Source organism: Faecalibacter rhinopitheci, from assembly GCF_015234135.1.
Classification (GTDB): domain Bacteria; phylum Bacteroidota; class Bacteroidia; order Flavobacteriales; family Weeksellaceae; genus Empedobacter; species Empedobacter rhinopitheci.
This window is the reverse complement of the sequence record NZ_JADGIK010000004.1, coordinates 1-115,343: the sequence shown is the minus strand read 5'-3', so window position 1 is coordinate 115,343 and position 115,343 is coordinate 1. Positions and strand designations below refer to the sequence as shown.

At 30.4% G+C, this 115,343-nt stretch carries 104 protein-coding genes, 6 tRNA genes and 1 rRNA gene (1 of these 111 running past the window's edge); 59 read left to right on the top strand and 52 right to left on the bottom strand.

Translation table 11 applies throughout. The annotated features are described in order from the left end of the window. Positions 1-899, top strand: partial view of a tetratricopeptide repeat protein gene (locus IM532_RS07055; protein WP_194182749.1) — the 3' portion only. Its footprint begins 373 nt before the window's first position; 899 of the gene's 1,272 nt are visible here — the last part of the coding sequence; its start codon lies beyond the left edge, outside the window; its stop codon occupies positions 897-899. 86 nt (positions 900-985) lie between these two features. Here the strand turns inward: IM532_RS07055 and IM532_RS07050 are convergent, their stop codons facing one another. The 7 genes from IM532_RS07050 to IM532_RS07020 all read right to left on the bottom strand — a co-directional run bounded on the left by IM532_RS07050 (position 986) and on the right by IM532_RS07020 (position 13,096). Then, a complete protein-coding gene (locus IM532_RS07050) occupies positions 986-2,683 on the bottom strand; it encodes an AMP-binding protein (protein WP_194182748.1) in 1,698 nt (565 codons plus the stop codon). A 118-nt stretch (positions 2,684-2,801) separates the two neighbouring features. Next, positions 2,802-4,793: a DEAD/DEAH box helicase gene (locus IM532_RS07045; RefSeq protein ID WP_228063684.1), complete on the bottom strand. Its 1,992-nt coding sequence runs from the start codon at positions 4,791-4,793 to the stop codon at positions 2,802-2,804. A 237-nt stretch (positions 4,794-5,030) separates the two neighbouring features. Beyond that, positions 5,031-6,446 (bottom strand): L-serine ammonia-lyase, encoded by a 1,416-nt coding sequence (locus tag IM532_RS07040; protein WP_194182747.1) that lies wholly within the window; start codon positions 6,444-6,446, stop codon positions 5,031-5,033. Between the two features lie 171 nt (positions 6,447-6,617). Beyond that, positions 6,618-7,088, bottom strand: a complete 471-nt coding sequence (locus IM532_RS07035) for a hypothetical protein (protein ID WP_194182746.1) — start codon at positions 7,086-7,088, stop codon at positions 6,618-6,620. Between the two features lie 10 nt (positions 7,089-7,098). Beyond that, entirely contained in the window at positions 7,099-7,800 is a 702-nt protein-coding gene (locus IM532_RS07030) for an NUDIX hydrolase (protein ID WP_194182745.1), read from the bottom strand. Between the two features lie 34 nt (positions 7,801-7,834). Next, on the bottom strand, positions 7,835-8,305 hold the full coding sequence (locus tag IM532_RS07025) for an Lrp/AsnC family transcriptional regulator (RefSeq protein ID WP_194182744.1): 471 nt from the start codon (positions 8,303-8,305) through the stop codon (positions 7,835-7,837). Positions 8,306-8,515: 210 nt separating this feature from the next. Continuing rightward, positions 8,516-13,096 (bottom strand): translocation/assembly module TamB domain-containing protein, encoded by a 4,581-nt coding sequence (locus IM532_RS07020; protein ID WP_194182743.1) that lies wholly within the window; start codon positions 13,094-13,096, stop codon positions 8,516-8,518. Positions 13,097-13,159: 63 nt separating this feature from the next. Here IM532_RS07020 and tsaD point away from each other — a divergent pair, with 63 nt between their 5' ends. Together tsaD and IM532_RS07010 are read left to right on the top strand one after the other, a co-directional pair. Beyond that, positions 13,160-14,179, top strand: coding sequence for a tRNA (adenosine(37)-N6)-threonylcarbamoyltransferase complex transferase subunit TsaD (gene tsaD / locus IM532_RS07015; protein ID WP_194182742.1), 1,020 nt, complete (start codon positions 13,160-13,162; stop codon positions 14,177-14,179). 1 nt (position 14,180) lies between these two features. Next, on the top strand, positions 14,181-14,894 hold the full coding sequence (locus IM532_RS07010; RefSeq protein ID WP_194182741.1) for a 16S rRNA (uracil(1498)-N(3))-methyltransferase: 714 nt from the start codon (positions 14,181-14,183) through the stop codon (positions 14,892-14,894). A gap of 36 nt (positions 14,895-14,930) precedes the next feature. Here IM532_RS07010 and IM532_RS07005 read toward each other — a convergent pair whose 3' ends face one another. Together IM532_RS07005 and IM532_RS07000 are read right to left on the bottom strand one after the other, a co-directional pair. After that, positions 14,931-15,614, bottom strand: a complete 684-nt coding sequence (locus IM532_RS07005; RefSeq protein ID WP_194182740.1) for a lysoplasmalogenase — start codon at positions 15,612-15,614, stop codon at positions 14,931-14,933. Positions 15,615-15,647: 33 nt separating this feature from the next. After that, positions 15,648-17,144, bottom strand: coding sequence for a helix-turn-helix domain-containing protein (locus tag IM532_RS07000; RefSeq protein ID WP_194182739.1), 1,497 nt, complete (start codon positions 17,142-17,144; stop codon positions 15,648-15,650). A gap of 113 nt (positions 17,145-17,257) precedes the next feature. Here IM532_RS07000 and aceB point away from each other — a divergent pair, with 113 nt between their 5' ends. Together aceB and aceA are read left to right on the top strand one after the other, a co-directional pair. Then, entirely contained in the window at positions 17,258-18,847 is a 1,590-nt protein-coding gene (gene aceB, locus IM532_RS06995; RefSeq protein ID WP_194182738.1) for a malate synthase A, read from the top strand. A 58-nt stretch (positions 18,848-18,905) separates the two neighbouring features. Then, positions 18,906-20,192 carry an isocitrate lyase gene (gene aceA / locus IM532_RS06990; protein ID WP_194182737.1) on the top strand — a complete coding sequence of 429 codons (1,287 nt, stop codon included), beginning with the start codon at positions 18,906-18,908 and terminating at the stop codon, positions 20,190-20,192. Positions 20,193-20,373: 181 nt separating this feature from the next. Here aceA and IM532_RS06985 read toward each other — a convergent pair whose 3' ends face one another. From IM532_RS06985 to IM532_RS06950, 8 genes are all read right to left on the bottom strand, one after another. Beyond that, on the bottom strand, positions 20,374-20,811 hold the full coding sequence (locus IM532_RS06985) for a hypothetical protein (RefSeq protein ID WP_194182736.1): 438 nt from the start codon (positions 20,809-20,811) through the stop codon (positions 20,374-20,376). 77 nt (positions 20,812-20,888) lie between these two features. Next, complete coding sequence (locus IM532_RS06980; RefSeq protein WP_194182735.1) at positions 20,889-22,157, bottom strand: alkaline phosphatase family protein; 1,269 nt, start codon at positions 22,155-22,157, stop codon at positions 20,889-20,891. 114 nt (positions 22,158-22,271) lie between these two features. After that, a complete protein-coding gene (locus IM532_RS06975; protein ID WP_194182734.1) occupies positions 22,272-28,178 on the bottom strand; it encodes an alpha-2-macroglobulin family protein in 5,907 nt (1,968 codons plus the stop codon). 114 nt (positions 28,179-28,292) lie between these two features. Next, complete coding sequence (locus tag IM532_RS06970) at positions 28,293-28,808, bottom strand: IS1096 element passenger TnpR family protein (RefSeq protein ID WP_194182733.1); 516 nt, start codon at positions 28,806-28,808, stop codon at positions 28,293-28,295. A gap of 3 nt (positions 28,809-28,811) precedes the next feature. Then, positions 28,812-30,233 (bottom strand): CCA tRNA nucleotidyltransferase, encoded by a 1,422-nt coding sequence (locus IM532_RS06965; RefSeq protein ID WP_194182732.1) that lies wholly within the window; start codon positions 30,231-30,233, stop codon positions 28,812-28,814. 31 nt (positions 30,234-30,264) lie between these two features. Next, positions 30,265-30,813, bottom strand: coding sequence for an L-threonylcarbamoyladenylate synthase (locus IM532_RS06960; protein WP_194182918.1), 549 nt, complete (start codon positions 30,811-30,813; stop codon positions 30,265-30,267). Positions 30,814-30,989: 176 nt separating this feature from the next. Beyond that, the gene (locus tag IM532_RS06955) at positions 30,990-31,913 is read right to left on the bottom strand and encodes a glycosyltransferase family 2 protein (protein WP_194182731.1); all 924 of its coding nucleotides are present in this window, start codon (positions 31,911-31,913) and stop codon (positions 30,990-30,992) included. Further along, on the bottom strand, positions 31,914-32,705 hold the full coding sequence (locus IM532_RS06950; RefSeq protein WP_228063682.1) for a glycosyltransferase family 2 protein: 792 nt from the start codon (positions 32,703-32,705) through the stop codon (positions 31,914-31,916). A gap of 79 nt (positions 32,706-32,784) precedes the next feature. On the opposite strand from IM532_RS06950, the gene IM532_RS06945 reads away from it, so the two are divergent. Next, complete coding sequence (locus tag IM532_RS06945; RefSeq protein WP_194182729.1) at positions 32,785-33,567, top strand: lipopolysaccharide kinase InaA family protein; 783 nt, start codon at positions 32,785-32,787, stop codon at positions 33,565-33,567. Between the two features lie 35 nt (positions 33,568-33,602). On the opposite strand, the gene IM532_RS06940 is transcribed toward IM532_RS06945, so the two are convergent. The 5 genes from IM532_RS06940 to IM532_RS06920 form a co-directional block, all read right to left on the bottom strand. After that, on the bottom strand, positions 33,603-34,511 hold the full coding sequence (locus IM532_RS06940) for a GYDIA family GHMP kinase (RefSeq protein WP_194182728.1): 909 nt from the start codon (positions 34,509-34,511) through the stop codon (positions 33,603-33,605). A gap of 3 nt (positions 34,512-34,514) precedes the next feature. After that, the gene (gene fabD / locus IM532_RS06935; RefSeq protein WP_194182727.1) at positions 34,515-35,393 is read right to left on the bottom strand and encodes an ACP S-malonyltransferase; all 879 of its coding nucleotides are present in this window, start codon (positions 35,391-35,393) and stop codon (positions 34,515-34,517) included. Between the two features lie 20 nt (positions 35,394-35,413). Beyond that, complete coding sequence (locus IM532_RS06930) at positions 35,414-36,184, bottom strand: glycosyltransferase family 2 protein (protein WP_194182726.1); 771 nt, start codon at positions 36,182-36,184, stop codon at positions 35,414-35,416. Between the two features lie 99 nt (positions 36,185-36,283). Further along, positions 36,284-37,345 carry a glycosyltransferase family 9 protein gene (locus tag IM532_RS06925; protein WP_228063681.1) on the bottom strand — a complete coding sequence of 354 codons (1,062 nt, stop codon included), beginning with the start codon at positions 37,343-37,345 and terminating at the stop codon, positions 36,284-36,286. 150 nt (positions 37,346-37,495) lie between these two features. Then, on the bottom strand, positions 37,496-38,311 hold the full coding sequence (locus tag IM532_RS06920) for a 2,3,4,5-tetrahydropyridine-2,6-dicarboxylate N-succinyltransferase (protein WP_194182725.1): 816 nt from the start codon (positions 38,309-38,311) through the stop codon (positions 37,496-37,498). 72 nt (positions 38,312-38,383) lie between these two features. On the opposite strand from IM532_RS06920, the gene ruvX reads away from it, so the two are divergent. The 13 genes from ruvX (at position 38,384) to lysS (ending at position 51,757) form a co-directional block, all read left to right on the top strand. Beyond that, entirely contained in the window at positions 38,384-38,797 is a 414-nt protein-coding gene (gene ruvX / locus IM532_RS06915; RefSeq protein WP_194182724.1) for a Holliday junction resolvase RuvX, read from the top strand. Between the two features lie 44 nt (positions 38,798-38,841). Next, positions 38,842-39,417 (top strand): peptide deformylase, encoded by a 576-nt coding sequence (def, locus tag IM532_RS06910; RefSeq protein ID WP_194182723.1) that lies wholly within the window; start codon positions 38,842-38,844, stop codon positions 39,415-39,417. A 22-nt stretch (positions 39,418-39,439) separates the two neighbouring features. After that, the gene (locus tag IM532_RS06905; RefSeq protein ID WP_194182722.1) at positions 39,440-40,042 is read left to right on the top strand and encodes a DUF5606 family protein; all 603 of its coding nucleotides are present in this window, start codon (positions 39,440-39,442) and stop codon (positions 40,040-40,042) included. 8 nt (positions 40,043-40,050) lie between these two features. Then, entirely contained in the window at positions 40,051-40,815 is a 765-nt protein-coding gene (mazG, locus tag IM532_RS06900; protein ID WP_194182721.1) for a nucleoside triphosphate pyrophosphohydrolase, read from the top strand. 321 nt (positions 40,816-41,136) lie between these two features. Then, complete coding sequence (gene uvrB, locus IM532_RS06895) at positions 41,137-43,128, top strand: excinuclease ABC subunit UvrB (RefSeq protein WP_194182720.1); 1,992 nt, start codon at positions 41,137-41,139, stop codon at positions 43,126-43,128. 40 nt (positions 43,129-43,168) lie between these two features. After that, positions 43,169-43,984, top strand: coding sequence for a DUF4846 domain-containing protein (locus tag IM532_RS06890; RefSeq protein WP_194182719.1), 816 nt, complete (start codon positions 43,169-43,171; stop codon positions 43,982-43,984). A gap of 103 nt (positions 43,985-44,087) precedes the next feature. After that, a complete protein-coding gene (locus IM532_RS06885; RefSeq protein WP_194182718.1) occupies positions 44,088-45,248 on the top strand; it encodes a cysteine desulfurase family protein in 1,161 nt (386 codons plus the stop codon). 112 nt (positions 45,249-45,360) lie between these two features. Then, positions 45,361-45,900 carry a CvpA family protein gene (locus IM532_RS06880; protein ID WP_194182717.1) on the top strand — a complete coding sequence of 180 codons (540 nt, stop codon included), beginning with the start codon at positions 45,361-45,363 and terminating at the stop codon, positions 45,898-45,900. A 33-nt stretch (positions 45,901-45,933) separates the two neighbouring features. Then, positions 45,934-46,401 (top strand): hypothetical protein, encoded by a 468-nt coding sequence (locus IM532_RS06875; RefSeq protein ID WP_194182716.1) that lies wholly within the window; start codon positions 45,934-45,936, stop codon positions 46,399-46,401. A gap of 187 nt (positions 46,402-46,588) precedes the next feature. After that, a complete protein-coding gene (gene rmuC, locus IM532_RS06870) occupies positions 46,589-47,959 on the top strand; it encodes a DNA recombination protein RmuC (RefSeq protein WP_194182715.1) in 1,371 nt (456 codons plus the stop codon). Between the two features lie 39 nt (positions 47,960-47,998). Continuing rightward, complete coding sequence (locus tag IM532_RS06865) at positions 47,999-48,934, top strand: hypothetical protein (protein ID WP_194182714.1); 936 nt, start codon at positions 47,999-48,001, stop codon at positions 48,932-48,934. A gap of 80 nt (positions 48,935-49,014) precedes the next feature. Then, on the top strand, positions 49,015-49,938 hold the full coding sequence (locus IM532_RS06860; RefSeq protein WP_194182713.1) for a hypothetical protein: 924 nt from the start codon (positions 49,015-49,017) through the stop codon (positions 49,936-49,938). Positions 49,939-50,053: 115 nt separating this feature from the next. Next, positions 50,054-51,757, top strand: a complete 1,704-nt coding sequence (gene lysS / locus IM532_RS06855) for a lysine--tRNA ligase (protein ID WP_194182712.1) — start codon at positions 50,054-50,056, stop codon at positions 51,755-51,757. A gap of 145 nt (positions 51,758-51,902) precedes the next feature. Here the strand turns inward: lysS and IM532_RS06850 are convergent, their stop codons facing one another. The 6 genes from IM532_RS06850 to IM532_RS06825 all read right to left on the bottom strand — a co-directional run bounded on the left by IM532_RS06850 (position 51,903) and on the right by IM532_RS06825 (position 56,768). Next, positions 51,903-52,061, bottom strand: coding sequence for a hypothetical protein (locus IM532_RS06850; RefSeq protein ID WP_194182711.1), 159 nt, complete (start codon positions 52,059-52,061; stop codon positions 51,903-51,905). Between the two features lie 47 nt (positions 52,062-52,108). Then, entirely contained in the window at positions 52,109-53,119 is a 1,011-nt protein-coding gene (locus tag IM532_RS06845) for a cytochrome d ubiquinol oxidase subunit II (protein WP_194182710.1), read from the bottom strand. A 2-nt stretch (positions 53,120-53,121) separates the two neighbouring features. Continuing rightward, the gene (locus tag IM532_RS06840) at positions 53,122-54,459 is read right to left on the bottom strand and encodes a cytochrome ubiquinol oxidase subunit I (protein ID WP_194182709.1); all 1,338 of its coding nucleotides are present in this window, start codon (positions 54,457-54,459) and stop codon (positions 53,122-53,124) included. A gap of 100 nt (positions 54,460-54,559) precedes the next feature. Next, positions 54,560-55,561 carry an acyl-ACP desaturase gene (locus IM532_RS06835; protein ID WP_194182708.1) on the bottom strand — a complete coding sequence of 334 codons (1,002 nt, stop codon included), beginning with the start codon at positions 55,559-55,561 and terminating at the stop codon, positions 54,560-54,562. Positions 55,562-55,570: 9 nt separating this feature from the next. After that, positions 55,571-56,305, bottom strand: coding sequence for a lysophospholipid acyltransferase family protein (locus tag IM532_RS06830; protein WP_194182707.1), 735 nt, complete (start codon positions 56,303-56,305; stop codon positions 55,571-55,573). A 55-nt stretch (positions 56,306-56,360) separates the two neighbouring features. After that, positions 56,361-56,768: a hypothetical protein gene (locus tag IM532_RS06825; protein ID WP_194182706.1), complete on the bottom strand. Its 408-nt coding sequence runs from the start codon at positions 56,766-56,768 to the stop codon at positions 56,361-56,363. Between the two features lie 133 nt (positions 56,769-56,901). Here IM532_RS06825 and IM532_RS06820 point away from each other — a divergent pair, with 133 nt between their 5' ends. Beyond that, a complete protein-coding gene (locus tag IM532_RS06820) occupies positions 56,902-57,138 on the top strand; it encodes a hypothetical protein (protein WP_194182705.1) in 237 nt (78 codons plus the stop codon). A 269-nt stretch (positions 57,139-57,407) separates the two neighbouring features. Here IM532_RS06820 and IM532_RS06815 read toward each other — a convergent pair. From IM532_RS06815 to IM532_RS06790, 6 genes are all read right to left on the bottom strand, one after another. Further along, positions 57,408-57,481: transfer RNA gene (locus tag IM532_RS06815), tRNA-Arg, on the bottom strand. Between the two features lie 31 nt (positions 57,482-57,512). Continuing rightward, positions 57,513-57,587: transfer RNA gene (locus tag IM532_RS06810), tRNA-Pro, on the bottom strand. Positions 57,588-57,613: 26 nt separating this feature from the next. Next, positions 57,614-57,697 (bottom strand) — tRNA-Ser (locus IM532_RS06805). Positions 57,698-57,737: 40 nt separating this feature from the next. Continuing rightward, a tRNA-Arg gene (locus IM532_RS06800) sits at positions 57,738-57,811 on the bottom strand. A 30-nt stretch (positions 57,812-57,841) separates the two neighbouring features. Next, positions 57,842-57,916, bottom strand: a tRNA-Pro gene (locus IM532_RS06795). A 41-nt stretch (positions 57,917-57,957) separates the two neighbouring features. Continuing rightward, a tRNA-Ser gene (locus IM532_RS06790) sits at positions 57,958-58,041 on the bottom strand. A 146-nt stretch (positions 58,042-58,187) separates the two neighbouring features. Between IM532_RS06790 and IM532_RS06785 the strand changes: the two genes are divergently transcribed. The 7 genes from IM532_RS06785 to IM532_RS06755 all read left to right on the top strand — a co-directional run bounded on the left by IM532_RS06785 (position 58,188) and on the right by IM532_RS06755 (position 66,186). Beyond that, positions 58,188-59,105, top strand: coding sequence for an N-acetylmuramoyl-L-alanine amidase (locus IM532_RS06785; protein ID WP_194182704.1), 918 nt, complete (start codon positions 58,188-58,190; stop codon positions 59,103-59,105). Positions 59,106-59,150: 45 nt separating this feature from the next. Beyond that, positions 59,151-59,630, top strand: a complete 480-nt coding sequence (locus IM532_RS06780) for a hypothetical protein (RefSeq protein ID WP_194182703.1) — start codon at positions 59,151-59,153, stop codon at positions 59,628-59,630. Between the two features lie 15 nt (positions 59,631-59,645). Next, positions 59,646-60,023, top strand: coding sequence for a VOC family protein (locus IM532_RS06775; protein WP_194182702.1), 378 nt, complete (start codon positions 59,646-59,648; stop codon positions 60,021-60,023). A 66-nt stretch (positions 60,024-60,089) separates the two neighbouring features. Beyond that, positions 60,090-60,662, top strand: a complete 573-nt coding sequence (locus IM532_RS06770; RefSeq protein WP_194182701.1) for a pentapeptide repeat-containing protein — start codon at positions 60,090-60,092, stop codon at positions 60,660-60,662. 130 nt (positions 60,663-60,792) lie between these two features. After that, positions 60,793-62,250, top strand: a complete 1,458-nt coding sequence (locus IM532_RS06765) for a DUF3375 domain-containing protein (RefSeq protein WP_194182700.1) — start codon at positions 60,793-60,795, stop codon at positions 62,248-62,250. Beyond that, positions 62,247-62,828: a DUF4194 domain-containing protein gene (locus IM532_RS06760; RefSeq protein WP_194182699.1), complete on the top strand. Its 582-nt coding sequence runs from the start codon at positions 62,247-62,249 to the stop codon at positions 62,826-62,828. Before IM532_RS06765 ends, IM532_RS06760 begins: the two co-directional genes overlap by 4 nt. After that, on the top strand, positions 62,812-66,186 hold the full coding sequence (locus IM532_RS06755; protein ID WP_194182698.1) for an ATP-binding protein: 3,375 nt from the start codon (positions 62,812-62,814) through the stop codon (positions 66,184-66,186). The genes IM532_RS06760 and IM532_RS06755 overlap by 17 nt, the downstream gene beginning before the upstream one ends. Positions 66,187-66,231: 45 nt before the next feature. Here IM532_RS06755 and IM532_RS06750 read toward each other — a convergent pair whose 3' ends face one another. Further along, positions 66,232-66,969 carry a DUF2911 domain-containing protein gene (locus tag IM532_RS06750; RefSeq protein WP_194182697.1) on the bottom strand — a complete coding sequence of 246 codons (738 nt, stop codon included), beginning with the start codon at positions 66,967-66,969 and terminating at the stop codon, positions 66,232-66,234. Between the two features lie 13 nt (positions 66,970-66,982). After that, the gene (locus IM532_RS06745) at positions 66,983-67,141 is read right to left on the bottom strand and encodes a DUF5522 domain-containing protein (RefSeq protein WP_317172997.1); all 159 of its coding nucleotides are present in this window, start codon (positions 67,139-67,141) and stop codon (positions 66,983-66,985) included. A 193-nt stretch (positions 67,142-67,334) separates the two neighbouring features. Here IM532_RS06745 and IM532_RS06740 point away from each other — a divergent pair, with 193 nt between their 5' ends. The 4 genes from IM532_RS06740 (at position 67,335) to IM532_RS06725 (ending at position 70,620) form a co-directional block, all read left to right on the top strand. Continuing rightward, entirely contained in the window at positions 67,335-67,616 is a 282-nt protein-coding gene (locus IM532_RS06740) for a hypothetical protein (protein WP_317172992.1), read from the top strand. Next, positions 67,616-68,533 (top strand): 1-aminocyclopropane-1-carboxylate deaminase/D-cysteine desulfhydrase, encoded by a 918-nt coding sequence (locus tag IM532_RS06735; RefSeq protein WP_194182694.1) that lies wholly within the window; start codon positions 67,616-67,618, stop codon positions 68,531-68,533. Before IM532_RS06740 ends, IM532_RS06735 begins: the two co-directional genes overlap by 1 nt. Beyond that, positions 68,530-69,627: a glucosaminidase domain-containing protein gene (locus tag IM532_RS06730; protein ID WP_194182693.1), complete on the top strand. Its 1,098-nt coding sequence runs from the start codon at positions 68,530-68,532 to the stop codon at positions 69,625-69,627. The genes IM532_RS06735 and IM532_RS06730 overlap by 4 nt, the downstream gene beginning before the upstream one ends. Positions 69,628-69,708: 81 nt before the next feature. Beyond that, positions 69,709-70,620 carry a MerR family transcriptional regulator gene (locus tag IM532_RS06725; RefSeq protein ID WP_194182692.1) on the top strand — a complete coding sequence of 304 codons (912 nt, stop codon included), beginning with the start codon at positions 69,709-69,711 and terminating at the stop codon, positions 70,618-70,620. 40 nt (positions 70,621-70,660) lie between these two features. Here the strand turns inward: IM532_RS06725 and IM532_RS06720 are convergent, their stop codons facing one another. Continuing rightward, positions 70,661-71,419 (bottom strand): GNAT family N-acetyltransferase, encoded by a 759-nt coding sequence (locus IM532_RS06720; RefSeq protein WP_228063680.1) that lies wholly within the window; start codon positions 71,417-71,419, stop codon positions 70,661-70,663. Positions 71,420-71,616: 197 nt separating this feature from the next. On the opposite strand from IM532_RS06720, the gene kbl reads away from it, so the two are divergent. From kbl to IM532_RS06695, 5 genes are all read left to right on the top strand, one after another. After that, positions 71,617-72,816 carry a glycine C-acetyltransferase gene (kbl, locus tag IM532_RS06715; protein WP_194182691.1) on the top strand — a complete coding sequence of 400 codons (1,200 nt, stop codon included), beginning with the start codon at positions 71,617-71,619 and terminating at the stop codon, positions 72,814-72,816. Positions 72,817-72,945: 129 nt separating this feature from the next. Continuing rightward, positions 72,946-73,281 carry a toxin-antitoxin system YwqK family antitoxin gene (locus IM532_RS06710; RefSeq protein ID WP_194182690.1) on the top strand — a complete coding sequence of 112 codons (336 nt, stop codon included), beginning with the start codon at positions 72,946-72,948 and terminating at the stop codon, positions 73,279-73,281. After that, on the top strand, positions 73,244-73,447 hold the full coding sequence (locus IM532_RS13850; RefSeq protein WP_194182915.1) for a toxin-antitoxin system YwqK family antitoxin: 204 nt from the start codon (positions 73,244-73,246) through the stop codon (positions 73,445-73,447). Before IM532_RS06710 ends, IM532_RS13850 begins: the two co-directional genes overlap by 38 nt. A gap of 60 nt (positions 73,448-73,507) precedes the next feature. Then, positions 73,508-76,213, top strand: a complete 2,706-nt coding sequence (locus IM532_RS06700; RefSeq protein ID WP_194182689.1) for a PD-(D/E)XK nuclease family protein — start codon at positions 73,508-73,510, stop codon at positions 76,211-76,213. A gap of 147 nt (positions 76,214-76,360) precedes the next feature. After that, a complete protein-coding gene (locus tag IM532_RS06695; RefSeq protein ID WP_194182688.1) occupies positions 76,361-77,620 on the top strand; it encodes a dicarboxylate/amino acid:cation symporter in 1,260 nt (419 codons plus the stop codon). Between the two features lie 54 nt (positions 77,621-77,674). Here IM532_RS06695 and IM532_RS06690 read toward each other — a convergent pair whose 3' ends face one another. Beyond that, positions 77,675-77,992, bottom strand: a complete 318-nt coding sequence (locus IM532_RS06690) for a GNAT family N-acetyltransferase (protein ID WP_194182687.1) — start codon at positions 77,990-77,992, stop codon at positions 77,675-77,677. Positions 77,993-78,061: 69 nt separating this feature from the next. After that, complete coding sequence (locus IM532_RS06685; RefSeq protein ID WP_194182686.1) at positions 78,062-79,297, bottom strand: metallophosphoesterase; 1,236 nt, start codon at positions 79,295-79,297, stop codon at positions 78,062-78,064. A 154-nt stretch (positions 79,298-79,451) separates the two neighbouring features. Here IM532_RS06685 and IM532_RS06680 point away from each other — a divergent pair, with 154 nt between their 5' ends. After that, positions 79,452-80,699, top strand: coding sequence for a CobW family GTP-binding protein (locus IM532_RS06680; RefSeq protein ID WP_194182685.1), 1,248 nt, complete (start codon positions 79,452-79,454; stop codon positions 80,697-80,699). A gap of 26 nt (positions 80,700-80,725) precedes the next feature. After that, positions 80,726-82,147: an alkaline phosphatase gene (locus IM532_RS06675; protein ID WP_194182684.1), complete on the top strand. Its 1,422-nt coding sequence runs from the start codon at positions 80,726-80,728 to the stop codon at positions 82,145-82,147. A gap of 96 nt (positions 82,148-82,243) precedes the next feature. Here IM532_RS06675 and IM532_RS06670 read toward each other — a convergent pair whose 3' ends face one another. The 5 genes from IM532_RS06670 to IM532_RS06650 form a co-directional block, all read right to left on the bottom strand. Next, complete coding sequence (locus tag IM532_RS06670; RefSeq protein ID WP_194182683.1) at positions 82,244-82,729, bottom strand: hypothetical protein; 486 nt, start codon at positions 82,727-82,729, stop codon at positions 82,244-82,246. Positions 82,730-83,056: 327 nt separating this feature from the next. Then, positions 83,057-85,228 (bottom strand): polyribonucleotide nucleotidyltransferase, encoded by a 2,172-nt coding sequence (locus IM532_RS06665; RefSeq protein WP_194182682.1) that lies wholly within the window; start codon positions 85,226-85,228, stop codon positions 83,057-83,059. A gap of 137 nt (positions 85,229-85,365) precedes the next feature. Continuing rightward, positions 85,366-85,635 (bottom strand): 30S ribosomal protein S15, encoded by a 270-nt coding sequence (rpsO, locus tag IM532_RS06660; protein ID WP_194182681.1) that lies wholly within the window; start codon positions 85,633-85,635, stop codon positions 85,366-85,368. A 209-nt stretch (positions 85,636-85,844) separates the two neighbouring features. Next, complete coding sequence (locus IM532_RS06655; RefSeq protein WP_228063679.1) at positions 85,845-86,180, bottom strand: rhodanese-like domain-containing protein; 336 nt, start codon at positions 86,178-86,180, stop codon at positions 85,845-85,847. 9 nt (positions 86,181-86,189) lie between these two features. Then, a complete protein-coding gene (locus IM532_RS06650; RefSeq protein ID WP_194182680.1) occupies positions 86,190-88,211 on the bottom strand; it encodes a M13 family metallopeptidase in 2,022 nt (673 codons plus the stop codon). Positions 88,212-88,468: 257 nt separating this feature from the next. Here IM532_RS06650 and IM532_RS06645 point away from each other — a divergent pair, with 257 nt between their 5' ends. The 5 genes from IM532_RS06645 (at position 88,469) to IM532_RS06625 (ending at position 93,419) form a co-directional block, all read left to right on the top strand. Further along, a complete protein-coding gene (locus tag IM532_RS06645; RefSeq protein WP_194182679.1) occupies positions 88,469-89,425 on the top strand; it encodes an NAD-dependent epimerase/dehydratase family protein in 957 nt (318 codons plus the stop codon). A 65-nt stretch (positions 89,426-89,490) separates the two neighbouring features. Then, on the top strand, positions 89,491-90,849 hold the full coding sequence (locus IM532_RS06640) for an acyl-CoA dehydrogenase family protein (protein ID WP_194182678.1): 1,359 nt from the start codon (positions 89,491-89,493) through the stop codon (positions 90,847-90,849). Positions 90,850-91,267: 418 nt separating this feature from the next. Next, positions 91,268-92,296, top strand: coding sequence for an aminoglycoside phosphotransferase family protein (locus tag IM532_RS06635; RefSeq protein WP_194182677.1), 1,029 nt, complete (start codon positions 91,268-91,270; stop codon positions 92,294-92,296). Continuing rightward, positions 92,277-92,702, top strand: a complete 426-nt coding sequence (locus IM532_RS06630) for a RapZ C-terminal domain-containing protein (RefSeq protein ID WP_194182676.1) — start codon at positions 92,277-92,279, stop codon at positions 92,700-92,702. The genes IM532_RS06635 and IM532_RS06630 overlap by 20 nt, the downstream gene beginning before the upstream one ends. 3 nt (positions 92,703-92,705) lie before the next feature. Continuing rightward, entirely contained in the window at positions 92,706-93,419 is a 714-nt protein-coding gene (locus IM532_RS06625) for a nucleotidyltransferase family protein (RefSeq protein WP_194182675.1), read from the top strand. Between the two features lie 213 nt (positions 93,420-93,632). On the opposite strand, the gene IM532_RS06620 is transcribed toward IM532_RS06625, so the two are convergent. Both IM532_RS06620 and IM532_RS06615 read right to left on the bottom strand, forming a co-directional pair. Then, complete coding sequence (locus IM532_RS06620; RefSeq protein ID WP_194182674.1) at positions 93,633-94,007, bottom strand: YchJ family protein; 375 nt, start codon at positions 94,005-94,007, stop codon at positions 93,633-93,635. Positions 94,008-94,037: 30 nt separating this feature from the next. Then, positions 94,038-94,760 carry an RDD family protein gene (locus IM532_RS06615; protein ID WP_194182673.1) on the bottom strand — a complete coding sequence of 241 codons (723 nt, stop codon included), beginning with the start codon at positions 94,758-94,760 and terminating at the stop codon, positions 94,038-94,040. A 95-nt stretch (positions 94,761-94,855) separates the two neighbouring features. Between IM532_RS06615 and IM532_RS06610 the strand changes: the two genes are divergently transcribed. From IM532_RS06610 to IM532_RS06580, 7 genes are all read left to right on the top strand, one after another. Next, positions 94,856-95,767, top strand: coding sequence for a stage II sporulation protein M (locus IM532_RS06610; RefSeq protein ID WP_317172991.1), 912 nt, complete (start codon positions 94,856-94,858; stop codon positions 95,765-95,767). Next, positions 95,749-96,570 carry a hypothetical protein gene (locus tag IM532_RS06605; RefSeq protein WP_194182671.1) on the top strand — a complete coding sequence of 274 codons (822 nt, stop codon included), beginning with the start codon at positions 95,749-95,751 and terminating at the stop codon, positions 96,568-96,570. Before IM532_RS06610 ends, IM532_RS06605 begins: the two co-directional genes overlap by 19 nt. Beyond that, positions 96,560-97,198, top strand: coding sequence for a hypothetical protein (locus IM532_RS06600; protein WP_194182670.1), 639 nt, complete (start codon positions 96,560-96,562; stop codon positions 97,196-97,198). Before IM532_RS06605 ends, IM532_RS06600 begins: the two co-directional genes overlap by 11 nt. Further along, complete coding sequence (locus IM532_RS06595) at positions 97,195-98,340, top strand: hypothetical protein (RefSeq protein WP_194182669.1); 1,146 nt, start codon at positions 97,195-97,197, stop codon at positions 98,338-98,340. The genes IM532_RS06600 and IM532_RS06595 overlap by 4 nt, the downstream gene beginning before the upstream one ends. Continuing rightward, entirely contained in the window at positions 98,337-99,326 is a 990-nt protein-coding gene (locus IM532_RS06590; RefSeq protein ID WP_194182668.1) for an AAA family ATPase, read from the top strand. The genes IM532_RS06595 and IM532_RS06590 overlap by 4 nt, the downstream gene beginning before the upstream one ends. After that, positions 99,326-100,654, top strand: a complete 1,329-nt coding sequence (locus tag IM532_RS06585) for a DUF58 domain-containing protein (RefSeq protein WP_194182667.1) — start codon at positions 99,326-99,328, stop codon at positions 100,652-100,654. The genes IM532_RS06590 and IM532_RS06585 overlap by 1 nt, the downstream gene beginning before the upstream one ends. A 104-nt stretch (positions 100,655-100,758) precedes the next feature. Continuing rightward, on the top strand, positions 100,759-101,355 hold the full coding sequence (locus IM532_RS06580; RefSeq protein WP_194182666.1) for an N-acetylmuramoyl-L-alanine amidase family protein: 597 nt from the start codon (positions 100,759-100,761) through the stop codon (positions 101,353-101,355). 45 nt (positions 101,356-101,400) lie between these two features. Here the strand turns inward: IM532_RS06580 and IM532_RS06575 are convergent, their stop codons facing one another. Continuing rightward, positions 101,401-102,090 (bottom strand): DsbA family oxidoreductase, encoded by a 690-nt coding sequence (locus IM532_RS06575; RefSeq protein WP_194182665.1) that lies wholly within the window; start codon positions 102,088-102,090, stop codon positions 101,401-101,403. Positions 102,091-102,352: 262 nt separating this feature from the next. Between IM532_RS06575 and IM532_RS06570 the strand changes: the two genes are divergently transcribed. The 3 genes from IM532_RS06570 to purB all read left to right on the top strand — a co-directional run bounded on the left by IM532_RS06570 (position 102,353) and on the right by purB (position 106,038). Next, positions 102,353-103,642 carry an adenylosuccinate synthase gene (locus IM532_RS06570; protein ID WP_194182664.1) on the top strand — a complete coding sequence of 430 codons (1,290 nt, stop codon included), beginning with the start codon at positions 102,353-102,355 and terminating at the stop codon, positions 103,640-103,642. 78 nt (positions 103,643-103,720) lie between these two features. Further along, on the top strand, positions 103,721-104,581 hold the full coding sequence (locus tag IM532_RS06565) for a fructosamine kinase family protein (RefSeq protein ID WP_194182663.1): 861 nt from the start codon (positions 103,721-103,723) through the stop codon (positions 104,579-104,581). Positions 104,582-104,610: 29 nt separating this feature from the next. After that, positions 104,611-106,038, top strand: coding sequence for an adenylosuccinate lyase (gene purB / locus IM532_RS06560; RefSeq protein ID WP_194182662.1), 1,428 nt, complete (start codon positions 104,611-104,613; stop codon positions 106,036-106,038). A 66-nt stretch (positions 106,039-106,104) separates the two neighbouring features. Here the strand turns inward: purB and IM532_RS06555 are convergent, their stop codons facing one another. Together IM532_RS06555 and IM532_RS06550 are read right to left on the bottom strand one after the other, a co-directional pair. Continuing rightward, positions 106,105-107,298: a porin family protein gene (locus IM532_RS06555; protein WP_194182661.1), complete on the bottom strand. Its 1,194-nt coding sequence runs from the start codon at positions 107,296-107,298 to the stop codon at positions 106,105-106,107. Between the two features lie 13 nt (positions 107,299-107,311). Continuing rightward, the gene (locus IM532_RS06550) at positions 107,312-107,887 is read right to left on the bottom strand and encodes a TlpA family protein disulfide reductase (RefSeq protein ID WP_194182660.1); all 576 of its coding nucleotides are present in this window, start codon (positions 107,885-107,887) and stop codon (positions 107,312-107,314) included. Between the two features lie 107 nt (positions 107,888-107,994). On the opposite strand from IM532_RS06550, the gene queA reads away from it, so the two are divergent. The 6 genes from queA to IM532_RS06520 all read left to right on the top strand — a co-directional run bounded on the left by queA (position 107,995) and on the right by IM532_RS06520 (position 114,089). Then, positions 107,995-109,044 carry a tRNA preQ1(34) S-adenosylmethionine ribosyltransferase-isomerase QueA gene (gene queA / locus IM532_RS06545; protein ID WP_194182913.1) on the top strand — a complete coding sequence of 350 codons (1,050 nt, stop codon included), beginning with the start codon at positions 107,995-107,997 and terminating at the stop codon, positions 109,042-109,044. Positions 109,045-109,052: 8 nt separating this feature from the next. Further along, positions 109,053-110,099, top strand: a complete 1,047-nt coding sequence (rlmN, locus tag IM532_RS06540; RefSeq protein WP_194182659.1) for a 23S rRNA (adenine(2503)-C(2))-methyltransferase RlmN — start codon at positions 109,053-109,055, stop codon at positions 110,097-110,099. A gap of 8 nt (positions 110,100-110,107) precedes the next feature. Beyond that, complete coding sequence (locus tag IM532_RS06535; protein WP_194182658.1) at positions 110,108-111,064, top strand: hypothetical protein; 957 nt, start codon at positions 110,108-110,110, stop codon at positions 111,062-111,064. 50 nt (positions 111,065-111,114) lie between these two features. Further along, entirely contained in the window at positions 111,115-112,047 is a 933-nt protein-coding gene (locus IM532_RS06530; RefSeq protein WP_194182912.1) for a polyprenyl synthetase family protein, read from the top strand. A 157-nt stretch (positions 112,048-112,204) separates the two neighbouring features. Continuing rightward, entirely contained in the window at positions 112,205-113,314 is a 1,110-nt protein-coding gene (locus IM532_RS06525) for a peroxiredoxin family protein (RefSeq protein WP_194182657.1), read from the top strand. Positions 113,315-113,342: 28 nt separating this feature from the next. After that, the gene (locus tag IM532_RS06520; protein ID WP_194182656.1) at positions 113,343-114,089 is read left to right on the top strand and encodes a GLPGLI family protein; all 747 of its coding nucleotides are present in this window, start codon (positions 113,343-113,345) and stop codon (positions 114,087-114,089) included. A 48-nt stretch (positions 114,090-114,137) separates the two neighbouring features. Here the strand turns inward: IM532_RS06520 and IM532_RS06515 are convergent, their stop codons facing one another. The 3 genes from IM532_RS06515 to rrf all read right to left on the bottom strand — a co-directional run. Next, positions 114,138-114,446, bottom strand: a complete 309-nt coding sequence (locus IM532_RS06515) for a hypothetical protein (RefSeq protein WP_194182655.1) — start codon at positions 114,444-114,446, stop codon at positions 114,138-114,140. Between the two features lie 33 nt (positions 114,447-114,479). Beyond that, the gene (locus IM532_RS06510) at positions 114,480-114,953 is read right to left on the bottom strand and encodes a carboxypeptidase-like regulatory domain-containing protein (protein ID WP_194182654.1); all 474 of its coding nucleotides are present in this window, start codon (positions 114,951-114,953) and stop codon (positions 114,480-114,482) included. 307 nt (positions 114,954-115,260) lie between these two features. Then, a 5S ribosomal RNA gene (gene rrf / locus IM532_RS06505) occupies positions 115,261-115,343 on the bottom strand; the annotation flags it as partial.

The following is a 115,343-nucleotide window of genomic DNA, read 5'->3' as shown; positions in this document are numbered from 1 at the left end:
ACCTTGAGAATGATAGCATTCATAAAGCTAAAGAACTAATTGTACAGGCTAAAAATTATGCTGATGATAAAGAACATCTGAAAGGTTTTTTATACCAAATAAATGAAATTCTATTAAAAATTGCAATTCTTCAAAATAACGATGCTGATGAATTAAATTATCGTAGAAAGTTAAGTTTATTAAAAAATGAATTGTCTCATACGGATGGCGCTGATGTTATAAATAAGGTAAATTGGGAAATACAAAAACAAAATATTACTTATAAACTAGAGGTAGAAAATGCCAAAATTGAAAAAGAAAAGATTATAACCAAAGCATTAATTATTATTTTAATTTTATTAATAATAAGCTTATTATTTGTTTATCTATACTTTATAAAAAGACTTAAAGACAAAAAAATATTCTATAATAATATTGTTCGAAAACTACAATCACAAAAATTACAATCTGAAGAAAAGTTAGGAGAAAAAACATCTTCTCTCAATGCATACAAAACGTATTTAGTAGAAAAAAATATTCTCATTGATAATCTTAAAAAAGAAATAGAACATATCCAAAATTCAAAAATCTCATATTTAGAGGACAAAAATGGAGAATTACAAAGATTATTAGAATCACATTTGATGACAGAAGAAAATTGGATCGCATTTAAAGAAACATTTCGAAATGAACAAACGGAATATTACAACTATATTATAACTACCTATCCCAATTTAACCGACTCTAATTTAAGGCTTATTTTCTTACATAAAATGGGATTGAGTAATACTCAAATCTCTCAAATACTTGGGGTTACTGTAGAAGCAGTTAAAAAGGCAAAACAGCGCTTGAGAAAAAAATATCCTGAAAATTCTCATTTAATAATGAGTAAAGAAAACCAGAAAAAACTTACTGAGTAATCTTTTTTATTCGAAAAAATCAGATTAGGAGCTCCTAATCTGATTTTTTTTACTAATTAAGTAAGAAAATATTTATAAATTATTTTCTAATATTTTGGATGATAGTATTCTTCTTTAAGCACTTTCTTTTGTTGTTTATCCATCGCTTCGTTTGCACGTAGTTCTACTCTACGAATTTTACCAGAAATAGTTTTGGGAAGTGAGTCTACGAATTGAATAATTCGAGGAATCTTATACCTTGCTAAATTATTCTCGCAAAAATTAAATAATTCATCTGCAAGTTCTTTAGAAGGTTGAATTTCTTGATTTAAAATCACAAATGCTTTAACAGCATTACTTCTCGTAGCATGTGGACTTGCAACAACAGCTGCTTCAACAATAGCATCATGCTCTAATAATACACTTTCTACCTCAAATGGCCCAACTCTAAAGTCAGAAGCTTTTATAACATCATCATCACGACCAACAAACCATACATAACCCTCCTCATCCTGATATGCTTTGTCTCCAGTATAATATAAACCATGTTTAAAGACTTTTTTCATTTTATCTAACTGAATCAAATAGGTCTTAAAAACACCGTTTATAACGCTATCATCAAATTTTATACAGATATTCCCTTCTTCACTTGTTGGAACAATATTCCCATCATCGTCTGCAATAACCACGTTATATAAAAAAGTTGGTTTTCCCATAGAACCAAATTTGACCTTATGATGTGGCATATTTACAACTGATGCTGTAGTCTCGGTTTGTCCGTATCCATCTCTAATAGTTACTGCTGTAGCTTGTTTCCAAACCTCAATAATTTCAGGATTTAATGGTTCACCAGCGGCAACACATTGTTTCAAATTAAAATTATAATTCGATAAATCTTCTAGAATTAAAGATCTTAATGCTGTTGGAGGAGCACAAAATGAATCAACTTTATAATCTTCTAATGCTTGTAGCTGATCTTTAGCTACAAACCGATCTGAGTGTAATCCTAAGATTGTAGCACCCATATTCCAAGGAGCAAAAAAAGAACTCCAAAAGAATTTTCCCCAACCAGGTTGTGAAATATTATAATGTGTATATTCAGATTTTAGTCCTAACCATGCTGAAGTTGTAAATGAGCCTAAAGGATAAGTATAATGAGTATGAACTACAACTTTTGGCATTCCAGTAGTACCAGAAGTAAAAAAATAAAAAAGATTATCATCTGCTTCAGAATTTGCAGCTTCTGCGCTTTTATCTTCATTATCTATTTCCTCCAAACTATACCACCCTTCGCGTGTACCTTCTGTGATAATTTTAACTTTAATTTTTTGATTAAATTTTGCTTCAGCAGCATCAATTTTATCTGCATTTTTAGGATCAGCTAATGCAACTTGGGGAAAGGCAGATTCAAAACGAAATGTTAAATCTCTTTCTTCTAATGTAACTGCAGCAGGAATTATTACAATTCCACCTTTGATACATGCTAAATAACTTATCCAACTCGATGGTAATAAAGGAATCTGAGAAATCATTTTATCATGTTGATGAATTCCTTTATTACGAAGAAAATTTAAAAATTGATTACTCTTTTCTGATAAATCTTTAAATGTGTATTTCTCTTCTTGTAAATTATATTTCCAAATTAAGCCTAATTTATCTCCAAGAATAGAAACATTATAAGCTTCAAACACATCCCTAACCCAATTAAACTTGATAGGTTTTGTGATTAAAATATTTTTTAATTGATCATACTCTTCATTTTGGATTGTAGTTCGAAGAGATGAAAATAGTTGATTTTGTAACATTTTATAATGTGGTTTTGAATAATAAATATAGAAAATTTTATTAATTACCTAACAATATTCCAAAAAAAAAGACGACTTTATTTCTAAAGCCATCTTTTTATATAAATTTAATAATAAATTATTTTTGTTCACCTCCACGAGAACCTCCATCACGAGATCCACCGCTACGACGTTCTCCTCCACGAGAACCTCCATCACGAGATCCACGGAATCCTCCGTCACGAGAACCACCATCACGAGAACCACGGAATCCTCCGTCACGAGATCCACCGTCGCGAGAACCTCCACTACGACGTTCTCCACCACGAGATCCACCATCGCGAGAACCTCCATCACGAGATCCACGGAATCCACCTCCGTCACGAGATCCACCGCGAGAACCTCCATCACGAGATCCACGGAATCCACCTCCATCACGAGATCCACCGCTACGACGTTCTCCTCCACGAGATCCACCATCACGACCTGGTTCAGGTTTAGATATTTGAACATCTAAATCAACACCATCACGTTGTGCGTCTTTGAATGATTCTAAAATTAAAGATTCAAATTGTGTATCAACTTCGAAGAAAGAGAAATTTCTTAAGATTTCAATTTTTCCGATTTCGATGTTACGGTTACGCGTTTGTTCGTTAATTAAACCAATTAAATTAGGAACACGTAAACTTTGTTTTTGACCAATATTAATAAAGAAACGAGAGAAATCTTTACCACCACGACGGCGGTCATTAGAACGCTCACCTCTATCATTTGAGTCAGAGTTAATATCTTTAGAATCTTTATAGTATTCTAAGAATGAGTTAAATTCTACCGTTACAAAACGCTTTAATAAATCATCACGATCTAAATCAGCTAGTTTTTCGTTAACAGTAGCCATATATGGTTGAATTTGCTCTTCGTTAACTTCAATATTTTGGATTTTCTCCATTAAATTGAATAAACGTTTCTCACAAATTTCTTGTCCAGAAGGAACATTTTTTTGTTCGATTTTAGAAGCAATTAATCTTTCTAATTCTTTAATCTTACGACCTTCACGGTTGTTAGAAATGATAATAGATATCCCTTTATTTCCTGCACGTCCTGTACGTCCTGAACGGTGTACATAAACTTCTGGATCATCAGGTAAGTTATAGTTAATTACGTGAGTTAATTCGTTAACGTCAATACCACGAGCAGCAACATCAGTTGCAACTAAAATCTGGATATTTTGGCTACGGAATTTGTCCATCACATGGTCACGTTGAGATTGAGATAAATCTCCGTGTAATGCATCTGCATTATAACCATCTTGCATTAACTTATCAGCAACTTCTTTCGCTTCGCGACGAGTTCTACAGAAAACGATACCATAAATATTTGGATAGTAATCTGCTAAACGTTTTAATGCTAAGTAACGATCAGAAGCACGAACTAAAAATACTTGGTGTTCAATATTTTTAGAAGCTGTATTTACTTTACTTACAGCGATTTCTACTGGTTCAAACATATATTCTGAAGCAATACGACGAACTTCATTAGGCATCGTAGCTGAGAATAATAATGTTTGTTTAGTATCTGGAGTAGTTTCTAAAATTGAATCGATTTCGTCACGGAATCCCATGTTCAACATCTCATCAGCTTCGTCTAAAACTGTCCATGTGATATCATTAATTTTTAATGCTTTACGTTTAATCAAATCCATTGTACGCCCTGGTGTACCTACTACGATTTGTGGATTATCTCTTAAACCTTTGATTTGCTTAGAAATGTCTGCACCCCCATAAACTGCTTGGATAGAAACTCCTTTCATGTGAGCCGCGAAAGATTCTAACTCTTTTGAAATTTGCAAACACAACTCACGAGTTGGACATAATATGATAGCCTGAACAGCTTGCGATGATAAATCTAAATTGTTTAAGATTGGTAATCCAAACGCAGCAGTTTTACCTGTACCTGTTTGTGCTAATGCTATAACGTCTGTTTCAGAAGTTAAAATTTGTGGAATTGCTTTTTCTTGAATTGGAGATGGAGTAACGAATCCCATCGCCTCAATTGCAGTTAAAATGTTCTCTTGAAGACCTAATTCTTTGAATGTAATCATGTTAGATAATTGACCGTGCATGAAATTCATTTAATTTTTCATACCCCGGTTTTTTTTTATATTATATTATAACCAACAGATATGAAAGAATAAAATTAAATGGCTGAGCAGCCGAAAAATCCCTAAATGAATTCTTTTACATCCGTACTTTACCTTATTGTAAAGCTGTGCAAAGTTAAGGAATTTATTTGATATAGCAAACTATTTCACGAATTCCTTAATTTTACAGCCTTTTATTATTTAATTACTAGAAAGTGTTAACACTTTTTAACAATCTGCTATATTAACCGCAACTGCTAAACCACCTTCTGAAGTTTCTTTATATTTGTTATTCATATCTTTAGCGGTTTCCCACATCGTGTTTACCACTTTATCTAATGGAACTTTCACATTAATAGGATCAGTATCCAATGCTAGTTCTGCAGCATTTATAGCTTTTATAGCTCCCATTGTATTTCTTTCTATACAAGGAATTTGAACTAAACCACCAATTGGATCACATGTTAATCCCAAATGATGCTCCATTGCTATTTCTGCAGCTATTGTAACTTGCGCAGGAGTTCCACCCATTAATTCGCATAATGCAGCAGCTGCCATTGCAGAAGAAACACCAATTTCAGCCTGGCATCCTCCCATTGCAGCAGAAATAGTTGCACCTTTCTTAAAAATAGAACCGATGACACCAGCCGTTGTTAAGAATTGTTTAATTTCAGTAGGTCCAGCTTTATGATTTTCAATGACCAAGTAATACATTAAAACTGCTGGAATAACACCTGAACTTCCATTTGTTGGGGCAGTTACTACACGACCTAAAGATGCATTTACTTCATTAACTGCTAAGGCAAAACAACTAACCCATTTTAAGATTTGTCTGAAATAGACTTTCGTCTTACGTATGGTTTGTAACCATTCTTGCGGATTAGAATAAGGTAGTTCACCTTTTAAGGTTTCGTGCATTGCAAAAGCTCTTCTTTTTACATTAAGACCTCCCGGCAAAATACCCTCGGTATGGCAACCTATATACATACATTCAAGCATTGTTTCCCAGATACGCATTAATTCATGATCAATCTGCTCAGGTGTTCGTATAGATTTTTCATTTTCATACATAATTTCTGAGATTGACTTATTTTCTTGATGACAATAAGCTAATAATTCCGTAGATGTATTAAAATAAAATGGAAATTCACACTTTATATTAGAAGTTAAATTTTGGTCATCTTCTTTTGTCACAAATCCACCACCTACAGAATAAAATGTAGAAATATAGATTTTATCTTCGTAATATGCCGAAAATGTAAGTCCATTTGCATGAAATGGTAAAAAATTTTTATTAAAAATAATATCTGCATCGGGATTAAAAATTATTTCAGTTTCGTTCCCAATTTTAATCTTATTTGATAATTTAATATCTTCTATAATACTAGAAATTGCATCCACTGGAATATATTCTGGGTCAGCGCCAGAAAGTCCCAGCATTACAGCAAAATCAGTTGCATGTCCTTTACCCGTTAAGGATAAAGAACCGTAAAGATCTATTTTAACTTGATGAATTTTATTTAATAAATTATTGTCTTTTAATTCAGCAATAAACAATTCCGCGGCACGCCATGGACCTAATGTATGAGAGCTAGATGGTCCCACACCAATTTTAAGCATATCGAATATTGATATACACTCCATAAACTTCGTATTTAATATTTTTTCCACTAACAAAGATAGAAGGATTTTTTACATATTAGTTTTTAGGGTTGGTTATTTAACTATTCATATAAAATACTAAAAATTTATTTCCTTCAAATAAAAAAAGCATTTCTATATGGAAATGCTTTTTATTTTATTATAATATAGATATTATTTGAATTTATGCCAATACGGATAAATGATTGCTAGTCCATACCCAATAAATACAAAGAGTGCAAATAAGGTATATAATGTTCCATCAGCCATAAATTCGGGCTGAAAAGAAGCTGCTATAAATAAACTTCCAACTACAATATAAGGCCCTATTTTTCTATAATAATAGGTTAAAAATAATCCTATAAGTGTAATTATGGATACTGCGATTGTAGCAATAGGATACCATTGTGGCATCACTGGAGCATCTTCATTAAGAAATGATCTAAATAAATAATCGTTTGTTGTATATAATACATAACCTCTGTATAATAAACTTGCTACAACAAAAATCATCATCCAGAACAAAAGTTTAAACCAAAATGATTTATCTTCACCTTTATGTTCCGCTTCTCTACTTTCTCGAGTTGTATTTAAAAGGATATTTTTATCAAAAATATCATCTCTTTCATTATTATGATCATTCATGCAAAAAATTTTAAAAAAGGAAATCGTAACCTTTTAAACTTAACTTTTCATATTTCTCCTCATCAAAACGATATAATTTAGATACTTTACGATATAGTTTAGGATCTGTTGTATTTCCTGTTTCTATAATCAAATTAGAATTGAATATTTTCTTACGAAAGTTTCTCTTATCTAATTCTCTATTTAAAGCTTTTTCATATAGACTTTGTAACTGAGCGATTGTAAATTCTTCAGGTAACAAATTAAAACCAACAGGGCGTCGTTTTACTCTACGTTTCATGCGTTCCTTTGCATATTGAATAATTTCATTATGATCAAAGGCTAAGTCTGGAACACGGTCGTATGGATACCAAAATCCACCTTGCAATTTTACTTTTTCCTCAATTTCTGGTGTTAATTTCACCAAGGCATAGTATGCAACATTTACAACACGGCCCATTGGATTACGAAAAACTTTGGTAAAAGCTTTTAATTGCTCAATATAAGTTTCGTATTCATTGTAAGCAATTTTCTCTGTTAAAAGCTCATGTATTGCTTGGTCATTACTTACAGTTGGAGCAATATATTTTCCTGGCAAAACTAAAGCATCTTTGAAAGGGTCACTTGCTTTTTTATACACTAAAACTTTAAGGTCTTCTCCATCAAACCCGAATAATACGAGACTTGAACAAAGAGCAACTTGAAAAAACTTTTCTTTATCTTCTGTTGTCATTTTGTGGGATAGGATTGATACGAATTAATTAAGTTCATTGAAAGATTGAGTGCATCAATCTATTCTTGTCATTAAACGATTCTTCTAAAGAAATCATCGATTCAGTTCTTAAAACATCATCAATTTGATCAATTTTATAGATCACTTCTTTTGCATCGCTTGTATCTCTAGCACGTATTTTACAAAAAATATTATATTTCCCAGAAACCACATGCACAACTGTAACGTTTGGTATTTTATATAATTCGTCAATAACTTTTTGAGTTTTACTAGTTTTTGTTAAAAGTAAACCTACATATGCAACGAATTGATATCCCATTTTATCATAATCAGTAATTAAAGTTGTTCCTTTAATTATACCTGCTTCTTCTAATTTCTTAACACGTACGTGAATAGTACCTGCTGATACATTCATTTTCTTCGCAATCTCAGTAAAAGGCATTCTTGTATTATCAATTAAATACATTAATATCTTTTTATCAACTTCATCAATTATGTAATTCATTTTCTATCTTTTTGCCTATTATTATTATTTTAACAATAAATGCGTTTAATTTTTAGCAAATTTATAAATAATACTCACAAACATCAAAATTATTTTTAATGATTTATTTAATATTTTTAATTTTGTTGAATTGAAGTTCTAAAATATTAAGGACTAATCACTTTTGTTTGTTTGCGCGAGTTTATTGTCTAACCAACAATAAACTCTTTTTTATTTGATACGTACTAATCCTCTACTTGGTCGTCTTACTGGTTGTTTTTTCACCTCAACTGCTTCATTTTTAGAAACAGACGTTGTATTTATAGTGTCTATATAAATTGATTTCTTCTCAATTATTGTTGAATCTAATTTTTCAAGTTCAACTTCGCTGGCCTGCGCTTTTACCTTCGCTTTTTGTTCTTTTTTCTTTTTACGTGCTCCAATAAATTCTCGGAAATTTTCAAAAGATGTGTTGTAATTGATTCCGGCACCATAACTCTGATTCATCATAGTATTACCACCTGTAAATTGTTGAATTGTAAATGTGGTAGGTTTTGTAAACGCATTTAAAACTAATGAACCATTATTAGTTTTAGAAATGTCATATGTTAAGTCTAAATTTCCATCAAAATTCTCTATATATTGATTTTTAACAGCCATTCCATATGCACCACGAATACGTAATCTTTCGTTAATTTGATAACTTAAAGAGTATCTTACTTTATCATTAGTTCCTGATTGTTGACTACCTCCTATGTACTCCAAATTGACATCAACTCCATTAATAATTGATGAAAGAATACCAGCAATAGTCGAAAGTCCTATATCTGCAGCAGTACTTGTAACTCCTGAAGATATATCTAGTGCCTCACCAAATTTTCCTGTTAAAAGAATATATGAGAATTGCAGCATTTGTTCTTCTTGGTTTGATCTAAATTTAGATTGTAATTGAGAATTAATATCAGATCCAGCTGTTGGCAGAGTTAATCCAAAATCTATTTTAGGTTTTGCTAAGGTTTCTGAAATATCAATAGAAAGCTCCGTATCATACACTTGAGAGAAACCAATTCCTAAATAATCCCCAACATTAGAAACTGTACGTTCAAAAATTGCACTAATATCTAAAGTTGCATTCATTGGATCTCCTGAAAATTGAACTGCAGATCCTTTCTTAATTGTAAAGTTTTTCGGTATTAATGGAATTTGACGAAACTCGTATGTTCCATTTTCTATATTATAAACACCTGTAAGGCTTAGACCCGAATTATTCATTACAAATCGAAGATTCTCAGCAGTACCTCTAGCTGATGCTTTATCATTTGTTGCAGCATCAAAAATTAAATTTACTTGCGCATTTGGATAAGCATTAATATTAAGGTCTATATTCATTCCCTTTGGACGATTTGCAGATTTATCATCTTTAATAGTTTTAAACTGATTAGGCACAAATCGAACTAAATTACTTTCATTTTCAATCGTTGTACTTCCTGTATTTATTGTTAACTCTGAGTTTCCTACAACTGTAGCATTTCCATAGATACCTAGTTGTTCTACAGGCCCCATCATTAATACATCTCCTTTTGCAAATATTTTTCCGTAAAAAAGTTCATTATCCTTAATAGAGGTATTCATGACCAATAAATTATCAGCATCAAATTGTAAATTTAATCCCCATTCGCTCACATTTCGGAAAAGTAAGGCTCCATTCACTACCCCTGATGTCTTGTATGTGGTATCTTTAAAATTAACTTCATCTAACATAATGATCCCTTGTCCATTTCCTTGTTTAGAAACAAATAAATTGTTTTCACCTTCAAACTCATAGTCCACACCAAGGAATTTAACCTTCATTCCAAGATTTTTAGCGATTAAATCACCATTAATATTAGGAAGAGTTAGAGGTCCATCAATATGTACATCGCCGGACATTGTACCTCTAATATTTGTAAAAACAGTACTTAAAAAACCTTCAAGGAAATCCATTTGAAAATCATCAAGATTAGCATATATGTCTATTTCTGGACCTGTCTTTTTGTTAATTATATCTCCATTAGCTTTTACAGACTCTATGTTTTCTTTCATTAAACTTAAATCAAAATTGAAAATATTATCACTAATATTATATCCTCCATTTAGATTAAGATCACCTAATAAAAATTCATTTAATGTAAGTCCATCAATTTTTGTTTGTAAGGTTGGTTCTAACTTTTCTTTGGTACGTATTACGTTTATCTGACCATTAGCCACACCTTCTAATTTAAGTTTACCTAGCAATACTTGTGGAATAATCTTGTCAAGAAATAGATTATTGAAATTTGCATCAAAATTAAAATTCTCTCTTTCATAAAAAACACCTGACAAATCAAGATGTTGATCTTCAGACTCAAGTACTAAATCTTGTACCATAAAAGATTTCTTAACAGGATTAAGAATCATTCTATTAGATTGTTTATCATTACGCGGGTTAATTTGCCACTGCGTTGAATCTATTAGAATAGTTGATGGAGAAAATCCGAATATATAATATTCTTTTTTCTGAGAAAGAGTATGGTATAAATTTAAATCAAATTTTACAGGACTTTTATTTCCAATTTTAAAATTCGTTTCTACTAAAAGTGTATCATTCTTTGGAATTGATTGAATATCGATATCTTTAACTGTAATTCCACTTACACGCAAACTATCAATCTTTGCATTAAGATTATTTGCTTCTTGTAGAGTATTTAAGCTAACATTTGAGCGGAACAATTCTACACCAGCATACGATAAACCAGGAGTATCTAGCTTTACATCTAAAGCATTTGTATCAGAATCTATATATCCAACAATTCTTGTTTCTGGTTCTATCTTTATTGATGGATCAAAATAACTTAGCAAGTTTTGTTCAACGAAAATATCAAAATCAAATTTCTGTCCAGGACTTACTGTTTTATTTTTGAAAGACGGTACTAATGGTACTAATGCATTATTTAATACATTTACAACTTCTGTAACTTTAAATTGTCCGTCTAAAGTAGCTTGCATATACTCTGGCACATTTAGTTCCATACGTTTATGCTTACCGTCTACAACAGAATTTAACATTACATGATTAAATGTAATTGTATCACGTTTAGAACGATAGTATACATTTTTTAAATCAATATTTCCACGCAGATCATCTAAATTAGTTAACGAAAAATTACCCATAACATCTCCACGGATAATTGCATTCATATTTTTAGTAATTCCTAAAAAATCTAAATTAATTTGACGAATGTTTGAAGTAAAATTAAAATCGTAAGGTTTCCCACTAAAATTTATATGCCCATTTAATTGTCCATTAAGATTTGGATCTTTAATATCAAATAATCCGTTGAAAGCATAATCTTTAATTTCGCCATCAACAGTGATATTATTGTATCTTTTTCCCATTAAATCGATGTAGCGCAAACTTCCATCTAAATCTAATTTCATTTTAGAAATATCTGTTCCTACACCATTAAACTTGAATTTACCACTTACAAAGCCTAATTCTTTCACTTCTGTAAGTTGTTGTAGATTTAAGTTTTTAGCATCTACAGTTCCGGTATATAACATTGTTTTTGGATTACGATAATTGCGTAGCGTAGCACGCAAATCTGCATCTCCGAGCGCTGTAATAGCATATCCATTTAATACTATTTCGTTAGGATCCAATGTAAAATCCCCTCGGTAGTTCATATTCCCAAAACGAGTTATAAAATCAGGGATTTTCTGTGAAACAAAAGTTGGGAGAAATGAAGTGATATTTTTATAAGAAGAGCTTACTTTTCCATTTTTGGTGTAAATCTTAAGCGCGCCATTCATCATATCTTTTAAGGTCAATTTTGAAGCGCCAATATAATTTCCGCCACCATTTATTTCAAAATCATGAAAAGTCAAATTATTTAATGTTCCTGTAACTTTTCCATATACATTTCCGGAAGAATTTTTATTAAATTGATCCGTAAAATAACGTATATCTTTAAAATTAACTACAGAACCTCGGTCAAAAAATACATCCCAAAAAACTTTATTATTAAAGTCGGACATGTCAGAAGGCTTATCATAGCTCAGCAAAAAATGACCATTCAACGTAGAATCATCTGTACGCATATTTAGATTGTCTATTCGAATTTCTTTTTTCGAATAATGAAACAATCCTGTCATATTTTTTACGGTATACTTCTCCCCTTTTCTATCCGCTGTAAAACAGAAATTTTCTAATTTAGCATTGATGTCACTATCTACTAATTTAAAATCTTCTACATGCAATTGTACATTTTGTGCCTTTAACCATAAATTACCTGAATTTTCATTCAGTATAGAAACTTTACCATTTTTCATAAAAAAGTCTCCATCTAACTTAAATGTTCTTGTAGGATCTTTTGGTTTATCTGAACTAAATCCGTTTACAAAACGAATAAAATTACTAATCGAATCTCCTTTGTAAGTAATAACTTTTACATCAGGATTCACCAATTTCACCTCTTTTAAATTGATGTAATCAGGGTTAGAAACTATAGACCAAATACTTAATGTTGTTTGTAATTGCTTACTTGTGATAAAATCTAAATCATGATCATCTTTGATTGAAACATCATTTAAATAGATTTTTCCGAAGAAATCTATATCAACTGAATCAACATACATGCGAGTATTTAAAGATTTGTTCAGCTTTTCCATTGCAAATTTTGCAATTTTAGACTGCACAGAAGGAATCTGAATCGCTATAGAAGCCCCTAATAAAAGCGTCAGTATGAATATAATACATACTAAAATTATTCTTCCTATTCTTCTGACTATTTTCAATGGTTTTAATTTACGATATTTGCACTGTAAAAATAAGTTTTAAATTTTATTCTACAAGGATTTATGAGCGTTAAAAACTACATATTAGCCATAGAGTCTTCGTGCGATGACACAGGTGCTTCAGTTATATTGGATAACAAAATTTTATCTAATGTAGTAGCTAGTCAAAAAATCCACGAATTGTATGGTGGCGTAGTACCCGAATTAGCATCCAGAGCACATCAACAAAATATAGTTCCTGTCGTGGATCAGGCCTTAAAACAGGCTAATATTAATAAAGCAGAACTTAAAGCTATAGCTTATACTAGAGGTCCAGGATTAATGGGATCTTTATTAGTAGGTGGAAGTTTTGCAAAATCTTTATCACAAAGTTTAGACATTCCTTTAATTGAGGTAAACCATATGCAAGGTCATATTTTAGCCAATTTTATTGAAGATGCTAATGCTGATAAACCTACATTCCCGTTTATTTGTCTAACAGTTAGTGGTGGACATACACAAATCGTAAAGATTAACGATTACTTTGATATGGAAATTTTAGGTGAAACAATTGACGATGCAGCTGGTGAAGCATTTGATAAAGCTGGTAAAATTCTTAATTTACCTTATCCTGCAGGACCGATTATCGATAAAAAGTCTAAAATTGGAAATCCAACACGTTTTAAATTTACCAAACCAAGAGTGGATGGTTTAAACTTTAGCTTTTCAGGATTAAAAACTGCTATTCTTTATTTTATTCAAAAAGAAACTAAACTAAACCCCAATTTCATTGAAGAAAATATTGATGATTTATGTGCCTCAATTCAGCACACAATTGTAAATATTTTGATGGACAAATTAAAACAAGCTTCTGACCAAACGGGTATTAAACAAATTGCTATAGCAGGTGGCGTATCAGCAAATTCAGAAATTAGAGCTCGATTAAAAGAAGGTGAAGAAAAATTTGGTTGGAAAGCATTTATTCCAAAATTTGAATACACGACTGACAATGCTGCAATGATTGCAATTGTGGGACAATTAAAATATGAACGTGAACTTTTTGCAGATAAAACTGCAAAATCAGTTGCTAAATACCACATTTAACATGAAGTTATTTTTTGGAACAATTGAAGGTGATAATGCTTTTTTAAACGAAGAAGAAAGTCACCATTTTTCTAAAGTTTTACGAGGAAATGAAGGTGATATTATCCATATCACTGATGGAAATGGTAATTTAGCAAAATGCGAGATTACGTTAGTTTCTAAAAAAATGGTTGAAGCTAATGTTTTAGAATTACAAAAGAATTTTGAACAAAAGAATTATTATTTACACGTTGCAATTGCTCCTACAAAAGCAATGGAACGAATTGAATTTTTCTTAGAAAAAGCGACTGAAATTGGAATTGACGAAATTACATTTTTACAAGCTTTTCATTCAGAACGAAAAAACATTAAGATAGAACGCATTGAAAAAATTATTCAGGCTGCAACTAAACAATCATTAAAGGCTTATCTACCAAAAGTTAATGATTTAACAAAATTCAATGATTTTATTAAAATGAATTTTGAAGGTTACGAAAAATGTATTGCACATTGTGAAAGTGATATTGAACGAACGCCTTTTAAAAATGTATTAGCAAATCAGCCAGAAAAAATTTTGGTTATGATTGGTCCTGAAGGTGATTTTTCGAGAGACGAAATAAAAAATGCCTACGAAAATAACTTTACAGGAATTTCATTAGGCCAACAACGTTTCCGAACTGAAACTGCAGCTTTACAGGCTGTTTTCGCAACAGATTGGGCTTTTAATCATAAATAATAAGACAGAAAAGAGGAATCTTAGATTCCTCTTTTTTTATTTAAAAATTATACTACTCGCTATTAAATATTGTGCACTGATATAAAATATATAATTAGCACTTATCATCCAATTCTTATCTTTTCTTCCGAAATATATTTGACTTAATATCAAATCTGAGATTAAAAATAAAATCATTCCTACTCCAAAAATGCTATAAGATAATTCTGAAGTTTTTAAGCCAATCCATAATGATAATACTGTTACAAAACTTAGAATGAATGCATATATTGTTGTGATAATTCTAAATCTACCATAATTAAGTTTCATGGGCGTTTCGGTAGCTAGTACTAAGAAAACAACTATTCCTGCAATGGCAAATACCAATGAATTCTCCATAATAGATAAGGTATTGCTAGGAAGAAAATATCCAATATAAACAAAATGCCCAATCAAAAAACTATAGAAACCTAAGAAGGTATAAATATCACTTTCTATAGGATAAATTGTTTTTAAATCTAAAAAAATATCACCTATAAGCCCAAAAATTAAACCGACTATAATAATTAATCCAAAATTTATATTTTCTGGATAACTGTAAACTATTATAACTGTATAAATAATTATTAGAAAAGTAGAGATAATCTTAAAAATTAAAGCCGATAAAGATGGCTTTTTAAGTCTTAAGAATAGATATATAATACTTGAAATAAGTATTAAAATGGATAAAAAGATTAGCATATATTTTGTGGTTATATACTAATCTATAAAATATTATTGACTTTTTTCTTTTATAAAATCATTTATCAAAACATTTAAGCGTTTTGAATGCATATCTTTTGCAAATCTTTTCGGAGGAGCTACACGTTCAGTACAATCTTTCATCCCACAATTTTCACACGTTACAGCTACTTCTTTAATCGGAATAGATGGATCATTTAAAAATTTCACCTTACGTTGAGCACTCTTATTTAATAAACCAATTGTTACACTACGCAAATACTCAGGATTAAAAGGGTCTCTTGTTGCCGAAGAAATTACATAATATTTTTGATTATTATTATACGGATATATAGAGATTTGTGAAGAAATTAAATGATTTTCGTCCTCTGGTTTTGCATTTTCTAATTGTTTCAAAACATTTAATGACACCCAACGTCTACAATAATGTTCCTCAGTTTCGTTAGCTTGTGGAGATTGTTGTTGATTAAGATGTAATTCTTTGGTTAATTTATAATTGTCCGAACCAACTTTAGTCGTTAAACGTAAAAAGAATAAATCTTTTATATTAAAATGCTTAGGTAGAAGATTTGTCATACGCTGATATACAGTTTCAGGAGATTCTGTATAACTTCCAAATAATCTAAGAAAGTTTTTTAAATCATGTTTATCTTCCGAAAATAGAATATTCATTTTCGCGATCAGCTCATCTTCTGGTAACAATAATGCCCCTGCAAAATAAGAAGCATAAAAATTGTTCAGTAATTGATCAAAATTTTCAAAAGAAATCCAAGTATAGGTATAAAGTCTTTCTTTCAATTCTAGATAGTTATAACCTAATTCTTTAGCTAAAATAAATCTTTTTTGATCTAAATCTGTTTCACTATTAATGTATAAATGTTTTTTTTCTTCTATATAAATAGATCGAAGTTTCGCTAATTCTGGTTTAGAAAAATTCTTAAAATCTTCAAAAAATATTTCATAACCATATTCTTCCTTCAATATTTCAATCATCAATTCATCAGAAATTAATTCTCCTTCTTGATTGATTGCATATTGTTTAAAAAAATTTTTAGCAGACTGTTCTATTTCAGGAAAATAATTATCGTTTGCTTCTTGAAATGATCGTAAAGAAGCCAAAAAGAAACTTTCACGTGTTAGATTATAATTATTTCCAATTTCTATAAGAGTAGATATAAAGGCATTTACTTTCATCGGAGCATTGGAAATAATCTCAATTAAGTCTCGTTCTTCAATCCCAAAAAGCTCTAACGGAATCTCTTTTAATAAATTTGATTGTAATATTTCAGCGACTGGTGCAAGGTTTTTATCTAATTTTAATGAAACTAACTCATCATAAGGTACATCAAATGCTTCTGCTAAAAGAACAATTTTATCAGTTTTTGGATACTTCTTTCCTTTTTCAATTTCATTTAAATACGATTTAGATAAGCCCGTTATTTTAGATAACTTAAACAATGACAATTCTTTAGCCGTTCTAATCTGTTTGATTTTAAGACCAAAAATTAATTTTATATAATCTTCTTGCATTTTTTTTTGAAATTATTTGGTGAATCTAAACGAAATTTTATAATTTAGCGAACGTTCGCTGATTATATTAATTCGCTTACAACCACAAACCAAAACTAAACAAAAAACCTAAAATGAGAACTGCTATTAACGAATTTATTTTAGCGCCAGAAATACAGGATACATATTCTGATATCTTAACGCCCGAAGCGATTGATTTTTTGATTGCTTTACACGAGAAGTTCAATTCAAGAAGACTTGAATTATTGGCAGAGCGTGATGCTCGTCAAAAATTTTTTGATTTAGGAAATTTTCCAACATTTCCATCAAATACAAAAGAGATCAGAACGAGTAATTGGGTTGCAGCCCCAATTCCAGCAGATTTACAAGATCGTCGCGTGGAAATTACGGGACCAGTAGATGCAAAAATGATTATAAATGCATTAAACTCTGGAGCAAAAACATTTATGGCTGATTTTGAAGATAGTAACTCACCAACATGGGACAACAATCTACAAGGTCAACAAAATTTAAAAGCTGCTGTTAACCGTACAATTCAATTCGTTGATCAACAAAAAAACAAGACATATCAATTAAACGATAATGTTGCTGTTCTTATGGTTCGCCCTCGAGGGTTACATCTTAATGAAAAGCACATCAAAATAATTAAAGAGGAAATATCAGGCTCACTATTTGACTTTGGTTTATATTTTTTCCATAATGCACACACGTTACTTTCCAATTCAAGTGGGCCTTATTTCTATCTTCCTAAATTAGAACATTATCTTGAAGCAAAATGGTGGAATGATGTTTTCACCTTTGCTCAAGAATATATACAAATTCCTTACGGTTCTATCAAAGCCACTGTATTAATAGAAACAATTACAGCATCATTTCAACTAGATGAAATCATTTATGAGTTAAGAGATCATATGGCTGGTCTTAATTGTGGACGTTGGGATTACATCTTTTCATACATTAAAAAATTCAGAAATCATCCTAATTTCTTAGTTCCAGATCGTAGTCAAGTGACAATGTCATCTCCATTTATGAGTGCATATTCACAAGCTGTTATCCAACGTTGTCATAAGCGTAACGTTCATGCAATTGGAGGTATGGCAGCACAAATTCCTGTGAAAGATGATGAAACTAAGAACGCTGAAGCTTTTGAGAAGGTTAAAAAAGATAAGTTATACGAAGTACAAAATGGACATGACGGAACTTGGGTTGCACATCCTGCATTAGTACCAATCGCATTAGAAATTTTTAACCAATATATGCCTGAAGCGAATCAGATAAACAATAAACGTGATGATATTGTAACAACAGAATCAGCTTTATTAGAAATCCCAAAGGGTACAATTACTGAGCAAGGAATTCGTGAAAATATCAATGTAGGTATTTTATATATCGAAAGTTGGTTAAGTGGTAAAGGTGCGGCAGCATTATACAATTTAATGGAAGATGCAGCAACCGCTGAAATTTCTAGAACGCAAATCTGGCAATGGTTATATCATAAAGTAAGATTAGATGATGGATCAGAATTAAATTGTGAGAAATATAAAAAACTTAGATCTGAAGAGATTGAAAAGATAAAAAAATTAATTGGTGAAGATCGCTTCAGAAATGGAAGATTTAACCTAGCAATTCAGTTATTTGATGAATTAGTTTTAAATAAAGAATTTAAAGAATTTTTAACATTAAGCGCATATAAATATATATAATAAAAGAATCTCTCTACTAAACTGCAAATCCCCTAAACAACACAAAAAAACTATTATTATGAATCAAAAAAACGCAGAGAGAATTCAAGCTATTCAACACGATTGGGATACAAACCCAAGATGGAAAAATGTAAAACGTAATTATACAGCAGAAGATGTAATTAAATTACGTGGATCATTAGATGTTGAATATACATATGCCAAAAATGGTGCTCAAAAACTTTGGAATGGATTAAATTCTAAAGAATATATGGCAGGTTTAGGCGCTTTAAATGGAAATCAAGCCATTCAAGAAATTGAAGCAGGATTAAATGCCATTTACTTATCCGGATGGCAAGTTGCTGCAGATGCAAATCTTTCAGCAGAAATGTATCCAGATCAGTCGCTTTATCCAGCGAATTCAGTTCCGACGGTTGTCAAACGTATAAACAATGCATTACGTCGTCGTGATGAGATTCAATCTGTTACAGGTGTGGGAAACATAGATTATTTTGCGCCTATTATTGCAGATGCTGAAGCTGGATTTGGAGGAAACTTAAACGCTTATGAATTGATGAAACAAATGATAGAAGCTGGTGCTGCTGGCGTTCATTTTGAAGATCAATTATCGTCTGCAAAAAAATGTGGACACTTAGGTGGAAAGGTTTTAGTTCCAACGCAAGAAGCTATTAATAAACTATTAGCTGCACGCTTAGCTGCAGATGTTTGTGGCGTGCCAACCTTGTTAATTGCAAGAACAGATGCTGAAGCGGCCAACTTAATAACATCTGACATTGATGAAAGAGATACGAAATTTATCATAGAAGGATCTCGCACATCTGAAGGATTTTATGGCGTAAAAAATGGATTAGCACAAGGAATTGATCGTGCATTAAGCTATTCTCCTTATGCAGATTTAGTTTGGATGGAAACATCTAATCCTGATCTTGGAATGGCAAGAGAATTTGCACAAGCCGTTCGCGAAGTTTATCCAGATCAGATGTTGGCATATAATTGTTCACCATCATTTAATTGGGCAAAGCATTTAACACCTGCTCAAATGGAAACTTTTCGTGAGGAATTAGCTGCAATGGGATATAAATTTCAATTTATTACATTGGCTGGTTTCCACGCAATGAATACTTCTATGTTTGAGTTAGCTAGAGCTTATAACAAACGTGGAATGGCTGGATATTCTGAATTACAAGAACGTGAATTTGCTTTACAAGACGAAGGTTTTGCTGCTGTAAAACATCAATCTTTTGTTGGGACACAATATTTCGATTACGTACAAAATACAGTGCAACAGGGCGCTTCTTCTACCACTGCAATGGCAGAAAGTACCGAAACCGCTCAGTTTCATTAACATAATGCATACTTTTCAAATAAAAAGATCGAGCTGCAACCTCGGTCTTTTTTTTATGAAGTTTTTCTTCTGGTTTTCTACATCATTAACTTTATCTTTTAAATCAAGAAATACATCTATAATTAATTTATAACTATAGACTTTACATTTGCATCATTTGTTTTTCCCTTTCATGAATAAATTAGAGTATTAAATTCACTTCGAATTTCTTACCATTCATTTCAAAATTCTCTCCTACTCTTTTCCCTAATAAAACTTGCGCTAATGGTGTTTGATTTGACATTACGAAAACCTTTTTATTTTCATAATTAATTTCGCCTAGGCTACAAGCAATACAAAAATTCCCCATTGTAGTCTCTACATAACTACCATTTCCTATGTTATCATTTGTAATGGGTTTAATTTTCTGAAATTGTTCTTGTTGTATCAAAACTTCATTCAATTGATTTTGTATACGCGTAATTTCTTGTTGCATCATTTCACGAGATGTTTCATATTTATCTCCCATGCTACTTTTAGTTTCACTATTAGAATTTCTCAAATCTGAAATTAATCCATTTAAATAATCAATTTTAGTTTGTATTGTTTTTGAGATTCTATCAAATAATTCTTGCGTCATTCTTTTATAATAATTTGTAAAAATAAAAATCTCCTTAGCTACAACCAAGGAGATAAAATATAGGTTTGAGGAATAAATTATTTCTTTAAAACTTTTTTTGATAGAATACCTTTTCCATCAATTTTCTCTTTAATTTCTAATCCCAATATATCTGCTATCAAAGGATATATTTCTGTATTCTGAAATGCATTGATTGTTTTACCTTCAACAAAATTCGGTCCCCAAGCCATAAAATTCGCTTGCATTTCCTTTGTTTCTTTTACAAAATAACCATGAGCTCCTTTGGGCGCTTTTCCATTAGAAAAATAATTTGGGGCGTGAGCAATTAAGATAATATCACCAATACGATTGAAATGATCATTTATCGCATCGAATTTGTATTTTGCTGGTACATGAACAGTTTTATAAACTTCGTATCGTGAATCTTTTTTTGCTTTAATTTCATTATAGATTACATCAATTTCCTTTGCGTTGTTCACAAATAAACTGATATAGGATCCAGACGTCGCTATTTGAAACTTGGAATCATCAATAGCAATTGGAAGTTTCATTGGATTTTCATCATCGATGCGCTTCATACCATGATCAGAAACTACAATAAAATTCACTTTTAAACCTGTTTTAGCAACCTCATCATTTAGCCGCTTAATAGAAGTATCTACAAATTTTACGGCATCTTTTGTTTCTTGCGCATCTGGACCAAATGTATGCCCAGCATGATCTACTTCCGGAAAATAAAAGGTGATTAAATGCGGACGTTTTTCAGCTGGCAATTCTAACCAATTAACAACTTGTTGTATGCGATAATCGATTGGTGTTTTCTCAGAATATTTGTAGGAATAAGTTGGAAAACTATTATTAATTGGCGCTTCAGAACCAGGCCAGTAATAACAAGCAGAAAGCATATTATTTTGCTCTGCAAGATTCCAAATCGGAGTTCCACCATACCACTTAGGATTTATTACTGCGTCTCTATTTCCTAAGGAATAGCGGTCTCCTGTGACACGGTCTAGCATATTATTTCCTACTAATCCGTGATGAATTGGTGCTAATCCAGTAACAATTGTATAATGATTTGGAAATGTAACCGAAGGAAAAGAAGGTAACATCGCCTTTGCTCTTACACCACTTTTAGTTAGATCAATTAAATTTTCAGCGCCATGTTTTTCAGGATAATCATAACGAAAACCATCAATGGAAATTAAAATAATGTAAGGTTTATTTTGTTGATCAAATGAATTTACTCGATTTTCTACCACTAATTGCTCTTCATAAAATGGAGTTTGAGCAAAACTAATTGATGATAAGACAATTGTTGCAAGTAAATTAGTTATTATATTTTTCATATTTCAAATTTAAAAATCTTACTTCAGATCAATAACATTTCTAACATAAATAATTTGAAAAGAAAAAGGACTGGATATATTTTCCAGCCCTTTATTTATCTTAATTTATTAAATCTATTTAATTTCTACTCGAATTCCTTCGCTATGCGCACTAAGTTCTGGTGCATACATATTTTGCATCGATATAATTCCGTTCGAGAAATTTCCTGCATTATTGGCTTTTAAATCGTATTCAAAAACATATGTTCCTTTTCGCATGTAATCTGCAAAGAAATTAGTTGAGGCATCACGTGTACTTTCGTAATACCCAAATTCGCCTTTCCATTTATACCCCGAAAGAACATTTACAGGCTCAAAACCACTTGCTCGCATATCTTTAATATGTACAAATTCCATCGTACGATCTACTGAAATTTCCAAGCGAACCGTTACAATATCACCAACTTTAATCGGCGTTTGAGCTGTAATTTCTTTTAAAACTGGTCCATTCGCCGAATTAGATTTCACATATATTCTTTTGTTGAATTTGATTCCTGTTTCTGCTGATTTTATCTGATCTAAATTCTCAAAATATTGCCAATACATTGCGCCGTAAGCCACTCCTGGAGACCTTTTAGAAAGTTCTATTTTCCCCATGTCGGGTTTGATTTCTTCTTTGTTCCAAGAAGTTTTCACATAACCTGAACCTGCTTGAGCATTTTCTTCTAGATTAAAAGGTTTGTTTCCAATGATCACCTTTACTCCTTTCTCTGCATCAATCCACGATTTTCCGGTATTCATCAATGCATAAACTGCTTTTGTTGTCGCTTTCGTTGAATTCCATTGGTTGGTTTGCTTATTTTTAATTAACCAAACTTTCATTTCTTCAACGGCTTGTGTATCATTTAAAACCTCATCAAATGCTTCTATTAACATTGCTTGAGTTTCAACCGGAGTATCGTACCAAAACCATCCGGCTTTGTTTTCTTTCCAATACATTCCCATTTCATCAGATTCTACAGCTCTTTCTTTCACAGTAATTAAAGTATGTTTAGCCGCAGATTCCATTCCGAAACGCTTTAAAACTAAAGCTGCCATAGCTTTTTGTTGTAAGGATAAATCTAATTTTTTATCATTTAAATTCTTCAACATAACTGTTTTCATTTCTTCTAATTCTTTTCCCATAGGATTTGAATCTAAAAAGAATGAACGCGCATATAAATAATGTATACCATCCGAATACGTGATATCCTTGAATGATTTTAAATCTTTTTTAAACTCTTTGAAACGATTTAAATTTTCTTGATCAATGTATTGAATTGCATTACTCACCAATGAAGTCGCATCAATATTCATCGCTTTAAAATTAACATCCATACGTTTTAAATTCCCAAAGCCAGCAATAATATGTGTAGTAATATATTCGTTTGTACGACCACCATCAAACCATGCAAATCCACCATTTGGTTGTTGTTTTGCACTCAGTTTCTCAAAAGCAGCCTTCATCTCATTCTGCATTTGATTCATTTGAAATAACGTCGCCACTTGCTTCATTTGCGTTTCTTCACTTTCAGCTGAACGAACCCAAGGCGTTTCTTCTAAAATAATGGCTTTTAATTCATCATTCAATTGTAATTTCGATTTCAATTCCCCTTTGGTATTCCATTGATCAAAAACAGCTTTAATCTTTGTATTTGAATTGATAATCTTTTCCGAAACCATATTCCCATACAAACGAGAAAATACTTGTTCTGCACATTCGTACGGATATTCGCGTAAATATGGTAACGCAAAAATGGCGTTCCAAATTGGATTAGCAGTCATCTCAAATGTTAATTTAAAATGATCCAATGTTGATGATTGATTCGTTTGAAGATTTTTAAAATTGAATGTTTTAGATTGATTTTCTTTAATAAAAATAGGCATTGTTTCCGTCACCAACATACGATTCGTTAAAATCGGTAAAGCCGATTCTTCTCCATCCGAAAATTCTCCCGCAACCGCTACTACACGATAAACAACTGCTTGCACATTCTTGGGTACATCTAATGTCCATGTAACTTGATCTGAATTTCCTTTCGCTACAGAAAAGTTTTGAGATGAATTATTCAAATTAAATTTCGCATCAATTGGTTCGTTCGTAAACGGATCAAATAGCATTATTTTTGCCGTTCCACTTAGTGTTTGCTCTGATAAATTATTAATCTTCGTTGAAATTGAAACTTGATCTCCTTCACGTAAAAAACGTGGTGCATTTGGAACAACCATCAAATCTTTTTGCGTTTTGATACGTTTTTCTAAATACCCTACTTTTAAATCTTTGGTATGCGCTAACGTCATCAATTTCCATTCGGTTAACGATTCTGGCGCTGTAAATTCAATGATAACATTTCCATCTTTATCCGTCATTAAATTTGGATAAAAAAATGCCATTTCATTTAAAACTTTACGCGCTTGGACTTGATTGATTTGTTCTTCAATTTCCTGAACTTTTGCTTCTGGTAAAACCATTGGACTTTGTGTAATAGCACTTGGAGCAGAAGGAGTTGGTATAACATTTTTTTGCATTGCAGTAGAAACTTTACCTTCTGCCCTTACATTCGCTTCTTGTAAAACCATATCGTTGGAACGCCAAAATCGATCATACATTCCTCCATTAAAGGAAAAATCAAACAAAGAAAATCTTAATCCATCTATATTATTATCAACAAATAATCCATCTATATAATTTCTCCATAAAATTTGTTGAGCATAAGATATGGGAATACCATTCGATAAATTTGCAAAAGAATTACGAATGTAATTGCTTCTATAAGAATTAGGATCAAATTGTGCATTATGCATTGCAAATTGATCCAATGATGCGTCATACATCGTAGCAAGCACTTCTGCCGAAACTTTATCTTTTTCGTTTCCTGTAATTTTAATTTGCCATTTTTCTTCTTGCCCTGGTTTCAATTTATCTCGAAAAACTTCTGTTGTAATCTTTAAATCCTTCGATTCCATCGGAATGTTTAACGTTTTTACACCAGTCACAACATCATTATGTTTTACGATAAAATAACTTACACCAAGATTTCCTAAATGAGCGACAGTAATTGGAACTGCAATCGAATTATTTTTCTTTAATTCAAGAACACCTTCCTTTTCAGTTGTCGTATTTGTTCCAATTTTATAATAAACATAACCTTCTTTTTCTGCCGATTGGAAAGTAACTTTTGCTTTATCTCCCACTTGGTAACTTTCTTTATCAGTCGTTACGGCTAATAAAGTCGAGGCATTGATTTTATTCGCATTTTCGATATAAATAATTCGTTCGATTTCTACTTTTTGATCTCCATCATTCACAAAACCTTTTACGATATAATAGTTTTCTTCTAAATCTTTTGCTTTATCAAAACTAATTTGATCCGAAACAGAAGTGTCAAATGATGTTTCGAAAACTTTAGCCCCTAATTTTCTATTCTTAGGCGTTAACTCATCGCCATACGGTTGATGTGGAAATAATTTTCTGAATTCGTTTTCAGTATAAAAATTATAATCTGTATTAAATCGTGTTGATCTTAAAACTTGACTTGGAGTTTGTAAAGCATAGATCGCAATTTGCCCTTTCCCGTTTTGTTTTATATCATTTACATTCGTTACCGAAATTTTAAATTGTGCTGCATCTTTCGCTGCAATACGATCATTTAAATGTACATTTAATACTAAACGACGATCCCCAACTTTGATCATAGAAGACGTGGTTTGTGTTTCTCCATTGATATCAGTTACGTTAACTTCTATTGTGTAATTGTACAAGCGATCTACATCTTTACGAGCTTCGGCAGGTTTCGCGATAAAATCAAATGTATATTTCCCTTGTGCATCTGTTGTTGTTTCACCAAACCCAATTTCTTCTTTCGCTGAACGACCAAACGGAATTGTACGATACCAAGGCCAAAACGTAAATAATTCTTGACGATACACACGGTATTTTACCACTGCATTGTCTATCATAGCGCCAGAAAATGCTTCTGCTTTACCGTTTATCGTTATTTTATCATTGATTTGATAAACATTTTTATGCTCATCAACTTTTACTTCAAATTTTGGGCGTTTGTACTCTTCTACTCGAATTGTTTTGTAAGCACTCAATCTATATTTTATCGATTTTGGTATAACATTAATTTGATAATTACCCGTCAATCCTGAATTTGGTAACTGAAATTGTCCATTGAATGAACCAAATTCATTCGTTGTTCCATCAATTTTAGCGACTTCTTTTCCATTGACATCTTTTAAGAAAACAATTACATCTGTTTTCGCTAAAACTTCACTTTCTTTTTTAAACGTTTTATAAACAATAGTTTTAAAATAAATCGTTTGATTCGGACGATAGATTGCTCGATCCGTTAATATTTTAGCATTAATCGTTTCTTCTTCTTTGTAATTTGAAGCACTTCTATATACATAATTACTATAAATTGCCGCATCATTTTTTACACGGTATTGAATATTACGATTTGTATATTTTAATATTGCTATACCTCTATCATCTGTTTTTACTTCTTCTATTTTTGAATTAGAATTGTCGTCAGTGAAAATTTCTACGATGGTATTTGGAACAGGTTTCCCAGATTCACGATTTGTGACGTATATTTTTTGATCATTAATAATTACATTAAATGATGTTACTGAAATCTCATTATAAAATACTTGTTCTGTTTTCGATTCGTAATCAAATTGGTTATCTGTCGAATATAGTACAATGTAGCGACCAGCATTTAACGGATTTAATTTATAAATCGACGAATGGGATTGATAATCATCAAACGATTTTAAATCAATAGTATATTCCTCAATTTTCTTTAATTGCTGTATTTCCTTAAAAGCTTTTTTTATTTGAATTGAATCATACGAGTTTAAATTATTGATTAAATTATTCTTCCAATCTACAGGAAGTTCATACATACGAACAAATAATTTAGACACATTTTTATGTGATACATTTAAAGGAATATTCTGATGAGGTAAAACATATTGATCCGTATTAAGCTGAATTTGTTTCGCACGAATTGAATTTGCATAAGCTATGACAGATTTTGTTGCACTATGATTCGTATATTTTGTTTTTAATTGTTGTTCAATCTCAAAAATCCTCTTATAACTTCCTTCCTTTAAACGTTCATCATTCATTAAATAGGCAACATAATCATTGTAAATTGTTGCACTATAAGAAGCCTCTTTAAAATAAACAGAAGCTAAACTTTCATATTCTTTAATAAACTCATCTTTCGATAGATCATCTTTAAATAAAGTTAATTGTTGATGTTGATTGTATAAGAAAGCATTGAATTGCCCTTTAGCACTATTCAATTCTGCTAATTCTTGAAAAATTTTTCTACCTTTAACTTTATCAATTGGGTTAGAAGATTTTAAATAAGATACATAATCATGTAATACAACATCATATAAAGTTGGTGTCAACTCTTTAGAAGCATTAAACATCTTCTCATCTGGCGAATATTCTACAAGCAAAGGCTTCCAAACTGAAACATCTGCTTTTAATAATTCATTTTTAGGCGCAATTGCATTTTGAAATAAAACTTCAATTTGATCCGTAAAAGTTTTATACGTCCAAAAACGAACGTCATTAGAAGTAGATTTCTCTAATTCAGTTCTATTTCTGATTTTATATTCATTTTCATCCAAATATAATTGGTATAATTTCGCCAAATACATTTGTACAATGGCATCTCTTACTTTAGATTTTCCATTAACCTCTTTCTGAAAGTTTTCAAAAACGAAGTTAACATCATCCGTTTCATCTGTTGTTGCAATATTAATCTTAGCATCGTAGAATAAGGCTTTGATATAATTTGCATCATCTTTAGATTTTATAGCCGTGGTTTTAACCTCCTTAATTAGAGGTTGAAGAGATTTAAATTGTCCGTTAGAAAGGGCTATATCAATCTCTTTCCATTGCTGATCGATGGATTTGTTTTGAGCCATGATATATAATGGGATTAGAAAGGTTAATAGGTATGAAAGTACTCTCATAGATTGTTATTTGTAGTATAGATGCAATTTACGGATAAAAGGTTGCTTTATAGGCATAAAAAAATCCGAATGTTTTAATAACATTCGGATTTCTAAATATTTAAAGTAGATATTTTATAGATCTTCTAAATCTAAATCATCATCAATTTGTAAGTCATTTAATCCTGCATCATCCGCAAAATCAATGTCCTCATCACCTTCTAAATCGATAATCTCCAATTCACGTTTTGGCGCTTTTAAAGGCATCGATCCAAAACGGTAAACAGTTAAAGGATAATTTAAAACTGCTGGTTTATCCTCGATAGAAACTAATTCTGCAACGAAAGTCCACATTTCTAAAAAGTCGTAAACAAACATTAAACGATCTCCTTGCTCAGAAAAAACCTCTTTGATGTAAAAATCTGCCATTGTTTCATCTGTTCCATCATCAGACATATCTTCTAATGGAATTTCTTTACCTTGGTCACCTTCTTCATCTAGTTCATAAAATGAAGCTAATTCTTCACCTTGTAAACTAAAAGCACTAATGATACCTTTGTATAAAGTAAATAATGTCTGCTTTTCTTTAATTTCTATGTCCCTAAATACATCCTCTTTTGAATCAAGGAATACACGAATTTTATATATCACTTTTTAACTATTTTTCAATTCCAAATTTAAACTTTTTCCTAATTCTACAACGAATTTATATGCAGAATCATAACTATTTTCAACTTCACCTTCTAAGATAGCTTCTTTAATCGCATTTTTTAAAATCCCTATCTCTTTACAAGGTTTAAGATCAAACATTTCCATAATTTGTTCCCCACTAATTGGTGGTTGAAAATTACGTACTCTGTCACGTTCTTCAACATCTTTTATTTTTTGTTCAACTAATTCAAAATTTTGTTTGAATCGTTTTTGTTTACGTTCATTTTTCGTTGTAATATCTGCCTTACAAAGTGTAATTAAATCTTCAAAATCTTCTCCTGCATCAAATAATAAACGGCGTAAAGCTGAATCGGTAGCTCCTTCATCTACAACAGCAATTGGTCGCGAACTCATCATCACCAATTTCTGTACATATTTCATTTGTGGACCTAATGGTAATTTTAATCTTCTGAAAAGTTTAACTACCATTTTTGAACCAATAAACTCATGCGAATGGAATGTCCAACCAACTTTTTTATCAAATCGCTTTGTTACGGCTTTTCCTATATCGTGTAATAAAGCTGCCCAACGTAACCAAAGTTTATCAGTATTTTCTGAGATATTATCCACCACTTCTAACGTATGGTAAAAATTATCTTTATGTTTCTGTCCTTCTACTTCTTCAATTCCTTTTAAGGCAACTAATTCAGGTAAAATATACTGCAACAATCCTGCCTTTTCTAATAGATTTAATCCAAAAGATGGCTTATCTGTCATCATTATTTTTTGGAATTCATCCATCACACGTTCAAAAGAAACAATCTCTATTCGGTGAGCATTTTCAATAATTGCTTGAAAAGAGTTCTCTTCAATAATGAAATCTAATTGAGCTGCAAAACGAATTGCACGCATCATACGCAATGGATCATCAGAATAGGTAACATTAGGTTCTAAAGGTGTTCGAAGAATTTTATTTTTTAAATCTTCCACTCCATTAAATGGATCTACCAACTCTCCGAATGTAACTTTATTCATAGAAATGGCCAATGTATTGATTGTAAAATCGCGACGTTTTTGATCATCTTCTAATGAACCATCCTCCACATGTGGTTTTCTGCTGTCTTCAGAATAACTTTCTTTTCTTGCACCTACAAATTCTAATTCAATATCATGGTATTTGAACATTGCTGTTCCAAAACGTTTAAATACTGAAACTTGTGAGGTATTACCTAAAGATTTAGACAACTCTTTGGCTAACAGAATTCCATTGCCAACAGTTACAAAATCGATATCTTTTTTTCTTCCTCGACCTAATAAATAATCGCGCACAAAACCACCTACAACATAAGTTTCCTGATTGATATTATCAGCAACTTCGCAGACGTTTCTAAAAAGTGGTAATGTTACAGCTTCTTGCATTTTCATTTTGCAAAAGTAAAAGATTTGACAAAAAAAACTACTCTCTTATAACTTTTACTTCGTTATCTAAGCCTAATTTTATGATTGTTGATGCAGTAGACTGAGGTACAAAGCCTTCGCATTCTTCTAAAACAATATCTACACCCTCTTTAATTTTAGAACTTACATCTTTTAAGATATGTGGAGAAGGTTCCCCAGATAAATTAGCTGATGTTGATACGATTGGACCTTTTAAACGTCCTATTATTTTTTTACACAATAAATCATCCGTTAAACGAATTGCTATTGTATTATCCTCCGCAACTAAAGATTTCGGTAAACCTTTAGGATTATCATAAATAATTGTTAGAGGCTTCTCATTATATTCCATTAAATCCCATGCTAATTCCGGTACTTCAACGATATCTTGCAACATCTTTGGAGAATCCACTAAAATAATTAATGATTTTGAAGATGGTCTATTCTTAATATCAAATATCTTTTGAATTGCGTCTTCATTTTTTGCACTACAACCAATTCCCAAAATAGTATCTGTAGGGTAAAGCATTGTTTTTCCTTCTTGTAGTTGTTCTACAATTTCGTGTATATTAGACATAATGAATTGGGTTAATTTTGAATAATTATAGAATATAAATTTATTTCGGCCACAAATTTCCATATAATATTCAATTAATAATAAAATTATTATAAAAAAATTTATTGTATTATTTGCTCCTCTTTATAATAGGCTAAAAGTAATAGCATTAAACAAATTATTATAATTTAATTTGAATTTATTTTTTGTTTTTGTTTTAATGATAAATGCAAAGGCATGCCCATTAATGTAGCTTTTAACAAAGGCCATTTTTTAGGATTTATTAACGTAGAAAAAAAGTATTTAATTCCAAAGTAAATTAGTAATATTTTATACGCTAACCATCCCTGATGCTTATGTACAACATACAAAAGGGAAAGTTTTTGTTCTAATTTTATCCCAACTGATTTCTCAGTGCTTAACCCATGAATATGTTTATATTCTATTGTGGGAACTAAAACTGTATTTTTCCCTATTTTTTTAAGTCGTCTTGAAATATCTGTTTCTTCGTAATACAAAAAGATATTAGGATCGAATCCTCCTATTTGATCAAAATCTGATCGACGAATAAACATAAAAGATCCTGCAATAAAATCTGCTACAATTGGTGCAGAATATGTTTTTTTACGTTTCGGAAAACGATTTTTATTAACTAATTCTAACCCTTTACGCGTAAATATTTCACGTTGCCAAGAGGCAAAATGGTCAATTGTAGGAACAAAAGCTAAATGTTCATTCACCGATTGTGGCGAAACAACAGCTACATCTTGATGTTCGTCCAAATACGTTTTTAAAACTGGAAAGGAATCATCAATTAACTCTACGTCACTATTGATAAAACAAATATATTTACTTGGATTTGTCTCAGCATAACCGATCATATTTCCTGTTCCAAATCCTGTATTTAAATTACTTCTCTTTAATTTTAGATATGGAAGATTTAAAAGCTCTAACTTAGATTTTAAGTTCAGAAAATCTTGCTCATTTGAAGCATTATCAACTACAACAATTTCATAGTTTACTTTTGTTGTTATTGCTACAATACTTTTTATACAATCAAGAGTTGCTTCCGAAGTATTGTAATTTATAGTTACTATTGATAAATCTAACATTTAGATGTATTGATTGATGCCTTTATCGGCAAATTTCAGTTTATTTTGTATGGTATATTGCTGGATTCTATCGTTTTGGTCCAAGAACGATTTACTCTGTTCATTATGATAAATATGATAAACAATTCCTGCAAATTTTAATCGCTTAGCTTCAATTCCTGCATGATGCATTCTTAATACTAATTCAGAATCCTCCCTTCCCCACCCGGTAAATTCTTCATTATATCCATTTACTTTGATGAAATCAGCTTTCCAGAATGAGAAATTACATCCTCTCATTTTGGAAGAATAATTGGGGTGCTTTTTTTGTTGCTTTGCTAAAAAAGGTAATCGTAATGTACGTCCGCGTTTTTTAATTCCTTTGGAAAAAAAATTAAATGAAATATTTTTTAAAAAAAATAAATCAGCTAATGCTTCTTTTTGAATATTAACACGAGAGCCGTATAAATAAACATTATTTTCAGCCATAATTAGATGATCTTTCACAAAATGTGGATGCAATATCACATCACCATCTATGCTAATTATATATTCATTTTTAGCCTGCGCAATGGCTTTATTCATGATAACAGCCTTTCGATTCCCTTTATCTTCATGCCAAATATGATGAAGGGGTACAGGAAAATCCTTTTTAATTTCATCAATTAAATTTTTTGTGCTTGGCTGAGAGCCATCATCAGCAATCAACACTTCATTTGGTAAAACACTCTGATTGGCTATACTTTTAAGAACCAGCTCTAAAGCTTCTGCCCAATTATAAGTTGATAAAACTAAGCTCGTATTAATCTTCATATCAACAAAAATAAGCATATCTTTGGCATTGTAAAATGAAAAGTAGAGAAATAAGAATTCTGCTTGAAATTTGTAAAGAATGAGTCAAAAAATTGTTGTTAATCCCAATTATCCAACTACTACACAAGAAATCGAACAAACGATAAAACAGTATGATACCATTACTGATTATGTAGCGAAAGGTGATCGTAATTCCATCAAAAAAATAAAATTAGCGAGCGGTAAAGTGGCGACGATAAAATCGTTTAAAATCCCAAATATCGTAAACAAATTTGTGTATCGTTTCTTTAGAGATTCTAAAGCGAATCGTTCGTACGAATACGCTAAAAAATTGATTGATTTAGGTTTCCTTACGCCTTATCCGATTGCTTATGTGGAAGAAAATACACCTTTACAATTCCTAAATAGTTTCTATTTCTGCGAAATGGTTGAGGCTGATTTAACCTACCGCGAAATGGTACACGATATTAAATGGCCGAATAGAACTGAAATTTTAAAACAATTTACCCATTTTACTTATCGTTTACACGAAGCCGGAATCGAATTTTTAGATCATTCTCCCGGAAATACTTTAATTAAAAAAGTAGGTGATAATCAATATGATTTTTATTTAGTTGATTTGAATCGAATGAATTTTCATGATGTAATGGATTTTGATACACGAATGAAAAATTTTTCTCGTTTAACACCTCATCAAGAAATGGTTGAAATTATGGCTAAAGAATATGCGAAATTAATTGGAAAACCTGAGCAAGAAGTTATTGATGCCATGTGGAATAAAACAACCGAATTCCAAGAACAATTTCATCTAAAACAACAACGTAAGAAAAAATTAAAAGCCATAATTGGTAAAAAAAAATAAACTAAAAAGCACTTCAAATTTGAAGTGCTTTTTTTTTATAATATCATTTCCGTAAACGGAATTATTGTATCATATCCTTTCGCTTTAAAATAATCTTCCATACCGTCACGATAAGTAACCAATACAAAATCTCCGCCCCATGCACCAAGGCTTTTTACAACACCTTTGTAATCTGAAAAGTATAAATCTTTAGGCTTTTCTATCTGCATAAATTGCCCTAAACGATTTTGATACTTATCTAAAATATCCTCTAGATCAAAAAGCGAATTAACTTTTGTAGCTTCCGTAACTAAATCAGATAGCTCACGAATCATTTCCAAATCTTTCGGTTTATTTTTATAATGATTACCCACTACTGCTTGTGTATCTTGTTTTTGATTCAGATAAACAAAGAACAATTGATCTTTAAAATCCCAATTTAAATCCAGCTCTTCCACTTGTATTTGTGGCTGATTAGAAAACAATAGAGGTTTGTTATGATGTGCACATGCAATATCATACCCACTTGTCTTAAACGTTAATTGATTTAACCTGAATGGATCTATTTGATTCCATTGACTAATTAAATCGATTAAAGTTGAACTACTACCTAATCCCCATTCTTGAGGATATTCTAATTTAGTTTCAATTATAAAACTTTTGTAAGTAGAATAAATATCTGGATTTAACGATTGTGCAGCTTTTAATATAGTTTGCAAAGAGGCACTTAATTTTTCATTTGTTGTAGAAATAATGTCTAAAGAATCCAATTGAAAAATTGCTTCAAACCAAACAGAATTATCGTGTTTTAAAGCTTTCCAACTGATTTGATTTCCTGTCGTGGATGAATCTTTTACAAATAAACATTGCCCATACTTTGTGGGCAATGCAAATGCTTTCGCTCCATCCATCACAATATATTCCCCTATTAGAAATAATTTGCCATTGGAACGATATGTTTTCATTTCTTATACTGTTGCAGAAGCAGTCGATACTTCACGATTTACTTTTTTTACTAAACCTTGTAAAGTATTACCTGGACCAACTTCAATAAATTCAGTTGCACCATCAGCAATCATATTTTGTACAGATTGCGTCCATTTAACAGGCGCAGTTAACTGTGCAATTAAATTCTTTTTAATTTCTGCAGGGTCTGTAACTGCTGTTGTTGTTACATTTTGATAAATAGGACATATTGGAGCATTGAAGGTAGTTTCTTCTATTGCCTTTGCCAATTCTTCCTCTGCAGGTTTCATTAATGGTGAGTGAAAAGCTCCACCTACAGGTAAAACTAAAGCACGTTTCGCTCCTAATTCTTTTAATTTTTCGCAAGCTGCGTTTACGGCATCAATTTCACCAGAAATCACCAATTGTCCCGGACAATTGTAATTTGCAGCAACTACAATACCGTCAATCTCCTCACAAACTTGTTCTACCACTGTATCTTCTAATCCTAAGATAGCAGCCATTGTAGATGGATTAGCTTCGCAAGCTGCTTGCATTGCTAAAGCACGTTTGTACACTAATTGTAAACCTGATTCGAAATCTAAAACCTCAGCAGCTACTAAAGCAGAAATTTCTCCTAAAGAGTGTCCAGCTACCATTTCTGGTTTAAAATCTTCAATAGTTTTTGCTAAAATTACTGAGTGTAAAAAAACAGCAGGTTGCGTAACCTTCGTTTGTTTTAAATCTTCAGCTGAACCTTCGAACATAATTTTAGTAATATCAAATCCTAAAACATCATTCGCTTTATCGAATAATTCTTTAGCAATTGTTGAATTTTTATAAAGGTCTTTACCCATTCCTGAGAATTGAGCGCCTTGACCTGGAAAAACATAAGCTTTCATTTGTATGATTTGTGTGTTTTTTAGTTAATAAGTTGAGAAGAATTTTCTTGATAAATTTCATTCAAAAAAACATATCTTTTATGCACAGATTCTGCGTGTAATTTTGAAATCATATATCCTTCTTTACCATCTAAGATTCCTAATCGAATAATATAATGATTAATAAATCTATAAAAAGGTTTAATTCTGAAATGAAAAAAATTAGGTTTTAAATTCCTTTCATATAATTCTTTGGCTCTTAATTTTGAATAAGAAGTTAATTTTCTTCTGTATTCTTCAGCAGATGAATAAGTATAATGATCAAGTTTATGAGTTAGCTTGCCCACTTCCCCATCACATTCAATTAATTCATGCACAAGTCTGTTACTTTTATAAATACATTTAGATTTTCTAAAAACCCTTATGGCTTTATCATTTTGCATCCCAGAGTAATAGATTCTTTTATTCTTGAAAAAGAATTTTCTACTCACGTAATAAGCTTGATATTTTGGGTTATTAATTGTATTTATAATTTCACATTTTAGATCATCAGGAATATGCTCATCTGCATCAAAAAATGAGATCCACTCATGTGAAGCTTGGCTGATAGCAAAGTTTTTTTGATCAGTAAAATTTACAAAATCTCTTTTAAAAATCTTAACTTTTGGGTGATCTTTCGCTAGTTCTACAGTTTTGTCAGTACTATTTGAGTCTACTATAATAATTTCATCCGCATAGGCTGAATCCTCAAGAAAACGCTTGATATTTTTCTCTTCGTTATATGTAATCAGTAGAGCTGAGATTTTTTGCATTTATCTTATTTTATTCTTCCTTTTATTCAAATATAAAATTTAAATGTTGGAAAAAGTCATTGTATAATCTGTTATATAAACTTTTTATAATTGTATTTATTATAAAGAGTTTTTTAAGAATTTCTCTAGTTTAGGCTTAAATAACTCAAAATCAAACATGGCGTAAAACTTTTTTACCTCTTTTTTAATTTGTTTGTTATTTAAATTTTTAAATTTTTCTGGGTAAAAATCTTTTAAATGAACACTTACATGATTAATACCATCTTCAAAGGTTGCCCAAACTTTTTTATCTATCCAAGGTGAAAATATAATAAAGGATTTATTGTCTACTGCTTTCGACATGTTAATAGCTCCTCCATCATTTCCTATAATTAGATCACATTCATTTGCAATAGCGATAAATGATCTTAAGTTATCTCCTAATAGATTAAAATAAACTTTAGATTTTGCTACATCATTTAATTGATTGTACACGACTGTTGCTTGATCTTTTTGACTGGGTAAATAGTTGAATAATAGATTTACATTATAATTATCTCCTACATAATTTACCAACTTGGCCATTTCATCTAATGGATAAGTTTTAGTTTCATCAGAACCCAATAAACTAATCATAACTGTTTTACGAGAAGTATTTACCTTAAAATTATTGAATAATTTCTTAGCATTGGTAATTTCAGTTTTTGTTAAATATAGTTTAGGTTGCGTTGCTAAAGGAGTGGTAATTCCTATAGGAACTAATAGAGATAGACGGTGTTCTATGGATAATCCTAAATTTGTTGCAGGTTCTTCGCTTTTTTGAATGGTATGAGTATATAAAAATTTTCGACCTGATTTCTTATAAGAAATTCGAACAGGAGCGTCAATTATTAACATATTTACCCAACTTTGCAATTTAGAATAAGCGTCAATTACTACATCATATTTATTCTGATTCAAATCCTTACAGAATTTGATTAAATTTAGAAAACCTTTATTTTGCTTTTCTTGGAATACGACAATATTATCTATGTAAGGATTATTTTCTAATACTGGTAAAGTATTACTATTTACTAAATAATCTATCGTTGCATTAGGATAAGCTTTTTTGATATTTTCGCACAACAATGATGTGATGAGCACATCACCTATCATTTTGTGTTGGATAATCAAAATCTTCATATATATTATTTATAGCACAAAATTAGTAATTATTTAGGAATATCAATTTCTTAATTTCAATACCACATAGGTGAAAATTTTAAGAAAATTCTAAACTATTTTTAGAAATAAAAAGCGATTCCAGAAAAGAATCGCTTTGATCTAAATTTTTTATACTGCTACGCTATGATCGCGTAAAGCATCATTTAAAGATGTTTTTTTATCTGTACTTTCTTTACGCTTACCGATAATTAATGCACAAGGAACTTGATATTCTCCAGCCGCAAATTTTTTCGTATAAGACCCTGGGATTACAACAGAACGTTCTGGCACATATCCTTTAATCTCTACTGGTTCGTCACCCGAAACATCAATAATTTTAGTTGAAGCTGTTAATACAACATTTGCACCCAACACTGCTTCTTTTCCTACACGAACACCTTCTACTACGATACAACGAGATCCAATAAATGCATTGTCTTCAATAATTACTGGAGCCGCTTGTAAAGGCTCTAAAACTCCACCGATACCAACTCCTCCTGATAAGTGAACATTTTTACCGATTTGTGCACAAGAACCTACTGTAGCCCATGTATCCACCATAGTTCCTTCGTCTACATAAGCACCAATATTTACATAAGAAGGCATTAAAATTACTCCTGAAGAAATATAAGCACCGTAACGAGCAACTGCATTAGGCACTACACGAATTCCTTTTTCAGCATAGTTACGTTTTAATTCCATTTTATCATGGTATTCAAAAATCCCAGCTTCTAACGTTTCCATTTTCTGAATAGGGAAATACATAACAACAGCTTTCTTTACCCATTCATTTACTTGCCATCCTCCTTCTATTGGTTCTGCGCAACGTAATTGTCCATTATCAATTAATTCGATTACATCACGAATTGCTTTTTGCGTAGAATCTTCTTGTAATAATTCACGATTATCCCAAGCTTTTTCGATTATTTCTCTTAAATTTTCCATTTTCTGTACCTATATAAGCCACAAATATAAAATATATATGTGTTTAAATAAACGTTTTTATAAATTTGCCGAATGGCAAGAATAGTAGCAATAGATTTTGGTGGTAAGAGAACAGGAGTTGCAGCAACAGATGAAATGCAAATCATCGCATCACCAGTGGATACAATCGAAACTAGTAAATTAATGGATTTCTTTGATAAATATCTATTTACTGAAAATGTATCAGACCTAGTGGTAGGTTTACCTTTACATTTTAACATGCAGACAAATGATATTGAAATTGAAATAAAAAAATTCATTGATAAATTTTCTCAGAAGTACCCGACTATTAAAATCCATCGTGAAAATGAGATGTTTACATCTAAAATGGCCTCACAAGCATTAGTAAGTGGAGGGATGAAAAAGAAAAAAAGACAAGAAAAAGGAATATTAGATAAAGTAAGTGCTGTGATAATTTTACAATCATTTTTATCTCATAAACTATAACAAAATTGTATCTTTGCCCATTATTTAATAAAAAATAAAATTAAATGGTATTACCAGTTGTAGCTTATGGAGACCCTGTCCTTCGTAAAGTTTCACAAAACATAGATCAGGAATACAAAAACTTAACCGAATTAATTGACAATATGTTTGAGACAATGTATGACTCAAATGGAGTTGGTATTGCCGCTCCACAAATTGGTCGCGATATTCGTTTATTCGTAGTAGATTGTAGTCCGTTTGCTGAAGATGAAGATTATGAAGATATAAAAGAAGAAATTCTATCATTTAAAAAAGTCTTCATTAACCCTAAAAAAATTAGCGAATCTGAAGGTGATGAGTGGAAATTCACAGAAGGATGTTTAAGCATTCCTCACATACATGAGGATGTGGCAAGACCAGAATCTATTACTTTAGAGTATTATGATGAAAACTGGAAAAAACATACGGAAACATTTTCAGATATTAGAGCTCGAGTAATACAACATGAATATGATCATTTGGATGGAAAACTATTTATTGATTATATTTCGAGCTTTAAAAAGAAATTAATAAGTAATAAATTAAAAAACATAACAAAAGGGAATGTGAATACATCTTATAAGATGAAATTCCCTATATAGTCCCTTAAACATAAATTAGAATATGGATTTATCAAGAGTTATCGCGATTTCAGGAAAACCAGGTTTATACCGTTTAGTTTCTCAAACAAGAAATGGTTTCATTGTTGAAGATTTAGACAAAGGAAAAAAAGTATCTATTGCCGCTAACTACAATGTTAGTTTATTAGAAAACGTAGCTATCTACGGTGTTTCTCAAGAATACCCTTTAGCAGAAGTTTTCTTTAGAATTTACAAAAAAGAAAACGGTGGTGCTTCTATCGACCACAAATCATCTGGAGCAGAATTACGTGCTTACATGGAACAAGTTTTACCAGAATATGACGATACAAGAGTTTACGATTCTGATTTAAAAAAGTTATTCCAATGGTATAACATTTTACAATCTAAAGGATTATTAAACATCGACTTAGCTGCTGTAGAAGCTGCAATCGCTGCTCAACAAGCAGAAATTGAAGCTGCAAAAGCTCCGGTAGAAGTTGAAGCAAAAGTTGAAACTGAAGAAGTTGTAGAAGCTAAACCTAAAAAGAAAGCTGCTCCTAAAAAAGCAAAAGCTGAAACAGGTGAAGAAAAACCAGCTAAGAAAACTGCTGCTAAAAAAACTACAAAGAAAAAAACTGAAGAATAATTTTTGATATGAATACACGTAAAGCTCAATTAGAAGCCTTCAATCGCTTGTTGGATATAATGGATGAGTTACGTGAAAAATGTCCTTGGGATCGTAAACAAACTAATGAATCGTTGCGCACTTTAAGCATCGAGGAAATTTACGAACTTTCGGACGCTATCATCGAAAATGATTCAGATGAAATAAAAAAAGAACTAGGTGATGTCTTTCTTCACCTAGTTTTTTATTCTAAAATAGCATCAGAACAAGGTCAATTTGACGTAGCTGATGTACTGAATTCTATTTGTGATAAGTTAATTCACAGACATCCTCATATCTACGGTGAAGTACAAGCCGACACAGAAGAAAAAGTTCTACAAAATTGGGAAAAATTAAAACTTAAAGAAGGCAACAAATCTGTACTTTCTGGTGTTCCATCTTCCCTGCCTGCGATGGTTAAGGCTTATCGCATCCAAGACAAAGTAAAAGGAGTTGGTTTTGAATTCGAAAATTCAGAACAAGTATTTGAAAAAATCCAAGAAGAAATTATTGAGTTTAAAAATGAACCAAATCCTATCGATAAAGAAATGGAATTTGGAGATATTTTGTTCTCTTTAATCAATTATGGACGCTTTGTTGGAATCAATGCTGATGATGCATTGGAAAAATCAAACAAAAAATTCATCAAAAGATTTCAAATTTTAGAAGAAATTGCACAAGAAAAAGGGTTAATACTAGGCGAAATGACCTTAAACCAATTAGATGATTTATGGAATTTAGCGAAAATTCGCTAGTGTTTATATAACACCATAAACGATTAAACACTTTTTCAACCCCCTTATTTATCAAACAAATACAAACTATATAAATAAGTTTTATACACACCTACAAAAGAAACAATTGTTTTTTATTGTGTTCAGGAAAAAAACAGGCCTATATTTGCAATGGTTATAGCGGGCAATAGCTTGTAATAATGGAAGGAAGTTTGTTTACTAAGTAAACAGTTTTCTCATTTTTTTGTGGTTTTGATGAAAAGGTGACTCACGTCGCCTTTTTATTTTTTTTTAACTTTCCTCATCCACATTTATTCCTGTTCGTTTTTGTAAATTTGCATTATGCAGTTTAAACTTAATTCTGAATTTAGTCCAACAGGAGATCAACCAAAAGCAATTAACGAGCTTGTAGCTGGAATTACAAGTGGCGAAAAATATCAAACACTTTTAGGTGTTACTGGTTCGGGTAAAACATTTACAGTTGCAAATGTCGTACAAGAAATTCAAAAACCTACATTGGTTCTTGCACACAATAAAACTTTAGCAGCACAGCTTTACATGGAATTCAAAGAATTTTTTCCTAATAATGCTGTAGAATACTTTGTGTCGTACTATGACTATTATCAACCAGAAGCTTATATCCCTACTTCCGGAACTTATATTGAAAAGGATTTGTCTATTAATGAAGAGATAGAAAAGCTTCGTTTAAGCACTACTTCATCACTTTTGTCTGGTCGCCGCGATATTTTGGTAGTTGCATCCGTTTCTTGTTTATATGGTATCGGAAATCCTTCAGAATTTCATAAAAATGTAATTGAAGTGGAAACTGGTCAGATTATTTCAAGAACTAAATTCCTACAACAATTAGTACAAGCATTATACTCACGCACTGAAGGCTTATTTCAACGTGGAAACTTCCGAATAAAAGGTGACACCTTAGATATATATCCAGCTTATGCAGATGATGGAATCAGAATAAGCTTTTTTGGTGATGAAATTGAGGAAATTACAATTTTTAATCCCGAAACTGGAGAAAGCTCATCACGCTTAGACAAGATTAATATTTATCCAGCAAATATCTTTGTCACATCCAAGGATTCATTAAATAATGCAATACAACATATTCAAATCGATTTAGGTAAGCAAGAAAGTTATTTCCAAGATATAGGTAAATATCTTGAAGCTAAACGATTAAAAGAACGTACAGAATTTGATTTAGAGATGATTAAAGAGTTAGGCTACTGTTCAGGAATCGAAAATTATTCACGTTATTTAGATGGACGCGAACCTGGGACAAGACCTTTCTGTCTGTTAGATTATTTTCCTCAAGACTACTTAATGGTTATTGATGAATCGCATGTTACTGTATCCCAAGTACACGCAATGTATGGAGGAGATCGTTCGCGCAAAGAGAATCTAGTTGAATATGGTTTCCGTTTGCCTGCAGCAATGGATAATAGACCTTTGAAATTTGAAGAATTTGAAGCTTTACAAAATCAAGTAATATATGTTTCCGCAACCCCTGCACAATATGAGTTAGAAAAATCAGAAGGTGTTGTTGTTGAGCAAGTTATTCGCCCAACAGGATTATTAGACCCTGTAATAGAAGTTCGTCCATCACAAAATCAAGTAGATGATTTGATGGAAGAAATTAATAAACGTGTTGAGGTAGACGAACGTGTGTTAGTTACTACTCTTACAAAACGAATGGCAGAAGAGTTAACTAAATATTTAACGCGCTATGGAGTTAGATGTCGTTATATACACTCTGATGTAGATACGTTGGAACGTGTACAAATTATGGCTGACTTGAGAACTGGATTGTTTGACGTTTTAGTTGGAGTTAATTTATTACGTGAAGGTTTAGATCTTCCTGAAGTTTCTTTAGTTGCTATTTTAGATGCAGACAAAGAAGGTTTTCTTAGAAGTAATCGCTCGCTGACACAAACTGTGGGGCGTGCAGCACGTAACATTAATGGATTGGCAATTATGTATGCAGATAAAATTACTGATAGCATGAAGCAAACTATTGATGAAACTGAACGCAGACGAGAAATACAGATCAAATACAATAAAGATCATAATAAAGTCCCTGAAGCGCTTAATAAGAAAATCAACAAATTAAGTTTAGCTGCCAATGATTTTGAAAATAATCCATACGATCAAAAGAAAATTGTTGCACATGCTGCAGAGGATAAAATTGACTATTCAATAAAAGATCGGGATAAAATGATTCAAAACTTGCAGAAAGAAATGGAAAAAGCAGCAAAAAATTTAGATTTCATAAAAGCTGCTGAATTTCGAGATAAAATAACTCAGTTAAAAGAAAATTAATTAAATTGGGGTTTCTTTTGCTCAAGAGAAATCCCCTACAATGAAACCTAAATTTTATTTTTTTGTTATAATTTTTTCTGCATTTATCAGTTGTAATTCTCTTACCTCAGATCATGATAATATAAGCACAGATTTTCCACCAATTACAAGAAACGAAAAATTACTTGTTGCAAATGGTTATACTATAAATTCACGTTATAAGACTCCTAAAGGATATATTAAAATTAAACCTAACTCAGATTTCGGATTGTATTTAACACAACTCCCTATTTCTCGAAATAATAAAAATGTTAAATATTATGATGGAACTGAAAAAGAAAATTTGGGTAGTTATATTGATGTTATCGATTTAAAACAATCTGATAAAAACATACAATATAATGCAAATGCAATTATCAGACTACGAGCAGAATATTTGTATAATCAAAAAATGTATAATGAAATTGATTTTCCTATTAATGAGAAAATTGATATTAAAAAATACGTAGAATATGTACAAAACGATTATAGCTATGAAAAATTTCAGGAATATTTAGAATATCTTTTATTACAGACTACACCAAATACCATTCTATCAAAACTAAATAGTATTCATTGGAAAGAAATACAAATTGGAGATGTATTTATTCAAAAATCCTACTTACGTGGCCATGCAGCGATAGTTGTAGATATGGCTAAAAATAGTAAAGGAGAAAAAATATTTATATTAGCACAAAGTTTTTATCCAGGACAAGACATACATATCATTTCTAACCCAAACGAAACGGATCTTTCACCATGGTTTACACTAAACAACGGTGTGATTCTTACCTCAGAATGGCGATTTTTAAGCTCAGATTTAATGCGTTTTCAATAATAAAAAAACTATTGATTAAATGTAATTGAATTTATACATTTGTACTACAATTCATCCCTCAAAAAAACACACTTAAGTAATATAAGTGTTAAAAAATATTATCATGCAAAAAGTTTATTTAGATAATGCTGCGACAACAGCTATTCATCCACAAGTAATCGAAGAAATGGTTACTGTAATGAAAAACTGCTACGGAAATCCTTCATCAACTCATGTTTTCGGAAGAGAAGCTAAGGCATTACTTGAACTTTCGAGAAAAAAAATTGCTCAGCAGTTTAATGCATCTCCATCAGAAATTTATTTCACATCTTGTGGAACTGAATCCAACAATACAATTATCAAATCTTGTGTAAATGATTTAGGTGTTAAAAGAATAATTTCGTCTTATATGGAGCATAAATGTGTTCTAGAAAGTATAAATGATATTGAAAACAGAAATGGTATCGAAGTTATTCGACTTAATATTTTTAAAGATGGTTCTATAGATTATAGTCAGTTAGAAGACTTATTAAAAGATGATTCCAAAAAGACTTTAGTTTCATTAATGCACGCCAATAATGAATTAGGAAATTTATTAGATGTTGAACGAGTAGCTAAATTATGTCAAGAAAACAAGGCTCTATTTCATACAGATACAGTGCAAACGATAGGACATTATAAACTAGATTTTCAAGAGTTAGGAATTGACTTTGCATCTTGTTCTGCCCATAAAATTCATGGACCAAAAGGGGCTGGTTTTTTATACGCAAAAAAATCTACTCATATAAAACCTTTAATTGCAGGTGGTGGTCAAGAAAGAGGCTTAAGATCTGGAACAGAAAATATTTATGGAATTGTGGGACTAGCTAAATCTTTAGAAATTTCTATTGAGGAATTGAGTAGTCATAAAAAACACATTGAAGGAATCAAAGAATATGCAATAAACCAATTAAAATTAAATATTCCTGGTGTTTCATTTAATGGATTAAGTGCAGATTTTGAAAAAAGTTTATATACTGTTTTAAGTATTAAATTACCTTTTCATGATCCATTAATTAGCTTTGAATTAGAGCTTGCTGGTATTGCCGTATCTCAAGGTTCTGCATGTTCTTCTGGCGCTGCTAAAGTTTCTAAAGTTATGGAAACATTGTATACAGAAGAAGAAATTAATCAAATGACACCTCTTCGCGTTTCATTCAGCTATCTGAACACAAAAGAGGATATTGATGCATTAGTTAGTACGCTTGCTAAAATAGCTTCTAAACATCAATTAGTAAATTTATAAAACTTTAAACCTCCTAATGGAGGTTTTTTTATACACAATATTTTAGTGAGACATAAATCTTCACACTTTTTAACATTACAAATAAATATATTTGCAGCTAAATTTATCAAAATTGGATTACGTATCAACATTTAATAATTTAGATATTCTTATTGCATTAGCAGTAGCTTTTGGTGTAGTAAATGGTTTTTTTAAAGGATTTATATCCCAATTAATTGGATTATTAGGTTTTATAGTTGCAATTGCAATAAGCTTTAAATTTTATCAAATCGTAGAAACAATTATTGGAGCACAAAATATTGTTGCAGATGGTTTAGTATCTATTGTTTCATTAATATTAACCTTTGTAATTGCTTTTTTCAGTATTAAATTTATATCTAAAATTGCACAAAAAACTGTTGAATATATTGGTTTAGGAATTATTAACCGCCTTGCAGGTGCTGCATTGGGTTTAGCTATAATTTTACTTATATCATCATCTATTTTATTTTATATCGACCCTATTTTGGAAATTGGTTTTAAAGAAACTAAGGATGAAAGTATTTTATATCCTCATCTAATAGACTCTGCAGAATACATCAAAAATCTTTTTTACGAAACGAAGGATATCATTAGAGCAAAAAATAATTTAGAAGAACAGCCTATTATTTAGCCGAATCAACGTATTTTTATAAAAATTAAATACATGAATCCTTTTACAGAAACTCAACGCTTATTCGACTCTACATTCAATAAAATAATTGTTTTATTAGTTACAATTTTATTAGGTAAAATTATCTACAATAACATTACAGAAGGTTTCAAGATAATTTCTTTAGTCTCAATTACTATTTTATTTATAAGCATCTGTTTATTCATTCTTTTTAAAGTTAAAACAGAAATTTCTGAAGAAGGTATACAAATAAAGATTATACCTTTTAATGTTTACAATAAAAAAATTAATTGGTCTGAAATCAAAAAAGTAAACGTGATTGAATATTCTGCAATGAAAGAATATGGAGGTTGGGGATATAGAAGAAGCAAAAATGGAATTGCTATTAATCCTTCTGGTAATAAGGGTATCAAAATATTTTTTAAAAATGGTACAAATCTTTTAATAGGTACACGTCAACCTGATGAGGTTAACTTATTTCTAAAATCTATAAAAAAATAACATATTTACCCATTCAGCTCATGAATGGGTATTTTAATATAAACACCCATAAATATTTATAAATAGTCTTATTTCAATTTATTAATAGGATATAAAATAGTTATATAACTACAACCTTCAAATAATATCATTCTAAGCGACATACTTTGTCGATTTATTTCATTTCTTTGTATTAAAATAAGCTAAAATGAATGGTAATATGATTCTTATTTCGTTGGTATTTTTTGTAATTGGTGCTATTATCGCCTATTTATATACAAAAAGTAAATTATCTTCAGAACAAATAAAAAATAAAATCCAGTTTGAAGAATTAGAAAAGCAAAACATTCAATTAAAAGTTGAACTGAACGAGGCTAAAGACAATGCGAATGAATTGCAGCGCGAATGGTTTAAAGAAAAAGAACGCTATACTGAATTAAACGCTATACATCAAGAAGCCTTAAAAGCCACAGAACAACAAAAGATATTCCTAGCAGAAACGAATGATCGATTGAAAGAACAGTTCGAATCTTTATCTTCCAAAGTGTTGCAAAATAATAACCAACAATTTCTTGATCTTGCAAAAACAACATTAGAAAAACATTTCTCTGATTCTAAAAATGATTTAGATAAGCGCCAGCAAGCTATAGATTCTCTTGTAAAACCATTAAATGATAGTTTAAATAAATTTGATGGTAAAATTCAAGAAATTGAAAAAGCTAGAGAAGGCGCATATTCTGAGATAAAAGTCTTCTTGGATAATATGAAGTATACTACAGAAAAACTTCAGAAAGAAACTAATACTCTTGTCTCTGCTTTAAAAACATCTCATACAAGAGGAAAATATGGAGAAATTGGACTTCGCAGGGTTGTAGAATTTGCAGGTATGTCTGAGTTTTGTGATTTTGAAGAGCAAACTTCTGTACAATCAGAAAATGGTTTATTGCGCCCAGATTTAATTGTTAATTTACCTGGAAAACGAAAAGTAATTATTGACTCTAAAGTTCCCTTAAATCAATACATGATGGCTTTTGAAACAGAAGATGATTCGGTGAGAAGACAACATCTTGTTTTACATGGTAAAGCTGTAAGAGAACATCTTAAAAATCTTAGTTCTAAAGCTTATTGGAGCCAATATAATGATACCCCAGATTATGTTGTAATGTACTTACAAATAGAGAGTTCATTTGGAGCAGCATTAGAATTGGACCGAACTTTGATAGAAGATGCTTTAAATAATAGAATAATTATTGCAACACCTACCACGCTTATTACAATGCTAAGAACTATAGCTTTTAGTTGGCAACAAATTCATGTTGCAGATAATATTTATCAGATGCGTGATGCAGGTATCGAATTATATAACAGAGTCAATGTTCTTATACAACACTTTGCTTCTGTCGGACATAATTTGAACCAAGCTTCACAGAGTTATAATAAAGCCATAGGATCATTAGAAAGTAGATTTATTCCGCAAGTCAAAAAGCTAAAAGAAATTGGTGGAACTCTAATGGAAAAAGAAATTGTAGAAACTAAGCCAATCGACACAATGATTCGTGCAATAAATCAACAAGAATAACAATAATCATTCTATATTTGCACAATCTCTAAAATCAGAATGAAAAAAATTTTACTTTTTGTAAATATCCTTATTTGTTCAAGTGTATTTGCACAAATAGATTACGAAAATAACGCCGTACAAGTTAAACCTAATTGGGAGTTGAAGAAAATTTATAATTATAATTTTTCGGATAGAAATATATCAATCAATGTGAATGATACGGTAATGAATGTTGTAAACAATTCTAAAAAAACAGTACAAGTTTTAGATAAAAACAACTTTGCTTATAAGTTAGAATTAATAAATGGGAAAAACACTTCCAATGATCCTGATGATTTCTATAGAGATTTTATCAACAATTCTGACGGAATTAAATATCAATTTACAACTAATCTTTCAGGTGAATTTCTGGAGTTATTGAATATTAATGATATTCGAAAAAGTTTTTTAAAAGTAACTGATGAACTCTATGATAAAAAAAGAAAAGTAAAAGGATATAAAGAAAACATAGTTTCTTTAGAAAGCATGATTAATTCAGAAACATATATTCCCTATGTTTTTGAACAAGAAATCCAAGTACTTAATTTTTTTAATGGTTATTACTTAAAACTAGGCGAGGAATATATCGGTAAAACATTGCAAGACAATATATTTGGCTTTCCTATTTCGTCTAGTACAACTACATTTTTACAAGAAATTGATAAAAAAGATGAAACATTTACCATTGTTTCTGATCAAAATTTAAGTAAAGATGATTTTGAAAAATTATGGGAAGAAATGGCATATTACATGCTAAATGATAAAAATTTACAACTAACCCAAGATCAAATTAAGAAAGAAATAAAAAAATATTCAGAAACTATTGAACTTAAAGTTGGATATGTTTCTAAGTATGATAAAAATGCGATTTTATTAGAATCTGACTATAAATTTATTATGAATATTGGATCTAAAAAAACGATTAACCATCTTAATATAAAGCGTGATAAATAATTTTCTGATTTATTTTCATGAATGGATGTATTTTTAAATATTTCATTACTTTTGAAATATAAACCATCATTTTTACTGAAATGAAGAAATTTTATACTTTTTTATTTTTTACGTTTACTTTTATTATTTCATTTGCTCAAATAATCGAAGGTGATTCTATCGTAAATGTTAAAACATTTTGGAATGTAAATGATGTGAAAAACTATCATTTTACAACAAAAGAAACAAAATATACTAACGAAGAATCTATACAACAAGAAGAGATTTCTTACGATATACAAATTAAAGTTGAAGATATATTTGAAGATGAAACAACAATAAGTTGGACCTATTCAAACATAAAATTTAATTCAACTAAGTTTGTAAATAACCCTATTTACCTTATCGATAATCTTAAATTTTACTTTATTGTAGATACAGATGGTAGATTTTTGAGATACAGTAATTTAGATCATTCAATAGCGAATTATTTAAAATCTGCTGAGAAAATTCAGAATCAATATTTAGACGACACTCCTATTTTAGAAAAAATAAATGAATTAGTTAAAAATTATTCAACACCTGAAAATTTTGCTAAAATATTTGAAAAAGATATTAATCAGTATCATTTATTTTATGGTAAAGGTGAATTCATTAAGAATAAAAATTATGTAGAGTATAATTCATATATGGATAATCTATTCAGTATGTCCCCTACTCCTGCAGTTACTAATATTCGTCTTACAGATATTGCTTTCACAGGTACAAATTACATCATGAAAAGCATTCAAACTGCTGATAAAGAATGGTTAGCTAATTCTTGGTTTAATTATTTAAAAAAATTATCACAAGAATTAAATGTTGATGAACCTGACCAAAATCGTTTAAATGATAATATCATCTATAACGTTACAACAACATCTCGTATAAAGGATAATGGATGGCTATCGTATAGCCTTGAAATTAAAAAAGTTCATTTTCAAGATACGGATTATACCTTAGAAAGAAGATTTGAATTATTTTAAATCAAATCCCCATAAATCCCTTATTTTATCATACATATTCGAGTGAAATTAACTTCGGAAATCCGAATTAAATTTCATAATTTTGCAATCTATTTAAAAATAAATCATAACAATCATGCAATTGTCTGAACAAGAAATTATTCGTAGAGAAAAATTACAGCAATTAAGAGATTTAGGTATCGAGCCTTATCCTGCTGAAGAATTCGAAATTACTTCAAATTCAAAAGAAATAAAGGAAAAATACGAAGAAGGTAAGATTGTGAAGCTTGCAGGTCGTATGATGAGTGTGCGTGTAATGGGAAAAGCATCTTTTGCTGAATTACAAGACACTGAAGGTAGAATACAAATCTATGTATCTCGTGAAGATATTTCTTCAACTGAAGAAGCTGTTGAATACAACACGGTTTTCAAAAAATTATTAGATATTGGAGATTTTATTGGTATCGAAGGATATGTTTTCAAAACCAAAGTTGGTGAGATTTCTATACATGTTACAAATTTAAAAGTTTTAGCAAAAACTCTTCGTCCTTTACCTGTCGTTAAAACTGATGAGGAAGGTAAAGTTTATGATGCTTTTGTAGATCCAGAGTTACGTTACCGTATGCGTTATGTAGATTTAGTTGTTAATCCTCAAGTGAAAGAAATTTTCATAAAGAGAACTAAATTATTTACAGCAATGCGTAATTTCTTCAACGAACGTGGCTACATGGAAGTTGAAACTCCAGTTTTACAATCTATTCCAGGTGGAGCTGCTGCGCGTCCATTTATTACTCATCACAATGCGTTAGACATTCCATTATACTTACGTATTGCAAACGAATTGTATTTAAAACGATTAATCGTTGGTGGTTTTGAAGGTGTTTACGAATTTTCTAAGAACTTCCGTAACGAAGGTATGGACCGTACACACAATCCTGAATTTACAGCAATGGAAATTTATGTAGCTTATAAAGACTACAACTGGATGATGGACTTTACAGAGCAATTATTAGAACACTGTGCTATAGCTGTAAACGGGACTTCTGAAGCTACTTTTGGTGAACACAAAATTAACTTTAAAGCACCTTATAAACGTGTAACAATGCGTCAATCTATTATTGATTTTACAGGTTTTGATATCGAAGGTAAAACCGAAGCAGAATTATTTGAAGCTGCTAAAGGCATGGGTATCGATGTAAATGAAACAATGGGTGTTGGTAAATTAATTGACGAAATCTTTGGTGAAAAATGTGAAGGAAACTATATCCAACCTACTTTCATTACTGATTATCCAAAAGAAATGTCTCCTTTAACAAAAGAGCACCGCGATAATCCAAACTTAACAGAGCGTTTTGAATTAATGGTTTGTGGGAAAGAAATTGCAAACTCTTATTCAGAGTTAAATGATCCAATCGATCAACGTGAGCGTTTTGAAGAACAATTAAAATTATCTGCTAAAGGTGATGACGAAGCTGGGGAATTTATTGATGAAGATTTCTTACGTGCTTTAGAATTCGGTATGCCTCCAACAGGTGGATTAGGAATCGGAATGGATCGTTTAATTATGTATTTAACGAATAATCCTTCAATTCAAGAAGTTTTATTCTTCCCACAAATGCGTCCTGAGAAAGCTGCACCATCTTATGAACTAACTGAAGAAGAAAATACAATTATTGCTTTATTAAAAGCTAACAACAATATTGAATTAGCCGATTTAAAAATACAATCTGCCTTAAGTGGTAAGAAATGGGATAAATCAATGAAAAATTTAGCAAAATATAATTTAACTAAAGTCAATGTAAACGGTGATTCAAAAACTGTTGAATACTTAGGAGAATAAAATAATCTTATTTTATATAAATTTGAAAAATCACTACCTTTTTATAAATCTATAAAAGGTAGTTAAAAAAATAAAAGTCATGGAAATATTTCCATGACTTTTATTTTTTTAACTACTATCTATCAATCGAGTAACTTAAATTTATCTAATCTTCTATATCACTTACCTCCTTTACGTCTGTCTGCAAATCTTTCAAGTCGATTGCTATTGTATCTACTTCAATTATTGAATATTTAGCTTTCGGTGATTTATACTTACATCCTATTATAAAAAAGCAAATGATAAACATGAATATGTATTTCATCATTTTTCTTAATTATAATTCAGCTATCACAAAATATGTACCATTATTTATTTCAAAAAAGTCTTTTTATTAAAAGAATAAATCAAATAAAATAAAAATGGCAAAATAAAAACACTTCCTAGCAATAAAGCCCATCCTAGTAATTCTATAGTACGCTGAGAATGATTAGAATCTAATAGTGATAATGTTGTTCCATTTTTAAATAACAATAAATTCGGAAAATGAGAATAAGAAACTGAAAATAAAATCATTAAAACTATAAATCCTGCTAATATTCTTATTAAAATATCTTGTTCACGCTTAAGAGCTTGAGTTAAAAATATAATAGATATGGTTGCTAAACTTACAGAGAGATATCCTATCCAATGAGAAAAAATCCAATCTATTAGAGGAACATTTTTCCAAAATGAAATAAGGAATACCAAACCTCCTGTTATAAAAATTGCATATGTAAATTTGTTTGCTCTTATTCGTAAAAATTTTGCTTCATCTCTGTCATCTACTGTATAGATTGTGTATATAGAAGCTAAAAATCCACATATAGAAACTGTGAAAATTCCAACTGAAATATTAAACCATGTAAGCCATGAATATATATAAGCAGTTAAAAAATCTTTAGATTCAGTGTCAATAGAACCTGATACAGTAGCAGCTGCAATTATTCCTAAAAATAATGGAGTAATTAAACTAGAAAACGTGAATATATAAGTATATAACTTATGCCATCTATCTTTTATAACATCATAATTTCGAAATGTAAAAGATGTTCCTCTAGCAATAATACCAAGCAACATAATTACTAACGGAATATGTAAATAATTAGATAAATCTGCATAAATTTTTGGAAAACCAACAAAAAGGATTACAATAGCTATAATTAACCACATGTGATTGGCTTCCCATATAGGACCTATGGATTTATACATTATGGTCTGCGATCTTTCTCTATAATCTTTTTTTGAGAACAGTTCAACAATACCTGCTCCAAAATCTGCACCTCCAAATATAATATACATACCTAGAGCCGTCCATAAAAATGCAATTACAACATAGATCATATTTAATATTTTTTAGGATTATAGTCTGGATCATTTGGATCATATAATTTTGCCACCATTTGAATTTGTCGATTCATCAAAAACACTAATATAATTGATAATGAAACAAATACTGCGGTGAAAATATAAAATGAATATTGTATACCAGGCATGGGTGTTACAGCATCTATTGTTCGCATTACTCCATATATTATCCAAGGTTGGCGCCCAACTTCTGTTACAGTCCAACCTGCTTCTAGAGCAATATAACCAAATGGGGTAGCACAAACGAATAACCGAAACATCCATTTTTTCTCCATCCATTCTTTCTTGAAAAATTTTGCAAATAGATACACAATAGCAATGCCCATCATTAACATTCCAAATGTAATCATGATTTGAAAGGCATAGTGTACTATAGATACAGGTGGCCATTCATCCCTCGGAAACTCGTTCAAACCTTTTACTTCTTTATTAAAATCCGAATGAACAAGAAAGCTTAAAACACCAGGTATCTTGATGGCATAATTTACTTTTTCATTTTTTTGATCTACAATTCCACCCAAAATAAATGGTGCACTCTCTTCAGTTTTAAAATGAGCTTCCATTGCAGCTAATTTTATGGGCTGACGCTTTGCTACGTCTTTTGCAGAAATATCACCACTTAATGGCATTAATAATGCTGCGATAACAGCCATTGTAGCACTAATTTTAAAAGCTTTTTTATGAAACTCTATGTTCTTATTTTTCAAAATAAGATAAGCATGTAAACCTGCCACAGCAAATCCAGTAGCACAAAAAGCTGCAATAGTCATATGTAAGGCTTGAGAAAACCAAGCGGCATTAAACATGGCTTTTATTGGATCAATATTTAGATATTCTCCATTGATATAATCAAAACCCGACGGAGAATTCATCCATGCATTCGCCGCAACAACTAATATACCGGAAGATAATCCTGAAATACCGACTATAACTCCACAAATCCAATGGAACCATTTATTAAATTTCTCCCAACCATACAGAAAAAATCCTAATGCTATTGCTTCTATAAAAAATGCTGTTCCTTCTAACGAAAAAGGCATTCCAAAAATTGGCCCTGCATGTTCCATAAATTTAGGGAATAACAGTCCTAATTCAAAGGATAACATTGTACCCGAAACTGCACCAGTTGCAAACAATATAGCAACACCTTTACTCCATGCTTTGGTAAGCCCTTTGTAAATTTCTTTTTCTGTTTTTAAGTATTTATAATGCGCAATAGCCATCATAAATGGCATTACCATCCCTACACAGGAAAATACAATGTGAAAGCCGAGCGATAAAGCCATCTGACTTCGAGCTGCGATGAAATCATCCATAAAATTATTTTAAATGTTTGTTTTGTTGTGTTCCTTAAAATTAAAATAAAAAAAGGCATTCCCTTACGGAAATGCCTTAAAATAAATATGATATTCGTTATTATTTGCTAGTTGCAGGAATTAACCATTTGAAATCATAACTCTCTTCAGGAATTACTATTCTTGATGAGATACGCTCCATACGTCCAGGGAATTTCATGATATAATCACGAGCTTTTTCAGCTTCATCGGTTAAACCAGAAATGTTCTCAATATCCCAAATCTGAATTAATTTTTTCATAATATCTACATAATCTTGTGCAGTGTATACACCTATACGTTGTGCAGCATCTGAATAAGGTTCAAATAAATTTCCTTTTTGTTGTCCAGCTTCTCTTAAGAAATGAGCAGGCATCACAATTTTTAATTTAAACATATACTGTACTGCTAACATCATTTCTGACGGGTCAACTTCAAAAATACGACGTACAAATTCAGAATATGCTAAATGGTGTCTCATCTCATCTCCTGCGATAATCTTACACATACGAGATAATTTTTTTGCACCATAATCTTTCGCAATTTTTGAAACGTTATTATGTGAAATATATGTTGCTAATTCTTGAAAACTCGTGTAAACGAAATTACGGTAAGGATCATGAGATGTACCGATATCAAAACCATCATTAATTAAGTGTTGCGTAGAAATCTCTACTTCGCGCATATTAACACGACCAGATAGATACAAAAATTTATTTAGAACATCTCCATGGCGATTTTCTTCACCTGTCCAATGTCTAATCCATTTTGCCCATCCGTTTTCTAAATATCTTCCTTCTTCATCAACTACTCCATCCATGTTTAATAACCAAGATTCATAAGTTGGTAAAGCCTCTTCTGTTACTGCATCACCAATTAAAGTAACCCAAAAATCACTAGGTAAATCCTTAGAAATTTCTTGTAATTCCTTAATCTCATCAAAAAAAGTATCTGATTGAGCATTTGGTAAAAAATCAGTTGGTTGCCAAATTTTTTCAACCGGAACTAAGAACTTATCCATGAAAGAATCAACATCTTTCTCTAGAAGTTGCATTACTTCCAATCTAATATTATGTATTGACATATTTTTTATTTAATAGTTTATTTTTGATTTTACTACTTCTTCCGTCTTTGCAAAAAGTTCATCGAATTTATAGTCACTAACTTTCATAGGATCATGATATTCTACAGAAACTTTAGCTCCTAAATATAACGGAAATTTACCCCATTTTGTAATTTTCCATGTATTATTTAAAGTAATCGGTACAACGTAAGCATCTTTTGCATATTTAGTTAATACCTTTAAACCACTTTCTTTAAAAGCTTTTGGAGTACCATCTTTACTCCTTGTTCCTTCAGGAAAAATAATTGCAGAGTAATTCTTCTCTTGAATTAATAAAGCTAATTTTTTAATTGCATCTATTGCTTGCTTTCCATTTTTACGATCAATTAAAGCTGATCCACCATTTCTTAAATTATAAGAAACACTTGGAATTCCTTTACCTAATTCAATTTTCGAAATAAATTTTGGATGAAAATCGGCTAAATCGTATTCAATTGGAGAAATATCATACATACTTTGGTGGTTAGACACAAAAATAATTGGTACCCCTTTCGGAATTTTATGTTTACCTGTGTATGTATAGCTTGTAAATAATACTTTTGTTGTTTGTACCAACAGCCAATTCATTAATTTCACTGTCTTATGATGTCCCTCATAACCGAACAAATTGTACGCTATCCATTGTGCAACATGCATTACAATTAGCGTTAAACCATACAATAAATAAAAGATTATTGAAAATGGTAGAGCAAGTAATTTTTTCAATGTTAAATTTTTACAAAGTTAATTAAAATATGTTTTTAATATTCAGAAGGTTTTACTAAAATTTCCTGATAACAAGCAATTCTTCTTTATTTTCATTAATGAAAACCATTTGATTTATAGATTTTGCTTGTATAAATTTTGTTTGTTTTAAAATTTGATCTAAACCCAAAATATTATTACATGTTTTTTGAGTGAATATTATATCTGTAAATGATATTGCAGGATAAAATTTCTTATAATTAGCAGATACAATTTGGCAACCATCGGTTAAAACAATCTTTTCTAATTCATCTTCAAAATACACCTTGACGTGTTTACTATTATCAATCCACTTCCCTTCTGTTTCAATATTTTGTAGGGTTAAATCCTCCTTGTTATCGTTTGGAAGAATTGTTTTTCCACAACTAATTAAAATAAATAAGAATAACCCTAAAATCATTCTTACACTGGCTAATTTTTTCATAACATTTCGGCGAATTTATAAAATCTATTCAAAATAAAATAGCATTCTTAATTACAACATATAAAAATAGTGATTATTTACATTCACTAAATAATAATACATAATTTTGTAATCTAAAATTTTAAGATAAGTAATGGCAAATACCAGAAAAGCTGAAGTTTTTACCGATGCTAAGGGAAATAAAAAAGTAAAACTTGAACGTAAACCTACATTTTATAAAATTTACGATTTAATTAAAGAACATTGGTTTGTAGAAGATGGTCTATACGAATTAGACTTTTTTGAAACTCCAAGTGTTAACATTGAGTTAGAAAAACCTGTCATTAATTATAAACAATTAAGTGAAAAAGGCTTAAAAGAATTAAAATAAAAATATCCTTTTTAGGGTATTTTTATTAAAGAGTATGTTATTTAAATCTATTAGTAATATTATATTACAAAGATTAAACTACTCAATTTCAATTATTTTAAATAAAACAAATACAGTAATTTATTATTGATACAATAAATTAAATCTTTGAATTTTATCTCCTAAATTCTTTTTTGAATTAATATTCATTTTGCAATTATATAAAAACGTAAATAAATATAAACAAAAAAACCACACTTATTGTAAGTGTGGTTTTAAACATTAGATTGTGATCCAGTCAGGATTCGAACCTGAGACCTACTGCTTAGAAGGCAGTTGCTCTATCCAGCTGAGCTACTGGACCAATCCAAAATTTTCTATTGCTAGAAGTTTTGTCGGGGTGGCAGGATTCGAACCTGCGACCTCCTGCTCCCAAAGCAGGCGCGATGACCGGGCTACGCTACACCCCGAGGTGTAATTCAAAATTCAGAAAAAGCGGAGAGACAGGGACTCGAACCCTGGCATCGGTTACCCGATGACAGATTAGCAATCTGCTCCATTACCACTCTGGCACCTCTCCTAAACTCTTTCGAATTTACTTTCTATCTACTTCGATTTTGTGACCCAATCAGGATTCGAACCTGAGACCTACTGCTTAGAAGGCAGTTGCTCTATCCAGCTGAGCTATTGGGCCAATCCAAAATTTTCTATTACTAGAAATTCGTCGGGGTGGCAGGATTCGAACCTGCGACCTCCTGCTCCCAAAGCAGGCGCGATGACCGGGCTACGCTACACCCCGAATTTCTTGGTAGATAAAATAAATATTTTAATGAACTACTGCGGAGAGACAGGGACTCGAACCCTGGCATCGGTTACCCGATGACAGATTAGCAATCTGCTCCATTACCGCTCTGGCACCTCTCCTAACTTAGCTTTAATAACTGTCGTTACTTGTTCTAAGCGGTTGCAAATATAGAACGCGTTTTCAGTTTACGCAAGTCTTTTTGAAAATATTTTTAATTTTTTTAGCGTAATTTTGCCCCCACAATAGCTAAATTACAAGTAAAGAAATGAATGTTAAAGGATTAGTATTTTTAGGAGTTTTATCAATTTTTTCACTTTCCAGCTGTGGAAGTTCAAAAAATATCCCTCAAAAGGTCGTTACTAAGATAATTCGTGATACTGTAGTCATGAATTCTAAGACAGAAAAACCTGAAATGGCGCGTGCCGCAAAATTAGAAAACTACAAAATTAATAGTGATAATTACCCCGCAATCGGACAAGATGAACGAATCCGATTCTTAGTTTTACATTATACTGCATTAGATAATCCTACTTCTATGCGTGTTTTAACACAACAAGAAGTAAGTTCTCATTATTTAATTAATGATATTGATGATGATCAAATACATTTATTGGTAGATGAAACCAAACGTGCGTGGCATGCAGGTGTAAGTAAATGGAAAAATTTAGACAATCTTAATTTTACTTCAATCGGAATTGAAATAGTGAATAAAGGTTACACAACTAGTAATGGTGTACAAACACATTATCCCTATCCAGAGTATCAATTTAAAAAAGTAGGTGAGTTAACTAAAGATATTATAAAACGTTATAAAATATCTCCAGTTAATGTAATTGCTCATTCAGATATTGCTCCAGGTCGTAAACATGATCCAGGACCATTATTCCCTTGGAAACGTTTGTATGATGAATATGGCGTGGGCGCATGGTATGAAGAAGCAGATAAACAAGCATTTATTCAAATTGCTCCGTTTATTTTTGATAGTGAATTTGTAATCAAAGAAACTCAGACTGAATTAAAGAAATATGGATATGAAATTCAAGTAACGGGAGTTTGGGACGAACAATCTAAAAAAGTATTACAAGCTTTCCAATATCATTTCACCCCTTTAAAAACTGACGGAATACTAAATTTAGAGAGTTGGGCAGTAATAAAAGCATTAAACAAAAAATATAATCCGTAAATTTGAAACTCCTATTTTATAGGAGTTTTTTTATTTTATACTAAAATGTCAACTTATATCTACATCAAGAATTATTATCTTGAAGAAATTAAAACAATTATCCAAGAACATCTCAATTCAATCTATCACGAAAATAGTACAATTGAAGTGGAAATTTTAATGAAGAATTCGCGGACTTATTTTATTAAATTTAATGAAGAGTTAGCATTCGAAGAATTATTAGATTGGATAAACACTTTTTTCTCTAATAGACCATCTAATGAGCGTATAACAATAATCGAAGGATATCAACCGCTTAATAAAGTGGATTATAAATATTATTTTATAGAAGATAATTTATTCGCTAATAACTCAAAAAATCAAGTATTTAAAATCGAACATTTCGAAGAATTAATTTTAATTGAATCTAAAGAAATTATATTTGATACTACTCCTATTCCTAAAAAAAATATCCATTCAATGCTTACGCTGAAATTTGAAAAACCATTAAAAAAATGGTGGAAATTTTGGAAAAAACAGTCATAAATAAAATTTATATATATGAAACTAAATAAACTTACGCCAATAATTTGGACCAAAGATATTCATGCAACAACTACTTTTTACAAGAAATTAGGGTTTAAAATCAATGATGAAAATGAAGAATTGGTTTGGACTAACATGACAAATGGTGAAATAGAAATAAATATTGCAAACCCTGAAGCTGCTGGAGATTTTAAAAAACCAGAATTTACGGGTACATTATATTTTAATGTTGAAAATGCAGATGAGGCCTGGGAAGAACTAAAACATAACAAAGTTGTTTATGAAGTAGAAACTTTTGATTGGGGCGTTCGCGAATTTGCCATTGAAGATAACAATGGATATATTTTACAGTTTGGTGAAAATATCGAATTCGATTACGGCGACGAAGAATAATTTTTTCTTCAAGTAAAATAATATCATCGTATTCTTTCCTACATTTGGAAGGAATACGATTTTTTTATGCACAAGAATTACACTTTCGCCCAAGAATTTAGTAAAAATGATTTTACAAAGACTTCTCTTCTAAAAGGTGATTACGAACAATGTCAATTCATTTATTGTAATTTGAATGGAGTTGATTTAAATGATTTTAATTTTATACAATGTGAATTCATTGGTTGCGATTTAAGTCTTACACAAATCAACGGGACAAGTTTTCAGGATGTGATTTTTACTGAATGTAAAATGATTGGTTTTTCGCTTGAAGTGTGTAATAAATTTGGCTTAAAAGTAAAATTTACGACTTGTATTTTAAATGATTCTTCGTTTTATAATTTACAACTTCAAAAAATTCATTTCAAAAATTGCGCATTAGAAAATGTAGATTTTGCTTACGCAGATTTATCCCAAGCCTATTTTGAAAATTGTAATTTAAAGGGATCTATTTTTGATCAAACTAACTTAGAAAAAGCGAATTTAATCACTGCAGAAAATTTCAGCATCAATCCCACACAGAACAAGATTAAAAATACCCATTTTTCGAAAGAAAATTGCATTGGATTATTGGATACTTTTCAAATCAAAATTGATTAATTATCTTATTTATAAATCTTTTTAATTAAACCAAATTAGCGGTTTCAAAAATAATTTTAAAGACTTAAATTGCTTGCCTTACCTTTCTATGAATGCTTTTAAGCTAGTAGATTTATAATTAAACAATTACATGTTAGACGGTTCAAAAATTTCATCCATTTTACAGCGATCTCCCAGTCTAGATTTACTGAAAATGCGAAATCGAGAAATGATTATTCTATTTCTGGCGGAACAATTTGCGGAAAAACACCGCATTTTGGCAGCAGAAATCATTCATTCTCGTTTAACGGATTACTTAGAATATCGCCAAATCGAAAATGATGAAGAAAGCGACATCCAAGTTTTTGATTCATATGAATTAAAGGCCAAAAAATACATTACCGATTGGACGAATCGTGGATTTTTATCCAATTTCCAAACTGAGAATGGAGAAGTTTTCTATGAACTTTCATCACATACCAGCAAAACATTAGATTGGATTAATTCATTAGACAAAGATGAATATGTTGGTACAGAATCCAAATTTAAAACTATTGTTACTCAACTGAAAGAATTGGTTGAACTTTCGAACGATAATAAAGAAGAACGTTTAGCTATTTTAGAAGCACGAAAACAGGAGATTGAGCAAGAAATGATGCATCTACGATTAGGTGAATCATTAAAGGTTTATGAAGATTACGAAATTATACCGCGTGTAAATCAAATTACACAAGCAGCGAAAGAATTATTATCTGATTTTAAAGAAGTTGAAGATAATTTTAAAACGATTACGAAAGAAATCTATCAAAAACATAATGAAGGAAATTTAACGAAATCTGAAATTCTTGATTTTACGTTTAATTCCCTTGATGCTCTGAAAGAAAGTCAACAAGGAAAAAGTTTCTATGCGTTCTGGAATTTCTTATTAAATCCATCTTTGCAAAACCAATGGGACAAGTTAACCCAAGAATTGTATGCAACACTTTCTGACAAGGAAATAGAAATTCAAGATACGTACTTAAAAAACATGAAAAAGCATCTGCACGCAGCAGGTCAAAAAGTGTATAAAGCCAATGATAAAATGGCTGAAAAATTAAGTAAAGTAATTCGTGAAACACAAGTATCCAACTCGAAAGCAACAAAGACAACTATTCAGGCAATCAAAAAATCTTTGATTAAAATTAGTCAACAGAAAGAAACGCCAGACATTTCTTTATTAGTAGATGATGGAATTAATATTCATTTACCGTTTGATCGTAAATTAACTTTGGAGCAAAATCAAGAAATTATCTACAATGGTGCACCGAAATTAGCAGAAACAGACATTTCAAAATCTGAACATTTAGAGCGTATTTTTAATAAATATGCGATCGACAAGGAACAGATAAGAGAACGTATGAAGGAAGGAATTTCAATTCAAACGAATTTAAATTTAAAACAACTCATCGAAAATTCAGGTGGCTTACAAAAAGGCTTACCCGAATTATTTGCTTTCCTAAGTCTAACCAACGAATTTGAACACGATAAACTTGATGAAACACAAGAAATTATTTTCAATCAAGAAAAACAAAAATCGATTCAAATTCCTACCATTACATTTAAATCATGAGCAGTTTAGAACACCATATAAAACCCTATTCAAAAGCGATCGTAAAATTGCTAAAACAACCGATTGAAAATTCACAAAACCTTTGGATAGATGTGATCAATTACCAAGTTGAAATTCAAGAATATCTAAACCAAATCGGTTTAGAATTAGTCGTGAAGAAAGACGAAGGTTTTGCATATTTAAAAGAATTAGAAGACCGAGAAGGAAATACGTTAGGACTTGTTTCTAAACGAAAAATTGGATTTGAAGCTTCAATTATATTAGTCGTTCTACGTCAAAGTTTAGAAGATTTTGATCAAAATCCAACCCAATTCGAAGTAAGCGAAAAATTCATTTCTTCTCAAGAAATTAAAGAAGAAGTCGAATTATTTCTTCCAGAAACCTACAATAAAGTCAAACTTTTAAAAGATTTAGACCTCAATATTCGACGCATTGTTGAATTAGGTTATTTAAAAGAAATTGATAAAAACGACTTCGAAACCAAATATCAAATTCATCGTATCATCAAAGAAAAAGTAACATTAGACCAGTTGCAAGAATTTAAAAACAAATTAGAATCTTATGTTGAATCTATTTAGTACGACGTCGGACGAAGCTGGATTTCGTCTACAATACATGGAAGTTTACAATTGGGGAACCTTTACCGATCGTATTTTTCGTATTCAGCCAAAAGGAAATAATTCGTTGTTAACTGGTGCAAATGCATCGGGAAAAAGTACGTTTATCGATGGACTTTTAACGCTATTAGTTCCAGCTAAAAAAGATCGTTTCTACAATCAATCTTCTGGTGTGGATAAAAAAGGCGACCGTACAGAAGAAACTTATGTTTTAGGAAATTACGCCCATATTCAACGCGATGGAGATTTAGGTACTTTAACAAAATCTTTACGTGATAAAACGACCTATTCTATAATTCTTGCGCATTTTGATAATCAAGATGGAAAGAAGATTACATTATTCCAAGCGCGTTGGTTTTCTAATGATGAATTGAAAAGAACATTCGGAATTGCGCATGTGCCCCTAACAATCGAAGACGACTTTAGTCACTTTGATCAAAAAGGAAATTGGAAAAAGACTTTAGATAAAAAATACAACACCAATACAACGAAGAAGAAAATTGAGCTGATGGATGGTCCAATAGCGTACGGTGAACGTATGGCTGATCTTTTTGGAATGAAATCTTCACAATCTTTAACGTTATTTAATCAAGTGGTTGGTGTAAAAGTTTTGGAAGATTTGGATGAATTTATTCGTACCAATATGTTGGAAGAATGGTATGCCGAAGCTGAGTTTTTACAATTGAAAGAGAGTTTCAACACATTAATGGAAGCCAAAATTAATATTGAAAAAGTAAAAGATCAATTGAAATTTTTAGCCCCTATTAACGAACATGCGTCTAAAATTCAAGAATTAAATTCAAAACTAGAAACATTAACCCATTCTAAGGATACCGCTGTCTTTTGGTTTGCACAAAAAGGATTGCATTTAGCGAATGATGAATTTAACCAAGCGAATCAGAAATACGAGGCATTCAAAACTCAATTGAATGGTTTAAAAGATAAAGAAGCTCAATTAAAAGATTTAGAAACGAATTTAACGGTTCAGATCAAATCGGATAATGTTGGGCAACAAATTGAACAAATTAAAATTGATTTAGCAAAATTAGAAAAAGTAAAAGCTGATATTGAAGTAAAACAAACAAATTACAATCAACTGGTTCAAATTTTAGGTTTAATTACTGATCCAAATGCAACAGATTTTCAGCATAATTCTGTTCGAATTGAGGAAATTTCAGTAGAAAACCATGTTAAAAACGAGCACCTTTTAGAAGAAATTCGTTTACTAAAAAATCAAGCTGATCGCTTCGTCTCAGAAATTAAAATTGCAAAAGAAAAGATTGACTTCTTAGCTTCCAATCAAAATAATATTACTGGTCGAATTGCTGAGATTCGAGATCTAATCGTCCAAGAAATTAATGCTTCACAAGCCGAAATTCCTTTTGTTGCCGAATTAATTAAAATTCAAAATCCTGAATGGGAAATAGCTATTGAAAGTATTTTACATTCGTTTGCGACCCAAATTATTGTACCCGAAAAGTATTTGAATCAAGTTGAAAATTTCATTCAACAAAATGATTTAAATGCATCAATCAAGATTTTGGCTTATAAAGGATATACGTCTATAGATGGGTTAAAACCGCAAGCAGCAGCCAATCATTTAATTTTTCAATTGGATTTTAAACATGAAAGTATTTACGCCAAATGGATAAAAGATTTAATCGAGCAAAAATTTGATGCGATTTGTAATGAAACAACCTTAACTAATCAAACAACTTTATTACCAAACGGAACTTTAGTATTCTCTAACGGTAATATCCAGAAAGATGACCGTGAGGAAAATAAACGTAAAGAAAATTTTATTTTAGGTTGGGAAAACACGTCGAAGACACAAGCTATTTATGAAGATTTAAAAACGGTTGAAAATCAACTTGAAAACATTAACATTCAAATTCAATCTTCACAAAAAGAGATTTATCTTTTAGATCAAATCAAGGAAACGATTTCTAAAATCACCAATACATTTAGAGATATCTCTGTAATTGATGCGTCGAATGTAATTGCTGAAATTGAACAAAAAAATCGATTAATCGAAGTATTAAACTCAGGTTCGAACCGAACAGAAGGTTTACAAAACGAATTAGAAATTGCGCAAAATGCGCTGAAAGAATTGACGGAGAAAGATATTTATGAATTAAATCGTGAGATTTTTAAAATAGAAACTCAAATTCAACAGATTACAAAAGAAATTAACCGAAATGAATCGATTTTAAAAACAGTAGAAGCAGTTGATATTTCCGTTTTCGAGGAAAAACATCAAGAATTATTAGCGATTGATTATTATTCGATTAAACTAAAACAAACTGAATTCCAAAAAGAATTAGAAACTCAAATTAAGAGTTTGGAATATTCGAAGCGTTTGACTGAAGATAAAATCAAGCAGAAGATTAATGAATTTAAAAATCCGAAAGAAGAAATTATTCTGAAATATAAGGATTGGAGATCTGAAGCTTCTACTCTACCCGATTCGTCACATTTAGAATTAGCTTCGGAATATCAAGATTTTTATCAGAAACTAAATGAGGATAATTTACCTCGTTTTGAAACTAAGTTTGAGTCTTATTTACAAGAAACGATTATGAATAAGATTGGTGATTTTCGAATGTTTTTTGAAAATTGGTCAGAAAGTATACAGGAAAATATTGCCTTATTGAATGAATCTCTTGCTGAAATCGACTATAATACAAAAGAATATACGACGTACATTCAATTAATCGCAAATTCACACTATATAGCTGAGATACAAGAATTCAAGTCATTATTAAACCGAGCAATTTCAACAGGAAATGATGGGTTGATGTTATTTGAAGAAAAACGAGATCATTTTAATGAACATATTGCTCCCTTAATCAAAAAACTAAACAAGGAAGATTGGCGAGCTAAGGTTATGGATGTTCGTTATTGGTTTAACTACAAAGCCGAAGAATTTAGACGAGATAATCAAGAAAAAGTAAAAACGTATGAACATATGGGTGCTTTATCTGGTGGTGAAAAAGCCCAATTAACTTACACTATTTTAGGATCTGCGATTGCTTATCAGTTTAATTTAATGCGCAAGGAAAAGTCAAATACATTCCGATTTATAGCTATTGATGAAGCTTTTAAGGCACAAGATGAGGATAAAGCAAAATACTTGTTACGTTTGTGTGAACAGTTAAAATTACAATTGCTTGTAGTAACGCCTGCAGATAACATTCACATCGTTGAAGATCATATTTCGTTTGTGCATTATGTAGAACGAAAAGAAGAAAAATATTCGTGGTTATACGATATGCCAATTACGCAATATAAAGCACAAAAAGAATTATTTGATATTTAGTCAAATTAAAAAACCACTCTTTTAAAAGAGTGGTTTTTTTTAAGTTTACTTTTTCTTTAATTCTGATTCTATTTTAGATTTTAGTTCAGTGAAATATTCTGGTGAATTTGTGTCTTTAGCAAGCGCTATATCTATCCATTCCTTAGCCTTTTTTAAGTCTAATTTTTGCATATAGTAATAATTAGCTGCACTATAAAAATCTCGCGCTGACGAATTATCATTTAATTGTGTCTGAATATTTTGTAAAACTTTTTGATGCGTTGGAACATCAATATTAACTTTTACCTTTGTTATATCCCATTGAAAGACTAGTTTTCCTGAATTAACATTCACCTCATCAAACCCAATTGTAAATGTTTCTACTTTTTCTGAAGTTTTATAAACAGGAACTGTAACTTTTAGAGCAACTTGAGATTCATCCCACGTCTTAGGATTTCCCCAATTATCTGAATTCTTATAAAATATTACATTCCATGATTTTTCTGTTGGTATAGTATATAAAGAATATTTTCCTTTCAATAAAGGCTTACCTTCCAATAATACATCAGTGTTAAATTCTATCGTTGTATTGTTATTGGCACCTGTTCTCCAGACTTCTCCAAAAGGTACAATACCTCCAAATGCAGATCTGTTATTCAAATTCGGACGATAATAATCCACTTCTACTTTTGTAAAACCGATAGTTTGTTCTATTTCAGATTTGTTACTTGCTTGTGGGAATTGAATTTGTGCAAATGCAAACCCAGCAAATAATAATGCGATTAATGTAGATTTTAATTTCATTTATATAATATTTTTACTTTTTTAATAATCCAGTTTTTTTATCAAATCCATATGGACAATGTTTACATCCACTCTTACAACAATATCCTCTTTTTTTAAGATATTGCTCAGTGAAAATCCTAAACCCTTCAGGTGAAAGATAATAATCCCCTTCTTCAAACTTACTCACAATATTTACTTTCTTAAAGAACTAATTTACGAAAATAGTAATTAAAACTACTTTCTGATAGCTAGAATGTTCATGAGAAGCGCAAAATCAATCATTATTAGGAAAATGCAATGGATAAGTTTAATTTTGTATCCCTAATAAGGAATTAATGTTTGTAATTGCACTTAGGTGGTTATTTAGAAAAAATTTTGTGGGAATGGCTATATTTCCTTTTATATTATTAAGAACTAAGAAGGATAAAAACGACTTACATCTTGTACACCACGAAAGAATACATATTATTCAACAAATAGAATTGTTGGTTCTTCCATTTTTCGTTTGGTATGGAATAGAATATATTTTTCGATTAATGCAATATAAATTTGATGGAAATAAAGCTTATCGTAATTTAAGTTTTGAAAGAGAAGCTTATGCAAATGAACATGATTTAGATTATTTAAAAAAACGTAAATTCTACGCATTTATCAACTATTTATAATGAATTGGAAGAATCAAAAAAGTAATATAGAATCTATTGATCATCCTTTATTAAAAGAGAAAAAAATTCATCTTTCTTTTTTAAGAGAAGATTTGCTTCATCCTTTAATATCTGGGAACAAATACAGAAAACTTAAATATAACATACAAAAGGCGAACACTTTAGGTTTCAGAAAAATTATTACCTTTGGTGGTGCATTTTCTAATCATATTGCTGCGACAGCCGCTGCAGCTAAACTTAACGGTTTGGAGGCTATTGCGTTTATACGTGGAGAAGAAATAGAAAATTTAATTGATGAGAACTCGACCTTAACTTTTGCCAAAAATCAAGGGATGAAATTTAAATTTCTAACTCGTGAGGCATATAGGTTGAAAGATACTGATGCATTTTTAGAAAATTTATATGATGAGTATCCAGATTATTATATTATTCCTGAAGGTGGTACAAATGATTTAGCCATCAAAGGTTGTGAAGAAATTTTATATGAAGAATGTAATAAATTTGAGTTTATCACGTCATCTATAGGTACAGCGGGTACAATTGCAGGAATATTAAATTCCACCACTGAAAATCAGCACGTACTAGGTTTTCCTGCACTGAAAGGAGATTTTTTAAATACAGAAATTTGTAAATTAACACTTAAAAGAAATTTTACACTTTTTAACAATTATCATTTTGGTGGATATGGTAAAGTAAATGATGAATTGATTGAGTTTATCAATCAATTTAAAGCTCAAACTAATATACAGCTAGATCCTATATATACAGGAAAAATGGTATTTGGGCTTTTAGATTTAATAAAAAAAGACTTTTTTAAGGAAAACTCTCGCATATTAGTAGTACATACTGGCGGTTTGCAAGGTATTGAAGGAGTAAATAAAATATTATTGAAAAAAAATAAAACAATTATACAATGAGAATATTGTTATTCGTTTTTGGCTTTTTAACAGCCATAGTCGGACAAGCGCAAGAAAACAGAGATATTACTTATATACGTAATCATGCAGCTTTGGCAGTTAAAGAAATGGAAATATATAAGGTTCCGGCAAGTATCACATTAGCACAAGGCTTATTAGAAACTGGTGGAGGGCAAAGTAGATTGGCAGAAAAAGCTAATAACCACTTCGGTATTAAATGTAAAGGTGAAGCTGAATGGCCATCTCATAAAGAAAGAATTTATCATAATGATGATGCAATTGGTGAATGTTTTAGAAGCTATAAGTCTGTAGATGAAAGTTACCGTGATCACTCAGAATTTCTTGCATTAAGACCATATTATAAAGCTTTATTTAACCTTTCTGTTACTGATTATAAAGGTTGGGCTCATGGGCTAAAAAAAGCTGGGTATGCCACAGATCCATCCTATGCATCAAAATTAATCAGTAGAATTGAAAAATATAATTTGCATCAATTCGATAATATTTCTTCCTCTGAAGTGTATGCAAAATTATATCATCTTTTTGGTAACGAAAAGGATAAATACTATGTAACTAATGAGTCTAAAACTATTGAAAAGACTCCTTCCACTACTACAATAAACAAAACTACAATTCACAAAAATGAAGATAAGCAATATGTAGAAACTAAAACGACTACAATTGCTAAAACATCTAACGAAACTCGACCATCAATTACAATAGAAACTCGTAAAAAAAATCCGACATTTCGTATTAAAAAGCACCCCAACAATCTTACTTATGTAGTAGCTGAGGCCGGTGAAACTTTAGGAACATTAGCTAAATTATATAATAAGAAACCTTCAGATTTAGCAAATTTTAATGAAATTAATATGGGTACTAAATTATCCGAAGGTCAGATTGTGTTTTTTGACAAGAAAAAATCTAAAGGTATACAAAGTGTTTACAAAGCAAAATCTGGTGAGGATATGTATAGTATTTCACAAAAATTTGGTGTGAAAATCAGTAATTTATACAAATTTAATAATATGAATCCTGGACAACAACCAAAGGATGGACAACATATCTATTTAAAATCAAAAAAGAAGTCATAAAATACAATTGAGTTTAAAATTAGATTGGTAGAAATATCGCTTTTTTTTGTTACATTTAAGTTCTACTTAACACAAAATATTATGAATCGTTTTACTATCAATCAATTGAGTTATTTATCTGGTTTACCAGATAAAACAATTTTATTTTGGAAAAAAAAGTATAATGCCTTTCAGGATTGTAATCTTGAAAATAAACCAGATTTTAAATACAATACTGAGCATCTAAATCGCTTATTAAACATTTCTACATTATTTCATCTAGATAAAAAATATGATTTACAAAGTATTTGTCAATTGGATAATGACACATTACAAGTAAAAGTAGAGATTGAATTAATGTCCAATTTGATTAAAAAAAACCTGAATGAAGACATTATTAATCAACTAGTTGCTTCTTGCTTAACATACAATGAAACTCGATTTAATTTAATCATTGATAGTGCAATAAAAAAATTAACAATTAGCGATTTTTATAATTTTATTTTATATCCTTTTTTAATGAGGATTTATGAAACTTTTCAAGCTAATGAAGAAAAACCAGTGCAATTCTTCTATATGAAAAGTTTATTGAAAGGTAAATTTCATTATTTGATAGAATGTTCACCAAATTTCGTAGACAAGAAAAGCAAAGTTCTTCTATTTTTACCGCATGGAGAAGTAAACGAAATTGGATTATTATTTTGTAATCTAATTTTAAAGAATCATGGTTTTCAAACATTTTATATTGGTTCTAACCAAACCATTACTGCAGTGCAACAAGCGATTGATGATATTTCACCAGATCTTATAATATCATTTATACCTAATAATGATAATATTAAATCTTATAATGCGACACTAGAAAGTATTACGTTTGATTTATCTAAAATGATGATTCTCGGAATGGATTCTAATTTAAAAAATATTAAAAATACTGAGTGTACTAAAATCTCTAAATTAGAAGAGTTTCATATTATATTGGATGAATACGAACAAAAAAAGGCTGAAGTTTAAACTTCAGCCTTTTTTTGTTCGTATCTTATTTTAAACCTATTTATAAAGTCTTTTCAAAAATAAAATCATCCATGATGTAGTCATTTCCTATTTCAAATGTTTCTGACTTTTTATTGACAAATCCATTTTTCTCATAAAAACGTATAGCTTTTGCATTCTTTTTATTCACAGTTAAATAAATAGATTTCAATTCGTTTTCTAACGCAAATTCTATCACATGATTTAACATTGATTGACCTAAACCTGTATATGTAGGATCTTGTTTAAGATATATCTTCGATAAAAATAGTTTACTTTCTTCTATTTTATAATGCAAATATCCTACTGGCACATTATCTGCTTTTAGAATTTCCCATTGATCGCCATTTGCGATATTTTCGTCAATTTTAGATGTATTATACATCATATCCAACATATAATCTATCTGCTCTTGCGAGATTATATCTTTGTAACACACATTCCATATTTCATTTGCTAACGAAGAAACTAAATGTTTATTCTTTTCATTCACTTTATGAAAATGTAAATAAAAATTAGTTTTCACTGGAATAATATGTTTTACTTTAGTAACAGCTTCTTTCAACTCTTCTATTATAGGTTCTTGCTTTGCGATAACTTCTCTCATCCATTTATTTTTAATGTAGTTATAATAAATAACACCAATTAAAATAAACATAATTATTTCTAAAATAAGATTTAGATTATTCTCTTCCATGTATTTATAGATCGCTTCTTGGTCCATAAAATTTAGGTCTATTACATCAAACATCATCAATGACATTAAAATAAATGTGAACATGACAATGCCTAGGAAATATAATCCTATAGCAGATAGAATTACTTTTACTTTATTTTTTTTAAATACTCTTGCTAAAAAGTAAAATTGAAAGGCAAATATGACAGCTAAAAACACTTCTTTATAAATTTAATCAACTACAAAGTTAATCAAAACTAAGTTGAAACAATTATATTTGTAAGAAACAAAAGTGATTTATTATGTTTAGCAATAAATTTCAAGACTACTTACAAACGCAATTGGATGATTTACAAGAACAAGGATTATTCAAAAAGGAAAGAATTATAGCGTCTCCACAAAGTGCAGAGATAACTTTAGATAATGGAAAAACATTATTAAATTTTTGTGCAAACAACTATTTAGGTTTATCAGATAATACTGAGGTTATTGCTGCTTCACAGAAAATGTTAGATGAACGTGGATATGGTATGTCATCTGTTCGTTTTATTTGTGGAACACAAGATGTACACAAACAATTAGAAAAGAAAATTGCTAACTTCCTAGGTATGGAAGATACAATTCTATATGCGGCTGCTTTTGATGCAAATGGTGGTGTTTTTGAACCGTTATTTACTGAAGAAGATGCCATTATTTCTGATGAACTGAACCACGCCTCTATTATTGATGGTGTTCGTTTATGTAAAGCTGCACGTTACCGTTACAAAAACAATAACATGGCAGATTTAGAAACTCAATTAATTGCAGCTTCCGAAAAAAATCATCGTTTCAAAATAATTGTTACAGATGGAGTTTTCTCTATGGATGGTATTGTTGCTGATTTAAAAGGCGTTTGTGATTTAGCTGATAAATACGACGCTTTAGTAATGGTAGATGATTCACACGCTACAGGCTTCATTGGTAAAACTGGTCGTGGAACACATGAGCATAACGATGTTATGGGACGTGTAGATATTATTACTTCTACTTTAGGAAAAGCTTTAGGTGGAGCAATGGGTGGATTTACTTCTGGAAAAAAAGAAGTGATAGAAATGCTTCGTCAAAAATCGCGTCCATATTTATTTTCTAACTCTTTAGCGCCAGGTATAGTTGGTGCTGCTTTACAAGTTTTAGATATGTTAGAGAGTGATACGACTTTACGTGATAAAGTTATGTGGAATGCAAACTATTTCCGTACGGAAATGGTTGCAGCTGGTTTTGATATTCCTGATGGTGATGCAGCAATTGTTCCTGTGATGCTATACGACGCGAAATTATCACAAACTATGGCAGATAAATTATTAGATGAAGGAGTTTATGTAATTGGTTTCTTCTTCCCTGTTGTGCCTAGAGACAAAGCACGTATACGAGTGCAATTATCAGCATCACATACAAAAGAACAATTAGATCATACCATTGCAGCTTTCACAAAAGTTGGAAAAGAATTAGGTGTGATTAAATAAAAAATATTTTTCAATAATATATTCTAGCGACTAATTTCTTAGTCGCTTTTTTTATGGAAATGTATTAACTTTAATACATTATTTATTTTTTCAACTTATTTAGTAAAATTGAATCCAAGATATATATTGATGAAGAAACTTTTATATTTTATTATGCTAATTTTTATTCAAAGCTTAGCAAACGCACAAACACACTATGAAAAGATTATTCGTTATAAGAATGGTAATATAAAAAGTATTATTTCGTATAATTCAAATAATATAAAAGATGGCCAGACAATCAATTATTATCCAAATGGTAATATCCAAAGTTATATCCCATACATGAATGGTAATATAAATGGCGTTGTAGAAAATTATTATAAAAACGAAATATTAGAAAGTACTGGAATTATTGTAGATAATCTTTTAGAAGGAAAATTCTACTATTTTCATAAAAAATGGAAAACCGAAATCTATAATTAATTTTGAAAAAAATAAGCCCAAAAATATAGAAAAGTGTTTCGATAAAAAAAGTAATATTCTTTACTGTGGGCCATTCAACAATGGCAATGGTGAAATTTATATTTATGATGAAAACGGGAATTTAATTTCTAAAGATCATTTCAAAAATGGAGAATTTGTCAATTAAACGTCACCTATTGTCTTTTAAACTCCTATTTTTACAAATATATTCAACAGCTACAATTATATGTCTCATTTTATAGAAAGAGTTGTCACAGACTTATTAAACCAAAAATTAGATTTTTTTAATACTACTTTAGTCTTACCAGGAAAGCGCCCCATGTTATTCTTTCGCCAAGAATTTCAGAAACAAGCTCATACCATACTTTTGCCTAAGATGATAAGTATTGAAGATTTTATGGCAGAAATTTCAGAATTAGAAATTATTTCCGGAATTAATCTTTGGTTTAAAGCCTATCAATCGTATAAAAAGGTTGTGGATAAACCAGATACTTTTGAAGAATTCATAAAATGGGGACCAACCATTTTAAAAGATTTTGATGATATTGATGCTTCATTAGTTGATCCAAATAAAATCTTAGATTATCTTGTTTCTATAGAACGTATTGAAAAATGGGGTAAGGATGAAATTTTTGTGAATAAAAATGAAGTGATGCAAAAGCATATCTTGTTCTGGCAAATTATCAAAAAATTCTATTTTCAATTAAGAGCAGATTTGGTGCAAGAGAATCAAGGATATTCTGGATTAGTTTTTAGATTAGCAGCAGACAAAATAGAAGATATAATTGCTTCACAAGAACATCAATTTATTTTTGCAGGGTTTAATGCCTTAACCGAAGCTGAACAAAAAATCCTATTTTCTTTCGAAAAGAATAACATCGCTCAGATTTTTTGGGATGCAGATAAATATTATTTAGATAATCCAAACCAAGAAGCTGGAGCTTTTATGCGCAGATATCAAAATAAATTATCGAGCTGGAAATGGACTTTTGATGAATTTAATAATCCTAAAAATATACATGTTACTGGAGTTGCTAAACAAGTAGGCCAAGCTAAATATATAGCAGATATAATTGCAAAAATGGATGAAGATGAGATTAAGAATACTGCTTTAATTTTGGCTGATGAATCTATTTTACCTGCGATTTTAAATTCATTACCGGATAATATCTCTTACTTGAATATATCAATGGGAATTCCTCTAAAAACTGTTCCATTAGCACAGTTTTTTAAATCTGTTTTTGAATTACAGATGAATCGTGAAAAACTTGGAAAAGGAAAAACATTCTATTTTAAAAATGTTTTACAAATCTTAGAAAATAGAACTTTGTCTAAATTTAGTACAGAATCTTCACGAGAAATCGCTTCTATAATCCGTACGAACAATAGAATATTTAATGCAGAGAAAACCTTACAAGCACATCTTACGGACAATATTTTCGCTCCACTTTTTACAATTCCCGGTAGTTTAACGGAATTCGTTTTTCAATTGAAAATTTGGATTGAAAATCTAATGAATAACACTGCCCTTAATGATGGTTCTGATGTAAAACATTTATTACTAAGAGAATATTTGTTTTTTTTCAAAAAGGTCTTTATTCAATTACACGAAAATTTAACGCAAGTTACAGATGTACAAGATTTTCGTACATTATATTTATTATACAATAAAATTGTACAGGCTGAATCGATTTCTTTTATTGGTGAACCTTTAAAGGGATTACAGTTGATGGGACTTTTAGAAACGCGTTTAATTAACTTTGAAAATATCATTATGACGTCTGTTAATGATGAAATTTTACCTTTGGGAAGACAAAATAATACGTTTATACCTTATGATATTCGGAAAGAAATGGGCTTAAATACTTTTACTGAAAATGACTCAATTTATGCTTATCACTTTTACCGTTTATTACAACGTGGTAAAAATATCCATTTAGTATATAACACTGAAGCTGATGGAATGGGTTCTGGTGAAAAATCAAGATTTATTTCTCAAATTAAATTGGAAAGTAAGCATCAGATTACAGAATCTTTTGCTGCTCCAAGCTTTGTTAATAGACCGCTAAAGGAGATTGTAATTGAGAAAACTCCTCAAACCATGGAGAAGTTAAATAAATGGGCTGAATCTGGAATTTCATTTTCCTCACTTTCTACTTATTTAAGAAATCCTTTGGATTTTTTTGAACAACGAATTTTTAAAGTATCAGAAGTGGAAGAAGCTGAAGAGATGGTTTCAGCCAAAACATTAGGTAATATTGTTCACCATACGTTAGAGGAATTATACACGCCTTGTTTAAATCGAATTCTTACTATAAGTGATTTTCAGACCATCGCAAAAATAAAAGACTTAAGTCTACAAAAGTTCTTTAAACAAGAATACAAAGATGGACATATGCATCAAGGACCAAATTTTTTAGTATATAAAATTGCCGAAAGAATTATAAATGGTGTCCTAGAGAAAGATAAGAACACAGCTATAAATTCAGAATTTATTATTACTCATCTTGAATCTAGTCATGAAATTGACTTTAATTTAGATAACGGAAAAACAGTAAAACTTTATGGTATTATTGACCGTATGGATTGTGTAGATGGTCAAATTAGGATAGTTGATTATAAAACTGGATTTGCAAAAGATTTAAAAATTGATTCTGAAAAGGTGAATGTCGTTTTTGAGGATAGTGATAAAGCTAAGGAATTACAATTATGTTTCTATGCACATTTATTTTATGCAAATCCAATGAATAAAAATAAAACAATTGAATTGTGCATCTATCCTATAAAGTTTCCTAAAAAAGAATTATTCAAACTTAAATTAGATAAAAGCACAATAATAGATGAATCGATTATTGATTTAACTAATAAACCATTAAGTGCATTAATAGAAACAATATTAGACCACTCGATTCCATTTGAGAACAGTAAATAGGTAGAATTAAAGTTAAATATATTTAACTTTAAATAACATTACAATGTATTAATATACAGTGTATTGACACATGAAAACTGTAATATTAATAAATTTTAGTTAACTATTTCTAAAAATATGTTAGTTTTGGGATAAATAAAATTAATAATGAAAAACAATAAACTTTTCATCGCAATTATCATTGCGCTTGTATTAGGTGTTGGGATTGGAGGATACATCCATTACAATACATCACCCGAATTTATTGCTTCGTTTTCTAAAAATATTAAAATTTTAGGAACTGTATTTATTCGATTAATCCAAATGATTATTGCACCATTAGTTTTCTCAACTTTAGTTGTTGGAATTGCAAAAATGGGAGATATGAAAATGGTTGGACGTGTCGGAGGACGTGCTATGGGCTGGTTTATCACCGCTTCATTAATTTCTTTACTTATCGGACTTTTTGTAGTAAACATAACTAAACCTGGTGTTGGTTTGGATATTGTGATGGATAGCGGTTCTGCAGATGATTTGTTGAAAGCAAAAGCAAATTTATCATTAGAGCATTTTGTGGAACATATGATTCCAAAATCTGTTTTTGAAGCATTTTCGACAAACGAAATTTTACAAATTGTAGTTTTTTCTATCTTCTTCGGAGTAGCTTTATCTGCTTTTGGTAAAGAAGGAGAAATGGTTACCAAAGCTTTAGATAAAATTTCTCATGTAGTTTTAATCATGGTTGGATACGTAATGTGGACAGCTCCATTAGGAGTTTTAGGTACTATTGCAGCGGCTGTTGCAACTTACGGCTTCGGCATTTTCGCTTTATATATTAAGTATTTATTAGCATTTTCTTTAGGGATAATATTGCTATGGATTGCCTTACTTATTGTAGGATATTTTATTATAGGAAAACGTTTATTCGACTTATTAAGACATATTAAAGCACCACTATTAATTGCTTTTTCGACAACATCTTCAGAAGCAGTGTTCCCTAAATTAGTCGAAGAATTAGAAAAATTTGGTGCACAAAAGAAAATTATTTCTTTTACATTACCTCTTGGATATTCATTTAACCTAGATGGATCCATGATGTACATGACATTTGCATCTATATTTATCGCACAAGTATATGGGATTGATATGCCTATAGAAAAACAATTATTAATGCTATTAGTATTAATGTTGACTTCTAAAGGTGTTGCTGGGGTGCCTCGCGCTTCATTAATTGTAGTTGTTGCGACTTGTTCTATGTTTGGTATTCCGCCAGAAGGAATTGCTCTTATTTTACCAATTGACCATTTCTGTGACATGGCACGTTCTATGACTAACGTTTTAGGAAATGCATTATCTACAGTTGCAGTTGACAAATGGGAAGGCCATGTAGCTATTGAGCAAGAATTTGTTCATGACGATGAAGCTTAAAATATAATTAAATACGTAAAAAGCGAATCTTAAAAGATTCGCTTTTTATTTTTATTAGAGTTCTCCATATTTAGGAAAAGTTGTATCAACTATTCTCTTCCAGTCTGGATGTTTTTTTATATATGCATATACATAAGGACAATAAGGATACAATGTAAAATTATTATTTTCTAAATACACTAAGGTTTTTTCAACTAAAGTAGCTGCTACACCTCTACCTCCTAATTCTTCAGGGACCTCAGTATGAATTAATTTAATTAATTGATCTTTTTGTTTATAATCTATAAACGCTATATATCCATCAATTTCTAATTCAAAACGTGATTTATCACTATTTTTCACCACTTGATGTAGTTCATAATTTTCATTCATAAAATGCTTATTTACTACAAATTACAATTTTATTTTTTAGATATTACTTAAAATAATCATAAAGAAATATTATTCAGCATTAGCTAACTCAATAACTGTAATTTCTGGCCAAATACCTACTCTACCAGGATAAAAATGGTATCCAAATCCTCGGTTTACGTTAATCCATTTGTCTTTATATTGGTAGAAACCTGCCCATTGCGGATAAATATATTGTGAGGGACTCCATTTAAGACCTATACTTGGAACTTCAATTCCTAATTGCATTCCATGCGTATGTCCAGCTAGTGTTAGATCGTAATATTTAGGATCATTTTTTACTTCTAAATCCCAATGCGAAGGATCGTGTGACATTAATATCTTAAAAATATCTCTATCTAATCCTTCTGAAGCTTTTTGTAAATCTCCAGCTTTTTTAAATCTTGCGCCCCAATTTTCTACTCCAACTAATGCTATTTTTTCACCGGCTTTTTCTATAATTCTATGTTCATTCAATAATAGTTCAAAGCCTATTTTAGGAAATATAGCTTTTATTTTATTCAAGTTATCTTCTTTAGCTTCTTCAGATTTCCAATCCGTATATTCACCATAATCATGATTACCCAATACTGCAAAATTTCCATATGGTGCTTTTTTAATTTTACTAAAAACTGGAATCCATTTATCCATTTCCCAATAAAAATTATTTACAATATCTCCAGTGAATAATAAAATATCAAATTCTTGTTGATTTATTAATTCAATTGCTTTTTCTATTTTTTCTACATTATCTAAACTTCCTGAATGGATATCAGTAATATGTAAAATTTTAAACCCTTTAAAACCATCAGGCAAACGCTTCAGGGTTAATTTTTCTCGTATTACTTTATAGTTATATTTTCCAAGCGTCATTCCATGTATCAATCCTGCTATAGGGATTGCAGCTAGTCCCATTGCAGTATAATAGATAAACTTTCTACGTTCTGGTAAAAATTTATCCGCAGAAATTGGCGTATCAAAAATCATATTTTTACCCCAACCTATTAGCCGAATTATATCATCTAACAAAAAGAAAAACAAGAAAATAGCACGTGGAAAAGCAATTAACATAAACAAGCCAACACTCCACATAAATAATGGTGTCTGACCTATATTTCTATCAAAAAACAAGAAATTATAAGACATAAATGCCATTACAAAAACAGTAGAAAGGATACAACCAAATAATATTATTTTACTTGTAATAAAAGTTTTAAATGCGAAGTATAGATATACTTCGATGACAAACATTAGGATCAATAAACCTATTAATGAGTTTTGAAACATGTAGTTTTTAGAATTTAAACAAAAATAGACGATAATAGTAATCCACCAATATTTTTCATAATACTTAACAGATTTTTAGTAAAAATATCATTCAAAAATAAAAATTGAAGCTGTAATATTCTTTAAATTTGTATGATTTATACATCATACAATTATGCAAACTAAATTACCAGTAACTGTTCTTTCCGGATTTTTAGGAAGTGGAAAAACAACTTTACTTAATCATATTTTACACAACAAAAAAGGTCTAAAAGTAGCTGTAATCGTTAACGATATGGGCGAAGTAAATATCGATGCTCAAATGATTGCACGCGATAATAACTTAATACAATCCGATGAAAAGCTAGTGGAATTAAGCAATGGCTGTGTGTGTTGTGAAATTCGCGAAGATTTAATTGAAAATATTCACGAATTGGCACAGTCAGGTAAATACGATTATTTAGTAATCGAAAGTTCAGGGATATCAGATCCAGGACCTATTGCTCAAACATTAGACTTTGTATCGCCTGACGGGAAAATTGATATACCTAAATACGCTCGTTTAGATACTTTAGTAACTGTAGTTGATGCACTAAATTTCTTTAGAAACTTCGGAACAGATGAAAATGTTTTTGACCGTGGTTTAACTGAAAATAATGAAGATGATCGTCCGATTGTCAATTTATTGATTGATCAAATCGAGTTTGCAAATGTAATTTTATTAAATAAAATTGACGCAATTGATAAAGAAACCCAATCTCGCATAGAATCTTTTTTACATAAATTGAATCCAAATGCTCATATCATTCCAACAAAATTCTCAGAGATTGATTTAGCTGAAATTTTAAACACGAATCTTTTTGATTTTGAGAAAGCACAAGATATGGATGCTTGGGTAAGAATGCTAGAAGAAGAGGAAAAACAAAAGGAGCATCATCATGATCACGAGCATGGACACACTTGTGGACCAAATTGTTCACACGATCATCACCACCATGTAGAAGAAAAATATGGGATGACTTCGTTTGTATATCGTCAAAAAACACCTTTCCATGCAGAACGTTTCCTTACATATTTGAATGATTCATTTCCTCAAACAGTTTATCGATCAAAAGGATTATTTTGGATGGCAAATCGACCAGATGATGCTATATTTTTAAGTCAAGCTGGTGGAAGTATCCGTATTGATCCTGCTGGAGCTTGGTGGTGTGCAATTCCAAAACAAGAACGTGAAATGTATGCCGCTTACCAAATGAACAAAGCTAACATTGATGCAAAATGGTCGCAAGAATGGGGCGATCGTGTGATAGAAATAGTATTAATTGGTCAAGGTATAGATAAAGAACAAATCACAAAAGAATTAAATGCTTGTTTATTAAATGAGCAAGAAATTGCCGAATGGCAAGCAAAACACAACGCATAATACAAACAAAATACAATAGCCAAAAAATGGATAGAAGAAAGTTCTTTAAGAAAGGAACATTATTAGCGGCAGGTGGCGCATTATTAGGAAATCCGATAAGTGGTTTAGCGACTACAATGGAATATGACCTTTCTGCAAAAGGAAAACGTGCAAAGAATATTATTTTTATGGTTTCTGATGGTATGAGTACAGGAACACTTGCTTTATCTGATCATTTTCAAAATCATATTTTGGGTCATCGTTCTGTTTGGATGAGTGCTTATATAGATAATAAAGTAACGAGAGGTTTAATGGAAACTTCTTCTGCATCTTCTATTGTTACAGATAGTTCGGCAGGAAGTTCTTCTTTTGGTGGTGGAGTACGCGTTCCCAACGGATCTTTAAATGTTGGTGCTAATGGTGAAAAATATTTACCTATCTGGCAAAAAATGAAACGTAAAGGAAAGAAAATTGGCGTGGTTACTACTGTTACAGCTACTCATGCAACTCCAGCAGGTTTTAATGTTAATAATAATTCGCGTTATGCTGAACCACAAATTGCAATTGATTATCTAAATTTAGGCTTAGATGTTGTAATGGGTGGTGGAGATGAATTTTTCAATGGAGATAAACGTGAGGATAAAAAAGACCTTTATAAGGCTTTTGCAGAAAAAGGATATGCAATAGCGAAAAATTCGTCTGAATTAAAGAAAACTGGAAAAAATCAACCAATTCTTGGAATCTTCAATGAAGGAGCACTTCCCTATCAATTAGATCGTGAAAATACTCCTGAATTAAAAGCAAATATTCCGTCTTTAGCTGAAATGGCAAAGAAAGCGATTGAGCATTTAAATACAGGAAAAGAAGGGTTTGCTTTACAAATTGAATCTGGAAAAGTAGATTGGGCTGCTCATGCAAATGATTTAGGCGGATTATTATTTGAACAAATTCAGTTTGATGAAGCCTTAAAAGTAGCTTTAGAATTCGCAGAAAAAGATGGAGAAACTTTAGTTATTTTTACAACTGATCACGGAAATGCCAATCCAGGTTTAATATATGGTAAAAATGCAGATAAAGATTTTGAAACCGTTGCAAAATATAAATACACGAACGAGTGGATTTTAAACCAAATTGATAATAGTTTTTCTCCGAATGCAGTTCGTGATTTGGTTCAAGCTAATTTAGGATTTGAAATAACTTCATCAGAAGCTCATAAAATTCTTGGTTACTATAGTAATATTCAAAAAGAGGAACAAGGTTTATACAACTATAAACATTTACCTTATGAAGGTTTTGCTAATATGCAGAAGAAACACAGTTCTGTGGGATGGATTTCGATGGATCACTCGAGTGATCACGTTGAAGTTGCGGCTTTTGGACCTGGTAAAGAGTTATTAAAACCATTTGTAAAAAATACAGATTTACACTATTTGATGTTGCAAGCAGCACAAATTGAAAATAAATTCTAAAAATCTTTTTCTCGATACAAAATTCTCTCAGAATTTCACTCAAAATCAAGATTTTAAAAATAGTAAAGCGACTTCTGTATGGAGTCGCTTTTTTATTTATCCAATCCAAGCATATAGTGTTGATTTATATCTCCAATTATTGTCTTTAAATTCCATCAATATTAAATTTCCACCTCCACATAAGCCTTTACATTTTTCTTCTTCGTAAAAGATCGCATAATTATTATTTTTAGAAAATAATACTTTCGAAAATTGAATTCTATTATTTTGCTTGGTATGATGATTAATAAGAAATTTATATTTTTTTGAATTTAAAAGAATAGGATTTTCTAAATCAAATTCATTTTTTACAATCAGATAATTTTCCAAATCTTCATCGATAATATCTTCTTCAAATATTAATTGATAATAATCTTTAATTAATATTTTTAAAAAGTTTTTATTGGAAATTATTTTAAACGATAGATTTTTATTTACATTTTCTTGTAAAACATATGATTCAATCACTTCTGTTGGATTTTGAGCATTCACACAATTAGTAAATAAAAAGAAAATCAATATGAAAAGTTTATAATTTACCATTTATATAATTTTTTATTGTATTAAATAATTTAATGATAGATAGTATAATTGAAATCGGTAATAGGAAGAAAAATAAACTATACGTAACCCATCCTTGATCAATCAAATTATTATACTCTAGTGAATATATTCCAATAGAATACAAATACATAATTCCGCAAACTACTAGTAATAAATCTATTAACCTAAAATATTTCTTTAATATAAAGATTGTAATAATAGTTATTAAAAAAGGAATCAGAAGCGTATAGATGTAAAACATAATTAAAAGATACAAAAAAAGTCCACGCTAACACGTGGACTTCTGATATTATTTAAAAGCTAAAATTAAGCTTCTGGCTTATCTTCAGATTTTTCTTCTCTTTTAGGAGCTTCTTTTCTTTCAGGTTTTGGTAATAAAGCCTTACGAGATAATTTCATTTTCTTTTTATCATCGTATCCTAAGAATTTAACGTCGATTTTATCTCCGATGTTTAATGCATCTTCAACTTTTTCTAAACGTTTGTGCTCAATTTCAGAGATGTGTACTAATCCTTCAACCCCTTTAGAGATTTCTACGAAAGCTCCGAATGGTTTGATAGATTTTACTACAGCATTATAAACTCCATCAACCTCAGGAACGAAAGCAATTTGCTTAATACGCTCAATTACACGATCAATATTTGCTTGGATAACACCGTTAATCTCAACACGTCCGTGGTTTTCTTCTTCAGTAATTGCAATAACAGTTTCTGTCTCTTTTTGCATTTCTTGAATAACTTTTCCACCAGGTCCGATAATTGCTCCAATGAATTCTTTAGGGATTTCAACAACAACAACTTTAGGCGCATTTGGTTTTAATTGCTTACGTGGCTCAGATAAAGTATCCGTTAATTTACCTAAGATATGTAAACGTCCTTCTCTTGCTTGTAATAATGCAGTTTCCATGATCTCCATAGATAACCCTTGTACTTTGATATCCATCTGACAAGCAGTGATACCATCAGCAGTTCCTGTTACTTTAAAGTCCATATCTCCTAAGTGATCTTCGTCTCCTAAGATATCAGATAATACAGTGAATTTTCCAGATTTTTGATCTGTAATTAATCCCATTGCGATACCTGAAACTGGTTTTTTAATTTGTAAACCTGAATCCATTAATGCTAATGTACCTGCACAAACAGTTGCCATAGAAGAAGAACCGTTAGATTCTAAAACTTCTGAAACGATACGTACAGTGTAAGGACAATCGTCTGGTAACATTTGAGCTAATGCTCTTTGCGCTAAGTTTCCGTGACCAACCTCACGACGAGAAGTTCCTCTTAATGGACGAGCTTCACCTGTAGAGAATGGAGGGAAATTATAGTGTAAAAAGAATTTTTCGTCGAAGTTATTTACAACACCATCAACCATGTTTGCATCTTTAGAAGAACCTAAAGTTACAGTAGCTAATGCTTGAGTTTCCCCACGTGTAAAGATTGCAGATCCATGTGTAGATGGTAAATAATCTACTTCTGTCCAAATTGGACGGATTGTTTTAGGATCACGACCATCTAAACGAATACCTTCGTTTAAGATTAATTGACGTACAGCTTCTTTTTGTACATCATGGAAGTAAATATGTGCAAAAGGTTTAACGCGTGCTAATTCTTCTTCGTCCTCAGCGTATTGTGCTAAGAATTCTTCTTCAACAGCAGCGAATTTATCACCTCTTTCTGTTTTTTCTGATGGAGATTTGGCAATTTCGTAGAATTTATCATATCCGAAAGCCCAAACTTTTTCGCGAATTTCTTCGTCATGAGTTTCATGAGAATATTCACGTTTTGGTAATGATTTTCCAACTTTTTCAGCTAAACGTTCTTGCGCTTCAACTTGTTTTTTAATTTCTTCATGTGCAAATTCAATCGCGTCTAACATTTCACGCTCAGAAATTTCGCTCATTTCACCTTCAACCATAACTACTGAATCTTTCGATCCACCAACCATAATATCGATATCAGCTCTTTTTAATTGCTCTAATGAAGGATTAATCATGAATTCTCCGTCTAAACGAATAACTCGTGCTTCTGAAATTAAAGTGAATGGAATATCTGTAATTGCAATGGCAGCAGATGCAGCTAGTCCTGCTAAAGCTTCTGGCATTACTTCTTTGTCATAAGACATTAATGAGATCATCACTTGTACCTCAGCATGGAAATCTTCTGGAAACATTGGTCTTAACACACGGTCTACTAATCGCATTGTTAATACCTCATCATCTGATGGTTTTGCTTCTCTTCTAAAGAAGTTTCCTGGGATGCGTCCTCCTGCGTAAAATTTCTCTCTATAATCAACTGTTAAAGGTAAAAAATCTACACCTGGATTAGCGTTTTTATTTGCTACAACTGTAGCTAATAACATGGTATCACCCATGCGTACAACAACAGATCCATTTGCTTGTTTAGCTAATTTACCTGTTTCTATTGTAATTTCTCTTCCATCTGAAAGAGTGATTTTTTCTGTGATTGCCTGTGGAATCATTCGTCTTCTGTCTATTAAATTCGTCTAAAGTTAAGGCCGTATACCTTAACGTAATTATAAAAGTATAGTATTTTATCCTTTTTATAACAAAAAAAAAGGCAATATATTTCAATTGCCCTTTTTTATAAGTTTTAAAATTACTTACGTAATCCTAATTCAGCGATAATTGCACGGTATCTTGTGATATCTTTTTTCTTTAAGTAGTTTAATAATGCTTTACGCTTACCAACTAACATAACTAAAGATCTCTCTGTATTATAATCGTGGATATTTTTCTTTAAGTGACCAGTTAAGTGGTTGATACGAAAAGTGAATAATGCGATTTGTCCTTCAGCTGATCCTGTATCTTGAGCTGATTTACCATGTTTAGCGAATAATTCGCTTTTTACTTCTGATGTTAAGTACATGCCAATATTATTTAATAATTATTATGTGGTGCAAATATACAATATATATTTCAGCTACGAAATACCTATTTAATAATTTAAAGCTTCCTTAAATTGAATTTATTTTAACACTTTTAATTGAAGGAATTTAAAAAGGTTTTTATTTTTAAAAATAGAAAAGGACGGTATTTAATCAATGCCGTCCTTATACTATACATCTAGTGTCAATTTTATGCTTCTAAAACATCTAAAACATCTTGAAAACCTCCTCCATTATATACATCCTCAATTCCTTGAGATTGTAAATACATGGCTGCATTTCCAGAACGTTGTCCACTTCTACAAAATACGATAATTGGATGTGCCATTGCTTTAATTTCCTCTACTTGCGTAGGTACATCTCCTAATGGAATATTGATTGCATTTGGAACAAATCCCTCTGTATCTAATTCATATGGTTCACGAACATCGATTAATGTTCCTTTACCGCTTTTTATTGCTTCTACAGTTGTCATACTAATTACTCTATTTCTATTTAAAAACCAAGTTTTGATTTTTTTAAACATATATTTTTATTACCAAATTTTAATACGCTCTGCGGGTGCTTTATAAAGTTTATCTCCAGGTTTTGTTTGGAAAGACTCATGGAAAGCATCTATATTAATGATCGGAGCAAACGCACGATAATAACCTGGCGAATGTGGATCTGTCTTTACTTGGTTAATTAAAGCTTCGTTTGTAGCTTTAGTTCTCCAAATTGTTGCCCAAGATAAGAAGAATCTTTGTTGTGGTGTAAATCCATCAATATTTGCGTAAGTTCCTTTATCTTTTAAATACATTTGTAATGCATCAAAAGCAACAGAAGCTCCACCTAAATCTCCGATATTTTCACCCGAAGTAAATACCCCATTTACATGTACACCTTCCACTGGAGAGTATGCATCATATTGCTTTGCTAAAGCACTAGTTGCATCTTTAAATTTTTGCTCGTCTTGTGGTGTCCACCAGTTTACTAAATTCCCATCACCATCAAATTTCGCACCTGAATCATCAAATCCATGAGAAATTTCGTGACCGATAACTGCCCCAATTCCTCCAAAGTTTACAGCAGCATCAGCTCTATAGTCATAGAATGGTGCCTGTAAAATAGCAGCTGGAAAAACAATTTCATTATTTGTTGGGTTAAAGTATGCATTAACCGTTTGTGGAGACATTCCCCAACGAGTTTTATCTACTGGCTTACCAAAATCTTTTAAATTTTCAGCAAAACGCCATTTACTAATGTTTAAATTATTTTCAATTAAAGAACCTCCCTCTTGTAAAGATTTAACTGATAATCCAGAATAATCTTTCCATTTGTCAGGGTAACCAATCTTAACAGTAAATTTATTTAATTTTTCAATTGCTTTTTTCTTTGTTTCTGCTGACATCCACTCTAAGTTATTGATGTGCATATCAAATGATTTGAAAACATAGCTAATTAATTCTTCTGCATCTGCCTTAGCTTCTGGTGGAAAATTATCTTTCACGTAGATTTGTCCTAATAACTCTCCTACTGTTCCATTTACATACCCTAAACCTCTTTTATCTAAAGCGCGTTGCTCTTTTTGTCCTGATAATTTTTTACCAAAGAAATCAAAATTAATTTGCTCTAATTCTGTAGTCGATCCATCAGCAAAAGAATTAACTAATTTGAATTTTAAATAATCCTTAATGATTGGTAAATTCTCTGTATTGATAATTTTATCTAAGTTTTGGTAATATCCTAATTCACGAATAATTACTTGATCAGGATTAATTCCAAATGACTTTACATATTTTACTAAATCTACATTCTTAGTCAAAGCATCAGCTTCCGCTAACGTCATTTTATTGTAAGATTTGTTTGGATCGCGGCTTTCTTCTACAGTTTTAATGTATTTCGCAATCATTTTCTCGAAAGCTACGATTTTAGCCCCTTTTAAATCTCTAGTTTTAGCTCCTGTAAAAGGAAAAACTTGATCTACATATTGAGTAAATTGACCTAAAGTTTCTGTATTTTTCACATCTTCTTTTTGGTAATATGTTTTCCCAAGAGTTAAACGAGCATTTCCTAAGTAAACTGCATTCTCTTTACTGTTTTTCATATCAGTAGAAATCCCAATTCCAAAAAATGGATTTTCCCCAATAGGAGTTACCTCAGTTAAATAAGCTTGTAAATCATTTAAGTTTTTGATATTATCAATTTGCTTAAAATATTTTTGAATAGGTGCTAAACCAGTCTTATTACGAGCCTCTAAGTTTGTATATGCATTATATAAATCTGCGATTTTTTGTTCATTAGAACCTTTCGCATATTTTTTACCTAATAAATCATTAACTAATTGTAAAGAAACTTTATCTGTATTTTCTCTTAATTCATCAAAGCTTCCCCAACGTGCACGGTCTGAAGGAATTTCTGTAATTTTATTCCAGTTTCCGTTTACAAATCCATATAAATCATCTTGAGGTCGAACACTTTTATCCATATAATTTGGATTAAAAGCTTGATAAGGTGCTTGTGCATTAACTAATACCGAAGTACAAGCAAATGCAGCAATTAAAAATTGTTTTTTCATTATAGTTAATTCTTTTATGTTGTCTAATGCTATTCTTACAAATTTAACGAGATAATTGAATTAGCCTTCATTTATAACCCATTTTTTAAAAGAAATAAATGAGAATTTATTGATTAATTAATAAAACAGCTGTAATTTATTAATTTAAGACAAACAGAGGGTTTAAAGTTTTAAATATTCATTTAAAATATGAAATAAAATTACTTCATTTTATATTTTCACTATCTTTGGGAGGCAAACAAATTAATATTTTTTGAATGGAAACCGAAACCATTTTAATTACTGGTGCATTAGGTCAAATTGGATCTGAACTTGCCGAAAAATTAAAAACTATCTACGGAAAAGAAAACGTAATTATTTCAGATATTCGTGATCCTAAAGAGGTGAACTACGATGGAATTTATGAAGTAATTGATGTTTTAGATACTGATCGTATAAAAGAAGTAATTGCAAAACACAACATTAAAACTGTATACCACTTAGCTGCTTTACTTTCTGGTACAGCAGAAAAAAATCCAATGTTTGGATGGAAATTAAACATGGATACTCTATTAACTTTCTTAGAACTTGCTAAAGATAAGGTTATTGATAAAATTTTCTGGCCTTCATCAATAGGTGTATTTGGACCAGATACGCCAAAGGATAATACACCTCAGAATACAGTTCAAACTCCATCTACTGTATACGGAATATCTAAGTTAGCAGGAGAATATTGGTGCAAGTGGTATCAAGAAAATCATGGGGTTGATGTACGTTCAGTTCGTTTCCCAGGTTTAATTTCTTGGAAAACACCAGCCGGTGGTGGAACTACAGATTATGCTGTAGATATCTATTATAAAGCAATAGAAGAAGGTAAATACACATCATTTCTAAAAGAAGGAACATATTTACCTATGTTATATATGGATGATGCAATTGATGCGATAGTACAATTAATGACTACTGATGCTGAAAAATTAATCGAGTTTAAATCATACAATTTAGGTGGTTTAAGTTTTGCACCAGAACATCTAGCGGAAGAAATTAAAAAACATATCCCAGAATTTGAAATTGATTACGAACCAGATTTTCGTCAAGCAATTGCAGATTCATGGCCATCTTCTATCGACGATTCTGTAGCTAAAGCTGATTGGGGTTACGCTCCAAAATTCTCTATAGAAAAAATGACAGAAACAATGTTAGAAAACTTAAAAGTGAAATTAGCGAAGGCTTAATTTTTCCACAACACAATATTTAGGAATGCTCTTTGATAAAGTTTTGGAAACCAAACCAAAAACTTATGTCAGGAGCATTTTTTAATACAGAAGGAATTTCTGCATTACTTCAACAACTCGATGTTAAAAAACTTGTTGAATTATCTAAAAAAATTGATTTAATACAAGTCGTAAAAAATCTCAATTCAATGGACGAAAGTCAATTGAATATGATGCTAAAAATGTTTAATCAAAAACCTAAGCATCGCGAATTACCTGAAATTGACGGCGATTTTTACGATGTTTTCCATACACTTTCTCCTGAACAGCGCGAATTACAATTAAAAGTACGCCATTTTATGGAAACCGAAATCAAACCTATAGTGAACGATTATTGGTTGCGAGACGAATTTCCCTATGAAATTATACCAAAACTTAGAGAACTTAATATTTGTGGACTTACATACGAAGGCTATGGCTGTCCCAATTTACCTTTTCTTATGGAAGGTGTAGTGGCCATGGAAATGGCACGCGTTGATGCGTCAATTGCCACTTTTTTTGGTGTACAATCGGGTTTATCAATGGGTTCAATTTATATGTGCGGATCAGAAGAACAAAAACAAAAATGGTTACCACAGATGCAAAATTTAGAAAAAATTGGAGCATTTGCCTTAACTGAACCTGAAGTGGGCTCAGGCGCAGCTGGCGGATTAACCACTACTTGCAAAAAAACTGATGAAGGTTGGATATTAAATGGGCAGAAAAAATGGATAGGAAATGCTACCTTTGCCGACCTTATTATCATTTGGGCAAGAGATGTTGACGATAATCAAGTTAAAGGATTTATTGTAGAAAAAGACAATCCAGGATTTTCAGTTGAGAAAATTAAAGGAAAAATGGCTTTACGTATAGTTCAGAATGGATTAATCACTTTGACAAATTGCATTGTGACCGAAGATAATAGATTGCAAAACGCAAACTCTTTCAAAGATACAGGCAATGTATTAAGAATGACGCGCGCTGGTGTTGCATGGATGGCTACGGGTTGTGCTAGAGGTGCCTATGAAAGCGCATTAGACTATACACGAAAAAGAAAACAATTCGGAAAACCCATTGCTTCATTTCAAATGATTCAAGGACATTTAGTTGAAATGCTTTCTAACCTTACAGCAATGCAAACTATGGTCTTTCGATTATCACAAATGCAAGATGAGGGAATTCTAAAAGACGAACATGCTTCTTTGGCTAAAGTATTTTGTACTATGCGCACCCGAGATATTGTTTCGAGAGCAAGAGAAGTAATGGGCGGAAATGGAATTCTTTTAGAACACGATGTAGCAAGATTCGTTGCCGATTCAGAGGCAATTTATTCATATGAAGGAACAAAAGAGATTAATTCCTTGATCGTTGGACGATCAATTACAGGTTTTAGTGCTTTTGTCTAAATTCAAATGTGGTGTTTGAAATACTTAAAAGGTCAACTTTGCAGAGTTGACCTTTTTTATTTTTAAGTTATTTTTATTGACATTCTATTTTGTATAACTTATGCCATCGGCAGATATAAGAGATGCTTTAGTTCAATTTTATTCTCATTCCACCAATTTTTATCACGAATTCCACCATCAAAAAAAGTTCCTGTAGCACTTACATTTTCATTTTTACGCCTTAATGTTTTACATTATTTAAATCATTGGAAATAATTTTTACAGTAATACAAGCTTGTAAAGTTATTACAATAAAAAGTAAAAGTATATTTTCACAAATAGCAGGTTTTATTAAATAGACGTTATAAAATGAGAAAGGTTACAAGTAATCCATTTTATGAAATGAAAGATTCGATGTAAATTGCAGAAAATTGTACAAATGGATTCAAAGATTATCGATTTTTTAAAAATGTATTATTCCCAAGAAGCATTAAATACAGTTACTTTATTAGCTGGTGGAGGATCTTCTCGTAAATATTACCGTTTTTGGGATCAAAATCAATCTTATATTCTCTCTGAAAGTAGTAATGTAGACGAGAATAAAACTTTTTTCAGTTATACCAAGCAATTGCAAACGATTATTCCTAATGTACCTACTGTTTATCATATCAATGATGATAAAACACTTTATACACAAACGGATTTGGGAGATCAGACTCTAATGAATCTTATCCAAGAAGATTTAGAAAATGCAAAACCATATTTTTTTAAAATTGTGGAGCAATTGGCTGAAGCACAAGTAAAAGGAGGAAAAATCATTGAATTTAAAGACGCTTTTTCTTACCCAAAATTGGACAAAACATTAGTATTAAGAGATTTATTCCAATTTAAATTTTATTTCTTAAATACAATAGGAATAGACTATAAACAAGGAAAATTAATCAAAGATTTTGACTTGTTTGCTTCTCAATTTGATAAATTATCACCAAAAGGATTCGTATTTAGAGACTTTCAATCGCGCAATATTATGATTAAAGATGAAAAACCGTATTTTATCGATTATCAAGGCGGATTATACGGTCCTATTTTTTATGATTTAGTTTCCTTAATTTGGCAAGCAAAAGCAAATTTGCCGCTTGATTTTAAAAAAGAACTTTATAATCATTACGAAGAAAAGATTAAAAAATTAGATACCAATGCGATTACAATTGATTCTCGTGTATCTTATGAATATTGTGTTGTTGCTCGATTATTACAAGTATTAGGCGCATATGGTTTACGTGGTTTGATTGAAAAGAAATCGCATTTTACGGAAAGTATTTCATTTGGTCTAGCTAATCTAAAAGCAATTATTGATTATCCTATTTTACAGAATTATCCAGAATTAAAACATATTATTAAAGTTCTTATCCAACCGGAAACATTAGAACGTATAAACCAAAAAATAAATGGCGAAATTAAACATTAACGTACGTAGTTTTTCTTATAAAAATGGAGGAATCCCAGCTGATCCAACAGGAAATGGAGGTGGATTTGCATTCGATTGTCGTGGTGTACTAAATCCAGGTCGTATACAAGAATACAAAACACAAACAGGTCGAGATGAGGCTGTAAAACATTATTTGGAAACCGAAACGAAAATGTTGGATTTTTTGAATGGCGTTTACCAAATCATTGATATCTCAATTGAAGATTATTTGAACCGTGGATTTGAGAATTTAGAAATTAATTTTGGATGCACAGGAGGTCAACATCGTTCAGTTTATTCTGCTGATGCTACTGCAAAACATATTGAAGAAAAATTTCCTGAAGCTCAAGTTACTATTCAACATGTAATTCAAGAAGCTAAAAACTGGATCAACGAAGGATACTAATTAATGAAAGCAATGTTATTTGCGGCCGGATTAGGTACGCGTCTTAAACCTTTTACAGAAAATCATCCCAAAGCTTTAGCTCCAGTCAATGGAAAACCTTTGTTACAACGAAATATCGAATACTTAATAGATTATGGAATTACGGAAATCATCATTAATGTTCATCATTTTGCGGATCAAATTATTTCGTTTTTAGAAGAACATAATTATTTTGGGATTGAAATTACAATTTCTGATGAAACTGATCAAGTTTTAGAAACTGGTGGTGGATTACTTAAAGTTAGAGAGCTTTTAACGGAAGATTTCATTGTCATGAATGTCGATATATTAACGGACTTAGATTTAAATGCTTTGATAAAAGCACACCAAACGCAAAATGCTTTAGTTACTTTGGCCGTTTCTGACAGAACCTCATCTCGAAAACTATTTTTCGATGAACAAAATACCTTGAAAGGTTGGCGAAACTTGAATACCAATGAAGAGATAAGCGCTATTGAAACGTTAGATCATTGTAAAGAACTTGCTTTTAGTGGTATTCATGTAATTCATCCAACTATATTTGATAAAATTACACAAAGAGGAAAATTTTCGATTATGAAAGTTTATATGGAATTAATGGCTCATGAAACAATTGTAGGTTTTGACCATTCGGGCGGAATTTTAATTGATGTTGGTCGACCATCTAGTGTGTTGGAAGCAGAAGAAATTTTTAAATAAAATATAAGCCGGATTGCTCCGGCTTTTTTGTATCTTAATTCTAAAATCTTTAAAACATTAAAATGAAAAAACCGAATAATGTTTACTTAATTCTGGGACTCTTATTTTTTATATTAGGAATAACAACTAAAAATTACTTCTATTTAGCTCCAGCAGTGTTATTTATACTTGCTAATTTCTTTAGAAAAGAAAAAACTAAATCAGAATGATTTTTTACAAATCAAATTTCCCATCCACATAATACCACTTCCCTCCTTCTTTTTCGAAGCCAGAAAGTTCTTCGTGCTCATAAAAATCACCTAAATTATCTTGGTAATAAGCTTTAAAGTGAACAAAATTATCCCATGCTTTTACAATAACTAATTTCAGCCAGGTATTTTGTTTTGACCATTGGTCTATTTCAGATTTTTGATGGTAAGGACGTTTACTGGTATGCGTTGTTTCAACCAAATAATCTGTGAGATTTAACGCGAAAGCAGTATAGCGAGAACGCATTAACAATTCTGGGGTTGAAGGATTTATTTCATCTAAATGAAAAGGTTCACAACAAACCGAATAATCTTTTCCTGAACAACAAGGACATTCCATTTTCTATATTTTTTTCTCAAAGGTAGCCTTTTACTTATTGCGATGAAAATGATAGTGATCTTGAATTATTCTTTGTATAAAATCTATAAAACCCATTCCATCACTTTTTACGCCTGTAATTTCTTCAATTTTACGCGTTAAAGCCTCTAATAATTCAAAATTATTTGATTTTAGAGCAGTTTGAAAATTATCGTTGATGATATTAATATCTCTATCAGATAATTTGGCTACTTCTGGAAATTTAATAAGATAATTTTCTGCAAGATCATTAAAAATAGTTTGATGCAAATCTAATTGTGGTTTTAAGCTAATTAAAACTGTATTGGCTGCTAAATCTCCTAAACGTTGTCCATTTTTATTAATTGCAATTGTAATAAAAGCTACAGCCCCAAAAGTTAAATTAATTTCAAAAATCCCAATAAGCCAACGTGCAAAATAATTGTAAAAAGAAGCTTTTTCTCCGTCCATCTGAACCACCCTAATTTTTGTAATCCATTTGCCGATCGTTTGCCCATTCATTAATGTTTCTAAAATTACTCCATATAATAAAACAGGAAGTGTAATTAGTGAATAAATTCCCAAATTTAACCATTCATCAGTAATTTTAAAATAAGAAATAAATTTATAAGCGACTATTAAATATGTAATTCGGATGATGATATCAATTATAAATGCTAAGATTCGTGATCCTAAAACAGAAACGTTGTATTCAATTTGTACGTTTTGTGGTGTATTGACTAGAAGTTTATTCATATATTTGAGTTAATCAAACGAACTACTAACACTTTATGCGCGAGGCTCATTTCATTGATAAAAATAAATCGAAATGGTTGAATATAGAAAATAATTTGAAAAATAAATCAAAGATTCATCCAGATATTTTATCTAATAATTATATCGAAATTACAAATGATTTGGCATATGCCCAAACCTATTATCCTCAAAGTAAAACTAAAGCTTACTTGAATGAGTTGGCATTGTTTGCTCACCAGAGCTTATACAAAGACAAAAAAATTGATCAAAATCAATTGATTGACTTTTTTCTATATAAAGTTCCAAAGTCAGTGTATACAAACCGTAAAATGCTTTTAATTTCATTTATAGTTTTTTCATTCTTTATTTTAATTGGACTTATTTCTTCTATATACGATGTCAATTTTGTACGTCAAATCTTAGGAAATGAATATGTTAATATGAGTTTGGAAAATATAAAAAAAGGAGATCCTGCCGCAGTTTATAAGGGAGGAAATGAATTAGGATCATTTCTAGGTATTACGATAAATAATATTCTTGTAGCTTTTTATGCATTTGCATTTGGAATTTTCTTTAGTATTGGAACAGGTTATATATTGATGCAGAATGGAATTATGTTAGGTGCATTTCATTATATGTTTTACCAAGAAGGGGTGTTAGGAAAAGCAATGTCAGGCATCTGGATTCATGGAACAATAGAAATTTCCGTTATTATTATTGCTGGCGGTTGCGGTCTTATGCTAGGAAATAGTTTTATGTTTCCTGGAACTTTAAAAAGAATCGAACAATTAAAAATAAAAACCAAAGAAGCAATAACAATTTTATTAAGCACAATTCCATTATTTATTACAGCAGGATTTTTAGAGGGATTTGTATCTAGATTATACGATGTAAATATTATTATCAGCTCAGGTATTATTTTAATTTCCTTATTTATTATGGTATTCTATTACATTGTTTTCCCTTATTCACAAGCAAAAAAATATAAATGGAAAATAAAAAACTAATCACAAAACCTAGGAATATTTCTGAGCTTATAAAAGATTATTTCATGGTTTTTTTTAATAATTGGAAAATTTTTATAGGATTTAATAGTATTACTGTTATAGGATTTTTTATTATTTATGCAACAAAAATTAACGACGTAACTATCGATAAAGTTTTAGGAGAATATGCTTTTAACAACATTATATATGTCGTATACTTTATACTTCCAGTAAATTTTATCACTACATTATATTTAACATTTATTAAAAACAAGTCGATTACAATCAATAATTTATACCACATATTTTCATCTAATTATTTTAAAATCACACTAGCAAACACCCTATTATGTTTAGCTCTATTTTTAATTAACATTGGAGTAAAATCTTCTTTACTAATGTTTCAATATCATACTATTTTTAATTTTATTATGATAGAATTTTTAGACACAATACTCTATTTTATAAGTATCATTATAATCTATTTATTGAATCCTTATAAGGCTAGATTAATCCAATATTTTTCAAAGGTTGTTATAAAATATATTGCTGCGTTATTTTTTCTACTAATTATATCGACATTATTACATAAAATCACATTCAATATATTAATAGAATTATTAGAATTAATCAATGAAAATAGTCTGATTTTTAATATAGATATGTTATATGAAGTAGGAAATATTTTAGTAGAATATTGCAACACGATGGCGACTTTTACCATCCTAATATACATCTATTATAATTTTACTTCCGAGGTGAAAAACGAATATAAACTAGATCAAATTAACCAAATACAAGGGCTAAAAAACGATGAAGACTAATTATTTTTTAATTCTTAATTTCCTTTCCGGATTTATTTTAGCAAATCAGAGTTCTACTGAATTTCAAGAATTACAAGAGAAATATAATTCGAAAACGTTTAATTACACAGTTGATCCTCCAAAAGATGAAACGAATTCGTTAAACTTAGATCCGTTAGCTAACTTACTAAGTTTAGTAAATTGGAACTTTGTGATGTATACCATTATCGGCTTATGCTTTTTACTTATTGTTTATACACTGTATAAAAGAGGTCTTTTCATGAAATATGATCAAAACAAATCCAATGAATCTGCTGTAAACCATTTCGATTACATTGAAAACAATTTACTTGAGATTAATCTTGAGGAAATGATTACACAGGCTATAATTGCTAAAGAATACCGCTTAGCAATACGATATTATCATTATTTGAATACACAGAATTTAGCCAAAAAAGGGTATTTTATATGGGATCCAAAAAAGACGAATGTTCAATTTATTACGCTGATAAAGCAAAGAAACATACAACAATTGTTTCAGGAAAATACACGAATATTCAACCAAGTTTGGTTTGGAAATTTTGAATTAGAAGAACAACAATTCAAAATTTATGAGAAGAGTTTTCAGCAATTAAATGAAGCACTATGAGAAAAAAACAACTTTTTGTACTCGTAGCAATTGTTGCCTTAATAATTGGATTATTAATTACTGCTTCAGTTTTTTCTAAAACTAAAACTGATTGGAATAAGAAGTTTGGGAAGGAAAATAAATCTCCTTTTGGATTTTATATTCTCTATAATGAATTAAAACAATTGACTCAAGCCAATAAAGTTTCAGAAATTAAAACTTTAGAAGAATTAAAGAACCTTGATCCTAAAACAGATATCATATTTTTTATCAATGAAAATCCAAATCAATCAACTGTGATTGTTGATGAAATTAATAAATTATATAAAAAACCTTTTACTATTTTCTACGCAGAAGAAAATCAATTCAACACCCTGCAAACATCTGAGAAACCAATAATCGTCCGAATTAAAGAGTTCTCTACAAATACCAATTATAATAGTTATACAAATAAAGCTTCTTTTAATCATACAATTCCAACACATAAAGCCTTAGGAACAGTAAGTATAAATGACTCAACATACACTAATTACTACCTTAACATCAATGGTAAAATGTTAGAATACACACATTTTGACCCAATTCTTTTTAGTAATTTTTATATTTTAAAAGAAAATGGTTATTTGTATACAAAAGAAGTTTTTAAACCATTAAAAGGTAAAAATATCTATTGGATAAATCCTAATCGTACATATACCCAGCCCAAATCTAGTTCAGCATTATCTTTCATATTATCTCAACCCGAACTAAAAACTGCTTGGTATATACTTGTATTTGCGTTGTTATTATATTTAATTTTCAAATCAAAGCGCGAACAGCAGTATATTCCTGTTGTGGAACCTGAGAAAAATTTGTCTCTAGATTTTGCAAATGTAATTGCTTCTATGTATTATGAAAGTGGAAAACCACATGATATAATTACTAAGAAAATCGATTATTTCTATCACACAATCCGTAAAGAATTTAACCTTTCTACAGAAAATATTTTTGATGAAAATTTTGTTTTTGTATTGGCTCAAAAAGCCCAAATTACAACAGAAGAAACTGTGGGAATTTTAACGGAATTAAAAAACTTATACGAGAATAATAAAACAGTTTTGAAAGATGTGCATCGCACGCATGAAATCATTGAAAACTATAAAAATAAAGCCCATATACTATGAGTACAACTGAACAATTTATGCCCTTAGAAAATCGGTTAAACACTGATGATATTCAACTTAAAATGAACGACATAAAAACCGAGTTACGTAAAGTAATTGTTGGTCAAGATGAAGTTATCAATCAATTAATTATTGCTCTATTATCAAATGGTCATTCATTGATAGAGGGTTTGCCAGGAGTAGCCAAAACAATGATGGCTAAATTATTAGCCAAAACAATACAAGCTGATTTTTCTAGAATACAATTTACTCCAGATTTAATGCCTTCTGATGTTACTGGTACATCTGTATTGAATATGCATACAAATGAATTTGAATTTAAAAAAGGACCCATTTTTTCAAATATTATTCTTATCGATGAGATTAACCGTTCACCTGCAAAAACGCAAGCAGCTTTATTTGAATGTATGTCAGAAAATCAAATCACGGTAGATGGAACAACTTATCTTTTAAATCCTCCATTTATCGTATTTGCAACACAAAATCCTATAGAGCAAGAAGGAACCTATCGCTTACCAGAAGCGCAATTAGATCGTTTTATGTTTAAAATAAATGTAGAATATCCAAATTTAGAAGACGAAATTACTTTACTTACTGAACAACAAAATCGTAAAAATATCAACAAAGAAAATTTAGTACAACCTGTTATATCTTCGCAAGAAATTATCGCATTTCAGCAACGTATCAAATCAATATATGTGCACCCTGATATTATCAAATTTATAGCGACAATTGTCTTTCAAACACGTACAGATCAAAATTTATACATTGGTGCTTCTCCTCGTGCAAGTATTGCAATTCTTGAAGCCGCGAAAGCTGCAGCAGCAATTGAAGGTCGTGATTTTGTAATTCCTGAAGATATTAAACATGTTGCCTATCCTATATTAGGTCATCGTGTAGTACTTGTACCTGAAAAAGAAATGGAAGGATATACTACCCAAAGTATTATTCAACAAATTATAGATCGTGTTGAAATACCACGCTAATGAAATGGATTAATTCAATCTACCTCAGAAACGAGCTATTTTATGCTTTATTAGGAATTGCGGCGCTATATATCGTTTCATTTTTCTTTCATTTTTTGTATCCAATTATTTCAATGATATTCGGAATTTTTGCGGTTATTTTATTTCTAGATTTCACCTTATTATTTTTCATAAAACCGTCGGTGATTACTGAAAGAATATATCCTGAAAGATTTTCTAATGGAGATGAAAATTTTTTAGAAATTAAAGTTAAAAATCAATATAAATTTAAAGTTAACATACGTTTAATAGAAGAGCTACCTGTTCAATTTCAAAAAAGAAATTTTAGTAAAATTTTAAAATTAAAATCGGATGAAGTTTCTTCATTCCAATATTCAGTGCGCCCTACTCAGCGTGGAGAGTATATTTTTCGACATTTAAATGCATTTATTTCATTTATTGGATTTTTTGAAAGAAGAATAATACAACAAGAAAAATTAACTATAAAAACTTACCCTTCATATCTAAAAATGCATCAATACACCTTGATGGCAACGACTAATAAATTGCATCAATTAGGTGTTAAGAAAATTCGTCGTATAGGTACAACAACAGAATTTGATAACATTAGAACTTATAGCACTGGAGATGAATATCGTTTTATCAATTGGAAAGCAACGGGTAAAACTCATCGATTAATGGTAAATCAATACCAAGAAGAGCGCTCTCAGCCTGTATATAATATCTTGGATTTGGGTAGATCAATGCGTATGCCTTTCAATCAAATGAGTTTATTGGATTATGCAATAAACTCAAGTTTAGTACTAGCAAATGTAACATTGGCAAAGCAAGAAAAAGCAGGGATTTTAACTTTTAATAAAAAAGTAGAGAAACATATAGTTGCAGATAGAAAAAATCATCAAATGCAAATGATTTTAGAATCGTTATATGGGGTAAATACCAATTTTGAAGAAACTGATTTCGGTCGTTTATACAGTTATACCAAAAAGCATTTAACGCAACGATCTTTACTTTTTATCTATACAAATTTTGAAACTTTAGATGCTCTAGAAAGACAAATTCAATATTTGAAATTAATAAAAAACAATCATGTATTGGTGGTAATCTTATTTAAAAATACAGAATTACAAAAGTTTATACAGCTAGCTCCCAAGGATACAATGAGCATTTACAGACACACAATTGCTGAAAAATTAAACTATGACAAAGAATTAATTATTCATCGCTTGCATCAATACGGTATACATACCATTTACACAGAACCAAATCAACTAACTCTAAACTCGATTAATAAATATTTAGAATTGAAAGCAAGAGGAATATTTTAAATTAATTAATGTAAAAATATTTGATTGCAAACTTAAACTCGATTACAAAATAGAACGATATTTGTATGGATTAAATCCTCACAAAATATACGCTTTATACACAGATGAAAAAATTACTTATTTTTTGCTCAATTATTTTAACTACTTCACTATTTGCTAATACTTTAAATGATGGAAAACGAATAATTGTTTTAGATCCTGGCCATGGAGGTGTGGACGGAGGTGTAAAAAAAGATGATTACCAAGAGAAAGATATTGTATTAGAAATTTCAAAACTTATAAAGTCTAGGAATCCCTATAAAGACACCGAATTTATTATTTTAAGAAATACGGATGAACAAATTAGTAATGAAAATAGAGCAAAAATTATTAAAAGTTATGAGCCCGATTTGGTAATTTCAATTCATGTAAATTCTAATATAAAATCTACAGTTAAAGGATTAGAAGCTTTAGTTTCACCTATGAATCCTTGTTTCGAAGACTCAAAATTAATTGCTGAAAAAATAAATAAAAATTTAATTTCTTTGGGATTTGAAAATCTAGGTACAAAAGAAAGTAACACGAAAATTTTACGTGATTCATCTGCTCCTACTGTTATGATTCATATAGGGCATTTATCAAATAATGAAGATAAAGCAATCGTTACAAATCCAAAAAATTATAATACTATTGCAGATCAAATATTGGCTGCGTTAGAATAAATAATAAATGCGAACTCAAAAGTTCGCATTTATTATTTAAAATTATTAGCAATTTCCGTCCACCCCACAAGAATTACCTAATGATGAAGTATTATTAAGATAATCTTTTTCGTAAGCTTGTGTTAATGCAGAAACAAAATATTCTATTGGTTGTGCTCCAGACATCGCGTATTTACGATCTATAACAAAAAACGGAACACTTGTTACACCTATATTTTTGGCATCTAAACCATCTGAGGCTACCTCAAAAACAAATGCATCAGAATTTAGCATTTCATTAACTTCTGTTTTATTTAATCCTATGTTTGCACCTAATTCAGACAACACTTCAAAATCTGCAACATTTTTACCATCTGTAAAATATGCTTTGAAAAGTATTTCTTCCGCTTCGCTAGCTAATCCTTTCGTTTGTGCAAACTGAATGAAGCGATGTGCATCACTTGTGTTGACTGCTAAAGCATTTTCTTGATTAAAAACAATATCTACTTCCTTTCCAAATTGAATAATTCCATCGTTCAATTGTGTAATTTGCTCATCCGTAAGGCCTTTTTTCTCTTTCAGATAATCTAAGGTATTTGTGGGTGATGTTGCACTTAATTCCTGATCCAATTGGTAACTTTTCCAAATTACATTAATTTGTTCCTTATAAGGAATTTGATTTAAAGCTGCTTCAAAGTTTTTCTTTCCGATGTAACAAAATGGACACATTACGTCAGACCAAATTTCTATTTTCATGCTGAAAAATTTTAGGTGTAAAAGTTTGTAAAATTAAGCTTTTATTTTGACCTGTTTCTCTTTAATTTTTCGTTTTTTTCGTTTTAATTTTAAAACTCAGCAGTTTAAAAATTTATCAACAATATTTGATAAGTTTTTGAGGAATTTAGCATTTAAAATTTGTTTAAAATAAGGTTTAAATTACCTTTGTGAAGAACCAAATAAAGAACAAAATCATTTTTGTTTCCAAAGATTCTTATTTAACAAACGAATACAAAACAATATGTCAACACATGTAGTTGTCGGTCTTCAATGGGGCGACGAAGGTAAAGGAAAAATTACTGATGTTTTAGCAGAAAAATCAGATTACGTTGTACGTTATCAAGGTGGTAATAATGCTGGACACACAGTATATGCAGGAGAAGACAAATTCGTTCTTCATTTATTACCTTCAGGAGTTTTACAATGTAAAGGTAAGTGTATAATCGCAAACGGAGTTGTTGTTAATCCTGAAGCTTTTTTCAATGAAATTGAGAAATTAGAAGCAAGAGGATTATCTACAGATCACGTTTTTATCAGTAAAAGAGCGCATATCATTATGCCTTACCATATTTTATTGGATGAATACCGTGAAGAATTAGCTGGAAAAGAAGCTCAAATCGGAACTACAAAACGTGGTATCGGACCTTGTTACGAAGATAAAGTAGCTCGCGTAGGTATTCGTGCAGTAGATCTTTTAAATCCTGAGATTTTAAAAGCTAAAATCGAAGAAAATTTAATTGTTAAAAACGCTTTATTCGAAAAATTATTCGAAAAGGAAACTTTAACTGTTGATGATATCTTCGAGAAATATGTAGCTTTCGGAGAACGTTTAAAGGATCGTATTATTGATACAGAAGTTGAAATCAACGAAGCAATTGATCAAGGTAAAAATGTATTGTTTGAAGGTGCACAAGCATTAATGCTTGATATCGACTTTGGTACTTACCCTTTTGTTACATCATCTTCTCCTACAACAGGTGGAGTATGTATAGGTGCTGGAGTTCCTCCTACTAAGTTACATAACTTGATTGGTGTTTCTAAAGCATATTGCACACGTGTTGGTAATGGACCTTTCCCTACAGAACTAGATAATGATTTAGGGGAACACATCCGTCAAATTGGACATGAATTTGGAGCTTCAACTGGTCGTCCTCGTCGTACAGGATGGTTAGACTTAGTTGCTTTAAAACATGCATGCATGATTAATGGAATCACGCATTTAGTTATTACTAAACTTGATGTATTAAGTGGCTTAGATAAAATAAAAGCTTGTACTGGATATAAAACTGAAGATGGTAAAATCATTAATTATTTTACATCATCTACAAATAAATTAGATCTATACGAAGCCGTTTATGAGGAAATGCCAGGTTGGACTGAAGATATTACTAATGCGAAAGCATTTGACGAATTACCTCAAACAGCACAAGACTATATTCACTTTATTGAAAAATATTTAGGAATTGATGTATATCTTGTTTCTGTAGGTCCTGAGAGATCTCAAAACATTATTAGAACAACTTTATTTTAATAAAGCTATAATTCAAATAGCCCAACATTCTTCTGTTGGGCTATTTTTCAATTTATTATTTTTATTTGACTTAAATTTATGAATGAAATTTTAGAGCGACTTAAATCACTTAACTTAGATATTGAAAACATTTTTCCTGTAAAAGGTGGTGATATAAATGATTCTTATAGAGTTGAATCTTATAAGAATAAATATTTTTTAAAGTTAAATACAGCTCAAAATTTCCCTCAACTTTTTGAAAAAGAAGCTAAAGGCCTTCAAACTATTTCTGAAACGGAATTATTTTCTACTCCTAAAATCATCAAGCACGGTATTACTAATAACGATTTTCAGTATTTATTATTGGAGTGGTTAGATCGTGGAGAACCCACACTTGATAATTGGGAAAAATTTGGACATCAAGTAGCTCAATTACATCAAATTACAAATGATAATTTTGGATGGGAAGAAGATAATTATATAGCAATTATTATTCAACCCAATCAATACAAATCTACTTGGGAAGAATTTTATGCTGAAAGTAGAATACTTCCAATGGTAAAACTTCTTGTGGATAAGAACGTATTAAACTCAAAAGAGCGCAAAGCTGCAGAAAGACTTTGCCTTGACTTAATCAACATTTTTCCGAAAGAGAAACCTGCTTTAATCCATGGTGATCTATGGAACGGAAATATTTTTCCTAAAATGAATGGTGAGATTACACCAATTGATCCAGCTGTTTATTACGGACATAGAGAAATGGATATTGCAATGGCAGATCTTTTTGGTGGTTTTGATGAATCTTTTTTCAATGCATACAATGAAATTAATCCATTACAAGATAATTTTGAAGAACGTAAACCTATAGCACAACTATTTCCTTTACTAGTTCACGCTTTTTTATACGAAGGTTACTACATAAAAGACGTACAAACAATTTTAAAGAAATTCTATTTCTAATTTCCTTTTATCTTACAAAACAAACAAACATGAATAAATATCAAAATCCATTAGAATCTAGATACTGTAGCGATGAAATGTTATACATTTTTTCGCCAGAAAAAAAATTTACTACATGGCGAAAGTTATGGGTTGCATTAGCTGAGATTGAAAAAGACTTAGGTCTTGATATCACAGATGAACAAATCCAAGAATTAAAAGATAATGTAGATAATATAGATTATGCAAAAGCTGCTGAATATGAGAAAAAGTTTCGTCATGATGTAATGGCTCACGTACATGCTTACGGAGACGTTGCACCAAAGGCAAAAGCAATTATCCATCTTGGTGCAACTTCTGCTTTCGTAGGAGACAACACAGATTTAATACAAATACGTGATGGTTTTCAGCTGATTAAAAAACAAATTATCAATGTAATTAATGGATTAGGAAAGTTTGCAAAAGAATACAAAAGCTTACCTACATTAGGATTTACACATTTTCAACCAGCACAATTAACTACAGTAGGAAAACGTGCAACACTTTGGTTACAATCTGTATTATTAGATTTAGAAGAATTAGAATTTAGAATAGAAACTTTACGTTTTCGTGGAGTAAAAGGAACAACTGGTACTGCAGCTTCTTTTAGCGAATTATTTGATGGAGATTATAACAAAGTTAAAGAGTTAGATCGTCGTTTATCAGAGAGTTTTGGTTTTAAAAATGTATTTGCTGTATCTGGACAAACATATGACCGTAAGATTGATGCACAAGCTTTAGCACTACTTAGTAACATTGCACAGTCTGCTCATAAATTCACTAATGACCTTAGATTATTACAAAATTTAAAAGAAATCGAAGAACCGTTCGAGAAAAACCAAATTGGTTCATCTGCCATGGCTTATAAACGTAACCCAATGCGATCAGAACGTATTTCTTCGTTAGCAAAATTTGTTATATCTTTAGCTTCGTCTCCAGCTATGGTTGCATCTACTCAGTGGTTTGAGAGAACCTTAGATGATTCTGCTAATAAGCGTTTAGCCATTCCTCAAGCATTTTTAGCAATAGACGCTATTATGATTATTTGGAATAATATTTTAGATGGACTAGTCGTTTATCCTAAGATTATTGAAAAACATATTATGGAAGAGTTACCATTTATGGCAACTGAATATATAATTATGGAAGGTGTAAAAAATGGTGGAGATCGCCAAGAATTACACGAAATTATCAGAACTCATTCTATGGAAGCTGCCAGACAAGTTAAAATGGAAGGAAAACACAACGATTTAATCGAGCGTATTGTGGCTGATGATAATATAAAAATAGACAAAGAAAAATTAATTGAATTATTAGATCCAAAGAATTTTATCGGTTTTGCAGAAGAGCAAACAGATGATTTCTTAAACAATTTAGTCAATCCAATTATTGAAAAATATCAAGATTATTTAGGTACTAACACAGACCTAAAGGTTTAGAATTAACTACCACTACATGAGGATCACTAAAAAAAGCATTTCTTTCGAAATGCTTTTTTTTATCTTTTAAAATGTTAATCTAGAAAATTTGTAAAATACATTTAAACTAACTGATGAGGTCTCTCCTAGCATATATTTACCAACGTCAAAACTAGAATTAAAATTATATCTTCCTTTTATCCCTAGATTTTTCCACTGATAACCTAATCCAAAACTAAAAGATGAAATATTACTTAACTCTTGTTTAAAAGACTCTGAATATAAAGCTTCTGCATAATTAGCTGAACTTAAATTAATTTTAGCATTATAATAAGCATCTATAAAAACTTTGTGTTCATCATTATTTTTAATATAATACTTAATACCAACTGGAACTTCAATAATTTTTCGTTCCATTCCCATCCCAAATCTTGGATTTACTTCAACTTCTTGTCTTTTAAAATGAAAATAATTAGCCTCAATTGCAAGAGCATATCTATTCTTTAAGAAAGGAAATTGATACTCAACATTTACACCAACAGTAGGCGAAGTACCTTTAAATTCATGCTCAATATCTAAAAATGGAAATGCAATCTTATTGTTTTCATTTCTTATTCCTACTTGTACTCCAAATTCTATTACACTTTTAGTATTGTTAACCGTTTTTGCAGATGTACCTTCATCTCCACTTACACAAGTATTGTATTTAATAAAATAATTCTCTAAATCGCTTTTGCTATATTTTAATTTATTCCAATTCGTAGTACCACAATGTACGTTAGCTCTTAATTGGTTTTTGAATTGCTCATTCTTTTTTACCGATACTTTATCGTTATAAATTTTGTAAATTAATGGTTGTATATTATTATTTGAGGATTGATAATAAAACGTTACGATATTATTATTATCATGCATTAATAAATTCGTATTACCTTTTACAATTGTTTTTAGAAATGTAGACTCCTCTTTCCAGATTGGTTCTCTACTTTCCGTTAATTGATTATAAAATTGTGAAGAAACATCAATCTTACCATTATAACTTAGGTATAATTGACCATTATTTGTACCAAAACCTTTGATTTCTTTTGGTGAGTACTGCTTTTTTTCACCATCCTGAATGACTTCAATTTTGTTTGGATTACTTGACCAATCTTCAAATTTAACTTGCAATGGAATTTTGCTTTCGTTTAAATTTATAATAAAACCATCTTCATAATTTGATTGAGCAAATAATGTTGTACTTGATAGTAAAAGTAGAGTAGTTAATTTAGTAGTGTTCATTAATATTTATTTATTATTTAATCATATCTAAAATTTGCGTTAGAGCTGGATTAATTCCGAGCGAAACAGGATCCATCGGCTGAGGAGCATCATCCAATAATATTTTACCATTGGGATCAATGAAAAGAAAACGTGGAATATATTCCACTTCATACACTTCTCCAAAACCAGATTCGTGACCTGCAAACAAATGTTCTCCCGCCATATTTTCTTCAGCAATCATCGTTTTCCATTTTGAATTATCTTTTTCTGGATCTACGGAAATACTTAAAAAAACTAAATTTTTATCTATATACTTTTTCTCCAATTCTTTCATTGCTGGTATTTGCATACGACATGGTCCACACCAAGTTGCCCAAATATCCATAAAGATATATTTCCCTCTGTAATCAATTAAAGATTTCTGCTTCCCAGATAAATCTGTTAAACTAAATTCAGGTGCATCAATTAAAGTTTTTAAATGTACTGTTTGTTCAGATTCTATACTTATAGAGTCAGTGATTGAGTTTTCCTTCTCTTCAGCAGGTTGTTTCTGATGACAAGATGCCAAAGATAAAATTGTAAATACAGTGTAAATAAGCATTTTCATAATCCAAATATATTGCATTCTAGGCATTATCATATAATTAACGTGAATATACTTGACAAAGGGGGTGTCGATAGCGTATATTTGTAAAAAATTCTTTAGTTATGAAAATGAAAACCTCCGATTTTGACTTTAATTTACCAGAGGAACTATTAGCTGAGCATCCTGCTGAGAATAGAGACGAGGCTCGTTTAATGGTTGTTCACCGTGATACCGGAGAGATTGAACATAAATTATTCAAAGACGTAATCGATTATTTCGACGAAGGCGATGTAATGATTCGTAACAATACTAAAGTTTTCCCAGCTCGATTAATGGGAAACAAAGAAAAAACTGGGGCTAATATTGAAGTTTTCTTATTAAGAGAATTAGATGCTGAGACTCGTTTATGGGATGTATTAGTAGATCCTGCACGTAAAATTCGTATCGGTAATAAATTATTCTTTGATAATGATGATACTTTAGTTGCAGAGGTTGTTGATAATACTACATCTCGTGGTCGTACTTTACGTTTCTTATTTGATGGATCTTATGAAGAATTCCGTGCAAAATTAAAAGAATTAGGAGAAACTCCACTTCCGAAATATATTATGCGTGAAGTTGAACCTGAAGATGCTGAACGTTACCAAACTATTTATGCTAAACATGAAGGTGCTGTTGCTGCTCCTACAGCTGGTTTACACTTCTCTAAGCACTTATTAAAGCGTTTAGAAATTAAAGGTGTTGATTTCGCTGAGTTAACGTTACACATTGGTTTAGGTACATTTATTCCTGTTGAAGTAGAAGATTTATCAAAACACAAAATGGAATCTGAGCAAGTTATTATTCCTCAGGAAACTGCAGATTTAGTTAATCAAGCAATTGATAACAAAAAGAAAGTTTGTGCAATTGGTACGACTTCTATGCGTTCTATCGAATCTTCTGTTTCTGCTGATGGTCATTTAAATGCATTAGATAGTTGGACAAATAAATTTATTCATCCACCTTATGATTTTTCTATTGCAAATTGTATGATTACTAATTTCCATACGCCAAAATCAACTTTAATCATGATGATTTCTGCTTTCGCAGGTCATGATTTAACAATGAAAGCGTACAATGAAGCCGTTAAGGAAGGATACAAATTCTATTCTTACGGAGATGCTATGTTAATCCTATAACAAAAGGTTTGAATACAAAAAAAGATATAAGAAGATTATCTCAATCAGAAATTGAAGAATACTTTAATTCTATTGGTGAAAAATCATTCCGTGCAAAACAGGTGTACGAATGGTTATGGAAAAAGAATGCGCATCAATTTGATGACATGACAAATATCTCAAAAGCTTTACGTGAGCAATTAGGAGATGCTTTCCAAATTCAACCTGTTGAGGTAGACCTTTTACAAAAATCTAATGACGGAACCATCAAGAATGCTGTTAAGCTTCATGATGGTAACGTTGTAGAATCTGTTTTAATTCCTACAGATACAAGAACTACAGCATGTGTATCTTCACAAGTAGGATGCAGTTTAGATTGTACATTTTGTGCCACTGCACAAATTAAACGTATGAGAAATCTAACTGCAGCTGAAATTGTAGATCAAGTTGTAATTATTGATGATGAAAGTAAACGTTATTTCAATCGTCCATTAAGTAATATCGTTTTTATGGGAATGGGAGAGCCTTTGTTAAATTACAATGAAGTTATTTCTGCCATTAAAAAAATTACTTTACCTGAAGGTTTAGGAATGTCCCCAAAACGAATCACTGTTTCTACTTCTGGAATTCCGAAAATGATTGAGAAATTAGCAGATGAAGATTTAAGAGTTAATTTGGCAGTTTCTTTACACTCAGCTCGAGAGGAAGTACGTAATGTGATTATGCCATTTTCTGTTAAATTTCCACTAACTGATTTAATGCAATCGTTACAATACTGGTATCAACAAACCGGTCTTCGCATAACTTTTGAATATATCGTTTGGGGAGGCGTTAATGATAAAAAAGAGGATATAGACGCATTAGTTAGATTTTGTAAAAAAATTCCATCTAAAGTAAATATTATCGAATATAACTCAATAGACGACGGAATGTATAAACAAGCCTCAGATAAAGCAATTGAAGATTATATCAAAGCTTTAGAAGCTAATAATATTGTTGTTAACGTACGCAGAAGCCGAGGAAAAGATATTGATGCAGCTTGCGGACAATTAGCCAATAAAAACGGTTCGAATTAACGAATTAAATGAAAATATTAACTACACTCTTATTTCTTTTTCTATTTTTAAAATTTAATTATGCCCAAGATGCGATGGTTAAAGATACCATTTCTGTGGACGAAATTGAATTTATAACAACTGAGTTACCCCTACAATTAGAGGAAATTTCAGCGTTATCATACGAAGATCGAGATAAGAGTGTAGTTTCATTTTGGGGATTAAATGATTCTGGAAATAAATCAGAATTATATCGATTTACTAAAGATGGCAATATCATTCAAACAATTTCTACTACAAATGCCCCTAATATTGATTGGGAAGAAATTGCAATAGATGATAATAAATTATTCTTCGCAGATTTTGGAAATAATTTAGGTAATAGAAAAGATTTAGCGATTTATTACATTAACCGTGATGAGATTGATTTAAATAAAGAATTTCAGTCTTTACAAGCTCATAAAATTGAATTTTTCTATCCAGAACAAGAACATTTTGGATATAAGAATTTAACTACAAATTGGGATGCAGAAGCGTTTTTTATTTATAATAATCAAATTCATGTCCTAACTAAGGAATGGACAAATAAAGCTACTACACATTATACAATTCCTATCGATTCAACAAAAAGACATGCAGCCAAAAGGATAGAAGTTTATCCTACCGATTTTATGGTAACTGGCGCTCATATAAGTACTAAATCTAATGATAAAGGTCTTTACATTATAGGATACACAATAGAAACTTTGGCAATATTACAATGGTTTGATTTACCAAAAGATAATTCAGATTTAATATTTACAAACAGTCCAAAAACTACTATTTTACCTTTAGGTTTTACGACACAATTAGGACAATTAGAAGGAATTTCCTTATCTTCAGCCGATCAAAATCAAATTTGTATGAGTGGTGAAAAATTCAAATTTAAAGGATTTCATGCTAAACAAATTTTACATTGCTTTAAAAATTTTACTAACCAAAAATAAAAAAATTGGGTAACACTGTTGATTTAATCAAGGCTCCTATTGCAAAGGAGATGAAATTATTTGAGAACAAATTCTTTGAATCTATGAAGAGTAATGTCTCACTTTTAGACCGTATTACTCATTATATAGTTCGTCGTAAGGGAAAGCAAATGCGACCTATGTTTGTGTTTCTTTCCGCTAAAATGCTAGGCGAAATGCAAGAAAAAACATATCGTGCTGCTTCTTTCATAGAACTTATTCATACCGCTACATTAGTGCACGATGATGTGGTAGATGATAGCCAATTACGTCGTGGATTCTTCTCTCTTAATGCCATTTGGAAAAATAAAGTTGCCGTTTTAGTAGGTGATTATTTATTATCTAAAACATTAATAATTTCTTGTAAAAACAAAGATTTTGACTTATTAGAAGTTGTTTCTGTAGCCATCCAAGAACTTTCTGAAGGTGAATTATTACAATTAGAAAAAGCACGAAAATTAGATATTACTGAAGAAGTATACTACGAAATCATCCGTATGAAAACAGCGACTCTAATCGCAGCATGTTGCGAAGCTGGAGCACGTTCTGTTGGAGTTGATGATGCGTTAGCTAAAAAGATGCATCGTTTTGGAGAATTAATTGGAATAGCATTTCAAATCAAAGATGATTTATTCGATTATACAACTTCCAATGCCATTGGTAAACCTGTAGGAATCGATATCAAAGAACAAAAGATGACATTGCCATTAATCTATACATTAAATAATGTGGATGATAAGGATCGTAAATGGTTAATCAATTCTGTAAAACGTCACAATAATGACAAAAAACGTGTTCGTGAAGTCATTGATTTTGTAAAAGCTAATGGAGGCATAGAATATACTCGTACCACAATGGAAAAGTATGCAAAAGATGCCTTAGAAATACTAAAAGAAATGCCCGATAACGAATACCGTAAATCATTAGAATTATTAGTGAATTACGTGATGACAAGAGATAAATAATATTTTAATAAGTAATATAATCCAAGCTCAACTTTTATTAGTTGGGCTTTTTTTATTTTATACAACAAATTGTTAAGGTTAGTTAATTATATTTTAAACTTGTTCCAAAGATGATTTAAATTTCAACGATGTGTTTACATTTATTAAAATTAACACAATGAAACACATTTTAACGTCAATATTTTTATCAGTTTTCGGAATTGTAAATGCACAGAAAATACCATTAGTTATTACATACGATAGCATCCAAAATGGAGATAAATTTTATATCAATAGAGAATTGCCACAAGAATACTATTCTCCTATTATTTTCGATTCTGCCTACACAAAAGATTATCAATTCAAAATTAAATTTGATCAACAGAATTTTGCTTCTCCATATCGATTAAACACAGAATTCAAAAATAATTTCTCTGCAAATTCAGAAGTATTTTATTTAAAGAATGCACCATTAAATCTAAAATTAAAAGATTTTCACAGCTCCATTAAAAATGATATTCCTGAAAGAACAGCTTACGAAAAACACTTTAAACAAAATATAAAAGAGTGGAATGCTTACAATGATTATCGAGGTCAATTATTCTTAAAGTATAAATTTGATACACCTAAAGAAAAGCAAGATTCTTTGAATACTTGGTATAAAAGAAATTGGTTGGAAGAAATGGATTTATTAAAATCATACATCAAAACTAATTCAAAATCAGAAATTGCACTTTGGAAAATAATAGCTAAATACGAATCATATAAAGAGTATACTTACGATGAACTTCTAAATCAGTTTGATCCTATCATCAAACAATCTTATCCTTATACAGTTTTAACTCAAAATATTCATCAAAATAAAGTATTTGCTATAGGAAAAATATTTACTGAAATGACTACGCTTAAAACTTTCGATGGACAACCTTATCTAACAGATTTATCAAAAAATAAATATACATTAATCGACTTTTGGTTCGGCACGTGTAAGCCTTGTTTGGTAACGTTTCCAAAATTAAAAGAACTTTACAGCACATATCATTCAAAAGGATTCGAAATTCAAGCAATTGCAGCCGAACATACGAAGTATGTTAACCAAACAAAACAAGTCATCGAGAAATATGAATTACCTTGGTTGAATGCGTTAGATGAAAATAGAACATTTGCTAATGCCAATAAGATAACATCTTTCCCAACAAGTTATTTAGTCGATCAACAAGGTAAAATTATACAGAAAGATATGTCATTACAAGAACTTGAGAAATTCTTAGCGAATAATCTTAAATAATAGTAATTTAGATAAAACCACCAATCAGATGAAACAACTTTTATTTATCCTTATAGCAATTGGATTTCAATTTAGCTTTGCACAAACAAAAAAGGAAAATATTCGTGCTATTTACACGACCGAATTTATATTGAATAATGATATTATAGAACAATTACCTGCAGCGTATAAAGAATTAGCTAAAGCAGAAATTGCAAAAGGTATTTTTGTGGATTTTGAGTTAGAAAGTAATGGCGAAATATCGAGTTTTAAACCTGAAATTAAGTTAAATAATTCGCAAAATAACGATGGATTAATTTATCGAGAGATTATTGCATCAGAAGCAAATCCTTTATATAAGGATTATAACAAGAATGAGTTTTATAATGTCAGAGAATTTGGAGGAAAAACCTTTTTAATTAAAGATCAACTTACAGATTATAAATGGAAATTAACAAGAGAGAGGTCAACGATTAATGGCTTTAATGTAACAAAGGCAAATGGTACAGATGATGAATTCCAAAACTTAGTTGTATGGTATTCGAACGATTTACCTTATAGAGATGGACCTTATCGATTTGCAAATTTACCAGGCCTTATCGTTAAAGCTGAATTTAATACAAACGAATTTAAAACCATTTTTACGCTGAAAGAAATTCAAATTTTAGACAAATCAATTAATATTTCTTTACCAACAAAAGGAAAAATAGTTACGGACCAACAATTTAGTGATGAAGTAGAAGAACTTACCAAAAGATACAAAGAGATGAATCAAGGTGTGGATACTTCTAAATAAAAGAATAATCTCCAAGTATTTAACTACTTGGGGATTATTCTTTTATTTTTAATTCTTATTTTGTAATAATTCTGCATTGATATAAGGTGATAATTTTAGAGGCATTTTGTCCCATTCTTTATAATTTCTTCTCATAAAACCATTTTTACCTAAAAACCCTGCACTAAACCATATTGATTCTTCAGTATCATTATACACTTCAATAGCTATATAAAAAACACCTTTTAAAATAATATCCTTATTATTTAAAGAAATTGAATAAACATTGTTATCTAAATCATTTTGATTGATTTCATAAAATAAATCTTCATTAGAGATAATAGAATTAGGTTTACCATCTTTTTCATCATATATCAATAAACGAAGCGCTGTATTTCCAGATTGTGGTAACTATGAAAATCCTACATTTACTTTATCTAACTTTGCTGAATCTTTAATAAATAAACGTACAGCAATTTCTCTAATCCTGTTTGAATCAGAAATTGGATTAAAATCAACGTGTACGGTAGCTCCTGAATTTCCAACTTTAATTTTCTTTCTATATTTATTAAATATTGAAACTTCTTTTAATGCTATAACTTCCTCTTTTAATACAATTGTTAAACTATTTAAGGTGTTATGGTCTAAATTTACTTTTTGCAATTTATAACCAGTAGCATCAACAATGATAGAATTAATATTTTTAGTTTTCTTAAATGAAAAATTTCCAACACTGTCTGTAATCGTTAAATAACTATTATCATCAGCATAAATAGAAATATAAGATAACCCTTTATTTGTCTCTTCAGCTAAAATCTTTCCATTTATCGATTGTGCATTTAAACAAAAAGTAATTAATGTAAATAGGTAAAATAGTTTCTTCATAAATATCAATAATGCATTAAAGATATATTAAAAAAATTATATTAGGAATAAACTCTTAGATAAATGTCATTCAGAACAAAGTGACAGCGAATTATTCTTTCATCATTTAGAGTGTTTAAAATGATTCATAAATCATATAAATTAGAAGTAAAAGGATTAAAAGTTGATTTTAATATTTAAAAATACTCAAAAACTTCTACTGACTAAAAATAATCCAATACATATTACTTTTTTACATACCACGTATTCTGAAAATTTATGGCATAAAAAAAGCCCAATCTAATTAAAGATTGAGCTTTGTTATAAAGACTGGCGACGACCTACTCTCCCGCAATAGCAGTACCATCGGCGCTGAAAGGCTTAACTTCTCTGTTCGGAATGGGAAGAGGT

What these genes read in the sequence shown, in the direction of transcription:
- IM532_RS07050 (WP_194182748.1), bottom strand. Translation starts at nt 2,683, where the DNA reads ATGTTACAAAATCAACTATTTTCATCTCTTCGAACTACAATCCAAAAT.
- IM532_RS07045 (WP_228063684.1), bottom strand. Translation starts at nt 4,793, where the DNA reads ATGAATTTCATGCACGGTCAATTATCTAACATGATTACATTCAAAGAA.
- IM532_RS07040 (WP_194182747.1), bottom strand. Translation starts at nt 6,446, where the DNA reads ATGGAGTGTATATCAATATTCGATATGCTTAAAATTGGTGTGGGACCA.
- IM532_RS07035 (WP_194182746.1), bottom strand. Translation starts at nt 7,088, where the DNA reads ATGAATGATCATAATAATGAAAGAGATGATATTTTTGATAAAAATATC.
- IM532_RS07030 (WP_194182745.1), bottom strand. Translation starts at nt 7,800, where the DNA reads ATGACAACAGAAGATAAAGAAAAGTTTTTTCAAGTTGCTCTTTGTTCA.
- IM532_RS07025 (WP_194182744.1), bottom strand. Translation starts at nt 8,305, where the DNA reads ATGAATTACATAATTGATGAAGTTGATAAAAAGATATTAATGTATTTA.
- tsaD (WP_194182742.1), top strand. Translation starts at nt 13,160, where the DNA reads ATGAGCGTTAAAAACTACATATTAGCCATAGAGTCTTCGTGCGATGAC.
- IM532_RS07010 (WP_194182741.1), top strand. Translation starts at nt 14,181, where the DNA reads ATGAAGTTATTTTTTGGAACAATTGAAGGTGATAATGCTTTTTTAAAC.
- IM532_RS07005 (WP_194182740.1), bottom strand. Translation starts at nt 15,614, where the DNA reads ATGCTAATCTTTTTATCCATTTTAATACTTATTTCAAGTATTATATAT.
- IM532_RS07000 (WP_194182739.1), bottom strand. Translation starts at nt 17,144, where the DNA reads ATGCAAGAAGATTATATAAAATTAATTTTTGGTCTTAAAATCAAACAG.
- aceB (WP_194182738.1), top strand. Translation starts at nt 17,258, where the DNA reads ATGAGAACTGCTATTAACGAATTTATTTTAGCGCCAGAAATACAGGAT.
- aceA (WP_194182737.1), top strand. Translation starts at nt 18,906, where the DNA reads ATGAATCAAAAAAACGCAGAGAGAATTCAAGCTATTCAACACGATTGG.
- IM532_RS06985 (WP_194182736.1), bottom strand. Translation starts at nt 20,811, where the DNA reads ATGACGCAAGAATTATTTGATAGAATCTCAAAAACAATACAAACTAAA.
- IM532_RS06980 (WP_194182735.1), bottom strand. Translation starts at nt 22,157, where the DNA reads ATGAAAAATATAATAACTAATTTACTTGCAACAATTGTCTTATCATCA.
- IM532_RS06975 (WP_194182734.1), bottom strand. Translation starts at nt 28,178, where the DNA reads ATGAGAGTACTTTCATACCTATTAACCTTTCTAATCCCATTATATATC.
- IM532_RS06965 (WP_194182732.1), bottom strand. Translation starts at nt 30,233, where the DNA reads ATGAAAATGCAAGAAGCTGTAACATTACCACTTTTTAGAAACGTCTGC.
- IM532_RS06955 (WP_194182731.1), bottom strand. Translation starts at nt 31,913, where the DNA reads ATGTTAGATTTATCAATAGTAACTATAAATTACAATACTTCGGAAGCA.
- IM532_RS06950 (WP_228063682.1), bottom strand. Translation starts at nt 32,705, where the DNA reads ATGAAGATTAATACGAGCTTAGTTTTATCAACTTATAATTGGGCAGAA.
- IM532_RS06945 (WP_194182729.1), top strand. Translation starts at nt 32,785, where the DNA reads ATGAGTCAAAAAATTGTTGTTAATCCCAATTATCCAACTACTACACAA.
- IM532_RS06940 (WP_194182728.1), bottom strand. Translation starts at nt 34,511, where the DNA reads ATGAAAACATATCGTTCCAATGGCAAATTATTTCTAATAGGGGAATAT.
- fabD (WP_194182727.1), bottom strand. Translation starts at nt 35,393, where the DNA reads ATGAAAGCTTATGTTTTTCCAGGTCAAGGCGCTCAATTCTCAGGAATG.
- IM532_RS06930 (WP_194182726.1), bottom strand. Translation starts at nt 36,184, where the DNA reads ATGCAAAAAATCTCAGCTCTACTGATTACATATAACGAAGAGAAAAAT.
- IM532_RS06925 (WP_228063681.1), bottom strand. Translation starts at nt 37,345, where the DNA reads ATGAAGATTTTGATTATCCAACACAAAATGATAGGTGATGTGCTCATC.
- IM532_RS06920 (WP_194182725.1), bottom strand. Translation starts at nt 38,311, where the DNA reads ATGGAAAATTTAAGAGAAATAATCGAAAAAGCTTGGGATAATCGTGAA.
- ruvX (WP_194182724.1), top strand. Translation starts at nt 38,384, where the DNA reads ATGGCAAGAATAGTAGCAATAGATTTTGGTGGTAAGAGAACAGGAGTT.
- def (WP_194182723.1), top strand. Translation starts at nt 38,842, where the DNA reads ATGGTATTACCAGTTGTAGCTTATGGAGACCCTGTCCTTCGTAAAGTT.
- IM532_RS06905 (WP_194182722.1), top strand. Translation starts at nt 39,440, where the DNA reads ATGGATTTATCAAGAGTTATCGCGATTTCAGGAAAACCAGGTTTATAC.
- mazG (WP_194182721.1), top strand. Translation starts at nt 40,051, where the DNA reads ATGAATACACGTAAAGCTCAATTAGAAGCCTTCAATCGCTTGTTGGAT.
- uvrB (WP_194182720.1), top strand. Translation starts at nt 41,137, where the DNA reads ATGCAGTTTAAACTTAATTCTGAATTTAGTCCAACAGGAGATCAACCA.
- IM532_RS06890 (WP_194182719.1), top strand. Translation starts at nt 43,169, where the DNA reads ATGAAACCTAAATTTTATTTTTTTGTTATAATTTTTTCTGCATTTATC.
- IM532_RS06885 (WP_194182718.1), top strand. Translation starts at nt 44,088, where the DNA reads ATGCAAAAAGTTTATTTAGATAATGCTGCGACAACAGCTATTCATCCA.
- IM532_RS06875 (WP_194182716.1), top strand. Translation starts at nt 45,934, where the DNA reads ATGAATCCTTTTACAGAAACTCAACGCTTATTCGACTCTACATTCAAT.
- rmuC (WP_194182715.1), top strand. Translation starts at nt 46,589, where the DNA reads ATGAATGGTAATATGATTCTTATTTCGTTGGTATTTTTTGTAATTGGT.
- IM532_RS06865 (WP_194182714.1), top strand. Translation starts at nt 47,999, where the DNA reads ATGAAAAAAATTTTACTTTTTGTAAATATCCTTATTTGTTCAAGTGTA.
- IM532_RS06860 (WP_194182713.1), top strand. Translation starts at nt 49,015, where the DNA reads ATGAAGAAATTTTATACTTTTTTATTTTTTACGTTTACTTTTATTATT.
- lysS (WP_194182712.1), top strand. Translation starts at nt 50,054, where the DNA reads ATGCAATTGTCTGAACAAGAAATTATTCGTAGAGAAAAATTACAGCAA.
- IM532_RS06850 (WP_194182711.1), bottom strand. Translation starts at nt 52,061, where the DNA reads ATGAAATACATATTCATGTTTATCATTTGCTTTTTTATAATAGGATGT.
- IM532_RS06845 (WP_194182710.1), bottom strand. Translation starts at nt 53,119, where the DNA reads ATGATCTATGTTGTAATTGCATTTTTATGGACGGCTCTAGGTATGTAT.
- IM532_RS06840 (WP_194182709.1), bottom strand. Translation starts at nt 54,459, where the DNA reads ATGGATGATTTCATCGCAGCTCGAAGTCAGATGGCTTTATCGCTCGGC.
- IM532_RS06835 (WP_194182708.1), bottom strand. Translation starts at nt 55,561, where the DNA reads ATGTCAATACATAATATTAGATTGGAAGTAATGCAACTTCTAGAGAAA.
- IM532_RS06825 (WP_194182706.1), bottom strand. Translation starts at nt 56,768, where the DNA reads ATGAAAAAATTAGCCAGTGTAAGAATGATTTTAGGGTTATTCTTATTT.
- IM532_RS06820 (WP_194182705.1), top strand. Translation starts at nt 56,902, where the DNA reads ATGGCAAATACCAGAAAAGCTGAAGTTTTTACCGATGCTAAGGGAAAT.
- IM532_RS06785 (WP_194182704.1), top strand. Translation starts at nt 58,188, where the DNA reads ATGAATGTTAAAGGATTAGTATTTTTAGGAGTTTTATCAATTTTTTCA.
- IM532_RS06780 (WP_194182703.1), top strand. Translation starts at nt 59,151, where the DNA reads ATGTCAACTTATATCTACATCAAGAATTATTATCTTGAAGAAATTAAA.
- IM532_RS06775 (WP_194182702.1), top strand. Translation starts at nt 59,646, where the DNA reads ATGAAACTAAATAAACTTACGCCAATAATTTGGACCAAAGATATTCAT.
- IM532_RS06770 (WP_194182701.1), top strand. Translation starts at nt 60,090, where the DNA reads ATGCACAAGAATTACACTTTCGCCCAAGAATTTAGTAAAAATGATTTT.
- IM532_RS06765 (WP_194182700.1), top strand. Translation starts at nt 60,793, where the DNA reads ATGTTAGACGGTTCAAAAATTTCATCCATTTTACAGCGATCTCCCAGT.
- IM532_RS06760 (WP_194182699.1), top strand. Translation starts at nt 62,247, where the DNA reads ATGAGCAGTTTAGAACACCATATAAAACCCTATTCAAAAGCGATCGTA.
- IM532_RS06755 (WP_194182698.1), top strand. Translation starts at nt 62,812, where the DNA reads ATGTTGAATCTATTTAGTACGACGTCGGACGAAGCTGGATTTCGTCTA.
- IM532_RS06750 (WP_194182697.1), bottom strand. Translation starts at nt 66,969, where the DNA reads ATGAAATTAAAATCTACATTAATCGCATTATTATTTGCTGGGTTTGCA.
- IM532_RS06740 (WP_317172992.1), top strand. Translation starts at nt 67,335, where the DNA reads ATGGCTATATTTCCTTTTATATTATTAAGAACTAAGAAGGATAAAAAC.
- IM532_RS06735 (WP_194182694.1), top strand. Translation starts at nt 67,616, where the DNA reads ATGAATTGGAAGAATCAAAAAAGTAATATAGAATCTATTGATCATCCT.
- IM532_RS06730 (WP_194182693.1), top strand. Translation starts at nt 68,530, where the DNA reads ATGAGAATATTGTTATTCGTTTTTGGCTTTTTAACAGCCATAGTCGGA.
- IM532_RS06725 (WP_194182692.1), top strand. Translation starts at nt 69,709, where the DNA reads ATGAATCGTTTTACTATCAATCAATTGAGTTATTTATCTGGTTTACCA.
- IM532_RS06720 (WP_228063680.1), bottom strand. Translation starts at nt 71,419, where the DNA reads ATGTTCACATTTATTTTAATGTCATTGATGATGTTTGATGTAATAGAC.
- kbl (WP_194182691.1), top strand. Translation starts at nt 71,617, where the DNA reads ATGTTTAGCAATAAATTTCAAGACTACTTACAAACGCAATTGGATGAT.
- IM532_RS06710 (WP_194182690.1), top strand. Translation starts at nt 72,946, where the DNA reads ATGAAGAAACTTTTATATTTTATTATGCTAATTTTTATTCAAAGCTTA.
- IM532_RS06700 (WP_194182689.1), top strand. Translation starts at nt 73,508, where the DNA reads ATGTCTCATTTTATAGAAAGAGTTGTCACAGACTTATTAAACCAAAAA.
- IM532_RS06695 (WP_194182688.1), top strand. Translation starts at nt 76,361, where the DNA reads ATGAAAAACAATAAACTTTTCATCGCAATTATCATTGCGCTTGTATTA.
- IM532_RS06690 (WP_194182687.1), bottom strand. Translation starts at nt 77,992, where the DNA reads ATGAATGAAAATTATGAACTACATCAAGTGGTGAAAAATAGTGATAAA.
- IM532_RS06685 (WP_194182686.1), bottom strand. Translation starts at nt 79,297, where the DNA reads ATGTTTCAAAACTCATTAATAGGTTTATTGATCCTAATGTTTGTCATC.
- IM532_RS06680 (WP_194182685.1), top strand. Translation starts at nt 79,452, where the DNA reads ATGCAAACTAAATTACCAGTAACTGTTCTTTCCGGATTTTTAGGAAGT.
- IM532_RS06675 (WP_194182684.1), top strand. Translation starts at nt 80,726, where the DNA reads ATGGATAGAAGAAAGTTCTTTAAGAAAGGAACATTATTAGCGGCAGGT.
- IM532_RS06670 (WP_194182683.1), bottom strand. Translation starts at nt 82,729, where the DNA reads ATGGTAAATTATAAACTTTTCATATTGATTTTCTTTTTATTTACTAAT.
- IM532_RS06665 (WP_194182682.1), bottom strand. Translation starts at nt 85,228, where the DNA reads ATGATTCCACAGGCAATCACAGAAAAAATCACTCTTTCAGATGGAAGA.
- rpsO (WP_194182681.1), bottom strand. Translation starts at nt 85,635, where the DNA reads ATGTACTTAACATCAGAAGTAAAAAGCGAATTATTCGCTAAACATGGT.
- IM532_RS06655 (WP_228063679.1), bottom strand. Translation starts at nt 86,180, where the DNA reads ATGTTTAAAAAAATCAAAACTTGGTTTTTAAATAGAAATAGAGTAATT.
- IM532_RS06650 (WP_194182680.1), bottom strand. Translation starts at nt 88,211, where the DNA reads ATGAAAAAACAATTTTTAATTGCTGCATTTGCTTGTACTTCGGTATTA.
- IM532_RS06645 (WP_194182679.1), top strand. Translation starts at nt 88,469, where the DNA reads ATGGAAACCGAAACCATTTTAATTACTGGTGCATTAGGTCAAATTGGA.
- IM532_RS06640 (WP_194182678.1), top strand. Translation starts at nt 89,491, where the DNA reads ATGTCAGGAGCATTTTTTAATACAGAAGGAATTTCTGCATTACTTCAA.
- IM532_RS06635 (WP_194182677.1), top strand. Translation starts at nt 91,268, where the DNA reads ATGGATTCAAAGATTATCGATTTTTTAAAAATGTATTATTCCCAAGAA.
- IM532_RS06630 (WP_194182676.1), top strand. Translation starts at nt 92,277, where the DNA reads ATGGCGAAATTAAACATTAACGTACGTAGTTTTTCTTATAAAAATGGA.
- IM532_RS06625 (WP_194182675.1), top strand. Translation starts at nt 92,706, where the DNA reads ATGAAAGCAATGTTATTTGCGGCCGGATTAGGTACGCGTCTTAAACCT.
- IM532_RS06620 (WP_194182674.1), bottom strand. Translation starts at nt 94,007, where the DNA reads ATGGAATGTCCTTGTTGTTCAGGAAAAGATTATTCGGTTTGTTGTGAA.
- IM532_RS06615 (WP_194182673.1), bottom strand. Translation starts at nt 94,760, where the DNA reads ATGAATAAACTTCTAGTCAATACACCACAAAACGTACAAATTGAATAC.
- IM532_RS06605 (WP_194182671.1), top strand. Translation starts at nt 95,749, where the DNA reads ATGGAAAATAAAAAACTAATCACAAAACCTAGGAATATTTCTGAGCTT.
- IM532_RS06600 (WP_194182670.1), top strand. Translation starts at nt 96,560, where the DNA reads ATGAAGACTAATTATTTTTTAATTCTTAATTTCCTTTCCGGATTTATT.
- IM532_RS06595 (WP_194182669.1), top strand. Translation starts at nt 97,195, where the DNA reads ATGAGAAAAAAACAACTTTTTGTACTCGTAGCAATTGTTGCCTTAATA.
- IM532_RS06590 (WP_194182668.1), top strand. Translation starts at nt 98,337, where the DNA reads ATGAGTACAACTGAACAATTTATGCCCTTAGAAAATCGGTTAAACACT.
- IM532_RS06585 (WP_194182667.1), top strand. Translation starts at nt 99,326, where the DNA reads ATGAAATGGATTAATTCAATCTACCTCAGAAACGAGCTATTTTATGCT.
- IM532_RS06580 (WP_194182666.1), top strand. Translation starts at nt 100,759, where the DNA reads ATGAAAAAATTACTTATTTTTTGCTCAATTATTTTAACTACTTCACTA.
- IM532_RS06575 (WP_194182665.1), bottom strand. Translation starts at nt 102,090, where the DNA reads ATGAAAATAGAAATTTGGTCTGACGTAATGTGTCCATTTTGTTACATC.
- IM532_RS06570 (WP_194182664.1), top strand. Translation starts at nt 102,353, where the DNA reads ATGTCAACACATGTAGTTGTCGGTCTTCAATGGGGCGACGAAGGTAAA.
- IM532_RS06565 (WP_194182663.1), top strand. Translation starts at nt 103,721, where the DNA reads ATGAATGAAATTTTAGAGCGACTTAAATCACTTAACTTAGATATTGAA.
- purB (WP_194182662.1), top strand. Translation starts at nt 104,611, where the DNA reads ATGAATAAATATCAAAATCCATTAGAATCTAGATACTGTAGCGATGAA.
- IM532_RS06555 (WP_194182661.1), bottom strand. Translation starts at nt 107,298, where the DNA reads ATGAACACTACTAAATTAACTACTCTACTTTTACTATCAAGTACAACA.
- IM532_RS06550 (WP_194182660.1), bottom strand. Translation starts at nt 107,887, where the DNA reads ATGAAAATGCTTATTTACACTGTATTTACAATTTTATCTTTGGCATCT.
- queA (WP_194182913.1), top strand. Translation starts at nt 107,995, where the DNA reads ATGAAAACCTCCGATTTTGACTTTAATTTACCAGAGGAACTATTAGCT.
- IM532_RS06535 (WP_194182658.1), top strand. Translation starts at nt 110,108, where the DNA reads ATGAAAATATTAACTACACTCTTATTTCTTTTTCTATTTTTAAAATTT.
- IM532_RS06530 (WP_194182912.1), top strand. Translation starts at nt 111,115, where the DNA reads ATGAAATTATTTGAGAACAAATTCTTTGAATCTATGAAGAGTAATGTC.
- IM532_RS06525 (WP_194182657.1), top strand. Translation starts at nt 112,205, where the DNA reads ATGAAACACATTTTAACGTCAATATTTTTATCAGTTTTCGGAATTGTA.
- IM532_RS06520 (WP_194182656.1), top strand. Translation starts at nt 113,343, where the DNA reads ATGAAACAACTTTTATTTATCCTTATAGCAATTGGATTTCAATTTAGC.
- IM532_RS06510 (WP_194182654.1), bottom strand. Translation starts at nt 114,953, where the DNA reads ATGAAGAAACTATTTTACCTATTTACATTAATTACTTTTTGTTTAAAT.